Annotated in this window: 109 protein-coding genes and 1 pseudogene (2 of these 110 cut by a window edge); 41 read left to right on the plus strand and 69 right to left on the minus strand. The window is 64.0% G+C overall.

What is annotated here, in order from left to right; genetic code table 11:
- Positions 1-298 (minus strand): annotated as a pseudogene (locus LB545_RS05465) (SDR family NAD(P)-dependent oxidoreductase) (it extends 498 nt beyond the left edge of the window).
- A 449-nt stretch (positions 299-747) separates the two neighbouring features.
- A complete protein-coding gene (locus tag LB545_RS05470) occupies positions 748-1,326 on the minus strand; it encodes a TetR/AcrR family transcriptional regulator (RefSeq protein WP_224704860.1) in 579 nt (192 codons plus the stop codon).
- A 79-nt stretch (positions 1,327-1,405) separates the two neighbouring features.
- Between LB545_RS05470 and LB545_RS05475 the strand changes: the two genes are divergently transcribed.
- Together LB545_RS05475 and LB545_RS05480 are read left to right on the plus strand one after the other, a co-directional pair.
- The gene (locus LB545_RS05475) at positions 1,406-1,768 is read left to right on the plus strand and encodes a hypothetical protein (RefSeq protein WP_224704604.1); all 363 of its coding nucleotides are present in this window, start codon (positions 1,406-1,408) and stop codon (positions 1,766-1,768) included.
- A 90-nt stretch (positions 1,769-1,858) separates the two neighbouring features.
- A complete protein-coding gene (locus LB545_RS05480; RefSeq protein ID WP_140513653.1) occupies positions 1,859-2,317 on the plus strand; it encodes a nuclear transport factor 2 family protein in 459 nt (152 codons plus the stop codon).
- Between the two features lie 175 nt (positions 2,318-2,492).
- Here LB545_RS05480 and LB545_RS05485 read toward each other — a convergent pair whose 3' ends face one another.
- Genes LB545_RS05485 through flhA form a run of 3 tightly spaced genes read right to left on the minus strand, consistent with a single transcriptional unit; the run spans position 2,493 to position 5,714 of the window.
- Positions 2,493-2,876, minus strand: a complete 384-nt coding sequence (locus tag LB545_RS05485) for a hypothetical protein (RefSeq protein ID WP_140496242.1) — start codon at positions 2,874-2,876, stop codon at positions 2,493-2,495.
- Between the two features lies 1 nt (position 2,877).
- Positions 2,878-3,630: a flagellar biosynthetic protein FliR gene (fliR, locus tag LB545_RS05490; RefSeq protein WP_224704606.1), complete on the minus strand. Its 753-nt coding sequence runs from the start codon at positions 3,628-3,630 to the stop codon at positions 2,878-2,880.
- Positions 3,627-5,714, minus strand: a complete 2,088-nt coding sequence (gene flhA, locus LB545_RS05495) for a flagellar biosynthesis protein FlhA (RefSeq protein WP_140496240.1) — start codon at positions 5,712-5,714, stop codon at positions 3,627-3,629. The genes fliR and flhA overlap by 4 nt, the downstream gene beginning before the upstream one ends.
- Positions 5,715-5,827: 113 nt before the next feature.
- On the opposite strand from flhA, the gene LB545_RS05500 reads away from it, so the two are divergent.
- From LB545_RS05500 to LB545_RS05510, 3 genes are all read left to right on the plus strand, one after another.
- Positions 5,828-6,127 (plus strand): putative quinol monooxygenase, encoded by a 300-nt coding sequence (locus LB545_RS05500; RefSeq protein WP_140496239.1) that lies wholly within the window; start codon positions 5,828-5,830, stop codon positions 6,125-6,127.
- Positions 6,128-6,257: 130 nt separating this feature from the next.
- Positions 6,258-8,054 carry a chloride channel protein gene (locus LB545_RS05505; RefSeq protein WP_140496238.1) on the plus strand — a complete coding sequence of 599 codons (1,797 nt, stop codon included), beginning with the start codon at positions 6,258-6,260 and terminating at the stop codon, positions 8,052-8,054.
- A 96-nt stretch (positions 8,055-8,150) separates the two neighbouring features.
- Positions 8,151-8,888, plus strand: coding sequence for a DUF4336 domain-containing protein (locus tag LB545_RS05510; protein WP_140671452.1), 738 nt, complete (start codon positions 8,151-8,153; stop codon positions 8,886-8,888).
- Between the two features lie 54 nt (positions 8,889-8,942).
- Here the strand turns inward: LB545_RS05510 and LB545_RS05515 are convergent, their stop codons facing one another.
- From LB545_RS05515 to LB545_RS05665, 31 genes are all read right to left on the minus strand, one after another.
- On the minus strand, positions 8,943-10,586 hold the full coding sequence (locus LB545_RS05515) for an MFS transporter (RefSeq protein ID WP_224704607.1): 1,644 nt from the start codon (positions 10,584-10,586) through the stop codon (positions 8,943-8,945).
- A gap of 273 nt (positions 10,587-10,859) precedes the next feature.
- On the minus strand, positions 10,860-11,126 hold the full coding sequence (gene fliQ, locus LB545_RS05520; RefSeq protein ID WP_140496235.1) for a flagellar biosynthesis protein FliQ: 267 nt from the start codon (positions 11,124-11,126) through the stop codon (positions 10,860-10,862).
- Between the two features lie 21 nt (positions 11,127-11,147).
- Positions 11,148-11,555: a flagellar hook assembly protein FlgD gene (flgD, locus tag LB545_RS05525; protein ID WP_224704608.1), complete on the minus strand. Its 408-nt coding sequence runs from the start codon at positions 11,553-11,555 to the stop codon at positions 11,148-11,150.
- Positions 11,555-11,995 (minus strand): flagellar biosynthesis repressor FlbT, encoded by a 441-nt coding sequence (gene flbT / locus LB545_RS05530; protein WP_140496233.1) that lies wholly within the window; start codon positions 11,993-11,995, stop codon positions 11,555-11,557. The genes flgD and flbT overlap by 1 nt, the downstream gene beginning before the upstream one ends.
- Positions 11,992-12,339: a flagellar biosynthesis regulator FlaF gene (gene flaF / locus LB545_RS05535; protein ID WP_140496232.1), complete on the minus strand. Its 348-nt coding sequence runs from the start codon at positions 12,337-12,339 to the stop codon at positions 11,992-11,994. Before flaF ends, flbT begins: the two co-directional genes overlap by 4 nt.
- A 30-nt stretch (positions 12,340-12,369) precedes the next feature.
- Entirely contained in the window at positions 12,370-13,413 is a 1,044-nt protein-coding gene (locus LB545_RS05540; protein WP_140496231.1) for a flagellar hook-associated family protein, read from the minus strand.
- 3 nt (positions 13,414-13,416) lie between these two features.
- The gene (gene flgK, locus LB545_RS05545; protein WP_140560324.1) at positions 13,417-14,868 is read right to left on the minus strand and encodes a flagellar hook-associated protein FlgK; all 1,452 of its coding nucleotides are present in this window, start codon (positions 14,866-14,868) and stop codon (positions 13,417-13,419) included.
- A gap of 28 nt (positions 14,869-14,896) precedes the next feature.
- The gene (locus LB545_RS05550) at positions 14,897-16,153 is read right to left on the minus strand and encodes a flagellar hook protein FlgE (protein ID WP_224704609.1); all 1,257 of its coding nucleotides are present in this window, start codon (positions 16,151-16,153) and stop codon (positions 14,897-14,899) included.
- A 79-nt stretch (positions 16,154-16,232) separates the two neighbouring features.
- A complete protein-coding gene (locus LB545_RS05555) occupies positions 16,233-16,901 on the minus strand; it encodes a response regulator transcription factor (protein WP_140496228.1) in 669 nt (222 codons plus the stop codon).
- Between the two features lie 222 nt (positions 16,902-17,123).
- Positions 17,124-17,711, minus strand: coding sequence for a transglycosylase SLT domain-containing protein (locus LB545_RS05560; protein ID WP_181167718.1), 588 nt, complete (start codon positions 17,709-17,711; stop codon positions 17,124-17,126).
- Positions 17,641-19,008, minus strand: coding sequence for a flagellar hook-length control protein FliK (locus LB545_RS05565; protein WP_224704610.1), 1,368 nt, complete (start codon positions 19,006-19,008; stop codon positions 17,641-17,643). Before LB545_RS05565 ends, LB545_RS05560 begins: the two co-directional genes overlap by 71 nt.
- On the minus strand, positions 19,005-20,369 hold the full coding sequence (locus LB545_RS05570; RefSeq protein ID WP_224704611.1) for a chemotaxis protein MotC: 1,365 nt from the start codon (positions 20,367-20,369) through the stop codon (positions 19,005-19,007). Before LB545_RS05570 ends, LB545_RS05565 begins: the two co-directional genes overlap by 4 nt.
- The gene (locus tag LB545_RS05575) at positions 20,366-21,700 is read right to left on the minus strand and encodes a MotB family protein (RefSeq protein ID WP_224704613.1); all 1,335 of its coding nucleotides are present in this window, start codon (positions 21,698-21,700) and stop codon (positions 20,366-20,368) included. Before LB545_RS05575 ends, LB545_RS05570 begins: the two co-directional genes overlap by 4 nt.
- A complete protein-coding gene (locus tag LB545_RS05580; protein ID WP_140560328.1) occupies positions 21,697-22,317 on the minus strand; it encodes a hypothetical protein in 621 nt (206 codons plus the stop codon). Before LB545_RS05580 ends, LB545_RS05575 begins: the two co-directional genes overlap by 4 nt.
- A 3-nt stretch (positions 22,318-22,320) precedes the next feature.
- Positions 22,321-23,970: a flagellar basal-body MS-ring/collar protein FliF gene (gene fliF, locus LB545_RS05585; protein ID WP_140522324.1), complete on the minus strand. Its 1,650-nt coding sequence runs from the start codon at positions 23,968-23,970 to the stop codon at positions 22,321-22,323.
- 124 nt (positions 23,971-24,094) lie between these two features.
- Positions 24,095-25,159, minus strand: a complete 1,065-nt coding sequence (locus LB545_RS05590; protein ID WP_140496222.1) for a flagellin — start codon at positions 25,157-25,159, stop codon at positions 24,095-24,097.
- Between the two features lie 263 nt (positions 25,160-25,422).
- The gene (locus LB545_RS05595; protein ID WP_140496221.1) at positions 25,423-26,421 is read right to left on the minus strand and encodes a flagellin; all 999 of its coding nucleotides are present in this window, start codon (positions 26,419-26,421) and stop codon (positions 25,423-25,425) included.
- Positions 26,422-26,634: 213 nt separating this feature from the next.
- Positions 26,635-27,366, minus strand: coding sequence for a flagellar type III secretion system pore protein FliP (gene fliP / locus LB545_RS05600; RefSeq protein ID WP_140513640.1), 732 nt, complete (start codon positions 27,364-27,366; stop codon positions 26,635-26,637).
- Positions 27,363-27,797 carry a flagellar basal body-associated FliL family protein gene (locus LB545_RS05605; RefSeq protein WP_263483070.1) on the minus strand — a complete coding sequence of 145 codons (435 nt, stop codon included), beginning with the start codon at positions 27,795-27,797 and terminating at the stop codon, positions 27,363-27,365. The genes fliP and LB545_RS05605 overlap by 4 nt, the downstream gene beginning before the upstream one ends.
- Positions 27,798-27,878: 81 nt before the next feature.
- Positions 27,879-28,583, minus strand: coding sequence for a flagellar basal body L-ring protein FlgH (flgH, locus tag LB545_RS05610; protein WP_140496218.1), 705 nt, complete (start codon positions 28,581-28,583; stop codon positions 27,879-27,881).
- On the minus strand, positions 28,580-29,158 hold the full coding sequence (locus tag LB545_RS05615) for a MotE family protein (RefSeq protein WP_181169624.1): 579 nt from the start codon (positions 29,156-29,158) through the stop codon (positions 28,580-28,582). Before LB545_RS05615 ends, flgH begins: the two co-directional genes overlap by 4 nt.
- Positions 29,159-29,161: 3 nt before the next feature.
- The gene (locus LB545_RS05620; protein WP_140522322.1) at positions 29,162-30,403 is read right to left on the minus strand and encodes a flagellar basal body P-ring protein FlgI; all 1,242 of its coding nucleotides are present in this window, start codon (positions 30,401-30,403) and stop codon (positions 29,162-29,164) included.
- Complete coding sequence (gene flgA / locus LB545_RS05625) at positions 30,400-30,924, minus strand: flagellar basal body P-ring formation chaperone FlgA (protein ID WP_140496215.1); 525 nt, start codon at positions 30,922-30,924, stop codon at positions 30,400-30,402. The genes LB545_RS05620 and flgA overlap by 4 nt, the downstream gene beginning before the upstream one ends.
- 5 nt (positions 30,925-30,929) lie before the next feature.
- Positions 30,930-31,718, minus strand: a complete 789-nt coding sequence (gene flgG, locus LB545_RS05630) for a flagellar basal-body rod protein FlgG (RefSeq protein ID WP_140513636.1) — start codon at positions 31,716-31,718, stop codon at positions 30,930-30,932.
- An 11-nt stretch (positions 31,719-31,729) separates the two neighbouring features.
- Positions 31,730-32,053 (minus strand): flagellar hook-basal body complex protein FliE, encoded by a 324-nt coding sequence (locus LB545_RS05635; protein WP_181168599.1) that lies wholly within the window; start codon positions 32,051-32,053, stop codon positions 31,730-31,732.
- On the minus strand, positions 32,050-32,466 hold the full coding sequence (flgC, locus tag LB545_RS05640) for a flagellar basal body rod protein FlgC (protein ID WP_224704616.1): 417 nt from the start codon (positions 32,464-32,466) through the stop codon (positions 32,050-32,052). The genes LB545_RS05635 and flgC overlap by 4 nt, the downstream gene beginning before the upstream one ends.
- Positions 32,467-32,468: 2 nt before the next feature.
- Positions 32,469-32,849, minus strand: coding sequence for a flagellar basal body rod protein FlgB (gene flgB / locus LB545_RS05645; protein ID WP_140496212.1), 381 nt, complete (start codon positions 32,847-32,849; stop codon positions 32,469-32,471).
- 86 nt (positions 32,850-32,935) lie between these two features.
- Positions 32,936-33,595, minus strand: coding sequence for a hypothetical protein (locus LB545_RS05650; protein WP_140522320.1), 660 nt, complete (start codon positions 33,593-33,595; stop codon positions 32,936-32,938).
- Positions 33,576-34,973 (minus strand): flagellar protein export ATPase FliI, encoded by a 1,398-nt coding sequence (gene fliI / locus LB545_RS05655; protein WP_140513634.1) that lies wholly within the window; start codon positions 34,971-34,973, stop codon positions 33,576-33,578. Before fliI ends, LB545_RS05650 begins: the two co-directional genes overlap by 20 nt.
- A gap of 1 nt (position 34,974) precedes the next feature.
- Positions 34,975-35,697, minus strand: coding sequence for a flagellar basal-body rod protein FlgF (gene flgF / locus LB545_RS05660; protein WP_140513633.1), 723 nt, complete (start codon positions 35,695-35,697; stop codon positions 34,975-34,977).
- A 2-nt stretch (positions 35,698-35,699) separates the two neighbouring features.
- Positions 35,700-37,511: a DUF1217 domain-containing protein gene (locus LB545_RS05665; protein WP_224704618.1), complete on the minus strand. Its 1,812-nt coding sequence runs from the start codon at positions 37,509-37,511 to the stop codon at positions 35,700-35,702.
- Positions 37,512-37,668: 157 nt separating this feature from the next.
- Between LB545_RS05665 and motA the strand changes: the two genes are divergently transcribed.
- Genes motA through LB545_RS05695 form a run of 6 tightly spaced genes read left to right on the plus strand, consistent with a single transcriptional unit; the run spans position 37,669 to position 42,508 of the window.
- On the plus strand, positions 37,669-38,544 hold the full coding sequence (gene motA / locus LB545_RS05670) for a flagellar motor stator protein MotA (RefSeq protein ID WP_140496207.1): 876 nt from the start codon (positions 37,669-37,671) through the stop codon (positions 38,542-38,544).
- Positions 38,545-38,576: 32 nt separating this feature from the next.
- Positions 38,577-39,524 (plus strand): FliM/FliN family flagellar motor switch protein, encoded by a 948-nt coding sequence (locus LB545_RS05675; RefSeq protein ID WP_140522317.1) that lies wholly within the window; start codon positions 38,577-38,579, stop codon positions 39,522-39,524.
- A 17-nt stretch (positions 39,525-39,541) separates the two neighbouring features.
- On the plus strand, positions 39,542-39,928 hold the full coding sequence (gene fliN / locus LB545_RS05680; protein ID WP_140496205.1) for a flagellar motor switch protein FliN: 387 nt from the start codon (positions 39,542-39,544) through the stop codon (positions 39,926-39,928).
- Positions 39,929-39,971: 43 nt separating this feature from the next.
- Complete coding sequence (locus tag LB545_RS05685) at positions 39,972-40,985, plus strand: flagellar motor switch protein FliG (RefSeq protein ID WP_140513630.1); 1,014 nt, start codon at positions 39,972-39,974, stop codon at positions 40,983-40,985.
- A gap of 9 nt (positions 40,986-40,994) precedes the next feature.
- On the plus strand, positions 40,995-42,077 hold the full coding sequence (gene flhB, locus LB545_RS05690) for a flagellar biosynthesis protein FlhB (protein ID WP_224704620.1): 1,083 nt from the start codon (positions 40,995-40,997) through the stop codon (positions 42,075-42,077).
- Positions 42,074-42,508 carry a hypothetical protein gene (locus LB545_RS05695; RefSeq protein WP_140496202.1) on the plus strand — a complete coding sequence of 145 codons (435 nt, stop codon included), beginning with the start codon at positions 42,074-42,076 and terminating at the stop codon, positions 42,506-42,508. The genes flhB and LB545_RS05695 overlap by 4 nt, the downstream gene beginning before the upstream one ends.
- On the opposite strand, the gene LB545_RS05700 is transcribed toward LB545_RS05695, so the two are convergent.
- The 4 genes from LB545_RS05700 to LB545_RS05715 form a co-directional block, all read right to left on the minus strand.
- The gene (locus LB545_RS05700; RefSeq protein WP_140513628.1) at positions 42,509-43,279 is read right to left on the minus strand and encodes a helix-turn-helix transcriptional regulator; all 771 of its coding nucleotides are present in this window, start codon (positions 43,277-43,279) and stop codon (positions 42,509-42,511) included.
- Positions 43,276-43,986, minus strand: coding sequence for a helix-turn-helix transcriptional regulator (locus LB545_RS05705; protein WP_140496200.1), 711 nt, complete (start codon positions 43,984-43,986; stop codon positions 43,276-43,278). The genes LB545_RS05700 and LB545_RS05705 overlap by 4 nt, the downstream gene beginning before the upstream one ends.
- 477 nt (positions 43,987-44,463) lie before the next feature.
- Positions 44,464-45,495, minus strand: coding sequence for a histone deacetylase family protein (locus tag LB545_RS05710; RefSeq protein WP_140496199.1), 1,032 nt, complete (start codon positions 45,493-45,495; stop codon positions 44,464-44,466).
- 22 nt (positions 45,496-45,517) lie between these two features.
- Positions 45,518-46,171 carry a TetR/AcrR family transcriptional regulator gene (locus LB545_RS05715; RefSeq protein WP_140560339.1) on the minus strand — a complete coding sequence of 218 codons (654 nt, stop codon included), beginning with the start codon at positions 46,169-46,171 and terminating at the stop codon, positions 45,518-45,520.
- A 246-nt stretch (positions 46,172-46,417) separates the two neighbouring features.
- Between LB545_RS05715 and LB545_RS05720 the strand changes: the two genes are divergently transcribed.
- The 8 genes from LB545_RS05720 (at position 46,418) to LB545_RS05755 (ending at position 57,031) form a co-directional block, all read left to right on the plus strand.
- Positions 46,418-48,097 (plus strand): amidohydrolase, encoded by a 1,680-nt coding sequence (locus tag LB545_RS05720; RefSeq protein ID WP_224704622.1) that lies wholly within the window; start codon positions 46,418-46,420, stop codon positions 48,095-48,097.
- Between the two features lie 152 nt (positions 48,098-48,249).
- Entirely contained in the window at positions 48,250-49,344 is a 1,095-nt protein-coding gene (locus LB545_RS05725) for an ABC transporter ATP-binding protein (RefSeq protein WP_140522308.1), read from the plus strand.
- Positions 49,344-50,264, plus strand: coding sequence for an ABC transporter permease (locus LB545_RS05730; RefSeq protein ID WP_140496195.1), 921 nt, complete (start codon positions 49,344-49,346; stop codon positions 50,262-50,264). The genes LB545_RS05725 and LB545_RS05730 overlap by 1 nt, the downstream gene beginning before the upstream one ends.
- Positions 50,257-51,057 carry an ABC transporter permease gene (locus LB545_RS05735; protein WP_140496194.1) on the plus strand — a complete coding sequence of 267 codons (801 nt, stop codon included), beginning with the start codon at positions 50,257-50,259 and terminating at the stop codon, positions 51,055-51,057. Before LB545_RS05730 ends, LB545_RS05735 begins: the two co-directional genes overlap by 8 nt.
- 23 nt (positions 51,058-51,080) lie before the next feature.
- The gene (locus LB545_RS05740; protein WP_140496193.1) at positions 51,081-52,115 is read left to right on the plus strand and encodes an extracellular solute-binding protein; all 1,035 of its coding nucleotides are present in this window, start codon (positions 51,081-51,083) and stop codon (positions 52,113-52,115) included.
- Between the two features lie 64 nt (positions 52,116-52,179).
- Complete coding sequence (locus LB545_RS05745; RefSeq protein ID WP_140496192.1) at positions 52,180-53,376, plus strand: serine hydrolase domain-containing protein; 1,197 nt, start codon at positions 52,180-52,182, stop codon at positions 53,374-53,376.
- A gap of 33 nt (positions 53,377-53,409) precedes the next feature.
- Positions 53,410-54,588, plus strand: coding sequence for a serine hydrolase domain-containing protein (locus tag LB545_RS05750; protein ID WP_140566272.1), 1,179 nt, complete (start codon positions 53,410-53,412; stop codon positions 54,586-54,588).
- Between the two features lie 121 nt (positions 54,589-54,709).
- Complete coding sequence (locus LB545_RS05755) at positions 54,710-57,031, plus strand: Tex family protein (RefSeq protein WP_140671496.1); 2,322 nt, start codon at positions 54,710-54,712, stop codon at positions 57,029-57,031.
- Here the strand turns inward: LB545_RS05755 and LB545_RS05760 are convergent, their stop codons facing one another.
- On the minus strand, positions 57,032-57,943 hold the full coding sequence (locus tag LB545_RS05760; protein WP_140556635.1) for a LysR family transcriptional regulator: 912 nt from the start codon (positions 57,941-57,943) through the stop codon (positions 57,032-57,034).
- Positions 57,944-58,047: 104 nt separating this feature from the next.
- Between LB545_RS05760 and LB545_RS05765 the strand changes: the two genes are divergently transcribed.
- The 8 genes from LB545_RS05765 to LB545_RS05800 all read left to right on the plus strand — a co-directional run bounded on the left by LB545_RS05765 (position 58,048) and on the right by LB545_RS05800 (position 70,662).
- A complete protein-coding gene (locus tag LB545_RS05765; protein WP_140556637.1) occupies positions 58,048-59,244 on the plus strand; it encodes an acyl-CoA dehydrogenase in 1,197 nt (398 codons plus the stop codon).
- A gap of 104 nt (positions 59,245-59,348) precedes the next feature.
- Complete coding sequence (locus tag LB545_RS05770) at positions 59,349-62,708, plus strand: DUF2126 domain-containing protein (RefSeq protein WP_224704625.1); 3,360 nt, start codon at positions 59,349-59,351, stop codon at positions 62,706-62,708.
- 6 nt (positions 62,709-62,714) lie between these two features.
- Complete coding sequence (locus LB545_RS05775) at positions 62,715-65,126, plus strand: circularly permuted type 2 ATP-grasp protein (protein WP_140556638.1); 2,412 nt, start codon at positions 62,715-62,717, stop codon at positions 65,124-65,126.
- Positions 65,127-65,140: 14 nt separating this feature from the next.
- Positions 65,141-66,025: a transglutaminase N-terminal domain-containing protein gene (locus LB545_RS05780; protein ID WP_140522300.1), complete on the plus strand. Its 885-nt coding sequence runs from the start codon at positions 65,141-65,143 to the stop codon at positions 66,023-66,025.
- A 129-nt stretch (positions 66,026-66,154) separates the two neighbouring features.
- Positions 66,155-67,258, plus strand: coding sequence for a DNA topoisomerase IB (locus tag LB545_RS05785; protein WP_140522299.1), 1,104 nt, complete (start codon positions 66,155-66,157; stop codon positions 67,256-67,258).
- Positions 67,259-67,342: 84 nt separating this feature from the next.
- Entirely contained in the window at positions 67,343-67,717 is a 375-nt protein-coding gene (locus LB545_RS05790; protein WP_140496184.1) for a YciI family protein, read from the plus strand.
- A complete protein-coding gene (locus tag LB545_RS05795; RefSeq protein ID WP_140556641.1) occupies positions 67,714-68,976 on the plus strand; it encodes an RNA polymerase sigma factor in 1,263 nt (420 codons plus the stop codon). Before LB545_RS05790 ends, LB545_RS05795 begins: the two co-directional genes overlap by 4 nt.
- Before the next feature lie 171 nt (positions 68,977-69,147).
- Positions 69,148-70,662, plus strand: coding sequence for an aldehyde dehydrogenase family protein (locus LB545_RS05800; protein ID WP_140671476.1), 1,515 nt, complete (start codon positions 69,148-69,150; stop codon positions 70,660-70,662).
- Between the two features lie 188 nt (positions 70,663-70,850).
- Here the strand turns inward: LB545_RS05800 and LB545_RS05805 are convergent, their stop codons facing one another.
- The 17 genes from LB545_RS05805 to LB545_RS05885 all read right to left on the minus strand — a co-directional run bounded on the left by LB545_RS05805 (position 70,851) and on the right by LB545_RS05885 (position 90,476).
- Positions 70,851-71,705, minus strand: coding sequence for a hypothetical protein (locus tag LB545_RS05805; RefSeq protein ID WP_224704627.1), 855 nt, complete (start codon positions 71,703-71,705; stop codon positions 70,851-70,853).
- A gap of 383 nt (positions 71,706-72,088) precedes the next feature.
- On the minus strand, positions 72,089-74,980 hold the full coding sequence (locus tag LB545_RS05810; RefSeq protein ID WP_224704629.1) for a nitrate reductase: 2,892 nt from the start codon (positions 74,978-74,980) through the stop codon (positions 72,089-72,091).
- 3 nt (positions 74,981-74,983) lie between these two features.
- Positions 74,984-75,313 carry a nitrite reductase small subunit NirD gene (gene nirD / locus LB545_RS05815; protein ID WP_140496179.1) on the minus strand — a complete coding sequence of 110 codons (330 nt, stop codon included), beginning with the start codon at positions 75,311-75,313 and terminating at the stop codon, positions 74,984-74,986.
- A gap of 208 nt (positions 75,314-75,521) precedes the next feature.
- The gene (nirB, locus tag LB545_RS05820) at positions 75,522-77,972 is read right to left on the minus strand and encodes a nitrite reductase large subunit NirB (RefSeq protein WP_140676025.1); all 2,451 of its coding nucleotides are present in this window, start codon (positions 77,970-77,972) and stop codon (positions 75,522-75,524) included.
- A 20-nt stretch (positions 77,973-77,992) separates the two neighbouring features.
- Entirely contained in the window at positions 77,993-79,294 is a 1,302-nt protein-coding gene (locus tag LB545_RS05825) for an MFS transporter (protein ID WP_140566293.1), read from the minus strand.
- 68 nt (positions 79,295-79,362) lie between these two features.
- On the minus strand, positions 79,363-79,683 hold the full coding sequence (locus tag LB545_RS05830) for a hypothetical protein (RefSeq protein ID WP_140496176.1): 321 nt from the start codon (positions 79,681-79,683) through the stop codon (positions 79,363-79,365).
- Positions 79,684-79,893: 210 nt separating this feature from the next.
- On the minus strand, positions 79,894-81,120 hold the full coding sequence (locus tag LB545_RS05835) for a CmpA/NrtA family ABC transporter substrate-binding protein (protein ID WP_224704632.1): 1,227 nt from the start codon (positions 81,118-81,120) through the stop codon (positions 79,894-79,896).
- A 2-nt stretch (positions 81,121-81,122) separates the two neighbouring features.
- Positions 81,123-81,725, minus strand: coding sequence for an ANTAR domain-containing response regulator (locus LB545_RS05840; protein WP_140665783.1), 603 nt, complete (start codon positions 81,723-81,725; stop codon positions 81,123-81,125).
- Positions 81,726-81,850: 125 nt separating this feature from the next.
- Positions 81,851-82,183, minus strand: coding sequence for a hypothetical protein (locus tag LB545_RS05845; RefSeq protein WP_140556655.1), 333 nt, complete (start codon positions 82,181-82,183; stop codon positions 81,851-81,853).
- Positions 82,184-82,295: 112 nt separating this feature from the next.
- Positions 82,296-83,096, minus strand: a complete 801-nt coding sequence (locus tag LB545_RS05850) for an endonuclease/exonuclease/phosphatase family protein (protein ID WP_140513604.1) — start codon at positions 83,094-83,096, stop codon at positions 82,296-82,298.
- A 106-nt stretch (positions 83,097-83,202) separates the two neighbouring features.
- The gene (locus LB545_RS05855; RefSeq protein WP_224704634.1) at positions 83,203-84,666 is read right to left on the minus strand and encodes a phospholipase D-like domain-containing protein; all 1,464 of its coding nucleotides are present in this window, start codon (positions 84,664-84,666) and stop codon (positions 83,203-83,205) included.
- A gap of 124 nt (positions 84,667-84,790) precedes the next feature.
- Positions 84,791-85,816, minus strand: a complete 1,026-nt coding sequence (locus LB545_RS05860) for an ABC transporter ATP-binding protein (RefSeq protein ID WP_140513600.1) — start codon at positions 85,814-85,816, stop codon at positions 84,791-84,793.
- 9 nt (positions 85,817-85,825) lie between these two features.
- Positions 85,826-86,668, minus strand: a complete 843-nt coding sequence (locus LB545_RS05865; protein WP_224704636.1) for a carbohydrate ABC transporter permease — start codon at positions 86,666-86,668, stop codon at positions 85,826-85,828.
- Complete coding sequence (locus LB545_RS05870) at positions 86,665-87,585, minus strand: carbohydrate ABC transporter permease (protein ID WP_140496454.1); 921 nt, start codon at positions 87,583-87,585, stop codon at positions 86,665-86,667. The genes LB545_RS05865 and LB545_RS05870 overlap by 4 nt, the downstream gene beginning before the upstream one ends.
- Positions 87,586-87,608: 23 nt before the next feature.
- Positions 87,609-88,853, minus strand: coding sequence for an ABC transporter substrate-binding protein (locus LB545_RS05875; RefSeq protein ID WP_140496168.1), 1,245 nt, complete (start codon positions 88,851-88,853; stop codon positions 87,609-87,611).
- A gap of 79 nt (positions 88,854-88,932) precedes the next feature.
- Complete coding sequence (locus LB545_RS05880) at positions 88,933-89,721, minus strand: SDR family NAD(P)-dependent oxidoreductase (RefSeq protein WP_140496167.1); 789 nt, start codon at positions 89,719-89,721, stop codon at positions 88,933-88,935.
- Positions 89,718-90,476 carry a FadR/GntR family transcriptional regulator gene (locus tag LB545_RS05885; RefSeq protein WP_140496166.1) on the minus strand — a complete coding sequence of 253 codons (759 nt, stop codon included), beginning with the start codon at positions 90,474-90,476 and terminating at the stop codon, positions 89,718-89,720. The genes LB545_RS05880 and LB545_RS05885 overlap by 4 nt, the downstream gene beginning before the upstream one ends.
- Before the next feature lie 133 nt (positions 90,477-90,609).
- Between LB545_RS05885 and LB545_RS05890 the strand changes: the two genes are divergently transcribed.
- The 4 genes from LB545_RS05890 (at position 90,610) to LB545_RS05905 (ending at position 93,846) form a co-directional block, all read left to right on the plus strand.
- Positions 90,610-91,749, plus strand: coding sequence for a mandelate racemase/muconate lactonizing enzyme family protein (locus LB545_RS05890; RefSeq protein ID WP_224681267.1), 1,140 nt, complete (start codon positions 90,610-90,612; stop codon positions 91,747-91,749).
- 52 nt (positions 91,750-91,801) lie between these two features.
- Positions 91,802-92,668 (plus strand): DUF6772 family protein, encoded by an 867-nt coding sequence (locus tag LB545_RS05895; RefSeq protein WP_224704862.1) that lies wholly within the window; start codon positions 91,802-91,804, stop codon positions 92,666-92,668.
- The gene (locus LB545_RS05900) at positions 92,668-93,003 is read left to right on the plus strand and encodes a hypothetical protein (protein WP_140513594.1); all 336 of its coding nucleotides are present in this window, start codon (positions 92,668-92,670) and stop codon (positions 93,001-93,003) included. Before LB545_RS05895 ends, LB545_RS05900 begins: the two co-directional genes overlap by 1 nt.
- Positions 93,004-93,135: 132 nt before the next feature.
- Entirely contained in the window at positions 93,136-93,846 is a 711-nt protein-coding gene (locus LB545_RS05905) for an SDR family NAD(P)-dependent oxidoreductase (RefSeq protein WP_246680009.1), read from the plus strand.
- Positions 93,847-93,987: 141 nt separating this feature from the next.
- On the opposite strand, the gene LB545_RS05910 is transcribed toward LB545_RS05905, so the two are convergent.
- The 6 genes from LB545_RS05910 to LB545_RS05935 all read right to left on the minus strand — a co-directional run bounded on the left by LB545_RS05910 (position 93,988) and on the right by LB545_RS05935 (position 98,805).
- A complete protein-coding gene (locus LB545_RS05910; protein WP_224704638.1) occupies positions 93,988-94,290 on the minus strand; it encodes a DUF982 domain-containing protein in 303 nt (100 codons plus the stop codon).
- Between the two features lie 152 nt (positions 94,291-94,442).
- On the minus strand, positions 94,443-94,910 hold the full coding sequence (locus LB545_RS05915; RefSeq protein WP_140556667.1) for a hypothetical protein: 468 nt from the start codon (positions 94,908-94,910) through the stop codon (positions 94,443-94,445).
- 66 nt (positions 94,911-94,976) lie between these two features.
- Positions 94,977-95,441, minus strand: a complete 465-nt coding sequence (locus LB545_RS05920; protein WP_224704640.1) for an Hsp20 family protein — start codon at positions 95,439-95,441, stop codon at positions 94,977-94,979.
- A 354-nt stretch (positions 95,442-95,795) separates the two neighbouring features.
- Positions 95,796-97,565, minus strand: coding sequence for a thiamine pyrophosphate-dependent enzyme (locus LB545_RS05925; RefSeq protein WP_224704642.1), 1,770 nt, complete (start codon positions 97,563-97,565; stop codon positions 95,796-95,798).
- A 49-nt stretch (positions 97,566-97,614) separates the two neighbouring features.
- Positions 97,615-98,055, minus strand: coding sequence for a DUF2267 domain-containing protein (locus LB545_RS05930; RefSeq protein WP_140496159.1), 441 nt, complete (start codon positions 98,053-98,055; stop codon positions 97,615-97,617).
- Between the two features lie 147 nt (positions 98,056-98,202).
- Positions 98,203-98,805, minus strand: coding sequence for an alpha-ketoglutarate-dependent dioxygenase AlkB (locus LB545_RS05935; RefSeq protein ID WP_140556672.1), 603 nt, complete (start codon positions 98,803-98,805; stop codon positions 98,203-98,205).
- A gap of 164 nt (positions 98,806-98,969) precedes the next feature.
- Between LB545_RS05935 and LB545_RS05940 the strand changes: the two genes are divergently transcribed.
- The 5 genes from LB545_RS05940 (at position 98,970) to LB545_RS05960 (ending at position 104,835) form a co-directional block, all read left to right on the plus strand.
- Complete coding sequence (locus tag LB545_RS05940; RefSeq protein ID WP_140584404.1) at positions 98,970-101,357, plus strand: phosphoketolase; 2,388 nt, start codon at positions 98,970-98,972, stop codon at positions 101,355-101,357.
- 27 nt (positions 101,358-101,384) lie between these two features.
- Positions 101,385-102,566 carry an acetate/propionate family kinase gene (locus LB545_RS05945; protein ID WP_140584375.1) on the plus strand — a complete coding sequence of 394 codons (1,182 nt, stop codon included), beginning with the start codon at positions 101,385-101,387 and terminating at the stop codon, positions 102,564-102,566.
- A 106-nt stretch (positions 102,567-102,672) separates the two neighbouring features.
- Complete coding sequence (locus LB545_RS05950; RefSeq protein WP_140496157.1) at positions 102,673-103,131, plus strand: DUF2231 domain-containing protein; 459 nt, start codon at positions 102,673-102,675, stop codon at positions 103,129-103,131.
- A complete protein-coding gene (locus LB545_RS05955; protein ID WP_140556675.1) occupies positions 103,118-104,464 on the plus strand; it encodes a PQQ-dependent sugar dehydrogenase in 1,347 nt (448 codons plus the stop codon). The genes LB545_RS05950 and LB545_RS05955 overlap by 14 nt, the downstream gene beginning before the upstream one ends.
- A 173-nt stretch (positions 104,465-104,637) precedes the next feature.
- The gene (locus LB545_RS05960; protein ID WP_140496155.1) at positions 104,638-104,835 is read left to right on the plus strand and encodes a hypothetical protein; all 198 of its coding nucleotides are present in this window, start codon (positions 104,638-104,640) and stop codon (positions 104,833-104,835) included.
- A gap of 99 nt (positions 104,836-104,934) precedes the next feature.
- On the opposite strand, the gene LB545_RS05965 is transcribed toward LB545_RS05960, so the two are convergent.
- Positions 104,935-106,638 (minus strand): HAD family hydrolase, encoded by a 1,704-nt coding sequence (locus LB545_RS05965; RefSeq protein ID WP_224704644.1) that lies wholly within the window; start codon positions 106,636-106,638, stop codon positions 104,935-104,937.
- A gap of 269 nt (positions 106,639-106,907) precedes the next feature.
- Here LB545_RS05965 and LB545_RS05970 point away from each other — a divergent pair, with 269 nt between their 5' ends.
- Entirely contained in the window at positions 106,908-107,717 is an 810-nt protein-coding gene (locus LB545_RS05970) for a nucleotidyltransferase family protein (protein ID WP_140496153.1), read from the plus strand.
- A complete protein-coding gene (locus LB545_RS05975; protein ID WP_140496152.1) occupies positions 107,710-108,459 on the plus strand; it encodes a metallophosphoesterase in 750 nt (249 codons plus the stop codon). Before LB545_RS05970 ends, LB545_RS05975 begins: the two co-directional genes overlap by 8 nt.
- 24 nt (positions 108,460-108,483) lie before the next feature.
- On the opposite strand, the gene LB545_RS05980 is transcribed toward LB545_RS05975, so the two are convergent.
- Entirely contained in the window at positions 108,484-108,669 is a 186-nt protein-coding gene (locus LB545_RS05980; protein WP_224704646.1) for a hypothetical protein, read from the minus strand.
- 202 nt (positions 108,670-108,871) lie between these two features.
- On the opposite strand from LB545_RS05980, the gene LB545_RS05985 reads away from it, so the two are divergent.
- Together LB545_RS05985 and LB545_RS05990 are read left to right on the plus strand one after the other, a co-directional pair.
- The gene (locus tag LB545_RS05985) at positions 108,872-109,045 is read left to right on the plus strand and encodes a hypothetical protein (protein WP_140496150.1); all 174 of its coding nucleotides are present in this window, start codon (positions 108,872-108,874) and stop codon (positions 109,043-109,045) included.
- Positions 109,046-109,166: 121 nt separating this feature from the next.
- Entirely contained in the window at positions 109,167-109,604 is a 438-nt protein-coding gene (locus tag LB545_RS05990) for a CBS domain-containing protein (RefSeq protein ID WP_140496149.1), read from the plus strand.
- Between the two features lie 54 nt (positions 109,605-109,658).
- On the opposite strand, the gene LB545_RS05995 is transcribed toward LB545_RS05990, so the two are convergent.
- The 3 genes from LB545_RS05995 to LB545_RS06005 form a co-directional block, all read right to left on the minus strand.
- Positions 109,659-110,849 (minus strand): NADH-quinone oxidoreductase subunit D, encoded by a 1,191-nt coding sequence (locus LB545_RS05995; protein ID WP_140556680.1) that lies wholly within the window; start codon positions 110,847-110,849, stop codon positions 109,659-109,661.
- A 77-nt stretch (positions 110,850-110,926) separates the two neighbouring features.
- Positions 110,927-111,313, minus strand: a complete 387-nt coding sequence (locus LB545_RS06000; protein WP_140897318.1) for a hypothetical protein — start codon at positions 111,311-111,313, stop codon at positions 110,927-110,929.
- A 162-nt stretch (positions 111,314-111,475) separates the two neighbouring features.
- On the minus strand, positions 111,476-112,189 hold the full coding sequence (locus tag LB545_RS06005; RefSeq protein WP_224618017.1) for an MgtC/SapB family protein: 714 nt from the start codon (positions 112,187-112,189) through the stop codon (positions 111,476-111,478).
- A 149-nt stretch (positions 112,190-112,338) separates the two neighbouring features.
- On the opposite strand from LB545_RS06005, the gene LB545_RS06010 reads away from it, so the two are divergent.
- On the plus strand, positions 112,339-112,853 hold the 5' portion of the coding sequence (locus tag LB545_RS06010; protein ID WP_140671484.1) for a flavodoxin family protein. Its footprint extends 103 nt past the window's final position; only the first 515 of its 618 coding nucleotides appear in the window; it begins with the start codon at positions 112,339-112,341; its stop codon lies off the right edge, out of view.

Genomic DNA, 112,853 nt, shown 5'->3' on the forward strand with positions numbered 1-112,853 from the left:
CGAAGAAGCCATTGGGACGCGCAGTGCCAACATTGTTGACGAGGATGTCGGCATCCGGCGCCTGTGCCGCGAGCGCCGCCGAGCCCTCGGCTGTCGCGAGATCGGCGGCAATGCCGGTGAGGTCGGCGCCAGGCAGCAGCGCGCGCAGTTCCCGGAGCGTCGCGGCGACCCGCTCTTCCGTACGTCCATTGACGACGACGGCGGAGCCTGCGCGCGCCAGCCCTTCGGCGATCGCGCGGCCGATGCCGGCGGTCGATCCGGTGACGATGGCCTTGCGGCCCTTGAGTTCGATGTTCATGCCCTTGATCTCCGATTATAGGTGGCCAGACGACCGGACGGATGGCCCGGAGGTCAGCTGATGCCGCTCAGCTAGATAAGCCGCGCGAGCGCACGCAGGCGTTCCGATGCTAGTGCCGAAGGATGCCGAGCCCGGTGCTTGCCTAGCGGCCGAACATACGGGCCAATGCCTGGCCAACAGCCCCAAATCTCATGGTGGAATAGCTCATCGCGCTTCTCCTTCGGGCGGACGCATCGCCGCTGCCCCACGCCAAGAGGTAGGCATGCCCAGGCGCGCCATGCAGTCGGAAGACACGCACTACGGTGGTGCGAAATCGCACCGGAGGCTTCACGTGACGACGCGAACTTCTCCATGATCGACTGGGACGGTATCCGTTACTTCTTCGCAGTCGCGCGCGACGGTTCGGTCCGAGCGGCGAGCAATGGATCAGGCGCCGCTGCCCGCATGGTTCAGATGGCGACTGTCTCGCGAACCTGATCGGCCGCCGCATCCAGAAAAGCCTGCGCGAGGTCGGGGTCGTTGACCACCCGCGAGAGCATGACCGCGCCGACCATTGTCGAGAGAACGGCCATTGCCTTGTTGCCGGCCTTTTCGCCGTCGTCCTCGCCAACCCAACTGCCGAGCATCTCGAGATACTCCCTGATGCCGGCCTCGAATGAGGCCTTCACCTCGGCGCCTTGCCTGGCCGCATCCGAGCCGAGCGCGACGACCGGGCAGCCGTCCATCTTTTCCGCGCGATGATCCATACTGAGGTAGAATGAGATCACCCCGTCGAGCGGTTTCCCAGGGTTTGCCGCTGTCGCGGCCGACCACTTGTCGGTGGCGCTTTCCATCGCGCGCCTGGATGCCTGCGCCGCCAGGTCGTCCTTTGACTCGAACTGCTTGTAAAAGGCGCCCTGGGTCAGCCCGGCGCCCTTCATCAGATCCTTGAGGCCAATGCCGTCAAAGCCTCGCTCCCGAAAAAGGCGGCTTGCCACATTAATCACGGTTTCGCGGTTTTCCGCGGCCTGAGTGCGACTTACGCGCATCGCCATCTCCTTTTTAGATTGCATTCGTAATCTATACATTATATAGAGGTCGAACGCAATCCAAAAAAGGAGATATGAGATGATCCGCAAAACCCTGAGTGCGTCCGTTCTGGCCGCGATGTTTCTTGCGAACCCGGCTTTTGCCGAGGAAGCGACCATCGGACGGCCGATCGAAGCTGCCAGCCTGCACGAGGGACAGCTCGACATGGTGGTCTACTACGTCCCGGTCGACGGCGGCCTGCTGGAGGTCACCGCCACCTTCGCGCCGAAGATCGGAGGTGATCCGCTGCGCTTCGTCATGGGCCTTGCTGACGGCGACTCCGTGGCCTTTTCCATGCCGGGCCACCAGGATTCGCTTTACGCGTTCTCAAGGTCGGGCGAGGAGGTCACGATCTCGACCGAGACCGACACATACCTGCGAGCCGACGCGACAATGCGCTGACGCGCAGACCCTGCGTGGCGTCGGCTGCGTCCGAACAGCTCGCCACAGGTACCTTCGATCGCGCTACCGAATGAGTTGGAGGAGAGTGATATGCTATATAGTTATTTTGTCGAGAAATCGATCCGAAAGAGCTTCGATGACGTCAACAATCATCGCTGGGATGCGGCGGTGAAAGCACTCGCGCCGCATGTCCATCATCGGGTTGGCGGCGCCCACGCGCTTGGTGGAGAGCGCCACGACAAGGAAGCCCTGCGCCGCTGGTTTGAACGCCTCGGCCGTGTTCTGCCCACCCTCCATCTCACGGTCAATCACATCTGGGTGGAGGGCTGGCCATGGCATACCACTGTGTTTGCCCAGTGGGATGGCACCGCGACCCTGCTCAACGGCGACACGTCGTACATCAACCGAGGTCTCCACGTGTTTACCCTGCGGTGGGGCAGGGTCCATGCGCTGGAGGAATTTTACGATTCACAGGCAGCGGCTCGCGGTCTTGCCCTCCAAGCGGCAGCGGGCCTCGAAGAAGCTGCCGCCGAACAGATAACAAGCTAGCTGAAACGTCGCCTTTTTACGATCCTCCGCAATGCGGAGGCTCGGCACATTCTTCGACAGGCTGTACGGGCGGCTTCTGGGTAGACGCGAAATTGCATCCATAGCCCGTACGAGGCGCAAAGCGGTCAGTCAGGATTCCGCTGCGAAGGCTTGCTTCGCGTCCAGACCTCCTCCTCTACTCCTGTCCCCGCTTCTGCGCGATCAGATCGAGGCGTTCGCGGTCGGAGCGTTCGCGTTCGTCGCGGTTGCGCACGTCCTTGTAGGCGCGCTCGACCATGTTGGTGCGCGCGGTTGCCGACGCGACGAGGCCGGCCTCCTTCCTGGCGCTTTCGAGGTTCGCCTCCTGGCGCACGACGGCCTGGGCGATGCGGCGGTGGTAGAGATCGGGGAAAAGGCCGGAGAGGGAATTGTCCTTGTCGAAATGCTCGACCAGTTCCTTGGCCTCGGCTTCGGCGGCATTTGCGGCGGCGAGGAGGGTGGCGTGGCGCGTCTCGTGCAGCGCCTTCAACTGTTCCTGAACCTTGACCAGCTTCTTCAGGCGGTCCTTGCGCGTGCTCATGTCACCTCGCCAGCGTCAGGTCGACAAAGCCGTCGACGAACAGCGACAGCATGGAGCCGACGGCGAAATAGAAGATGAGCATGCCGCCGGCGATGACGAAGGGCTGAGAGATGAAATAGATCGGGATCTGCGGCGTCAGCTTGTTGACGAAGCCGATCGTCAGGTTGACGAGAATGGCATAGGCGACGAAAGGGCTGCCGAGGCGGATGACCAGGAAGAAGGTGTCCGACACCGTGTCGGCGACATCGACCAGTGCCGCCTGCGGGTTGAAGAAGACGTTGACCGGCGCGACCGTATAGGACGTCACCAGCGCGCGTATGATCTCATGGTCGAAGTCGAAGACGAACAGCAGCAGCAGTGCCGAGAACGAGATCATGGCGGCGAGCGCCGCCTGCGGTTCGGGCTCCTCGATCGCTGGCCCGCCCGAGCCGCCATAGCCGATCAGCATGGCGATGGCCGACCCCATGAAGCGCAGGGCTTCCATGTAGAGCCTGGTCATGGCGCCGATCAGGCCGCCGACCAGGAGTTCGGAAACGATCATCGGCACCAGGATCTGCGGACGCGGATCGACGAAGGGAAAGATCTGGTCCCACAGGAAGGCGAGCAGGCCGCCGGTGGCGGCGACCGCAACGAACAGCCTGACCTGCACCGGGATGCGGGCGCTGGACAGGCCGGGCATCAGCATGAAGCAGGCGCCGATGCGGCAGAAGGCGAGGAACGCCGCGATGACGACCGCTTGCGAGAGAACGCTCACGATATGGTCCCGAGCACCCTGATCTCGACGCCCTTGGCGATTTCGACATGCGAGAGCACCGGCAGCGTGGTGAACAGCCGCTCGATGATCATGCGCACATAGGGGCGCGCGTCGGGCGCGGTGACGAGGACGAAACGCTCGCCGGCTTCGAGGAATTTCTTGATCGCCTTGGTGGCGTCCTGGCCGAATTCCTCGAGCTGGCGCGGATCGATGTCGAACTCGCGCACCTCGCCCTTGGCGTCGCGCTTGAGGCTCTGGTGGAAGGCGAGGTCCCAGCGGTTGCCGAGACGCAACACCTTGAGCACGCCGCCCTCCGAAAGATCGCCGCAGATCTGCTGCGCCATGCGGATACGGACATGCTCGACGATCTGCTCGGTGCGGCGCACATGCGGCGCGATCTCGGCGATGGCCTCGATGATCAGGTGCAGGTTGCGGATCGAGACACGCTCGGCCAGCAGCAGCTTCAGCACTGCCTGCAGGCCGGGATAGGAGATGTGCGTGGTGCAGATCTCGTCGGCGAGCTTGCGGTATTCCTGATCCTGGCGCTCGAGCAGCGCCTTCATGTCCTTGTAGGACAGAAGCTGCGGCAGGTTGTTGCGGATGACCTCGGAGAGATGGGTGAGCAGCACCGACATGTTGTCGGCAAAGGTGTAGTTCTCGCGCTTCAGATCCTCGGCGAATGTTTCCATGACGGAATAGGCACGCATGCCGAAGGCCGGTTCGCGGATCTCCTCGCCCGGAATTTCGGGAACGTCGCGGTTGCCGAGCAGCACCATGATCTCCCCGACGCGCATCGAATATTCGGCGACCACCGTTCCGTGCACCTTGATCTGATAGCTTTTCGGCGGGATGGCGAAATCGTCGGCGACGCGCACTTCGGGCACGACGAAGCCATATTGCTGGGCGAACTTCTTGCGCATCTTGGCCATGCGGAAGACCAGCTCCTGATGCGAGACCAGCAGCCGGGTCGAAAGCTGCTTGCCGATCAGAAGCTCGATCTCGGCGGTGGCGAGCGAGGCCTTGACCGAGTTCTTCTCTTCCTCGGCCTTGGTCGCCTTCTCCTGGTTCTTCAGCGCCTCGGCCTCGGCCATGGCCCGGTTGTGGCGCATCGGAATGACATAGCCGAGGCCGGCCATGCCGCCGGCGAGCGCGAAGAAGGGGAAGAAGGGCAGGCCTGGCATCAGCCCGAGCAGCACCAGCAGCGCCGCCGCCACATAGAGCGCGCGCGGATGCGCGCCGAGCTGCCCGAACACGGCCTGGTTCGTCGAACCGCGCGTACCGCCCTTGGAAACCAGCAGGCCGGCGGCGAGCGAGACGATGAGCGCCGGGATCTGGGTGACCAGACCGTCGCCGACCGACAGCTTGATGAACACGTCGGCGGCCTCGCCCATGCCCATGCCGTGCCTGATATAGCCGATGGCGATGCCGCCGACGATGTTGATGGCGGTGATGATGAGGCCGGCGATGGCGTCGCCGCGGACGAATTTCGAGGCGCCGTCCATCGAGCCGAAGAAGGAGGATTCCTCTTCCAGCTCGCGGCGGCGCAACTGCGCTGTCTTGTCGTCGATCATGCCGGCGGAGAGGTCGGCGTCGATCGACATCTGCTTGCCGGGGATGGCATCGAGGGTGAAACGGGCGCCGACCTCGGCGATACGGGTGGCGCCCTTGGTGATGACGATGAAGTTCACCACGATCAGGATCATGAAGACGATCAGGCCGATGACGAAATCGCTGGCCATGACCAGTTTGGAGAAGCCGGCGATGACGTAGCCGGCTGCATGCGTGCCTTCATTGCCGTGCGACAGGATCATGCGCGTGGTGGCGATGTTAAGCGATAGCCGCAGCATGGTAGCGATGAGCAGTACGGTCGGAAACGAGGAGAAGTCGAGCGGCCGCTGGATCCACAGTGCCACCATCAGGATCAGCACCGAAAGGGCGATCGAGAAGGCAAGGCCGACGTCGATGAGAAAGGCCGGGATCGGCAGGAACAGCACGGCCAGGATGATGACGATGCCCAGCGCGAAGAAGACGTCGCGACCGTTCTTGGCCACGGCGCCGGGCTGGATGCTTTCGCTTATCGCCATTCTAGTCCTCGAAAACCGTGGGCTGCCGAGCATGCGACAGCCCGGCGAGGGTAGCTGGCCAAGCTTGCGCGAGGGTGGGAGAGTGGCCTGCCCAACCATCGAAAGGAAATCTCATGCTGCTGGTCATCGGCACGGTTCGTCTGCCACCCGACAAGCTCGAACAGGCAAGGCCAGCGATGGAACGCATGGTTGTTGCCAGCCGTGCCGAGCCCGGTTGCCTCGCATACTCCTATGCGCAGGATGTCCTCGATGCCGGGTTGATCCGGGTCACGGAAGTCTGGAATGACAGGGCGGCGCTCGATGCGCATTTCGCCGCGCCACACCTTGTGGACTGGCGCGCAAGCTGGCCGTCGCTCGGCATCGGCGAGCGCAATCTCGTGCTCTACGAGGCCGGCGACCCGAAGCCGACCTGACCATCGGCGGCCGGACGGGCTCCCTCCAAAGGGCGCGCGGGCGCCGTCATTGTGGTTGCCATGCGGTGCCGCTCGGCGTATCAGCACGGCAGTGTTTTCAATGCCTTGCTGATGTCGGCGAGCCGCTCCGGTGCTTACCAAAAACCAATCGCCCAGGAATCAACCGCAAGTCTACGCTCGCCGGCTGCGCGCGGTGCTCATCAATTCGATCCCGCTGCTCGAAGCGCGAGGCATCGCGGTTGTCGTCCTTGCCGGCATCGTCGGCGTGATGGCGGGCATACTGGTCACCGCAATGAGCCAGATCGTGCAGGACCTGCACGGACTGTTGTTCGGCGTGCAGCCCGGCGGCCGGCTTTCCGGCATGTTCTCCCTCGCCCACCCCATGCAGGCCCTGATCCCGGCGATCGGCGGCATCCTGCTCGGGCTGACGGTGATCTGGCTGAGAAAGCGGAGATTCCGCACGCCTGTCGACCCGATCGAGGCCAACGCGCTCTATGGCGGTCGCATGTCGCTGACCGATACGTTCATCATCGCCGGCCAGACCATGATCTCCAGCGGTTTCGGCGCCTCTGTCGGGCTGGAAGCCGGCTATACGCAGGTCGGTTCCGGCCTGGCTTCGCGGCTGGCGCGGCTGTTCAAGCTGCGCCGCAATGATGTCCGCATCCTGGTCGGCTGCGGCGCCGCCGGCGCCATCGCGGCGGCTTTCGATGCGCCGCTGACCGGTGCTTTCTATGGTTTCGAACTGGTCATCGGCATCTATTCGGTCGCCAATGTGGTGCCTGTCATGACGGCGGCGATCTCCGCCTCGCTCACCGCCGAGATGTTCGGCGGCGTGCCGTTCCCGCTGGAGCTTGCGGGCCTGCCGGCACTCACGGCCAGCCAGTACGTGCCCTTCCTGCTGCTTGGGCTTCTTGGCGGGGCCGCCTCGATCGCCATCATGCATCTGGTGACGCTGGTCGAGCGCGCCTTTGCCAAACTGTCGGTCGACGCCTCGCTGCGTCCCGTCATCGGCGGCGTCATCGTCGGCCTGCTTGGGCTGGTCACGCCACAGGTGCTGTCGAGCGGCCACGGCGCGCTGCATCGCGAATTCGCCATGAACTATGGGCTGAGCGTGGTGGCCAGCGTCTTCGTGCTGAAGCTGGCGGCTTCCGCGATCTCGCTGGGTTCGGGGTTTCGCGGCGGACTGTTCTTCGCTTCTCTGTTTCTTGGCGCCCTGCTCGGCAAGGCATTCGCCGATGTGATGGCTTTCATCTCGCCGTCGACCGGCATCGATCCCGCCGTCGCTGCCGTCGTCGGCATGACATCGCTGGCGGTCGGCGTCGTCGGCGGGCCGCTGACGATGACGTTCCTGGCGCTGGAATCGACCCGCGACCTGACGCTAACCGGCGTCGTCCTGGCGGCCTCGATCATGGCGGCGATCCTGGTGCGCGAGACCTTCGGCTACTCCTTCTCGACGTGGCGTTTTCATCTGCGCGGCGAGACGATCCGCAGCGCCCATGACGTCGGCTGGATGCGCAGCCTGACCGTCGGCTCGATGATGCGCAAGGACATCAAGACCATCAATGCCGACACGACGCTTGCGGCCTTCCGCAAGCAGGTGCCGCTGGGTTCGGCCCAGCGCGTCATTGCCGTCGACGCGGGTGACCAGTATGTCGGCGTGCTGATCGTTGCCGAACTGCACAGCGACCTGTCCGACGGCGAGACGGCGGTGCGCGATCTGGCGCAATACAAGGATGCCGTCCTGGTGCCGAGCATGAACGTGCAGTCGGCCGCCGAGACCTTCCAGCGGGCCGGCGCCGAGGAGCTGGCCGTGGTCGAGGATTTCACCGACCACATCGTGCTCGGACTGCTGACCGAGGGCCATCTGATGCGGCGCTATGCCGAGGAGCTGGAAAAAGCGCGCCGGGACTTGTCGGGCGAAGGGTAGGTCGGGCGAAGGTAGGCTGCCGAGCCGGCCTGGCTGAGCTCGTGCAAGGCGAAGCTGCCGTGGCCAAGCTTGTTCTCCACCCTACATCAGCAGACCATGGCCGACCGCGCACCATATCCGCCGCTCAACACGTTAAAGCTGGTTTCGAAGGACATCTGGATCGTGGATGGCCCGGTCATCCGCTTCGGCATGCCTTGGCCGAAAATGCGGTTTCCGACGCGGATGACCGTCATCCGCGTCAACGACGGCGATTTGTTCGTCCATTCACCCACCTTGCTGACAGGGAGCCTCGAGGCCGAGATCGCTGGATTGGGCAAGGTCCGCTACATCATCGGGCCGAACCGGATCCACTATTGGTGGATTCCGATGTGGCGCAGGGCCTTTGCGGATGCGGGTATCTGGCTGGCACCGGGCATTCGCGAGCAGGCGGGCGACAGGATCGATTTCGAGGCGAACGAGCTTGGTGCCGAGAGGGGCTACCCGTGGGACGATGACCTCAAGTCGCTGCCGGTGGAGGGCAGCTTCATGACGGAGATGGTGTTCTTCCATTCCGTCAGCCGAACATTGATCCTGACAGACCTGATCGAGAACTTCGAACCGCGGAAGCTTGGCTGGCCGTGGCGCTGGCTTGCCAGGGCGGCTGGTGTCGTTGATCCGGATGGCAAGACGCCGCGCGATTTGCGATTGACCTTCCCCAGGGGGCAACTCAAGGCGGCAGTCGAAAAGATGATAGAATGGAATCCGGAACGCGTGATCATGGCGCACGGCCGTTGGTACGAACACGATGGCGTCGCCGAACTGAAGCGCGCGTTCCGCTGGCTGGGTCCGCTCTAACGCTTTGTGTTGATGCAAGCCCGGACGAAAACGTCTTCGCGCTATCCTGCACTCCTAATGCTCGATCGGGCCCTTTGCCATGACCAGCGCCGTGCCCGCGGTTGTCGGGCGCTCGATCACGCGGCGCACCCGCGGCGGCTCGTCGCCGGCGTGCAGCGCCCGCAGGCGCTCGCCGACCGTGGCGTCGGCTTGGGTGATGCGGCCGTTGTGCCTGACATATTCGAGCCAGGTCGGCGTGTGGTAGTGCTCGATCCAGATCGCCGGATTTTCGAGATCGCGCGCCAGCGTCCAGTTGCGGGCACCGTCGCGGCGGCGGATGCGGCCGCGCTCGGCCATGGTGGCGAGGAACTCCGGCACGTCCTCGTCGCGGATGATGTATTCGATCATGATGGCGATGGGGCCGCTGCGCGGCTTCAGGTCGAGCGCGAGGTGCGGCTCCTTGAAGCGGTTGAGCGGATCGAGGTTCAGCACCTGCTGCTGCGGCAGCGGCAGCACGAGGCCGATGGCGCCGCCAGCCAGCATGGCGATGGCCGCCGCGATCAGCGCTGTCCCGGCGCCATGCGCGTCGGCGACGATGCCCCAGATCCAGCTGCCGAGCGCGATGCCGCCGAAGGTCGCGGTCTGATAGACCGACAGCACCCGGCCGACGACCCAGCGCGGCGTTGCCATCTGCACGGTGACGTTGAAGTGCGAAAGCGCGATCACCCAGCACGCGCCGCCGACCAGCAGGCCGAGCGATGTCTGCCAGGCGTTGTGGCTGACGGCGGCATTGAAGGCGCAGACGGCGAAGCCGGCGAAGGCCGAGCGCACCATGGTCTCGCTGGACAAAAGCTGGCGCAGCCGCACGCTGATCAGCGCGCCGCCGACCGCGCCGATGCCGAAGGCGCCCAGCATGATGCCGTAGGTCAGGGCGTCGCCCTTGACGACGTCGCGCGCCACCAGCGGCAGGAGCGCCAGCACCGCGCCGGCGCTGAAGCCGAAGGCGGAGCCCCTGACCAGCACCTTGCCGATATTGGGCGACATGGCGACATAGCGCAGGCCTGCGCCCATGGCCGCGCCAAGCGATTCGCGCGGCAGCGTCGATGGCTGAACCTGCGGCTTCCAGCGCGCCAGCACGACGATGAGACCGATATAGCTCACCGCGTTGGCCGCGAAGGCGGCCGCCGCCCCGGCTGCGGCGACGATGATGCCGCCGATCGCCGGACCGACGCTGCGGGTCAGGTTGAAGCCCATCGAGTTCAACGCGACGGCGGCCGGCACTTTGTTGCGGGGCACGATGTCGCCGACGGAGGCTTGCCAGGACGGGCTGTTCAGTGCCGTGCCGCTGTCGATCAGGAAGGTGAAGGCAAGCAGCGTCCACGGCGTCATCAGGCCGGAATAGGTGAACAGGGTCAGAAGCACCGAGACGACCAGCATGAAGGTCTGGGCGACCAGCATAACCTTGCGCCGGTCGAAGCTGTCGGCGATGGCGCCGGCGACGAGCGCGAACAGCATGATCGGCAAGGTGGTCGAGGCTTGGACCAGCGCGACCTGATAAGGCGAGGTGGCGATCGTGGTCATCATCCAGGCGGCGCCGACGCCCTGGATGAGGCCGCCGAAATTCGACACGAGGCTGGCCGACCACACGGCGCGGAAGATGCCGTGCCGGAACGGCGCCAGCGCCGAAACGCTCTCGCTCTCCGGCTTTTCGTCAATCATAGGAAAGGCCCTGCCATGGCTTGCCGATCGTTGCGGTGATCCGTTTCCCCGGATGGTTTGCCGAAACTATGGCATCGTGCCGCAAAGAGCGACCGTCTCGAAAAAAAGATCATGGTCCAACAAGGGGATAGAGGAGGACCACGCAGCCGTGCGGCTTTGCTTCGACGCCGCGCCGCGGATGCAGCCCCTATGCCGTACACGGTCCGCATCGGCGACAGCAGGGCTGCTGCCGGTAAGTGGTCGGGACAGAACGGGCGGGCTCGCCGCAAGCAGCTAGAACCCGTTTTCAATGCGCTCGAAGACGACGTTGGTGAAGGCCGATATCTGGCTGCCGATGAAGGGACCGGTCAGCGCCGCCACGAGCATGATGGCGACGATCTTCGGCACGAAGGTCAAGGTGATCTCCTGGACCTGCGTCAGGGCCTGGATCAAGGCGATGCCGATACCCACCGCCATGGCGACCAGCACCACCGGGGCGGATGCGGTCAGCACCGTCCACACCGCGTACTGGACGATGTCGAGTGCGTCGGCCTCGTTCATGGGGTCGGCCCGCCGGAGCCGTCAGCTTGCCGCCTTGATCGAGACGCCGGGGCCGACCGCGATCTCGGTGCCGTTGCCCAGCACGGCGATGAGGCCGCTGCTGGCAAGGCGCACGGACGCGACGGTGCCCGTCGTCTTGCCGTCGGCGGACGTTATCGAGCGCCCGATCAGCGCATCGGCCTGCGACAGCGCCGAGGACTGCATGATCTGGTCCAGCTTGGTATTGGTCTGCACAGACTGCTCGACCTGCGAGAAGGTGGCGAGCTGGGCGACGTACTGTGTCGAATCCATCGGCTTGGTCGGATCCTGGTTCTTCATCTCGGCGATCAGAAGCTTCAGGAAGGACTGGTAGTCGACAGCGGTCTTGGAGGTCTGCTGGCTGGCCTGATTGGTGCCAACCGGTATCGTCGTCGTCATGTCCACGGTCATCAGCGTGCTCCCACAGCCAGCGGACGCGAGGCGCCCGGAACGTCGTCATTGCCGCCCAGCGCGCGGCGTTCGAGCGGATAGAGCGACCGGATCGCCTTTAGCGCCTCGTAGATGTGGTCCTCGCCGACCATGCGGTCGATCTGTTTCAGCGCACTGCCGATCTCGGCGTCCTCGAAACTTGCAAGCAGCAGCGGCAGGGAGCGGCGGAACATTTCGCGCGCCTCGCCGGCGCCGGCCGGATTCATGAGCATCACCTGGAGGATGAAATACAGCTGCTTGAGCGGCGTCGAGGCGTCATCGGCCTGGATCACATGGCTTTCGAGCAGGAACTGCACGTCGTTCATCAGTTCGACGGTGACCTTGCGGTCGACGCGGATGACGGCACCGTTGATGTAGATCTTCTCGTTCGGCTTCAGCGATATCTTCAGCGTGTTGGTCATTGAATGCCGTCGCGGATGATCTGGGATACCTCGATCAGTCCCTCGAAATTCTGGGTGCGGCCCTGGCGGATGTCTTCCGCCTCGCGCAGCAGCCAAAGGCCGATCGAAATCAGGTTGGCGCGCAGTTCCTTGGGAAGCGCGTTGTCGTTGGAGCCGAGATCCTCGACAAAGGCGGTCCAGACGCGGTTGGTGAAATGCAGCGCCTCCACTGCCTCCATCGAAGCGGGGCCAAGGGCGGCGGCCGCCGCCAGCATGTCGATCGAGCGGGTCAACAGCTCCCGTTCACGGTCCTTCGCATCGGCGACAGAGGTGCTCTGGATGTCGGCGTAGGAGAATTGGTACATCGTTGGCTCTACCGTTCCGGTTCAGAGTTGTCAGGTCAGGTAATTCAACAGGCTGAGCTGCTGGAGCCGCGCCGTCAATGCGAAGGAGGTCTCGATGTGCTGCGTCAGGTCGGCGACGCGGGTCGCGGCTTCGGCCGGGTCGACCGCTTCAAGATCGAGAATGTGGCGCTCGAACAGGTCGACCTGCGTCTTCATGCGGTCGACAGCGTCGGACACGCGCTTCTGGACGATGCCGGTTTCGGACTGAACCTGGCCGATGCCGCTCAGCGCTTCGCCGACCAGCGACTGCGAGCGGCCGACGATGGTGTCCTTCGCCGCCTGGCTGATGTTGGTCGACATCAGGCTGGAGACCATGGCCGCCGCCATGGCGAGCTTCTTGATGCCGTCGCTGTTGGCGCTGGTCGAGGTCGCGGTGGTTTCGTTGAGCGCGATGCGGCTGACGATCTGCTGGTCGGTGGCGTTCGACCAGTTGGCCTGCCAGCCCGAACCGAAGAACTGCGGCTCGACGTCGTTGGTGATGAAATCGTCCATCTGGGCCGCGGTGATGTTTGCCGCGGCGGGGTCATCCGGCGTGAAACCGAAATTGGCGACAAAGGAGGCGTCGAAGGCAGCCTTGGCGGGTGATCCGGCCGCTGTGAAATCGTTGATCGGCTTGACGTCGGTGTTGGTGCCGGCAAACAGATACTCGCCGTTGACGCTGGTGTTGAGGATCGAGGCGAGCTGCTGGACGGCCGTCTTGCCGGCCGACTGGGTGAGGTTGGCGGAAGAATCGCCCGACGTTGAGGTGGTCAGGCTCGACAGCAAGGTCTGCGCGACGCTGGAGAGCTGGCCGAGCGAGGTCTGCGTCGAGGAGAGCCGGGCGGCCACCAGGCCGTTGGAATCGATAATGACATTGAGCCGGTCGAGATCGCGCGAGAAGGTGACGGACTGGGCGGTGCGTCCGCCCAGCGCCAGGCCGACATCGGCGACCCTGCCGGTCGAGGACTCCTTCGTGGCTTTGACGAGCTCGGCCTGCATGCGCATCTGCTGATAGCGCATGGCGTTCGAGAGAGCGGCCGAAGAGACTGAGGTCATGGATTATCCCACCGCGCTGAGCAGAGCCGCCAACATGTCGTCGACGGTTTTCATCATTCGGGCCGATGCCTGATAGGTATGTTCGAGATCGAGAAGCAGCGACATTTCCTGGTCGACATTGACGCCGGTGGCGTTGGACAGCGCCTCGGCGCTGCGCGATGCCAAAGCTTGCTTGGCGTCGGCTGCGGTCGACGCCTGCTGGCGCACGCCCTGGAGCCACCCGATCGAATTGGCGGCATAATCGGCAACGCTCGACGTCGCCGAAATCCCGGCGGCGGGGTCGAATGTCATCGGCTGATCGAGCCGGTCGCCATAGGCGACCAGAAGGCTGGAATAGGAGGCGCCGCCGGTGTTGACGACATAGGCCGCGCCGTTGGCGCCGCCGTCGCGCAGCAGTGCCGGATTGCCGCCGACACTTGGATCCATGGCGGCATTGACGCTGATCGTGCCGGCAAGGCCATTGACCAGCGTGCCAGCGGCCGGCACCGCCGGCGCGCCAGACCAGGTGAACAGCCCGGCGGCGTTGGGCATTGACGGCGCGGTCTCGGCGAAGGCCGTGATCAGGCCGCGCGCGGTCTCGTCGAGCTGGCTCTGCATGGTCGAGGCCACGCCATCGCGCAATTGCAGCAAACCGGCAAGCTTGCCGCTGGCGCTGGTGTTGCCGCCGGTTCCCGCCGAGATCGGCACGTTATCGATGTAGAGTGCGTTGCCGACGGTACCGGCGCTGTAGCCGGAGGATGGGGCGAAGCTGACCGTTCGCGGGATGGTTTCGAACAGCGTCGTGCCGTCACCCGTGGTGATGACCATGTCATTGTCGCCGCGCGTGAAGGTCGAGACCGGAACATAGTCCGAGATCTTCTTCAAAAGCGCGTCGCGCTGGTCCAGCGCATCGGACACGTCGGTGCCGGAGCGCGTGCCTGATATGACAGCCTGGTTGGCATCCTGGAACTGGCTGAGCAGCGAGTTAAGATCGTCTACCGCGGTGGCGATCTGGCCGTCGGTCTGGGTGCGAAAGTCCTGAATGGCCCTGGAGCCTTCGTTCAGGGAACGCACGACCTGCTTGGCTGCGTCGATGACGCTGGAGCCGAGATTCTGGTTCGAGGGCGAGGTGGCATAGAGCTGCAGCGCCTGCTGCAAATTGCCGATCGCGGTCGAGGGAGAGGACGCATTGTCGACGCCATTGACCGAAACATCCAGCTGATCCAGGCCGCTATAGAGCGCGTTTTGGCCGCTGTACGCCGACAGGGCGCTGAGATTCTGACGGAAGAGCAGGTCGTTGGCTACGCGCTGGATGTCAACCGAGCGCGCGCCCGGCGCCGTGCTGGTGACGACGGCGATGCGGCGCGTATAGTCCGGATTGGAAGCGTCGGCGACGTTGCGCGAGACAACGCTGGTCTGCCGAGCGGTGTTCATAAGCGCCGATTGGGCGATGCTCAATGCGGTGGAAAGCGACATGCGGGTCTTTCACGGGCGTTGCCCGGTTTTATCTCTTCAGGTTGACAAGGACGTCCATCAGGTCGGAACCGGTCTGGAAGACTTTCGAATTGGCGGTGTAGCTGCGTTGCGCCGCGATCATGTTGGTCAGTTCCTCGGCGATATCGACGTTCGAATTCTCGAGCGCGCCGGAGATGATGGAGCCGAGCTTGCCTTCATTGGCAAAGCCGACGCGGACCGCGCCGGAGTCGGTGCCCTGCGAGTACACATTGCCGGGCAGCGCGGTGAGCTGGTCGGGACTCTGCACATCGGCCAGCGGGATCTTGTACAGCGGCTTGGTGGAGCCGTCCTTGTACTGGGCGTAGATGGTGCCGTCCTTGCTGATCTGCACCTTGTCGATGGTGCTCGGCGCGTTGCCGTTGACCTGAGCGTCCGAAACCGTGAAGCCGGTGCCGAGCTGGGTCAATGCCGACAGATCCAGTGAAAAGGTGCTGCCGTTGGGCACGGTGAGCGAGACGCTGTCGACGGCGCCGGTGAGCTTGCCCGTGGTCGTGTCGAAGGTCAGGTTGGCCGAGCCAAGCGCGCCGCCGGTGTAGGGGAATGACGTTCCGGCGGTCGCCTTCGACTGGTCGAAGACCGACACCTGCCAGGTGCCGGCGCCGGTGTTGGTGAAATAGACGTCGAGCAGCTTCTTGTTGCCGAGATTGTCATAGGCGACCATCGAGGATTTCGAGGTGTACTGCGCGCCTGCGGCGTTGGTGGTGGGCAGGTTGCCGGCCGCGACCGGCGTCGCGCCTGCGGGCAAGTTGCCGCTGTAGAGACCCTCGGTGCTCGGGGTCGCGGTCATTCCCTGGTCGGAGATGACGACCGGGACCAGTCCTTCAAAACCGTTCACCGTCGCCGCCGGCACGCCATTTTCGTAGCTGTAGGCCATCAGCTGGAAGCCGGCCGAGTTGACCAGCCTGCCCTGTCCATCGGGAACGAAGGCACCGGCGCGGGTCAGGAAAGGCGTACCGCTCGGGTCCTGGACGACAAAGAAGCCGTCGCCGCTGACGGCAAGATCGGAGACAGAGGTGGTGTATTGGAGCACGCCGGGATCGCTGACCGCCTGCCGGATCGTGGTGGTGATGCCGCCGGAATTATAGGCGCCGCCCGTCGATGGCATGACCAGTGTTGAGAATTCGGCGGATGACCGCTTGTAGCCGGTGGTATCGGAATTGGCGATGTTGTCGGCTGTCGTCGACAGACGGTTGGCCTGCGCGTTCATGCCGGAAACGCCGGTCCGCATCATCCCGTAGAGGCTCATCGAAATGTCTCCGCAATGTCCATGCCATTGGCAGCGAGGCTACGCGTCCTGTCTTGCGCGAGGCTGGCGCGGCGGTGCATCAGAACACCAGCCGGTAGCCGAGGAAGCGCTTGGAATCGATCGGATCGGTGCCCAGCTTCTCGCGCAGCTTCTTGCGCAGCTTGCTGATGTGGCTTTCCACCACGTTCTCCTCGACCTCTTCGTCGAAGATGCCGTAGATGGCGTTGAATACTTGGGTCTTGGTGACGCGGCGGCCGCGATTGCTTGCCAGATATTCGAGAATGCGGCGCTCACGGCGCGGCAAGGGAAGCGGCTGGCCATTGATTTCAGGGTCGCGGCCATCCATGAAGATGCGCATGGCGCCGATCTCGGTAAAGGCGGCATCTTCGTTGGCGCGGCGGCGGATGGCTGTTATGCGAGCCAGGATCTCGCGGATATGGACCGGCTTGCGGATGACGTCATCGACACCGCTCTCGAACAGCCGCAACGTGTTCTCCAGCGAATGCTGCTCGCTGAGAGCAATCACCGGGGCTCCGGTGCGGTCGCGGATCTGGCGCGGAGAGATCGCGCCTTCGCGGCAGTCGCCGATGAGGAAGGCCCGGACCGAGCGCAGATCGGCATCGGCGGCCGAGTTCACCCACTCGCCGAATTCGCCGGAAGCGAAGCCCGCGCAGGCGATGCCCTCGCGGTCAAAAAGTGAATTGTATCCGTCTGTCACGAGCTCTCGCTCGTCAACGATAACGATCATCGGCCCCGCCTCCGAATCAGCTCATCTGCCCCGTGGGGAAAGCCGTATCCGCTGGCAGGAATCCTGAACAACCGTCATTTCTTGTAACTAGTTTCTTGGGAGTCCGGAATCGCATCGGTTGCATTAGCATGGGGTGAGATATGCTTGGTGCTCCAAGTCCCGGCCAAGTCGAAGCGCAACGCCGAGACTTTGCGACCGATTGCATGAGATGCAACAATACACTCATGGATTGCAGAACGTGCGAGCGTTGCCGGTCCATTTGCCGAAGCCTGTGGCCACCATGTTTGATATCACGCGGCAGACATAGACCTTCTGCGCCGGGTCGTTGTCGGGCCCCGCGTGATAGCGGGCGACAGCCATCGACCAGGTCACGTGACGGGCATGAAGGCTGGCCAGGAAACGCGCCGCATAGTCGACATTCTGACGCGGATCTAGCATGTCCTCGACGCTGCGAAAATGCGCGCCGTGGTAGTGGTGATTGATTTGCATGCAGCCGAGATCAATCAGCGTCTTGCCTTCGCGTCGGGCATTGGCGAAGGTGGCAAGAGCTTCGGCGCGGCTTGTCGGGAAGACCGCTTTTCCTTCTATATTCAATGCGTTGGGCTGCAAGCTGCCCTTCTTGCCGGTCTCGGTCAAGCCGACGGCATAGAGGATGCCAGCCGGCACGCCGTAGCGGTCGGCGGCGCGCAGGATCTCCGGTTCGCAAGCATTGGCGGCGGCAGCGGCGGCGCTCGCAAGACTAGATAAAGATATCGCCGCCAGCGCGCTCGCGAGAAGGCGAAGCGGGGCGGCCGTGTGCTTGCGCGTCATCATTGTGTCTTCCGGCGGATTGCTGGCCCGGTTGCTGGCCGCCGGCGCCGCTGTTGCCGCCGCCGGAATTCCCGGGTTGAAAGGACGACTGGTCGCGGCCCGCCGCCGTCTGCAAGGATGCGGTCGCATCAGTGCGGGTCGTTGCGGGGACCGCTACCGAAGGTTGTAGTATCGTGACCTTGTCAACCTCGAAGCCGAGTCCGCGCAGGGACTGGACGATGGCATCGCTATCAGAGGACAGCCGGTGGTAGGCGTCATGTGTTTGAGGCTTCAACTCAATCGAAAGTTGTTCTCCGGAGAGGCGAAGATTGGCGGTGACCATGCCAAGCTCGGCCGGATGAAGTTCGATCTTCAACACATGTGTCGCGGCGGCAACAGGGCCTGTCAGTTGCGCAGTTGCGGAGTGTGTCGAAAGCGTCGTTTTCGGGCCGCCATCGGCTGTTATGGCGCCGATCACGTTGAGGGCGGCCTGGCTCATCGGCGCCTGCGGCGGGGCAGGGAAGCTGCGCTCGGAAACCACGTCGATGCGCCCTGCCGCCGACAGTTGTTTTCCGGGCTCGTGCCGCAACGAGGACTGAACATCGGCCATGGATTTCAGCTGCGGTGCCGCCTGCTTCGGATCCAGGTCCGGCACTTCGGCCGGCGCTGTCTGGGGCAGTGGCCCGGCCGCGATCGCATTGTCGCGTTTTGGCCTGCCGGCGGCGTCGTGGACGGTCTGGCCATCGAGCTTGGTCAGCGACCCATCCACGAGCGATGTCCGCTCGGGCTTCGAGATCGGTTCGAGATCGTCATGCCCGGCGGCGGATTTCGGCCGGTAGGCCTTCGGCAGGAGCTGCCCGTCGAGCGCCGGTTCCTGTCCGGTTTCGCTCGTATCGGCCGGTCTGGCCGATGTCGAGAAATGGCGCAGGTCATGGAACGCGATCAGCAACGGCAGATGGTCCTCGAGCGGCGTCGTACCTGTCTCGGCCGCTGCGCCATCGGAGTCCTTGTCCGGCTCGGCGGTCTTGTCGTCCCTGGCCGTTTTCGCGGCCGGCATTCCGCTGGATGGGATCCTTGCCTTGCCAGCCGGCAGTGGCTCGTCCTTCTGCCCGGCAGGACCGGCGGCAAGCCTGCTCCAGCGCTCATCGCGCGATCCGGCCCCGGCTGCCGGATGCTTGTCCGGGTGGGCCGGGCCGGCCTTGTCGTCGAGCATCTTGCCGAAACCCGTGTCGTCATTTTTTCCGGTCGCCGCCGGCTGTTCCGCCGTCGTGCGCGCGGTGGTGATTCCCGGCAGCGCCGGACCGAGGCTGGGGGTCATTTCGGAGCGGCTCCAAGCATCTGGTCGATCAGGTCGAGCTGTCGACGGGTTTTGACCATGGCGGCATCGGTTGGGTCTGACGTGTCGGTGCTGGCCGCGGCCGCCGGCGCCGATGCCGGCAGGACAGTTGCCGCATCGCCCGGAGCCGGCGCGTTCGGCGCAACTGCCACTGTATCGCCGGATGGCGCGACGGCCGGCCGTTCGGACACAGCACCCTCGACGGGCGGCAATCCGGCGGCGTCGGCCGTCTGCGCGGCGGCAGGCTCGGGCTCGTGTGATGGCATGACCTCGGCAGGTGCCGAGCTGGCGGTCGGAAGGGAAGCGGGCGGCGCCACCACTTCGCCGGCGATGGCCTCGGCGGCGTCGAGCAGCGCGCGGTCGCCGTCCGACAGCCGGCTGCGGTCGATCTTGCCCAGCTTGGCGCGCACGTCCTCGATGGTACCCGATGTCACGGTGGACAGGCTTGAGTAGAGCAGGGCGCGCGGATCGCCCTGATTGGTGTTGCCGTCGCGGCCTTGCTCGGCCCGCGCCGAGGCGAAGGCGGACAGTTCGTTCAGGCCGTCGATCGCGGCGCGGCGGGCGATGCGCAGATAAATGACCTTCTCGCGCTCGGGATCCATCATTGAGGTGATATTGGCCAATTTGTCCTGGCTGATCGACATGTGCAGCTCAATCACGCCCGAGACGAAGGAGTCGGCGAACTGGCTGGCATAGGGCGAATAGAGATAGCGCTCGACATATTGTGTGGAGGCAAGCGCAAAGCGCGCCGCGTCGCGCTGCGCGACCGCAATGCCGACCGAGCGGCGCAATGCCGCCTCCTCGACCAGTGTCCCGGGGCCGAGCAATTTCGCCTCGTCGAGCAGCACCAGCGCCGCGGCCGGCTGGTCGCTGGCGAGCAGCGAACCCTTGACCAGGGCAAGGAAGGCGCCGAGGTCGCTGGGCTCCGCCATCGGATCGACCGGCTTCAAGGCTTCGATGGCCTCGCCGGGGCGGCCGTTCAGGTAATCGATGACGCCCCTGGCAAGGGCTAGGTCCCGCGCATCGGCGGTGGCGCGCGACACGGCCGCCTCGACGGTCACCGGGTTGCCGCCGCTCATGCCGTAGACCAGCAGCGCGCGAAAATTCTTCGGATCCCTGAAATCGTTCTTGTCCGCCTCGCGAAGGCGCGTATCGATCATCTCCAGCAGCTTGGACTGCATCGGCAGCGCGGCGTGGTCGCCGACGGCGATACGGTCTTGAATAAGCTGTAACGAGCGCACCAGCTGATAGGGCTGCAACGAATCCTGGGCGAGGGCGGCTGTAGGCTGGCCGGCCAACAGCAAAAGGCCCATCAAGCGGCTGGTGAAGACCGCCCGCTTCATCCGCCGGTCGCCATCAGTATCTCGATGCGGCGGTTCACCGCCGACAGCGGATCGGCGGGGTCCTTCGGCTGGCGGTCGGCGAAGCCGGCGACTTCGGTGATGCGGCGCTCGTCGACGCCGCCGCGCACCAGCATGTAGTACGCCGAATGCGCGCGCGCCGTCGACAGCCGCCAATTGTCGTAGCCGGCGCTGCGGAACGGCCGCGCGTCGGTGTGGCCGTTGATGCTGATCGTGCCCTTCTGGCTGTTGACGATGCGGCCGATCTTTTCCATCGCGAGCACCAGCTCACGGCGCGGCATCGCGGAGCCGACCTCGAACATGCCGAAGTCAAGCTGGTCGGTGATCGAGATGAGGACGCCCTTGTCGGTGGCTTCGACCGAGACGCCGTCGTGCAACTTGTCGCCAGGTTTGAAGGCCTCGGCCAGCTGCTGCCTGACATCGGCCGCAGCCTTGAGCGCGGCCGCGCCCGGGTTCTTTTCGCCGGCATCGGGCTTGGGCGCCTCCTGGGCGGCGGCAATCTTGGCGTCCGCGGGTCCGGCGGTGCCGGCTTTCGCATCGGTGGCCTCGGCGATTGCCGTTGCGAGCTTGCCGTCCTTTGCCAGAGGTTCAAGCGGCGCCGCGATGACCGGCGGCGCAGGCGGCACGGCCTTGACCTTGGCGACCTGCGCTTCGGCGGCCTTATCGCCGGGCTTCACCGGATCGCCTTCGATCCTGGCGCGCTGCGCGCTGGCCTCGGCGCCCGGCGAGGCCACCTGCTGAGACCAGAAATCAGGCTCGAACGGATCGCGATAGGAGGCGCCGCCGGAAGCGCCCGTTGCCGGGCCGGCACTCTGCGCGCCGCCATCGCCCTTCTGGCTGACATTCTGCATGACGCCGGTGTTGGTGGCAATTTCCGAAAGCACCGCGTAGGGATCGGCGAACAGGTGTTCGTCGGACTGCTCCGACTGCTGCGGCTCCTGCTTTTCCTTTTTGGGGTCGGATGAGCCCGCGCCGCCGGCTCCATCCTGTCCGGCCTTGGTGGCCGCGTCTTCCGGATTGTCGGCGGTCAGCCCGATGGCGCGCGGACCGTCGCCGAGATCCTCCAGGCCCTTGCGGCTCGACGTGCGGTCGACCAGCTTGACCGGATTGAAATAGCTGGCGACCGCCGCCTTGGTCTGTTCGTTGGCGGCATTGATCAGCCACATGACCAGGAAGAAGCACATCATGGCCGTCATGAAGTCGGCGAAGGCGATCTTCCAGACGCCACCGTGATGGCCCTCCTCGTGGTCGTCATGGCCGCGACGCACGATAATGATCTCGTGCCTGGCCTGATCGGCATCGGCGACGCTCATGCCAACACCTGAGAGAGCGTTGCCGACCATTCGGCCATGCGCGTCTCGAACACCGCTTCGTCGATGGAGACCGTGAGATCGAAGCCGGGAGCTTCGAGGAAGTCGAGATTGGCGGCGCGCGCTCCGAGCGACGCCTTCAGCGCTTCGAAAAGGGAAAGCGGGCCGCGAACGACTATGCGCACCGCTTCGCCATCGCCGACCGCTTCGCGGACCGCACCGGCAAGCGCTTCAAGCGAGCGCTTTTGCAGGTCGTCACTGACGATGCCGCCGATGATGCGGGCGACCGTGGCGGCGACGAGGTCCGTCACGCGCGCCTCCATGGCATCAATGCGCAGCGAGACCGCCTCGCCGACATCGCCGCCGAAGCTCTCGAGAAAGGCCTTCGCTTCCTCGGCATTCGCCCGGCGTTCAGCGTCCATCGCTGCTTCGTGGGCAGCCGCAAGCCGCTCGCCAAGCGCTGCCTCCGCCTGGGCGACCGCTTCGGCGATCAGCGTGCCGATATCGGCTTGAGGCACGGCTGCTTCCGGCTCGTGCTCGGCGGCGGCCCTCGGCTGGCTGACACGTTGCGGGCGCGGGCCGAAATCCGGCAGGAGATCGAAAAGGGCTAGGGAAGGCATTGACTACACCGCGACTTCCTGGGCCGCCCATTTGCGCAGGATCTGCGCTGTGCGCTCCTCGTTGAGGTCGACCATGCGGGCAAGCCGCTCCTGCGGCGCGGGCCTGATCTTCTGGCGCAGGTCGTCGAGCGGCGTGGAGCCGGCCCGCACGCCCGGCAAGGCGCCGACGGCCGAGCCGGCTTCGGCGGAAGCCGTGCCCTCTGGCGTCGGCAGCGAGCGCTGGACCTCGTCGAAATTGGGACCGGCTATGGACGGCGTCGCCTTTGCTGTCAGGGCCGCCGCCATCGGGCGCAGGCCGAAGAAGGCCACCAGGAACACCACGACGATGAAGGCGCCGGCATTGATCAGCGTGCCGGCGTGCTGGCCGACGGAATCGAGCATTCCGGCCTGCGGGATCGCCTCGCCGTCGAGCCCGTCGATGAACTCGACCGCCGAGACGTCGATGACATCGCCGCGCTTGTCGTCGAAGCCGGTGGCAGAGGTCACCATCTTCTGGATGTCGGCGACGCGCTTGGCGATCTGTTCGGGCGTGGCGTCCTTGCCCAGGATCGCCTTCAGCCGATCCTGGTTGACGACCACGGCGATAGACATCTTGGTGACGCTGTAGCCGTTGGAGACGGTGGCGATCTTCTTGGAGTTGATCTCGTAGTTGGTGATCTCTTCCCTGCGGTCGTTCTGCGAGGAGGATTGCGGACCCTCGGTGGCGGTCGTCTGCGTCTCGGGCAGGTTCTGCTCGACGCTGGCCGGGGTGGAGGCCTGCTTCTGGTTGTTGTTCTCGTTGGCGCGCACCGACTGCACCGAACGCTCGACGCGCGACTCCGGATCGAAGATCGTCTCCTCGGTTTGGCGGGTATCGGTGTTGACGTCGGCCTTGACGCTGGCGCGGAAATTGTCCGGGCCAAGATACGGGGTGAGGGCGCGCCGGATGTTGTCACCGATCTGCGCCTCGACGGTCTGCTCGACGCCCAGCGTGCGGGCGGCACTTGTGTTGGAGGGATCATCTCCCGCCGCCAGCAGATTGCCGTTGGAATCGAGCACCGTCACCTTGTCGGCCGACAGGCCGGGAACGGCGGCGGCGACGAGATGGCGGATCGACATGGCGCTTTTCTCGGCGTCGATGCCGGCGTAGCGGATGACGACCGACGCGGAGGGCTGCTGCTCGTCGCGGCGGAAATTGGCACGCTCGGACATAACGATATGGACGCGCGCAGCCTTGACGCCCGCGATCGACTGGATGGTGCGCGATATTTCGCCCTCCAGCGCGCGCACACGCGTGATCTGCTGCATGAAGGAGGTCAGGCCGAGCGAGCCGACATTGTCGAACAGTTCATAGCCGGCATTGGCGCTGGTCGGCAGGCCCTTTTCGGCAAGCAGCATGCGGGCCTGCGCGGTGGTGCCGGCCGGGACCAGGACCGAGGTTCCGTCGGAGCCGACGTCGAAGCCGATGCCGGCCTCGCCCAGCACGAGGCCGATCTGGTTCACGTCGGCGCGGTCGAGCCCGACATAGAGCGTGTCGTAGGCCGGACGGTTGAGATAGACGGAAGCGACACCGATGACGCTCATCACCAATGCGGCGATGCCCGCCAGCATGGCCAGGCGCTTCACGCCAAACCCGCGGAGATTCGCGATGATGCTCTGGATCTGTTCCGGCACGGTCGACTACTCCCAGCATGACTGTCCGCTGGAACACTAGCCCTCGAAGCTTGTGCGAAAATGAAATCGGGCCGCGCTCGGCGCGCGGCCCGTCAACCTTGAGGTGAAGACGTCGAGTGGGCGGTCAGCTCTTGAACAGCGACAGGATCGACTGCGAGGAACTGTTGGCGATCGACAGCGACTGGATGCCGAGCTGCTGCTGCACCTGGAGCGCCTGAAGGCGGGTCGATTCCTTGTTCATGTCGGCATCGACGAGCTGGCCGACACCGCGGTCGATGGAGTCCATCAGGCTCTGCGTGAAGGTCTTCTGCAGGTCGATGCTGCTCTTGGCCGAACCGAGGATGGTGGCGGAATCGGTCAGCTGGCTCATGACGTTGTCGATCTTGGTGATCATCTGGGTGATGATGTCGTCGGTCACGCCCGCCGCAGTGATGTCGAGATTGTAGGCGGAAATATTGTCGACCTTGGCAACCGCCCCCGCCGCGGTCTGGCCGGCGGTGTTGGCTGCGATATCCGTTGATCCACCCGCGATCGATGCCGCATAGGCGGTGTCATACAGGGTCTGCGCGGCCGCGGTCGAATAGACCGATGTCTTGCGGTCGAGAATGCCCTGGTTCTTGACCTCGCCGGCGAGACCGGAATCGAAAAGCTTGGTGCTCTCGACATCGATGTCAATCGTCCCGAGTTGGACGGCGCCGGACGAGGTGCGGTTGAACGAGGACACGATCTTGGAGTCGGGCTGGACGCCGTCATTGGCGGCCGACACCTGCTTGGAGATCACCGACAGGAAATTCGAACCGGAGAAGGTGGCGGCGTCGGCAAAGGATTTCATCTGCGCCTGAAGCGCCGTGATTTCGGTCTGCGTCTTTGCCTTGGCGGCATCTGTCTGGCCGACGGTCGAAAGCAGCTTGGTTTTGATCTTGCCGATCGTGTCCAGCACATTGTTCATGCCGGTATAGGCGGTGTCGACCTTCGAGGCGCCGAGGCCGAGCGCATCCTGCACGGTCGAGAGCGCCTGGTTGTCGGAGCGCATGGTGGTGGCGATCGACCAGTAGGCGGCGTTGTCGGAGGCCTCGGAGACGCGATAGCCCGTCGAGACGCGGGCCTGTGTCTGCTCGAGCGACTTGTTGGTGGCGTTGAGGCTTTGAAGTGCAGTCAACGCCGCAGCGTTCGTCATGATGCTCGCCAAGAAACTCGCTCCTTCTCTAAGCCGGCATGCCCACAGGCCTGGTCGGCCTGCCCATCGGCTGCGATCGTGCCGGTCGGGCCGATTCGACAACCTGTCGTAAGCTATTGGTTAACCATAGCTAGCGCGATATGGTTAACGCCCTGTTAAAAGTCAGCTTTCGACAGTTAAGGAACGAGGATTGCGCGGGGCTGGAGCAAACGCAATCGGGCCGCGCTTTTGGCGCGGCCCGATATCTTGGTGCTGTTCGTGGATGGTGAAGGCGATCAGCCGCGGAAGAGCGACAGGATCGACTGCGACGAACCGTTGGCGATCGACAGCGCCTGGATGCCGAGCTGCTGCTGAACCTGCAGGGCCTGGAGGCGGGTCGATTCCTTGTTCATGTCGGCATCGACGAGCTGGCCAACGCCGCGGTCGATGGAGTCCATCAGGCTCTGCGTGAAGGTCTTCTGCAGGTCGATGCTGCTCTTGGCGGCGCCGAGCGTGGTGGCGGCGTTCGTCATGTCCTTGAGCGCGGCGTCGACGACGTTCATCATCCCCGAGATCTGGTCGTCGCTGAAGCCCTTGCCCGTTGCGGAGTCGAAGATCTTCAGGCTGGCGACCGAATAGGTGTCGCCGGCCGCAACGGTAGCACCAGCAGCCGGAGTAGCCGCCGTGGCGGTGACGCTGCCGTCGGTGCCCAGACGCGCGGCGTCGAGGATGCCCTTCGCGGTGCCGGCCGTGGTACCCGCCTCGTACAGCTTGGTGCTTTCCACGTTGACGTCGATCGTCGAGATCGATACCGCGCCGGAAGCGTCACGGTTGAAGGCCGAAACGATCTTGATGTCCGCCACGGACGTGCCCGTGCCGCTGTCCACGGATAGCATGTTGGTGCCGGAGAAGCTGGCGCCGTCGGCATAGGCCTTCAGCTGCTTCTGAAGGGCGGCGATTTCGGTCTGGGTCTTTTCCTTGTCGGCATCCGTCTGGCCGTAAGAGGCGGTCAGCTTGGTCTTGATCTGGTTGATGGTGTCGATCGCGCTGTTCATGCCGGTGTAAGCGGTATCGACCTTCGAGGCGCCGAGGCCGAGCGCGTCCGAAACGGTCGACATCTGCTGGTTGTCGGAACGCATCGTGGTGGCGATCGACCAGTAAGCAGCGTTGTCCGAAGCCTGGGAAACGCGATAGCCCGTCGAAATGCGGGCCTGGGTGGTTTCGAGGTTCTTGTTGGTGGCGTTCAAGCTCTGCAGCGCGGTCAGCGCCGAGGCATTGGTCATGATACTGGCCATGTCTACTCGTACCTTACTTTTTACAGGTGTTTTTTGACATACCGGATTGGCCGGTATGACGGAGCGGCATCATGCCAATGATCTGTCTGAGACCCGATCACCCGCCATCTGCGGGGAATATGGCGGCAAGTCCCTACCAAAGGACTAAACCGGACGGTTAATCGAAAAATATTGTCGAAAAAAACGGGAGGGCGCGGCCGGCGCCCGGCGCGATCAGTTGAAGGAGCGCACCAGGCTGCCGACGAGCAGGTTCCAGCCGTCGATCAGCACGAAGAACAGGATCTTGAACGGCAGCGACACCACCGTCGGCGGCAGCATCATCATGCCCATCGCCATGGTGATGGTGGCGACGATCAGGTCGATGACCAGGAACGGCAGCACGATCAGGAAGCCGATCTCGAAGCCGCGCCTGATCTCGGAGATCATGAAGGCGGGCACCAGGATGCGCAGGTCGACGGTTTCCTTCGCAACGGTCTGGCCGCGTTCGCGCGCGAGGTCGGCGAACAGGTCGAAGTCCTTGTCGCGCACATTGTGCAGCATGAAGGTGCGGAAGGGATCGGAAATCTTCTCGAAAGCCTCGGTTTGGCTGATCTGGTTGTCCATCAGCGGCTTGACGCCGGTATTCCAGGCCTGGTCGAAGGTCGGCGCCATGACATAGAAGGTCATGAACAGCGACAGCGAAATGAGGATAAGGTTCGCCGGCGTCGACTGCAGGCCGATGCCGGCGCGCAGGATCGAGAAGGCGATGACGAAACGGGTGAAGCTTGTCACCATGATCAGCAGGCCCGGCGCCACCGAAAGCACGGTGAGCAGGCCGAACATCTGGATGATGTAGCCAACGGTGGTGCCGTCGGCCTTGCCGATGCCGCCGAGGTCCAGTTGCTGGGCCGTCGCGATCGATGTGGCGGCGCCGAGCAGCGCCGCGGCAAGAAGAAATTTCTTCATTCGAGCAGCAACGTCCTGATGAGTACCTGCTTGGCATGCCCCTGGCTGCGGATCGAGGCGCGCTCCTCGATATCGGCCTTCAGGTGCTGATAGCCGCTAGCGCCTTCTATCTGGTGCATCTTCAGGGTGCGCACGAAGGCCAGAAGATCCTGATGGATCTCATCCGACATTGCCGGCGGCTGCGGCGCGTCGTAGACCACCGACACTTCCATCCTGATCCAGGTCTCGGCGGGCGAGGCGATGTTGGTGGTGATCGGCGCCAGCGCGACGAGTGACGGTCCCGTGCCGGGCTCTTGCGCGTCGGCGGGCTTGGGTACCTTGCCCTCGTTTTCCGGCGCGACGGGTACCGATGCCGGTGCCCCCACACCCTTGAGATAGCCGCCGGACAGCCAGCCCATGCCGATGGCGGCGGCCGTCACCAGGAGCAGCATGGCGCCCTGGACGGCAAGGGAAGGACCCTTGCGAGACGGAACCTGTTCGACGCTGGCCACGGTGCTGCGGTCTCCAATGCCCTAGAACGGAAGAACCTGGTCGAGGATCTGCTGGCCGTAGGCCGGCTGCTGGACCTCGCTGACGCGGCCGCGGCCGCCATAGGAGATGCGCGCCTCGGCGATGCGTTCGTAGGAGATGGTGTTCTCCGCGCCGATATCCGACGGGCGCACCATGCCGGCGATGGTGAGCACCCTGAGCTCATAATTGACACGCACTTCCTGCGAGCCCCTGATCATCAAATTGCCATTGGGCAGGACTTCGGTGACGACGGCAGCAACGTTGAGCTCCAGGTTCTCCGAGCGCTTGATCTCGCCGTCCGCATTGGTTTCGGTGCTGGAGCTCAGGCCGGCGTCGCCCTTGCCGCTCGTGCTCTTGTCTTCCCATCCGAGCGTGACGTCGTAACCCAGCTTGCGCGAGGCGGTGCGGCTCCTGTCGTTCTGGTTCTTGAAGTTGGCCTTGTCGTTGAGCTTGATCCTGACGGTGAGAATGTCGCCTTCGCGCAACGCCCTGGGATCGGTGAACAGCCGGCTCTGGCGATCGTCCCACAGCGAGAATTTCTTGACCGGCGCCGCAGGCGGCTCGGGATAGCTGTAGGGCGAAGCTCCTTCATTGCCGATGCCGGAACCGACCGGCGACAGGGAAGGCTCCCTGCCGATCTCCTTGAGATTGGTGCCGCAGCCGGACAAAGCTGCGACCGCGCACAGGATAAGCGTTCTGCGGATCATGACGGATCTACCCTTCGGGCTGCGCTGGCCATGATGCCGGTGAGCGTCGCCGCCGCCTTCTGGTCCATTTCGTTGAGGATGACGCCGGCCTTGCGCGAATCCAGCTTCATCAGGATGGCCGCGGCTAGATCGGCATTGACAATGGCCAGGCGCTCGGCCGCCGCGTCGGGCTTCATGCCGGCATAGATCTTGACGACGCTGTCCTCGGCCCGGGCCAGGAACACCTCGCGCCGCTTCAGCCAGGTCTCGTATTCGGCCCGCTTTTCGTCCAGTGCCTTCATGCGTTGGTCGATGCCGGCCTGGAGCTGTTTCAACTCCTCCGCCTGCAACACGTAGCGGCGGTCGCGGGCGGCGTCGGCTATGTTGGAGCAGAAGCGCTCGATCTCGCTTTGGTCGGGAGCCTTCTCCCGGGCCAACAGCTGCGGCGCGGGTGCGGGCGGCGCCCCCGGCAGGACCTGGCGGACGGCTTCCTCGGCATGCACGCCGCTGGAAAAGGCCGCCAGAGCGCAGGCCGCGAACAGGATCGCGGCGGGGCGGCGTCCTTGATGGAATGAGAGGGAGGAGATCATCGGCATCGCCTATTGGAGAACCAGGTCGGCCTGCAGGGCGCCGGCCGACTTGATGCCTTGCAGGATGGCAATGATGCCGTCGGGCTTCACGCCGAGGCGGTTGAGACCGGAAACAAGGGTTTGCAGGTCGGGGCCGTCGAGCACGGCGACGCGTGCGTCGGGCCGGCTGGCGTCGATGGCGGTAAACGGCTCGACGGCGGTTTCGCCCTTGGAGAAGGGTTCGGGCTGCACGACGCGTGGCGCTTCGGTGATGCGCACCGTCAGCGTGCCGTGGCTGATGGCCACGCGCGAGATCTTGACGTCGTTGCCGATGACTATGGTGCCGGTGCGCTCATCGATGACGACGCGGGCCGGCGTATCGGATTCGACCACGAGGTTCTCGATCTCAGCGTAGAAGCGGGCCGCCGAGACGCTTTTCGGCCGTCTGATCTGCACGGTGCGGGAATCGCGCTCGGCCGCCACGCGCATGCCGAAGCGCTGGCTGGTGTAGTCATTGATCGCGTCGGCGATGCGAATGGCGGTCGAGAAATCGGGATTGCGCAGCTGCAGCGTCAGTATCGGCTGGTCATCGAACTCGGCCTTCACGGCACGCTCGATGATGGCGCCGTTCGGCACGCGGCCCGCGGTCGGGACGCCTTGCGTCAACTGCTCGGCCTGACCCTGGGCGGTGAAGCCCGAAACGATGACCGCGCCCTGGCCGACGGCATAGATCTCACCGTCCGCCGCCTTCAGCGGCGTCATGATCAGCGTGCCGCCGGCGAGCGAGGTGGCGTCGCCCATCGAGGAGACGTCGATGTCGATGCGCGCGCCCGACTGTACGTAGGGCGGCATGTTGGCGGTGACGATGACGGCGGCGACGTTCTTGGCGCGCGCTCTGCCGCCTTCGGTGGCGATGCCGAGATTCTCCAGCATGGCGCGGATCGACTGTTCGGTGAACGGCGAGTTGCGCAAGCTGTCGCCCGATCCGGCGAGGCCGATGACCAGGCCGTAGCCGACGAGCTGGTTGTCGCGCGAACTCTGCAGCTGCGCGATGTCCTTGATGCGCGAGGCGACCTGGCCCGGCGGCAGCGAGCTTGGCCCGGGCGAGACGCGGAACATGCGCGTGGTGGTGGCCGGATCATATTCAGGATCGTCATAGACGCCGCCATTCCTGGCGGCGAGTTCGCGCTTGGCCTTGGGCGTGAGGCCGTCGGCCAAGGCAGGCTGCAGGCCGAGCGCGGCTGCAAGCAGAAGAGCAAGCGGACGCATCATGAAGCGCTGACCTGGATGGTTCCGTCGGCCATCACCGTGCCGGAGAGAATCTTGCCGCTGTCGCTGTTGCGAACCTTGATGAGATCGCCGGCCGAGCCCGGCTGCAAGGTCACGGCGGTGGCCGATATCGTCAGTCCGCCGGCGATGAAGAAGACCTGCACGGCTGCGCCCTGCTCGACCAGCCAGGCGTCGCGAATGGCGGCGGCGGGGATGTAGCGGCCGGGCAGCAGCGTGCGCTTGGCGATCTTGCCCTGGAGTTCCTCGGCAAGGGTCGCCACCGCGTCGGGCTTGTGCTTGCCGGGGATGAGGGTCACCTGCTTGAGGGCCGCGAGCTCGATGGTCTCGCCGGGATAAATGACCCGGTTTGGGATCAGCACGACCTCGCCGGCAGGCTGGCTGCTGGCGATCTGCGTTGCCGACCGGTTGGCCGCGTCCTGCGCGAAAGCCGGCATGCCGCCGGTCACCAGCGCAAGGACGAGCGCGGTGCGGCGGAACGCGGAGCAGGAGACCGGACCGGCCATTGTCGTTACCTGATGTTCTTGGAGACGACCGAGGCCATGTCGTCGGCGGCCTGGATGACCTTGGAATTCATCTCATAAGCGCGCTGCGCCGAGATCAGTTCGGTAATTTCCTTGACCGGGTCGACGTTGGAGGCCTCGAGATAGCCTTGCTGGATGGTGGCGAAGCCGGGATCGCCGGGCACGCCGGCATTGGCCGGGCCAGAGGCGGTCGTTTCCTGGAACAGATTGTCGCCGAGCGGCGCCAGTCCCGCTTCGTTGGCGAAGTTGACGATCTGGAGCTGGCCGAGATTCTGCAGGTCGGTCTGGCCATCGATGCGGGCGAAGACCTGGCCCGTCTTGTTGACGATGACCTCGACGGCGTCGACCGGGACGTTGATCGCTGGAATGACGCTGGCGCCGTCCACCGTCACCAGCTGGCCTGTGGCGTTGGTGTTGAAGGCGCCGGCGCGGGTGTAGAGCGTGCCGCCATCGGCGCCTTCGATCTGGAACCAGCCCCTGCCGGTGAGCGCCATGTCGAAACTGTTGCCGGTGCTGGTCAGTTCACCCTGGGTGTGGACGTTGCGCACGGCGGTGGTCTTGACGCCGAGGCCGATCGAGACGCCCTCCGGCACCAGCGAGGCGTTGGAGCGGTTGGGCACGCCTTGCGTGCGGTCGACCTGGTAGAGCAGGTCGGAGAATTCGGCCCGCGCCCGCTTGTAGCCGGTGGTGTTGATGTTGGCGATATTGTTGGCGATGACTTCCAGATTGGTCTGCTGGGCGTTCATGCCGGTGGCGGCGATGGCGAGTGCTTTCATGGCCGAACTCCTCAGATGCCCATGCGGCTGACTTCGAGATAGGCCGAGACGACCTTGTCGCGGATGGCGACGGCGGTCTGCAGCGCCTGCTGGGCGCTCATCACGGCATCGACGACCTGGCGGGTGTCGGCGTCGCCCTTGAGCGCCTGGACCGAGACCTGCTCGGCGTTCTGCAGCGTGTTGACGGTCTTTGTGGCCGCCTGGCTCAGCGCCTCGGCGAAGGAGGTGCCGAGGTTGCCTGCGGTCGCGGGCGCAACGCCGCCCTGAAGCAGCTCAGTCGCCGTGTCGCCAAGTCCAGGCTTCAGGTTTAGCGCGCCGATGCCGTTCACGATCATTGGTTCCTCATCAGGTCGATGGTCATTGAAATGAGATCGCGCGCCTGCTTCACGACTTGCAGGTTGGCCTCGTAGGAGCGGTTGGCCTCGGTCATGTCGGCCATTTCGATCAGCACGTTGACGTTGGGCATCTTGACGTAGCCCTTGTCGTCGGCGGCCTCGTTGCCGGGCTGGAATTCCACGGGAAAATCGCTGGGATCGCGGTCGATCGAGTTCACTTCGACCGTTGAGCTGCCAGTGGTCCGGTCGAGCTCCGAGACGAAGCTGATGGTCTTGCGGCGATAGGGGCCGGAGCCGGGGGTGGTGCCGGTCGACTGGGCATTGGCGAGGTTTTCGGAAACCACGCGCAGCCGCTCCGACTGGGCGCCGAGGCCGGAGGCTGCTACTTTGAGGGCTGCTGTGAGCGCGTCCATGGTCAGCTCTTCACCGCCATCATCATCATCGAATGGAATGCCTTGACGATTGCCGTGTTGAGCTCGAAGGAGCGGCGCACCTCACCGGCCTTGAGAAGCTGGTCCTCGAGCACGACGGTGTTTTTGGACGGCATGACGACGCCGTCGTCTTCCTGTGGCTTGATCGCGAAACCGGCATTGGTCGCGGCGCTGCCGAGATGTCCGGCCTGTGTCGTCTGCAACGACACCGCCGCGCGGTCGAGCACCTTTTCGAACGGCTCGACATCGTTTGCCGTATAGCCCGGCGTGTTGGCGTTGGCGATGTTGCCGGCGACCGCCGACTGACGCACGGCCAGCCATTGCGCCTGCTTGGCGGCGAGATCGAAAAGAGAAACGGGCTCCATGGGAATCTCCGGGCGTGTGCCCAAAGACTAGGCCGCCAGTCTTGCGCGGACCTTGCGGGCGGACGCAACCGGCAAGCGCGGCGAACTTATCTGGAAAGCTCGATCACCTGGTTGGCGCTGGTGACCATCACCCATTTGCCGTTGCGTTGCTCGATCGACGACACCTTGTTGGAATCCGGCAGTATCGAGCCGCGCTGGACCATCCACAGCCCGGTGTCGTCCTCGATCATGGCGCGGCCATTGGCGACGTGGACCATGCGGAATTTGGTGACGTCGGCCGGAAAGGGCTGGTCATCTGGTGCCGGGGCGGCGCTGGGATCGTCCTGCACGGTTCCGGTGGCAAGCAGGTCGATATTGGCATTCGGAACGTCCTTGGCCGTCAGCGGCGCGCTGCGCTCGGCAACCACGCCGCCGCCCTCGCGTCCAGAATTGGTGCCGGTGCCGCCGAACTTGATTGCCTGGACGCCGAACTGTTCCTGATTGAAGAAGATATACCAGGGGAACAGCGCGCAGATCAGGCCGAGCGTGATGCCGAGCGCGGCGATGACGAAATCGCTGCGCCGGCCGGCCTTCTTGCCCAGCCTGGGAAACGCGGTCTTGGGCGGCTGCGGCCATTGCGGGGCGGCGAAGAGCCCGTCGATGGCCGAGTTGCGGCTGGCTTCGATCTCTTCTTCGGCTTTCGCCTCGGCGATCATTTCGCGCAGGATACGCTCGGTATGCTGGAGCTCAGTCCCCTTGTTCGGCATTCTGCTTTCCCTTGAGATGGCGGGCGAGATCGGAGAACGGATCAGCGGACGGGCGGTCCTTCGGCGATTGCATCAGCGCCTCGTAGATCAGGGGTACCTGGCGCACCGCCATATCGAGTTCCACGTCGGCGCCGCCCTGGTAGGCGCCGAGCAGGCGGATGTCGCGCGTGTCCTCGAAGCGGGAGATCATCGACTTCAGCCGCGTCACCAGCGCGCGCTGCTCGACGCTCCAGGCCTTGCCGGCCAGGCGTGATATGGACGACAGCGGATTGACCGGCGGATAGCGGCCCTGTTCGGCGATCGCGCGGTCGAGCACGACATGGCCGTCAAGGATGCCGCGCACGGAATCGGCCACCGGATCGTTGTGGTCGTCGCCGTCGACCAGCACGGAAATGATCGCGGTGATCGATCCTTTCCCTTCCACTCCCGGCCCGGCGCGTTCGAGCAGCTTCGGCAGCTCGGTGAAAACCGAAGCCGGATAGCCGCGCGCGACCGGCGGCTCACCCGTTCCCGTCGCCACTTCGCGCAGGGCGTGGGCAAAGCGGGTGATCGAATCCAGCACCAGAAGCACGCGGTGGCCCTGGTCGCGAAAATGTTCGGCGACACGCATCGCGGTGTCCGGCGCCCGCCGGCGCATCATGGCGCTTTCGTCGCTGGTGGCGACGACGGCTACGGTCTTGGCCATGCTGTCGCCGATCGTGTCCTCGAGGAATTCGCGGACCTCGCGGCCGCGTTCGCCGATCAGCGCCACGACCACGGTGTCGAAGGCGTCTGCGCCGGCGAGCATGGCCAGCAGCGTCGACTTGCCGACACCGGAACCGGCAAAGACGCCCATGCGCTGGCCGAAACAGAGCGGCGTGAAAATGTCGATGATCTTGACCCCGGTCATGAAGGCGGTGCCGACGCGCTGGCGCGCCATGGCGCCGGGCGTGGCGGCCCCGGACATGCCGTCGCCCCTGATCAATGGCGGGCCACCGTCGATCGCCCGGGTGAGCGCGTCGATCGTGCGGCCGCGCCACGAGGCATGCGGCGCCACGGCGAGCGGACCGCGACGGAAAACGGCGTCGCCTATGCCGGCATCGGCACTGCGTTCGAAGGGGGCCACGACAATCTCGTCGCGGCTGATCTTGACGATCTCGCCGCGGCGCGTGCCGGCATGGCCGCGCTGTTCGACAAGATCGCCCAGCCTGGCGAAATCCGAAAGGCCGCGCACCTTGTAATGCGTCGATGTGACTTCGGTGACGAGGCCGCCGCGTTTGAGCAGTCCCTCGGCATCGCTGAAGCGCCGCCATATCCGCTCCAGCGCGGCAAGCCGGTCTTCCGGCGTTGGCTGGGGCAGTCTTTCGGGTGCGCGCAGGGTTGGCTGGTCGAGCGACATGCTACTTCGAGCCGAGCGTCTTGATCGCCTCGTCGGTGGAGGAGTCAGTCTGCCGCATCAGGGCGGCGGTGTTCTCGAAAGCGCGCTGGACCATGATCAGCCGCGTCATCTCCAGCACCGGATTGACGTTGGATTCCTCGACAAAGCCCTGGGCGACGCCGATATCGGCTCGATCGGTCACCGGCTCGGGCGTGCGCGCCGGCACGATGCCGGAATTGCCGTAGCGCACGAAATTCTCACCCGGATCGAAATTGTACAGGCCGATGGAGCCTACCAGCTGATCGTTCTGGCGCAACGATCCGTCGGCTCCGGCCTTGGGCGGGCCGTTGCGGGGGTCGAGCTGGATCGGTGCGCCGCCGGCGTCGAGCACGGGATGGCCCTCGACCGACATCAGCTCGCCATTCTCGTTCATCGAGAAGCGGCCATCGCGGGTCATGACGGTGCCGACCGGCGTCTCGATGGCGAACCAGGCGTCGCCCTGTATGGCGAAATCGAACGGATTGCCGGTCTCGGTCAGGGAGCCATGGGCGCCGGAAAGGTAGGTCTTGCCCGAGGAGGCGAAGGACACGGATTTCGGCCCGGTGCCGGACACCACGTCCTCGAACTTCACGCCGGTGGCGCGAAAGCCGACGGTCGAGGCGTTGGCGACATTGTCGGCGATCGTGTCGAGCCGACGCTCGAGCGCGATCTGCGAGGAAAGGGCGACGTAGAGACTGTCCCGCATGGTCAGAACTTCAACTTCTGCATGGCCATCATCAGGTCGGTGGAGATCCCCGCCGTGACCGGCTTGGCGAAGAGCACGCTGATCGACGACACGGCTGAAGAGGTCGGGTGGTTGATCTCGTACATGGAGGTGAAGCGGGTCAGGAACTTGCCGAGCTTTTCGGGGTCGGAGAAATCAGAAATGTCGAGCTTCTGCTCGAACAGCTGCGCCTGCTTGTCGACGTCGGCGGTGGCGAAGGAATCGGGCAAGCCGAGCACTGTGCGCACCACGCTGGCAAGAGCGGTGTCGGCGAGCACATCGTACCAGCTAGTGATATCAGGCGCCTTGCGCTGGAAATAGAGCGCCAGCCGTACGCCCTCGTTGGTTTGGCCGGCATCCTCCTCCAGCGTCTGGCGCATGTATTTGTCGACGGTCGGCTGCTGTGCCGGATTGGTCGTGGTGGCCGCTTCGCCGTATTGTTCGAAGTTGAAGGCGGAGGCGAGCCCGGCATAGGCTTTGTTGGTCATCTTGTTGGCGACGCTGTCGGGGTCGCGGACGCCACCGGCCAGAACGCTGCGGATGAGATCCTTCCTCTCTGTCGCCGGATCGAGCGCGTAGGCCGAGAGGGCATAATTGTACAAGCGGCTGTTGGCCATCAGATCGTCGATGGATTTCACGTTCGTGATGTTGGCCAGATAATATGCGGTCTCCGACTTGATGTAGTCCGCATTTGGCTTGATCAGGCCAAGCGCCGACCCTGTCGTGTAGATTTTCGGCGTATCTTTCAGCACTGCGTCGCGCGTGGTCGTCTGATCGCCATATTGGGCAAAATCGAAGGCCGTGACGAAGTTGGCGTATCGTTTATCGGTCAGCTTGTTTGCAGGGCTGTTGGGATCGCTCACGCCGCCCTCGAGCATGGCGCGGATCTGCCGCGGGGTTTCGGTTGACGCATCCAGTCCATAGGACGCCATGGCGAATGTAAGCAGGCGCTTGTCCGCCATGAGGTCGTCAATCGACTTCACCTTGGAAACGTTTGCCGCGTAGTAGTCGGCCTCGCCCTTGACGTACTGCGCGCTCGGCTTGACCAACGTCAGCCCGGCTCCGGCCATGTAGCCCTTAGGCACCGCCTGCTGGACGTTGTCGCGCGTGGTCGTCTGATCGCCATACTGGGCGAAGTCGAACGTCGAGACGAAGTTGGCGTAACTCTTGTCGGTCAGCTTGTTGGCGGGACTGTTGGGATCGCTGACGCCACCTTCGAGCATCGCCCTGACCGTTGCGGCCGGTTCGGTTTCGGCGTCGAGCCCGAATGCGGCCATCGCGTATGTCAGCAGGCGGCTGTCGCCCATCAGGTCGTCGATCGACTTAACCTTGGAGATGTTGGTGACATAATAGGCGGTTTCGCTCTGATAGTAAGAGAAGCCCGCCTGCGAGGCGCCGATCTGGACTTGCAGCGCATAGTTGCCGGTCACCAGCTGCTGCGCCTTGTTGTAAACGGTGGTATTGGCGCCGTTGGCTGCGAAGTTGAAGGCGCTGACAAATTCGGCGTAGCGCTTGTCGGTCAGCTTGTTGGCGAAACTGTCGGGGTCGGAAACGCCTTCCTTGAGCGCCTTGACCATGAACGCCTTGGCGTAAGCCATGTCTTCCAGGCCGTAGGCCTTCATGGCATATTTGAACAAACGGTCATTGTTGACGAAATCGTCGATCGATTTCACCTTGGTGATGTTGTCCAGATAATATTTGGTGTCGCGATCGACCGTCGGCTGCTTTTCGATGCGGTCGATCGACTTGTCGATGTCCCTGGTGATCAACTGGTAGCTGGTATAGGTACTGAGCAAGGACGCGCCTCCGGCCGAAGCTATGCCAGCACAATAGACTCACTTCCTTGCGCGAAACTGAATCGCGCCAATCGGCTCGATGCCGCTCCGATTCAAGCCTCACACAAGGCACGGGGACTATTCCTTGCAGCTGACTTGAAATGCGGAAGGACCTCTCGTGGGCATTCTGATTGGACTGGTGGTGACGCTCGGCTGCGTCCTTGGCGGCTTCATGGCCATGGGCGGGCATCTGCATGTGCTGATGCAGCCCTGGGAAGCGGTGGTTATCTGCGGCGCCGCACTCGGCACCTTCCTCGTCGCCAATCCGATGAAAACGGTCAAGGACACCGGCAGGGGCATCCTCGAAGCCTTCAAGCAGGCCGTGCCGAAGGAGCAGGATTATCTGGAAACGCTCGGCGTGCTGCACAGCCTGATGCGTGAACTGCGTTCGAAGTCGCGCAGCGAGGTCGAGGCCCATATCGACAATCCCGAGGAATCGGCGATCTTCCAGGCATTCCCCACCGTGCTGAAGAACCACGACCTGACGCATTTCATCTGCGACTATTGCCGGATCATCATCATCGGCAACGCCCGTTCGCACGAGATCGAGGCGCTGATGGATGAGGAAATCCAGACCATCAAGTCCGACAAGATGAAAGCCTACCACGCGCTGGTGGCGGTCGGCGACGGCCTGCCGGCGCTCGGCATCGTCGCCGCCGTGCTCGGCGTGGTCAAGGCGATGGGCGCGCTCGACCAGTCGCCGGAAATCCTTGGCGGCCTGATCGGCGCCGCCCTCGTCGGTACCTTCCTCGGCATCTTCCTGTCTTACGCGGTGGTCGGGCCCGTCGCCACCAAGATCAAGACGGTGCGCGAGAAGAAGAACCGCCTCTACATTATCGTCAAGCAGACGTTGCTCGCCTATATGAACGGCGCCCTGCCGCAGGTGGCGATCGAGTTCGGCCGCAAGACCATATCGTCCTATGAGCGGCCGACCATCGACGCCGTCGAGCAGAGCACGATGAACACCGGCTCCGCCGAGAAAAGGGCCGCCTGAGCGATGCGCGACAGATCGGTGCCGACATTGTCATGACCAGTCCCGGCAGTCCCTCACAAGCGCGCTCGCTGATCATCGAGCGCCTGGTCGGCGACAGCGGCGAGGCCGCCCAGGTCATCGGCACCGGCCGGGGCATGGCAGAGCGCGCTGCGCCGCTGCTGCAGAAGAGCCTGACCAGTGAGCTTGGAGTTCCGGTCACCGTCGATCTCAGGGGCGTCGAGGTCAGCCGCGTCGCGGAGGCCCGCTCCCGTGCCGGCGATACGTTTGCCATGACCATCGTTGCGTCAGCCACGTCCTCCGATGCCATGACCCTGGTGATCGATGCGCCGGCGATCGCGGTCACGCTTTGCACGCTGTTCGGCGGCGACCCGGAGATGCCGGCATCGCCGATAGAGCGTGATCTGTCGCAGATCGAGGTCGATGTTTCGACCATGGTGTTCCAGCAGGTCGCGCAGGCACTGAACGGATCGGGGCGACGGTCGCTCGACCTGCGCCTGCCAGTGCCGCGGGCGATGTCGGGCACCGAAGCCAAACGACACGTGTTGCGCGATGGCGCTGCAATCCGCATCGTCTTTGGCATCTCGACGCCGGCCGACAGCGGCACCGTCACGGTTACGATGCCGCAGCGTGTCGTGCTGGCCAGCCGGGACAGCGCTGCCGCCGGCGGGGAGAACGATCAGGGCGCCAGCTGGCGCGCGCGCTTTTCGGAAGAAGTGATGCGCTCCACGGTGGCGCTCGAGGCGACCATGCCGCTGGCCCGACTGACGCTCGGCGATCTTGCCGATTTCGAAATTGGCCAGATCATCGAATTCGAAGAAACGGCGCAATCGCAAGCGCGTCTCGGCGCGCGCGGCAAGACGCTGTTCGTATGCGAGTTCGGCAAGCTGGGACAGAATTACACCGTCCGGATCAAGCATCCCTATGATGCCGGACAGGATTTTATCGACGGGCTCATGCCGGCTGGTGCCGGGCACGCCTGAGCTTTTGGAGACGATGCATGGCCAAGACCAAGGCAGAAGCCGAAATCGACCAGCCGGACGAGCAGCTCGACCGCGCCATCGAGGAATTGCGCGGGGTTCTGCATGAAGAGGAACAGCGCCCCGATATTGCGTTCAAGGCCGCGTCCGCTGCCAATTCGAGCGTCATCATGAACATCCCAGTCGACGTCCAGATCATCCTCGGCAGCACCGAGATGCCGGTGTCCGACCTGATGGCGCTGCAGAAGGGCTCCACGGTGGCGCTCAACCGCCGCATCGGCGAACCGGTCGACGTGGTGGTCAACGGCCGCAGAATAGCGCGCGGCGAGATCACCGTGCTCGAAAGCGACCCGTCGCGCTTCGGCATCAGGCTGACCGAAATCATCGCCGGCACGAAGGGCGCGTGAAGATGCGTCGCGGGTCTTGCCGGCGGCAGCGGGAGCGAAAGGCATGACGACGTCCCTTTCCCTGACGCGTCCGCAGAAGGCGGCCGCCATACTGGTGGCGATGGGCAAGCCGTCGGCCAGCCGCCTCTTGAAATTCTTCAAGCAGGAAGAATTGAAGGCGCTCATCGAGGGCGCCCGGCTGCTCAGGACCATTCCGCAAGGCGATCTCGAGCGCATCGTCGCCGAGTTCGAGGCGGAGTTCACCGAAGGGGCGGGACTGCTCGATTCCGCCGACAGGATGGACACCATCCTCAATGAATCGCTGTCACCCGAAGAGATGAGCGCGATCATGGGTGACAAGAAATTCGAGGTTGCGCCGGAAGGTCCGCCGCCGATCTGGCCCGAGCTCGAGAAGCTCGAGCCGGTGCGGCTTGGTACTTTCCTGGCCGGTGAACATCCGCAGACTGCGGCCATGGTGCTGTCGAAGCTGGCGCCGCAGGCGGCGGCGAGCGTGCTGTTGACGTTGAGCAAGCCGACGCGCGGCGAGATCATCAAGCGCATGGTGACGATGGCCAATGTTCCCGACGCCGCCAGCAGGATCGTCGAAAATCGGCTGCGCACCAGCGTGCTGGCGGAAACCGCGACCAAGGATACATCGGCCGGACAGGCGCGCGTCGCCAGCGTTCTCAACGAATTGGACAAGCCGCTGCTCGAGGAGGTCATGCAGGACCTGGAGGCCGCCGGCACGCCCGATCTCGACGGCGTCCGGGCTCGGCTGTTCTCCTTCGACGATTTGCCGCTGCTTACCCAGAAAGCGCGCGTGCTTCTATTCGACGGGCTGTCGACCGAACTGGTCACGCTGGCGCTGCGCGGCACTTCGGCGATCCTTGCCGAAGCGGCGCTGTCGGCGATCGGCGCGCGCTCGCGGCGCATGATCGAAGCCGAACTCGGACAAGGATCCGAAGGGGTTCCCCTCGCCGACATCATGGCGGCGCGCAAGACGATCGTGACGACGACAATCCGGCTGGCGCGCGAAGGCGCGTTCGAGCTTCCCGCGACCCAGAACGCCGCCGCCTAAGGCCGGATCATGGCAGAGGCGGTCGACAAGGATTCCAAAACCGAAGAAGCGACGGAAAAGAAGATCCGCGACACCATCGAACAGGGCAAGCTGCCCCATTCGAGGGAGACCGCGCTCCTGGCCTCCTTCGTCGCCATACTGGTGTTCACCGTCTTCTACGCCAAGGATGCCATTGTCGATCTCGGCATGTTCCTGTCGATGTTCCTGGAGAAGCCGGAAGCCTGGCCCATGGACACCGAGACCGACGTCATCGCGCTCTACAAGATCGTCATGCTGGAGGTGGGCCGTGCCATCCTCAGCCTGCTGGTGCTCCTGACCATCGCCGGCATCGGCGCCTCGGTGTTCCAGAACATGCCGCAATTCGTCGGCGAACGCATCAGGCCGCAGCTGTCGCGCATCTCGATCGTCAAGGGCTGGAACAGGCTGTTCGGGGTGCAGGGCTGGGTCGAGTTCCTGAAGGCGCTCGGCAAGGTGGGCTTCGCCATCGTCGTGCTCGCCTTCACGCTGTCCGAGGATCACCGCAAGCTGCTCGCCGGCATGATCACCAATCCCGTCGCCTTCGGCCTCGTCATCCGCGGCATCGCGGTCGACATACTGGTGGCGATCGTCTTCGTCATGGGCCTGATCGCGGCGATCGACATCGTTTGGTCGCGCTTCCACTGGAAGCAGGACCTGCGCATGAGCAAGCAGGAGGTCAAGGACGAGTTCAAGCAGTCCGAGGGTGACCCGATCGTTAAGTCGCGGCTGCGCTCGCTGGCGCGCGACCGCGCTCGCAAGCGGATGATGACGGCGGTGCCGCGCGCGACGTTGATCATCGCCAACCCGACGCACTTCTCGATCGCGCTGAAATATGTGCGCGACGAGGATTCGGCACCGTTGGTGCTGGCCAAGGGGCAGGATCTGGTGGCGCTCAAGATCCGCGAAATCGCGCGCGAGCACAACATCCCGATCTTCGAGGACGTGGCGCTCGCCCGCTCCATGTACAAGCAAGTTTCGGTCGATAGTGTGATCCCGTCGCAATTCTACCAGGCCGTCGCCGAACTGGTGCGGATCATCTACTCGAAAAAGGCTGAGCGCAGACAGATTTCATGAACCGCCAACCGCACGCCAACTCCCGCGAGATCATCGTCGCCAGCGCCATCGAGCAAGTCGTGGCGGAGCTCAGGCTGATCGATGTCGCCGATTATATCGCCTTCATCCGGCTGGAGCATTTCGCCTGCCTGTCGGACCTGGTCGATTCCGCGGCGGAGCTGTTCTTCAAGCCGGGCACGCTGAGGCTCGGCCATGGCGGCGAGGCTCATGTCGACTGGAGCGGTAGCCCGCGCATCGTGCTCGATCTCGAGCTTCGGCCGCCCGGCGTCACCGTCTATTTCCAGCTGACGCTGAGCGAAAAAGGCGCCTCGGTCGCGGTCAACTACGTGTCGTTCGAAAAGCCCGGCGAGGACCCCGAGCACAACACCGCCCTGCTCGAGGCGGTGGTCGAACAGGCTCGTATCCGCAAGGTCGAGCCGCTGGCGTTCTAACTATTCGATCAGGCCGAGCCGCAGCGCCTTGGCGACCGCCTGGTTGCGGTTGACGGCGTTGAGCTTCTGGGTCGACTGGGTGAGATACTGGTTGGCAGTATGCACCGACAGTTTCAGCAGCCGCGCTATCTCCTCGCTGGTATTGCCGTTGGCGGTCAGCTTCAGGCATTCGAGCTCGCGTTTGGAGATCGCGCGCGTCTTGCCGACATCGCCCGGCCGCATGCGGGCGACAGCGGCGAACAGCGAAAAGCAACGGGCGTGGATTTCATAGAGCGCGTCCTGCGGCAGGGCGATCTCCGAGCCGAGGAAGACGACGAGGCCGCACTGGCCGCGATCGGCGTGGACGGGAAAGGCGATGCCGCTGCTGCCGGGCGCCAGCGGCGCCATCTGCTCGGTCCAGGCAAGGCCGCCGAACATCTCGCTCATGGCCGCCACACCGTCATCCGTCCACCAGCGCGGTTCGGTCGAGATCCTGCTATGGCGCACGATCTCCTCGCCATTGGCGCCCGAGATGAACTTGGTCGCCACCGATATGCCGGGATAGTCGGAATCGAAGCACGGCACCAGCCGCGCCCGCTCGAGCGACGGGCTGACGAAGAACAGGCCGAAGGCCGAGGCATTGATGTCGACGGCGATCCACCGGCAGCGCCGCACAGCATCGGGAATGGTCACGGCGTGATGCGTTTCGGAGCCGAGCGAGAAGGCACCGAACGGATTGCGCTGGTCGTTGAAAAGGGCCTCGGCGGCCTGCTTGACGTCGGCCTGTTTCAAATGATGCCGCTCCTGATCGCCGTGGCGATGGCCATCGCGCGGTTGCTGGCCGCGAATTTCTGGATGGCGTGGGTGATGTAGCTGTTGACGGTGTTGGAGGACACGCCAAGGATGACGGCAACCTCGTCCGTGGTCTTGCCTTCCGAGACCCAGAACAGGCATTCGCGCTCGCGGTCCGACAGCGGATCCTGCATGGCGGCGGCGGCGATCAGTTGCGGAATATGCGAGAGCGCGTAGCAGCACTTCAGCTGCGCCTTCATCAGCGCCGGTTGGTCGATCCGACCGGCGGCTGCCGCCGAGAACAGCGCGAACAGGCGTTGGCGGCCGACATTCAGCCTGAGCGAATAGATTTCGGCATGGCCGAGCACGTCGAGCAGACGTGCCTCTTCGCCGGAGACCAGCCCCTCGGCCTGTGGTGCCTGCGCCGACACCAGCGGCCTTGGACGCATGCCCGGCGCGACGGTGAGCGCGCCCTGGGCAAGGCCAGCGATCAGCCGCTTGCCGATCAGTTCGATGGCGTCGAAAATCCAGTTGGACGAGACGATGCGCGCGTCGTTGCGGTCCTGATCGTGGACGATGGCGACCAGCATATAGCTGTCGGCACCGATCTCGGCGGTCAACTCCATGAAAAAGCTGGTGAGATCGCCGCGCGACGTCAGGCGCGAGCCCAATGTGTCGGATTGAAGAAGCGCGGCGGGACTGCTCATTTGCTGTTTTTGGCCGGAATCGATGCTGATGTCCGGATGCTGGAGAGCCAGCCGCCGAACCTGAAAACGCGTTACATTTACGAGACACACACAAGCGCGGGGTCGCGCCCGATCAGACGGAATCCATTCAGGGAACGCGAAGCCGTCCGCGTCTGGCGCCGGAATATTCCGGCACGTGAGACTTTGGGTGGTCGCCGCGCCCCCCGAGGACCGGCTGATTCGGGTCTAATCTACCCGTAGATGAATCTGACATCAAACGCGATTTGACAAAATCGAATCGAGTGGACTCAAGCTGCGACTCAGGCGCCGATTTTCGCACGTTTCGGTGCGTGAAAATGTTCGAGCCGTGCAAGCCAGTCTTCTCGGCCGGGGCTGTTTCGGTCGCGCCCACCAAGGGGCTAGAGGATGTCAAAGAGCGGCTGACGCCGCCCTTTTCCGTGGTTTCCCTGAGAGCTGCCGCGCTTCGGGCAGCCGGTGTCACCGGCCCTCGAAGCCGGTCAGCACGCCGACGGCATTGATGCCGATTTCCTCGACGGCGTAGCCGCCTTCCATGACGAACAGCGTCGGCAGGCCGAGCCTGGCGATGCGGCGGCCGATCATGGGATAGTCCGACGACTTCAGCTTGAACTGGCTGATAGGATCCTTCTCGAACGTGTCGACGCCGAGCGAGACGATGACGACGTCTGGCGCGTAGGCGGCGAGCCTCGCGCAGGCGTCTTCCAGCGAGGCGCTCCAGGCGTCCCAGCCGGTGCCGAACGGCATGGGATAGTTGATGTTGAAACCTTCGCCCGCGCCGGCGCCACGCTCGTCGGCATGGCCGAGGAAGAACGGATATTCGACCATCGGGTCGCCGTGCAAATTGAGGACCTGCACGTCGGCGCGGTCGTAGAAGATCTCCTGTGTGCCGTTGCCGTGATGATAGTCGACATCGAGGATCGAGATGCGGCTGGCCCCCTGGTCGCGGAACCACTGCGCGGCAACGGCCGCGTTGTTGATGTAGCAATAGCCGCCCATGAAGCCGGCTCCGGCATGGTGGCCGGGCGGACGGCAGAGCGCGAAGGCGGAGGCTTCGCCGGCCTTGACCAGGCCCGCGGCGGTCAGCGCGACGTCGTAGGAGGACTTGATCGCATCCCATGTTCCTTCGACGAAGGTGGCGCCGCCGTCGAAGGAATAATAGCCGAGCAGGGCGTCGACGCGCTTGGGCGGCACGTCGCCGCGCAGGCCGCGTGTCGGCCAGGTGAAGGGCATGGCTGTGCCTGTGTGGCCCTCGGCGATCCATTGCGGCCAGACCGTCGGCAGGAAATCGACGTAGTCGGCCCTGTGGATGCGCTTGGCGGCGGCAAGATCATGCTCGGCCGGCGCGATGATCGGCCCGAGTTTCTCGCTGTTGACCCGCGCCTTGATGAACTCGGCGCGCGAGGGTTTTTCGAAACCCGGCACGATCGCCGATGTGACCAGTTCCATCTGGCCGGCGTGGCCGGCGTGAAGCGGCGAATAGACAGTCTTCATGAAATTCCTCTCGAATGCGAAATCAGTCAAGGTTGAGATAGGGGGTCACCAGAGCGAGCCACATGGTTTCGACATCGTCCTCGATGAGGTCGTATGTCCGGCGATCCCTTTTCAGGCCGACAAGACGGCAGGCGTGCCCGACCTCCATCATCAGCAGGCCGAGCCGGCTGGCGACCTTGTCTTCGAGAGCCGGGTTCACGTGCCGCAGCCATGCCGCATAGAGGGCGATGATCTGGTCGTCATATTCGTTCTGGATCGGCCTCAGGTCGGCGTTGCCTGAAATCGCCTCGATCACCGGCATCAGGCTGGCATTGTCGAGATAAAGCCTGGAGGTGTCCGTGAAAAGCCTGCGTACCTCCCGCCGAAACTCCTCCCGGTTGGTGGGCGGGTCGACCCTGATGCGCCTCGCGATCACTTCGGGAAAGGATGACAGCCAGCGCCGGGCGAGGTCCAGGAGAATGGCTTCCTTGTTGGGGAAGTACTGGTAGACCGAACCAACCGACAGGCCCGCGCGCTGCGCTATGGCGAGCGTGGTCGGCGTCCTTGTGCCTTGCTCGCGGGTCAGGATCAGCGCCGCGTCGAGGATCCGGTCCACCACCTTGCTCGACCGTTGTTGGCGCGGCTGCTTGCGCGGTTCGAGCGCTATCCTGGTTTTGCGATCGAGACTGCGCTTCACGGCTTGACGTCCTCGTTCCCCGCCCAGTCCCAACATCGGCGCAGAGTGTTGTTCACAATACATTGCAAATTCCGCATGTTGACAAACGCGAATGATTAGTCGCATTCTTTTATCCACGCTGCCTTGGGGATAACAAGGGGAATTTCGAAGACAGCGCGCCGGCATCATCTTTCTCCATCGCCCCTCCCGCGGAGCGGCAGCTCGTGGGCAGTGGTTGTCGGTCTCAGTCAAAAGCGCGGAGTCGCGATGTCGGTCACGGGTGCGGGTCACAAGGCGGATCTGATCGTCATCAATGGTCGTGTGTTGACCATGGACGATGACAATCCGACCGCCGAAGCCGTTGCCGTCAAGGATGGCGCCATCGTCGCTCTCGGCAGCCACGCCTCCATCGAAGAGTTCAAGGGCCCGGCCACCAGGGTCATCGACGCCAGGGGCGGTTCGGTGATCCCGGGTTTCATCGAAGCCCACATGCATCTGTTTTCAGGCGCGGCCGAGCTTGCCCATCTCCAGTTGTCGGGCGTCCACGGTTTCGAGGCGCTGCAAAAGGCGATCCGCGACTACGCGTCGACGCACCCCGATGCCAAGATGCTGGTCGGACAGGGCGTCGACTACACCGTGCTCGATGACGAGCGAGTGACGCGCCATCATCTCGATGCGATCCTGCCGGACCGGCCCTTCGTCATGGCCGCGCCCGATCACCATACGATGTGGGCCAACAGCAGGGCGCTGGATATGGCCGGCATCCTGAATGGGCGCGCGCTTGGCCCCGGCAATGAGATCGTCATGGGCGACGACGGCCTGGCCAATGGCGAACTGCGCGAGGGCGAGGCTTTCGGCCCGGTGCTCGATCTTGCCGGCGAGGGCCGGGTGCGGCTCGGGCTGGCGACGGGCGGCGAGCCAGACCCGATGCCATCGGCGGAAGAACGCGCCGCCGACCGCGACATCATGCGGCGCGGGCTCGCCTGGTGCGCGCGCCACGGCATCACCTCGATCCAGAACATGGACGGCAATCTCTACCAGCTCGAATTGCTGGCCGAGATCGAGGCCGAGGAGGGTCTGTCCTGCCGGGTGCAGATACCCTTCCACTACAAGAATTTCATGACGCTCGACATACTCGACAAGGCCTCGGCGATGGCCGAGCGCTACAATGGCGAGTGGCTGTCGTCAGGCATGGTCAAGGTGTTCTACGACGGCGTGCTCGATTCCTGGACGGCCGTCATGATCGAGCCCTATGCCGACCGTCCCGACTGGGTGGGTGAACCCCTGTTCACGCCCCAGCAATTCATCGATCTCGCCGTCGCCGTCGACAGGCGCGGCCTGCAGATCGCCGTGCATTCGATCGGCGACGGCGCGGTGCGCGCCGTGCTCGACGGCTACGAGGCGGCGCAAAAGGCCAACGGCAAGCGCGACAGCCGGCATCGTGTCGAACATATAGAGGTCATCGCTGCATCTGATGTGCCGCGTTTCGCCGAACTCGGCGTCATCGCCTCCATGCAGCCGCCGCATCCGCCCGGCGCCATGGATTTTCCGCTGGAGCCGACCGTCTCGCGCATCGGGCCGGCGCGCTGGCCGCTGAGCTATGCCTGGCGCACCCTGAAGAATGCCGGCGCGCATGTCGTGTTCGCGTCGGACTGGCCGGTGTCGCCGATCGATCCGATCCTGGGCATCCAGGCGGCAGTAATGCGCAAACCATGGGCATCAAGCGATCCGGACCAGAGCTTCTCGCTGCGTGAATCGCTTGCCGCCTACACGGTCGAGGGCGCCTATGCCGAATTCGCCGAGCACCGCAAGGGCACGCTGAAGCCAGGCTATATGGCCGATCTGGTGGTTTTGTCGGCCGACATTGAAAAAACGGCACCGGCCGACCTGCACAAGGTGCGCCCGGTAACGACGATCTGCGGCGGCAAAGTCACCTACCAGGCCTGACATGGCATGCGGCCTGCCTGCTGAAATGGCGGACTGAAATGACCGACTGAACTGTGATTCAATGCCGGACTTGCCAACCCACCGGCCGTGTGGTCACATCCAATAGGGGAAAGCTCCGCCAGCAAGAGCGGGGTCAACAGTGAGGCGTAATCGTGCCGGACAAACCGGATCGGAATGCGATTGAAGTAGTAAACGTCAGCAAAATTTTCGGATCGGGTGAGGGGCAGGTCGCTGCCCTCGACACAGTCTCGGTATCCATCCGCGAGAACGAATTCTTCACACTGCTGGGACCATCCGGCTGCGGCAAGACCACCTTGCTGCGGCTGATCGCCGGCTTCGACTTTCCAACCGCCGGCGAAATCCTGCTTTACGGCCAGGACATCGCGCCATTGCCGCCCTTCAAGCGGCCGGTCAACACCGTCTTCCAGTCCTATGCGCTGTTCCCGCACATGACGGTGGCAGACAATATCGGCTTCGGCCTGGAGATGCTGGGCAAGCCCAAGGCGCAGATCAAGGCGCGCGTTGCCGAGATGCTGAAGCTGGTCAAGATGGAGGCGCTGGCGGGCCGGCGCACCGGCCAGATTTCCGGCGGCCAGCAGCAGCGCGTGGCGCTGGCCCGGGCGCTCGCGCCGCAACCGAAGGTGCTGCTGCTCGACGAACCGCTCTCCGCCCTCGACTACAAGCTGCGCAAGGAGATGCAAATCGAGTTGAAGCGGCTGCAGCACGAGACCGGCATAACCTTCATCTTCGTCACCCATGACCAGGAAGAAGCGCTGACGATGTCGGACCGCATCGCCGTGATGTCGTCGGGCAAGATCCTGCAGGTCGGCTCGCCCTGGGATATCTACGACAAGCCTGCCGAACGCTTCGTCGCCGACTTCATCGGCGAGACCAACTTTCTCACCGCGGCCATATCGGGCACCGGCAACGGCAAGGCGCGCGCGACGCTCAAATCCGGCACCACCATCGAGGCGACCGTCGCCGAAGGTTTCCAGCCGAAGGACAACGCCACCGTGGTGGTGAGGCCGGAGCATGCCAAGCTGACCAAGAGCAAGGGCGACCTGGCGGGCACGGTCGACAACATCGTCTATTTCGGCACCGACACGCATATCCATGTCCAGCTCGACAGCGGCGAAGCCTTCACCGTGCGCCAGCAGAACACGCGCAGCGCCGGCTGCGGTTTCGAGCGCGGCGACAAGGTCGGCATCCTGATCGGCAACGACGCCGCGCAAGTGCTGAGGGACTGATGGCCACCGCCGAAGAAGTCGCCAAGGCAGCGGAGCGGCGCGACGTCCGCGACCGCTGGTTGCTGTCAGCGCCGGCGCTGCTGGTCATTCTGCTCGCCGCGACCGGCCCGTTGCTAATCGTGCTCGTCTATTCGTTCCTGACGCCCGGCGCCTATGGCGACGTGAAGTGGCAATTTTCGCCGGAAGCCTGGGTGTCGGTGTTCATGGAACGCGACATTTTCGACGACACGCTGTCGCTCGCGGCCGCCCACGTCACCATCTTCCTGCGCTCGATCAAGCTCGCGGTGGTGACGACGCTGGCGACTTTGGCGCTCGGCTTCCCGACCGCCTATTTCATGGCGACGCGCAGTGAAAAGACCAGGGATCTCTGGCTATTCCTGATCACCATTCCGTTCTGGACCAACCTCCTTATCCGTACCTTCGCGGTGCTGCAGATCATCCGCAACGAAGGCATCGTCAATACCATCCTTCTGAAGCTCGGCATCGTCTCGGCGCCGGTGCAGATCCTCTACACCGACACGGCGATCCTGATCGGCATGGCCTATGTCTACCTGCCGCTGATGGTGCTGCCGATCTATGCAAGCATGGAAAAACTCGATTTCCGGCTGGTCGAGGCCGGCTACGATCTCTACGCGACGCGCTTCAAGGTGCTGCGCAAGATCATTTTCCCGCTGGTCAAACCCGGGGTCATCGCCGGCTCCATCCTGGTCTTCATTCCGGCCCTTGGCGCCTATGTGACGCCGAGCGTGCTTGGCGGCGGCAAGAACATGATGCTGTCCAACCTGATCGAATTGCAGTTCGGACAGGGCCGCAACTGGCCGCTTGGCTCGGCGCTGTCGATCACGGTCATGATCATCGTCATGGTGGCGCTGCTGGCCTATGTGCGCAACGCCGGCAAGTCGGGGGTGCGTCATGGCTAGCAATTTCTCCATCAAGCACCAGCCTGGCTTCACCGCCATCGCGGCAACCTGTTTCGTCGTGCTCTATCTGCCGATCATCGTGCTGGTCATCTACGCCTTCAACGCGGCGAGCTCGACCTCGGAATGGGGCGGGTTTTCGCTCAAATGGTTCCAGTCGGCCTGGCAGAACACGCAGGTCATCGATGCGACGATGCGTTCCTTCCAGATCGGCGCCATAGCGGCGGCCCTTGCCACCATCTTCGCCACCATGGCCGCGCTCGCCACCACGCGCACACCGCCCTATCCCGGGCTGACCTTCAAATACGCGGCCATCAACCAGCCGCTGATGGTGCCCGAAATCGTCACCGGCGTGGCGCTGCTGATCTTCTTCTCGCGCATCAAGATCTTCACCGGCTATTCCGGCCTTGGCTACCTGATCGCCGCGCATACGGCGTTCTGCATCCCGTTTGCCTACCTGCCGATCCGGGCGCGGCTGGAGAATATGGACCTGACGCTGGAACGCGCCGCCGCCGACCTCTATGCGACGCCGTGGAAGACCTTCCGCCGCATCACGCTGCCGCTTTTGTGGCCCGGCATCCTCGCCGGCCTGATGCTGGCTTTCGTCATCTCGCTCGATGACGTCGTCATCACCGAATTCGTCAAGTCGGGCGGCCAGGACACGCTGCCCACCTACATGCTCGGCCAGATCCGCCGCGGCATCACACCCGAGATCAACGCGATATCGACCGCCTTCCTGCTGCTTTCGGTCGCGATCGTCACGTTGTTTTTCTTTGTCAGCAGGAAACGAGACTGAAACCGATAATGGGAGTTAAAACGATGAACTGGAAGACAACGGCGTCCGCCATGGGGTTGGCGTTGCTCGCTTCGACGGGCCTTGCCCGCGCCGACGGCGTGCTCAACATCTACAATTGGGGCAATTACACCAGCCCCGACGTGATCAAGAAGTTCGAAGCCAAATACAACGTCAAGGTGACCATCACCGACTACGATTCCAACGATACCGCGCTTGCCAAGGTGCGCCAGGGCGGCACCGGTTTCGACATTGCCGTGCCTTCGCAGACCTATGTACCGATCTGGATCAAGGAAGGCCTCGTTCAGGAAACCGATCCGGGCAAGATGGAGAACTTCAAAAACGTGGCGCCGGAATGGGCCAATCCTGAGTTCGATCCGGGCCGCAAATACACGGTTCCGTGGGCCTGGGGCACGATCGGCGTCGTCGTCAACACCGACGCCTACAAGGGCCCGGCCAACACGTGGGGCATCATCTTCAACACGCCCGACGAGTTGAAGGGTAAGGTCAACGTCGTACCGGAGATGGGCGACGTGATGTTCGCCGCGATCAAATATGTCGGCGGCCAGCAATGCACCAACGACAAGACGGTGCTGAAGAAAGTACGTGACCTGCTGGTGGCGGCGAAGCCGAACTGGATCGCCATGGAATACAACACCATAGAGAAGATGGGCGCCGGCGACTTCAAGGCAACAAGCGACTGGAATGGCTCGGCTTTGCGTCAGCGCCTCGCCAACCCGGCCATCCACTTCAATTATCCGAAGGAAGGCTATGGCCTGTGGAGCGACAACGTCGTCGTCCTGAAAGAGGCCAAGAACGTCGAGAACGCCAAGCTGTTCCAGAACTTCATCATGGATCCGGAAAACGCGGCCGGCCTCTCGGCCTTCCATCGTTACGCCAATGCCATCGCCGGTTCGGACAAATACATGCCGGCCGACATGAAGGACGCGCCGGAAGTCGTCATTCCGGCCGACGCCAAGCCGCTTGGCGAACTGCAGCAGATGTGCGCGCCAGAGACGCAGGAACTTTACACCAAGATCTGGACCGAACTGCAGAAGTAATCGCCGCATGACGGACCCGGCGGCACATGCCGCCGGGTCTTTTCCGTTTCCGGGAATAGCTTTCATGGACTCCTATCGCAACAGCGATCCGCGGCCGCCGATCATGCAGGGCTCGCCGCCCGCCATGGTGCCACCAAGGCTCGACTGGGACAGGCCGCCCTGGAACCGCTGGGCTTTCCAGCACATCAGGGAAATTCTGCCGACCGTCGAAGTCTGGCGCGGCAACGGCCACCGTCACCGCCTCGAACGCGCCGAGGTCGATCTCGACGGGCTGCCGGTCGAGGACAGCACGGGACGGAAGACGACGCTCGCGGGCCTGCTGGACGAGACCTATACGGATGGCTTCCTGGTGCTCAAGGACGGCAAGATAGCCTTTGAGCGCTACTTCAACGGCATGGACGAGCGCACGCTGCATCTGTCGCAGTCGATGGCCAAGTCGGTCACCGGCTCGGTGTTCGGCATACTGGCCGGGCGCGGGCTGGTCGATCCGGCGAGGCCGGTGACGGACTACCTGCCGGAATTGAAGGCAACCGGGTGGGCCGGCGCCAGAGTCCAGCACGTGCTCGACATGACGACGGGCGTGTGTTTCTCGGAGGAATATAACGACCGTTATTCCGACATAGGCCAGGTCGATGTCGCCACCGGCTGGAAGCCGGTGCCGCCGGGCAGCGACCCGGACTTTCGCTGGCCCGCGCACATGTTCGAGCTGATCCTGGGCTTGACGGAGACGGTCCGGCCACATGGGGCGGCATTCGAGTACCGCTCGGTCGAAACCGATGTGCTCGCGTTCATCCTGGAGCGGGTGACCGGCAAGCGGCTGGCGCAACTGGTCTCGGAAGAACTCTGGCAAAAGCTCGGCGCCGATGAAAGCGCCTGCTTCACCGTCGACAGCGCCGGCTACGCGCTGGCCGATGGCGGCTTCAACGCGACGCTGCGCGATTATGCCCGCTTCGGCCAGCTGATCCTCGATAATGGCGGCGGCATCGTGCCGGCCGATTGGATCGAGGCGACGCGCAGCGGCAGCCACGGGCCGGGCTTTAGTCCGAGCCTGCCAGAGGGCAGCTACCGCAACCAGTTCTGGATCGAGAATCCACATTCGCGGGCGCTGATGTGCCGGGGCGTGTTCGGGCAGATGATCCACATCGACTGGAATACGCGGATGGTCGTGGTCAAGCTTTCGAGCTGGCCGGATTTCAGCAACGTCGCCTATTCCATGGCGACGCTGAAGGCCGTGCATGCCATCGCCGCCGCGCTGAGCTGAACCCCCACAAGACACGACCTGGAAGGAAATGCCATGACCGGCAAGACCGCGTTCGAGACCCGTTACGGCTTCCGCCGCAACCAGGTGCTGCTCGCCAACTGGCGGGAAAATCCGTTCAACCGATGGTCATTCCAGAACGTCGGCGAGCTGGTGCCGAGCGCGCGTGTCGCCGCCCTGCCGGTCAACGAGGCGCCGGCCGAGGATTTCGGCGGATTGCTCGACGAAAAGATCGCGGTGGCGAGCACGCCGGAAACCGTCGCGGCTTTTCTCAGCCGCTCGCACACGGATGCGCTGACCGTCATGAGAGGCGGCAGGATCGTCGGCGACTGGTTTGCGCCGCATATGGATTTCGGCGCCCGCCACATCATCTTTTCGATCAGCAAGTCGGTGACCGCGATCATGGCCGGCATATTGGAAGGCGAGGGCGTGTTCGATCCGGAAGCCCCGGTGACGGCCTACATACCGGAAGCCGGCGATTCGGCCTATGGCGAGGCTACCGTGCGGCATGTGCTCGATATGAGTGTCAGCCTCGATTTCGAGGAGGCCTACCTCGATCCCGAAAGCGCCTTTGCTCGTTACCGTCGCGCCACCTTGTGGAACCCGGGCGGCGGCACGGAAAGCCTGCGTGAATTCCTCCTGACACTGCAGCGGCTCGCCGAGCCGCATGGCCAGACCTTCCGCTACCGGTCCCCCAATTCCGACCTGCTTGGCCTGCTGCTCGAACGGGCGTCCGGCCAGCGCTTCGCCGACCTGATGCGCGAGAAACTGTGGCTGCCGCTGGGTGCTGCCGGCGAAGCTTCGGTGGCGGTCGACATGGAGGGCACGGCGCGCACTGCCGGCGGCATCTCGGTGACGCCGCGCGATCTGGCGCGCGTCGGCGAGATGATGCGGCAAGGGGGCACTGCGAATGGCCGCCGCATCGTGCCCGAGGCCTGGGTGCGCGACACCACGGTAACCGGCGGCAGTTCTGAAGCCTGGCAGCGTGGCGCCATGCTGCCGCTGTTTCCCAAGGGCCGCTACCGCAACAAATGGTACCAGACAGGACATGAGAACGGGGCCTATTGCGGCATCGGGATCCATGGCCAGTGGCTCTATGTCGACCCCCGGACGGAAGTGGTGATCGCCAAGATGTCATCGCAGCCCGAGCCGGTCGACGATCCGCTCGATCTCGAGATCGTCGCATTCTTCGAAGCGCTGAGCCGGATGGTCTGAGCGGCCGCAACATTAGGGCGCGCTTTCCTGTGGACCTCTGTCGCCGGTGAAACCGCGAAGGTTGGCGGGCAGGATAACTGCGCCTATGGTCGCCGCTCTTTTCGAGAAGAGCAGGAACGGCATGGCATCCGACATCAAGCGCATCGCAGCCATTATCGCGACCGAGATCACAGCGCGGCCCGAACAGGCCGCCGCTGCCATCGGGCTGCTCGACGAAGGCGCGACCGTGCCGTTCGTGGCGCGCTACCGCAAGGAGGTGACGGGCGGGCTCGACGACACGCAATTGCGCCTGCTGTCGGAGCGTCTTGCCTATCTGCGTGAGCTCGACGCGCGGCGTGACACCATCCTTGGCTCGATCCGGGAGCAAGGCAAGCTGACCGACGAGCTTGAATCCAAGCTCGCCTCCGCCGTCACCAAGGCCGAGCTCGAAGACATCTACCTGCCCTACAAGCCCAAGCGCCGCACCAGGGCGGAGATCGCCCGGGAGCGTGGGCTGGGGCCGCTGGCGGAAGCCATCCTGGCCGACCGCTCGCTGGTGCCGGCGGAACTCGCACTGGCCTATCTGACCGAGGACGTGGCCGACGCCAAGGCGGCACTTGAGGGTGCGCGCGACATAGTGTCGGAGCAGTTCGCCGAGAATGCCGACCTGGTCGGCAAGCTGCGAAGCTACATGAAGGAACGCGCCTTCATGCGCGCCAGGGTGGTCGACGGCAAGCAGGAGGCGGGTGCGAAATTCTCCGATTATTTCGACCATGTCGAGCGCTGGGCCACCGTGCCGAGCCACCGCGCGCTGGCGATGCTGCGCGGCCGCAACGAGGAGGTGCTGTCGCTCGACATCGAGGTCGATGCCGACGACTCTTCGCCGGTGAAGCCGGTAGAGCGGATGATCGCCAATGCCTACGCCATCGGCGGCAGCCTGCCGGGCGATCGCTGGCTGATGGAGGTCGCAGGCTGGACCTGGCGCATAAAACTATCCCTGCACCTGACGCTCGATCTGATGCGCGACCTGCGCGAACGGGCCGAGGAAGAGGCGATCCACGTCTTCGCCCGCAATTTGAAGGATCTGCTGCTCGCCGCCCCCGCCGGATCGCGGCCGACGATGGGGCTCGACCCTGGCATCCGCACCGGCGTCAAGGTCGCGGTGGTCGACGGCACCGGCAAGCTGGTGGCGACGACAACGGTCTATCCGTTCCCGCCCAGGAACGATGTGCGTGGCACGCAGGCGGAGCTCGCCAAGCTCGTTCGCCTGCACAAGGTCGAGCTGATCTCGATCGGCAATGGCACCGGCAGCCGCGAAACCGAGAAGCTGGTGGCCGACATGCTGTCCGACATGCCTTCCGACGGCGGGCCGAAGCCGCTCAAGGTGATCGTCAGCGAGGCCGGCGCTTCGGTCTATTCGGCTTCGGCGACGGCGGCGGCGGAATTCCCCGGTCTCGACGTATCATTGCGCGGTGCGGTGTCGATCGCGCGCCGCTTGCAGGATCCGCTGGCCGAACTGGTCAAGATCGAGCCGAAATCGATCGGCGTCGGCCAGTATCAGCACGATGTCGACCAGTACCGGCTTGGCCGCTCGCTGGAGGCGGTGGTCGAGGACGCCGTCAACGCGGTTGGCGTCGATCTCAACACGGCTTCGGCGCCGCTTCTGGCGCGGGTTTCAGGGCTCGGGGCGTCGCTCGCAGACGCCATCGTCGCGCATCGCGATGCCACCGGCCCGTTCGCCAGCCGCAAGGATTTGCTCAAGGTCTCCCGCCTCGGGCCGCGTGCGTTCGAGCAATGCGCCGGCTTCCTGCGCATCCCGAACGGCTCCGAGCCGCTCGACGCCTCGGCCGTGCATCCGGAAGCCTACGGCGTGGCCAAAAAGATCGTCGCCGCCTGCGGGCGCGATGTGCGTTCGCTGATGGGCGACAGTGCGGCGCTGAAGGCGCTCGATCCGCGCGTTTTCGTCGACGAGCGGTTCGGCCTGCCGACGGTGCGCGACATTTTGACCGAACTGGAAAAGCCCGGCCGCGATCCGCGCCCCGGCTTCAAGACGGCAACCTTCGCCGATGGCATCGATGACATCAAGGATCTGAAGCCCGGCATGCTGCTGGAAGGCACCGTCACCAATGTCGCCGCCTTCGGCGCCTTCGTCGACATCGGCGTCCACCAGGACGGGCTGGTGCACGTTTCGCAACTGGCCGACCGTTTCATCAAGGACGCGCATGAGGTGGTCAAGGCCGGCGACGTGGTCAAGGTGCGGGTCGTCGACGTCGACATCAAGCGCAAGCGGATCGCGCTTTCCATGCGCAGGGATGGTGGCGAGGGCGGCGCATCGCGCGGCCCGCGCGACAATGGCGGCGGCAGGCCGGCGCCACGCTCGCCAGCGCCGCAGCGCCAGCCGGAGCGACCGGCGCAGCAAGGTGCGTTCGGCGCGGCGTTGGCGGATGCGCTGAAACGGAAATAGCTACCACGCCAGAACAGCCGGGTCCTTTTCAACCTGGCTCGTCAGCCAATCTCGAAAACTCGCGACCGGCGGATGGCCGCGCTTGTCGTGCGGGACGACTAGATAATAGGCGCTGCGGCTGTGCATAGGCTGGCCGGGCGCGGGCACCAGCTGGCCGCGCTGCAACTCGCCTAAGATGAGGATTTGCGGCAGCAGAGCCACGCCCAGACCCGCCATGCAGGCCTGGGCGGCGGTGCCGAACTGTTCGAACTGCATACCCGGTCCGGTCGGCGCGCTCAGGCCCTGATGCTCAAACCATTCTGTCCAGGCGCCAGGCCGCGTCGCCATGTGCAGCAGCGGCAGACGGCCGATGTCGGCCGGCGTGGCGATGGAGCGCTCGGCGAGAAATTCGGGCGACACCACCGGGGCCACCACCTCCCGCACCAGCAGCGTCGAGTCTGCCTCGGGCCAGTCCGGCAGGCCATAATGGATGGCGGCGTCCAGCCGCTCTCTGGCGAAGTCGAAGCGGCCGACGCGGGTGACGAAGTTGATGGTGATGTCGGGATTGTTGTCGACGAAGTCTGGGATCATCGGCATCAGCCAGCGCGTGCCGAAGGTCGGCAGGATTGCGAGGTTCAGGATGCCGCTATGCCGATTACTCATCAATCCAAGCGCTGCGTCGCGCAATTGCCCAAGTGCCGAACGGACCACTTCGGCGTAGGTTTCGCCCGCCGCCGACAGCCGGACATTGCGGCTGTCGCGCTCGAACAGCCGGCGGCCAAACTGATCCTCGATCAGCCTGATCTGCCGACTGACGGCGCCCTGGGTTAAATCCAGCTCCTGGGCTGCAGCGGTGAAACTGCCAAGCCGGGCCACCGCTTCGAAGGCGGCAAGCGCGTTGATGTTAGGCAAAAGACGACGTTGGACGCTCATGATCTATTCCTAACGCTCATTGATCGGTGAAGCAATTTCGTTTGATTTTTTCAGGCCGTGGGCCGATAAGCCGGGCTTCACCCGTTTTTAAGGATCGAGACGCCATGGCTGCCGACAAGAATGCATTCGTCTGGGAAGACCCGTTCCTGATCGAGGACCAGCTTTCGGAAGACGAGCGCATGGTGCGGGACGGGGCGGCGGCCTTCGCCGCCGACAAGCTCGCGCCGCGCATCGAGGAGGCCTATCTCAACGAAACCTTCGACACGGCGATTTTTCGCGAGATGGGCGAGGCCGGCCTGCTCGGCATCAACATTCCGGAAGAATTCGGCGGCCTCGGCGCCAACTATGTCACCTACGGCCTGGTCGCCCGCGAAGTGGAGCGCGTCGATTCCGGCTATCGTTCGATGATGTCGGTGCAGTCGTCGCTGGTGATGTATCCCATTTATGCCTATGGCTCGGACGAACAGCGCAGGAAGTATCTACCCAAGCTCGCCAGCGGCGAGTGGATAGGCTGTTTCGGCCTGACCGAACCGGATGCCGGCTCCGACCCCGGCGGCATGAAGACGCGCGCCGAGAAGACCGCCAATGGTTACAAGCTTACGGGCTCCAAGATGTGGATCTCCAATGCGCCCGTCGCCGACGTGTTCGTCGTCTGGGCGAAGCTGAAGGGCGAGAACGGCAAGGATGAGATCCGTGGCTTCATCCTGGAAAAGGGCATGAAGGGGCTTTCGGCGCCGAAGATCGGCGGCAAGCTGTCGCTGCGGGCGTCGATCACCGGCGAGGTGGTTATGGAAGGCGTCGAGGTCGGCGAGGATGCTCTGCTGCCCAACGTGTCGGGGCTGAAGGGGCCGTTCGGCTGCCTCAACCGGGCTCGCTACGGCATTTCCTGGGGCTCGATGGGCGCGGCCGAAGATTGCTGGCATCGCGCGCGCCAGTATGGCCTCGACCGCAAGCAGTTCGGCAAGCCGCTGGCCAGCACGCAGCTCTACCAGAAGAAGCTCGCCGACATGCAGACCGAGATCGCGCTCGGGCTGCAGGCCTCGTTGCGCGTCGGGCGGCTGCTCGACGAAGGCAAGATGGCGCCGGAGATGATCTCGATCGTCAAGCGCAACAATTGCGGCAAGGCGCTCGACATCGCCCGCCAGGCGCGCGACATGCATGGCGGCAACGGCATCCAGATCGGCTATCACGTGATGCGCCATGCGCAGAATCTGGAGACGGTCAACACCTATGAGGGCACGCATGACGTGCACGCGCTGATCCTGGGACGGGCGCAGACGGGGATCCAAGCGTTTTTCTGAGGTTCGGTAGCCGTTTAAGTTAGGTGCAGCGCAACATCCGCTTGGAGAATGACGGCCAGATGTGTCAGGGTTCGGCCAGCTAAACGCCGATCTTCCGGGGCTCCATGGCAATTCTGGCCGCCGTCTATCACCTGACCCATTACAAATACGACCGGCCGGTGGTTCTTGGTCCCCAGGTGATCAGGCTCCAGCCGGCGCCACATTCGCGCACCAAAGTGCTCAGCCATTCGTTGAAGGTCGAGCCGGCGAACCACTTCGTCAATCTCCAGCAGGACCCCTACGGCAATTTCCTCGCCCGTTTCGTCTTTCCCGACCCGGTGAGCGAACTCAAGATCGAGGTCGACCTCGTCGCCGACATGACGGTCTACAACCCGTTCGATTTCTTCGTCGAGGAGACGGCGGAAAATTTCCCGTTCGAGTATCCGGAAGAGACACGCAACGACCTCGCCATCTATCGCACACCGGAACCGGCAGGCCCGCTGCTGTCGGCGTTCCTGAAAACCATCGATACCAGCCCGAAAAACACGGTCAATTTTCTCGTCGACCTCAATGCCCGGCTGCAGCGCGAAATCGCCTATATCGTGCGTATGGAGACCGGCGTGTTCTCGCCGGAGGAAACGCTGGCGGCCGCCAAAGGGTCGTGCCGCGATTCGAGCTGGCTGCTGGTGCAGATCCTGCGCAATCTAGGCATCGCCGCGCGCTTTGTCTCGGGCTATCTGATCCAGCTCAAGCCCGACCTCGTCGCGCTCGATGGGCCGGCCGGTACATCAGTGGATTTCACTGACCTGCACGCCTGGTGCGAGGTCTATCTTCCCGGCGCTGGCTGGATCGGTTTCGACCCGACTTCGGGCCTGCTTACGGGCGAGAGCCATGTACCGCTTGCCGCCACCCCGCATTTTCGCAATGCAGCGCCCATTTCCGGCATGGCGAGCTTTGCCAATGTCGAGTTCGGCTTCGACATGCGGGTCGACCGCATCGCGGAGCATCCGCGCATCACCAAGCCGTTCTCGGATGAAAGCTGGCATGCGCTTGATGCGCTCGGCAACAAGGTCGATGCGGCGCTGGCGGACGGGGATGTACGGCTGACCATGGGCGGCGAGCCGACCTTCGTGTCGATCGACGATTTCGAGTCCGCCGAGTGGAACACCGCCGCCGTCGGCCCGACAAAACGCGAAAAGGCCGATGCGCTGATCCGGAGGCTGCGCGAGCGCTTCGCGCCTGGCGGCTTCCTCCATTATGGCCAAGGCAAATGGTACCCCGGCGAAAGCTTACCGCGCTGGACCTTTTCGCTCTACTGGCGCACCGACGGCCAGCCGGTGTGGAGCGACCCGTCGCTGATCGCGCGGGAGAAAAGCGAAGCCGATATCGGTCCGAAGCAGGCCGAGAGCCTGCTGACCGCGATCGCCGGCGAGCTCGGCATCGAAACGTCCATGGTCAGCGAAGCCTATGAGGATCCGGCCGAGTGGCTGCTCAAGGAAGGCAAGCTGCCGGAGAATGTCGATCCGTCCAATTCGAAGCTGGAGGATCCCGAAGAGCGCAGCCGCATGGCGACGGTGTTCGAACGCGGGCTAACCAAGCCGTCGGGCTATGTGCTGCCGGTGCAGCGCTGGAACAGCCAGGCGTCGGGCCAGCGCTGGCGCTCGGAAAAATGGACGACGCGGCGCGGGCGGCTGTTCCTGGTGCCGGGCGATTCACCGGTCGGCTACCGCCTGCCGCTCGGCACGCTGCCTCACGTGCCGCCGGAGCAGTTTCCCTATATCGTTCCGGTCGATCCGTCGCAGCCGCGCGGTGCGCTGCCCGTGCGGGAGGCGATCTTGCCCATGGCGGCTCCGGCCGATCCTCAGGGCGCCGATGAAATGGCACGCCGCCAGCAGGCGGCATCGTTCACGGCCGCGACCGCCCAGCAGGACCGGGTCGAGCAGGAGATCACCGAGATCGGCGGCGCGGTGCGTACCGCGCTTTCGGTCGAGCCGCGCGAGGGACGGCTCTGCGTGTTCATGCCGCCGGTCGAGGCGCTGGAAGATTATCTTGAGCTGGTGGCAGCAGCCGAGAACGCGGCCAAGGCGATCAGGTTGCCAGTGCACATCGAGGGCTACGGCCCGCCGCATGATCCGCGCCTCAACGTCATCCGCGTCGCGCCGGACCCTGGCGTCATCGAGGTCAACATCCACCCGGCTGCCAACTGGCAGGACTGCGTGGCGACGACCACGGCGATCTACGAGGAGGCGCGGCAAACGCGGCTTGGCGCGGATAAATTCATGATCGACGGCCGCCACACCGGCACCGGCGGCGGCAACCATGTTGTGGTCGGCGGCGCGACCCCCAATGACAGCCCGTTTCTGCGCCGCCCCGATCTTTTGAAGAGCCTGGTGCTGCAATGGCAGCGGCATCCCTCGCTGTCTTATCTCTTCTCCGGCCTGTTCATCGGCCCGACCAGCCAGGCGCCGCGCTTCGACGAGGCGCGCCACGATTCGCTCTACGAGCTTGAAATCGCCATGGCGCAGGTGCCGCGTCCGGACCAGGGCAGCCTGCCTTTGCCATGGCTGGTCGACCGGCTGTTCCGCAACCTTTTGACCGACGTCACAGGGAACACGCATCGCTCGGAAATCTGCATCGACAAGCTGTTTTCGCCTGATGGACCGACCGGACGGCTGGGCCTGGTGGAATTCCGCGGCTTCGAGATGCCGCCCAATGCGCGCATGAGCCTGGCGCAGCAACTGCTGGTCAGGGCGATCATCGCCCGTGCCTGGAAGAACCCGCTCGACGGCCGTTTCGTGCGCTGGGGCACGTCGCTGCACGACCGCTTCATGCTGCCGCATCATGTCTGGGCGGATTTTCTCGGCGTTCTCGACGACCTCAAGCTCAACGGTTTCACGTTCCGCCCCGAATGGTTCGACGCGCAGCTCGAGTTCCGCTTTCCCTTCTGCGGCGAGGTCCAATATGCGGGCGTCAAGCTGGAACTGCGGCAGGCCCTGGAGCCGTGGCATGTCATGGGCGAGCAGGGGGCCATCGGCGGCACCGTGCGCTTCGTCGATTCCTCGGTCGAAAGGTTGCAGGTCAAGACCGAAGGGCTCAATCCGGAGCGCCATGCCGTCGTCTGCAACGGCCGCATCGTGCCGATGAAGGTTACCGACAACAGGGAGGTCGCGGTGGCGGGCGTGCGCTTCAAGGCGTGGCAGCCCGCTTCGGGCCTGCATCCGGCACTGCCGGTCAATACGCCGCTGGTGTTCGATATCTACGACCGTTGGTCGGGTCGGGCGGTTGGCGGCTGCGTCTATCATGTCGCGCATCCGGGCGGGCGCAGCTACGACACTTTTCCGGTCAACGGCAACGAGGCGGAAGCGCGCCGGCTCGCCCGCTTCGAGGCGCGCGGCCACACGCCGTCGGCCTATGTGTTGCGCGAGGAACAACCCACGGAAGATTTCCCCATGACGCTTGACCTTCGGCGTCCACCAAGATTCTGATCTGACATGGCAAAGGGGAATCACAAGCGGGTACGCGGCAAGGCGCAGATCCATCGCCTGCTGGAGCACTACCAGCCGATCGACGGCGTCGTCGACGAGATGGTCGACGCTTCGGGCAATCCCCGTCCGGCCTGGAAGCATTTCATCGAGGCGCTCGACGATCTCGGCGCCGAAGAACTCGCCCAGCGTTTTGCCCGTGCCGACCAGTATCTGCGCGACGCCGGCGTCTATTACCGCGTCTACGACAAGGCCGGCGCCAACGAGCGCGAATGGCCGCTGGCGCATGTCCCGGTGCTCATCGAGGACGCCGAGTGGGCAGTGATCAGCGCCGGCCTGGTGCAGCGCGCCGAGCTGTTCGAGGAGATCATCGCCGATATATACGGGCCGAACCGGCTGGTCGAAAAGGGCATCCTGCCGGCCGGTCTGATCGCGGCAAGCCCCGAATATTTGCGGCCGGTGGTCGGCACCAGGCCGGCCGACGGCCATTTCCTGCATTTCTGCGCCTTCGAACTCGGCCGCGGGCCGGACGGCCGCTGGTGGGTGCTGGGCGACCGCACTCAGGCACCATCCGGCGCCGGTTTCGCGCTGGAGAACCGCGTCGCCACCACACGCGCGCTGTCGGACATCTATGGCGAGATGCATGTGCACCGGCTTGCCGGCTTCTTCCGGCGTTTCCGCGACGCGCTGATCGGCATGGCCAGGGAAGCCGACGGCCGCGTCGCCATTCTGACGCCTGGACCGCTCAACGAAACCTATTACGAACACGCCTATATCGCCCGCTATCTCGGCATCATGCTGCTCGAAGGCGAGGACCTGACCGTTTCCGGGGGCCGGCTGATGGTGCGCACAGTTTCCGGGCTGATGCCGATCAGCGTGCTGTGGCGGCGGCTGGACGCGGCGTTCGCCGATCCGTTGGAACTGCGCTCGGAGTCGCAGATCGGTACGCCGGGCCTGATCGAGGCGATCCGGCAAGGCAGCGTGTCCACCGTCAATGCGCTCGGCTCGGGCCTGATGGAAACGCGCGCGCTGCTTGCCTTCCTGCCCAAGATCGCGCGCGAATTGCGGGGCGAGGAACTCGAGCTGCCCACCGTCGCGACATGGTGGTGCGGTCAGGCATCCGACCGAGCGCATGTGCTCGCCAATATCGACCGCATGGTGATTGGGCCGGCGCTGTCGACGAGGCTGGCCTTCGAGGACGACGACCAGACCAAGCTCGGCGCGGCGCTGTCGGCCGGGGAGCGGGCCGACCTGGTGGCGCGCATCGAGCGCGACGGCGACGCTTTCGTCGGCCAGGAAGCGGTGACGCTTTCGACGACGCCCGTCTATGTGGGCGGATGGCTGGAGCCGCGGCCGGCGAGCCTGCGTGTCTACCTGGCGCGCACGCCCGAGGGCTGGACGGTGATGCCGGGCGGGTTCGCCCGCGTCGGCCTGTCGCTCGATCCGACGGCGATCGCCATGCAGCGCGGCGGCCAGGCGGCCGACGTATGGGTAGTCAGCGACCGGCCGGTGGAGCGCGAGACGCTGCTGCCACAAGAGGGTGACAGCTTCAGCCGCACCAGGCCGGGCAGCCTGCCCAGCCGCGCAGCGGAAAACCTGACCTGGCTCGGCCGCTACATCGAACGCTCGGAAGACACGGTGCGCATCCTGCGCGCCTATCATGTGCGGCTCGCCGAAACTTCCGATCCGGATATGCCGCTGCTGGCCGACATCAGGGATCATCTCGAACCGCTCGGCATCGATGTCGAAACAGCGATCCCATCGGGGCTGATCGGCACGCTGGACAGCGCGGTCTACAGCGCCGGCCAGATCCGCGACCGTTTCTCGCCGGACGGCTGGCTGGCGCTCAAGGACTTGTCGAAGACCATCCATCAGTTCGCGACGACGGTGGCGCCGGGGGATGACGCGACGCGGGCGATGACCGTCATCCTGCGCAAGCTCGCCGGTTTTTCCGGCCTGCTGCACGAGAACATGTACCGCTTCGCGGGCTGGCGCTTCCTGGAGATCGGCCGGCGGCTGGAGCGCGGCATACAGATCGCCAGCACGCTCGCCCGGCTGACCAGTGACAAGGCGCCGGACGGCGCGCTCGACATGATGCTGGAGATCGGCGACAGCGTCATGACGCACCGGCGGCAGTACCCTGTGCAAGCCGGCCGCCGCACGGTGATCGACCTTCTTGCGCTCGATCCGCTCAACCCGCGTTCCATCCTGTTCCAGCTCGAACGGCTGAAGGCCGAGATCGGACTGCTGCCGGCGATCGGTGGCGAGGGGCACATGTCGCCTGCTGCCAAGGAAATCCTGCAGCTCAACACAGCCATCGCCATCAAGGAGCCAGCGGACATGACGGTGAAGGCGCTGAACGATCTCGCCGGCGAGATAGGCGGGCTCTACAGCAGCCTAGCCAAGGCCTATTTCGGATAAGGCGGCGCTCCGGCATGCTCTACGACATCAGGCTTCACCTTCACTATGACTACGCCGCCGTCGCCGGCGGCGGCCGTCACCAGGTGCGCGTGTTGCCGCCGACCATCGACGGCGTGCAGCGCGTCGTCGCAGCGTCGCTATCCTTCGCGCCGGCGCCAAACGAACGCTCGGATTTTTCCGATTTCTTCGGCAACAACGTCACCTCGATCGCCTTCCGCGACGCGCATGACGCGCTCGACATCAGGATGAGCGCGCGCGTGGCGGTGTCGCGACCGGAACTCGGGCTCGACGTGTCGCCCGATCTTAGCCGGCTGCGTCAGGAGCTCGCCGCCATGCGCTCCCTGGCGCCGGATACACCGCACCATTTCCTGGCCGCCAGCGGTCACGCCGGCATCGATGCGGCGATCACCGCCTATGCGCGCGATAGCGTCGGCGGCTCGGCCGCCGGTACGGCGATGAACCTCTGCAATCGCATCCACCGCGATTTCACCTATGATGGCGAGGCGACAACCGTGCGGACCCTGGCTGGCGACGCATTCCGGCTGAAGCGCGGGGTGTGCCAGGATTTCTCGCATATCATGATCGCCGGCCTGCGCGGGCTTGGCATACCGGCCGGCTATGTCAGCGGCTTCCTGCGCACCATTCCGCCCAAGGGCAAGGCCAGGCTGGAGGGCGCCGACGCCATGCATGCATGGGTCAAGGTGTGGTGCGGGCGCGATGCCGGCTGGCAGGAGTTCGACCCGACCAACGGCATGCGGGCCTCCAACGATCACATCACCGTCGGCTATGGCCGTGACTATTCGGATGTCGCGCCGATCGTCGGCGTTCTCAAGACCACCGGCGGACAGGTCGGAGAGCAAGCCGTCGACGTTATTCCGGTGGTGCTGGAGAAGACCTGACGTCAGGCCTGCTTGCGCAAAGCGCCTTGCAGGGTTCCGCCCGACGTGGGTGGCCGCCGACTTTTCGGACAGGAATGGAACCAGTGCTCGGCCCAGAGGCTTATCTACGGGTGTTTCCGTGGGGCCAGCATGCTGCAGAAATCCGGATTGACTATCGACGGCGAGGCCGCACCAAAGAACGGCGCTCAGATCTCTGCCGAGGATGCCGCACTGATCTATGTCAGCGATACCGAGCCCGGTATCCGCCGACTGAAAGCGGGCAAGGGATTTTCCTACAGGGGACCTGACGGAAGGCCGGTCTCGGATGCCACCCGAGCGCGCATCGAGGCGATCGTTATCCCGCCGGCCTGGACGGATGTGTGGATCTCGCCCGAGGCGGACGGCCATATCCAGGCAACCGGCAGGGATCAGCGCGGGCGCAAGCAATATCGCTACCATCCGCGTTGGGCCGAGGAACGCGACAGCGCCAAATATTCGAGCCTTGTCGCTTTCGCCGAAAGCCTGCCGGAGCTTCGGCGCAGGATCGACAGCGACCTGCGCCGCCATGGCCTGCCGCTCGAACGCGTCGTCGCCGCGATCGTCTGGCTGCTCGACAACACCATGATCCGAGTCGGCAACGCCGCTTACGCCCGCGACAACAAGAGCTTCGGCCTGACGACGCTGCGGGACCGCCATGTCGACATCAAGGGATCGAGCCTGCGGTTCGCCTTCAAGGGCAAATCGGGCAAGGAATGGAAATTGAAGCTGGTCGATCGCCGCATCGCGCGAATCGTGCGGGGCGCGCAGGACCTGCCGGGCCAAAAGCTGTTCCAGTATCTCGATGAGGACGGCAACAGACACCCGGTGCGCTCCGAGGACGTCAACCGCTACATCCGCGAGGCCATCGGCGATGCATTCAGCTCGAAACATTTCCGTACATGGGGCGGCACCATTCACGCCGCGTCGCTGTTCGCGCAAACGGTGCTGCCCGACAGCCAGGCACAGCAGAAACGGGCGATGAACAGCGTCATCGACAGGGTCGCCGAGCGGCTGGGCAACACGCGCGCCGTCTGCCGCCAATGCTATATCCATCCGCAAGTCTTCGAAGCATGGCTGCAGGGACGGCTGCTTGCCGAAATGGCGGAAGCCAACAAGCGCAAACGGTCGATAGACGGTCTCGATGACGAGGAAGCGCTCGTGCTGCGATGGCTGAAGACGCACGAAAGCGGACCCGCGGCAACCACCGGCCGCTGAATCCACGGCGCCTCGATTTTTTTATCGACGCCGTGTCGGGATCGGTCCTAGTGTTTCGTCCTTTGACACAGAAGGGGACAAACCATGCTCTACGCGATCTTGTGCTATGCTTCCGAAGACGTCGTCTGCTCCTGGAGCAAGGAGCAGGATGACAAGGTCATGGCCAACATCCTCGATGTCCAGCAGAAATACGCGGACGCCGGCCGGCTTGGCCCGGTGGCGCGGCTTTTGCCGACGACGGCGGCGACGACGCTGAGGAAGGTCAAGGGCGAATCGATCGTCATCGACGGGCCGTTCGCCGAGACCAAGGAACAGTTCCTCGGCTTCTACACGCTCGAATGCGCCGATCTCGACGAGGCGGTGGAGTTCGCGCGCGAACTTTCCGAGGTCAATCCGAGCGGCGGCTCCTACGAAATCCGGCCGGTATCCATCTTCAATCCCACTAGGGTCGCCGTATGACCGAACTTGCCTGGATCAGCTCAGCGATCAGCGCCGCTCGCCCGCAGGCGATGGGTGCGCTGCTGCGCTATTTCCGCGACCTCGATACGGCGGAGGAAGCTTTCCAGGACGCTTGCCTCAGGGCGCTGAAGAACTGGCCGCAGAACGGTCCGCCGCGCGATCCGGCGGCCTGGCTGATCTTCGTCGGACGCAACAGCGGCATCGACGCGGTGCGCAAGCGCGCCAAGCAGGCGCCGATGCCGGAAGAGGACCAGATATCTGATCTCGAGGACGCAGAGAGCGACATCGCCGAGCGGCTCGATGGCGCGCACTACCGCGACGACATATTGCGGCTGCTATTCATCTGCTGCCATCCCGACCTGCCGGCAACGCAGCAGATCGCGGTGGCGCTGCGCATCGTCTCCGGCCTTACGGTCAAGCAGATCGCGCGCGCCTTCCTGGTCGGCGAAAGCGCCATGGAGCAGCGCATCACCCGCGCCAAGGCACGTATCGCCGACGCAGGCGTGCCGTTCGAGACGCCGGGCGCGGTGGAGCGCTCGGAGCGGCTCGCCGCGGTCGCGGCCATGGTCTACCTGATCTTCAACGAGGGCTATTCGACCAACAGCGGCGAGGCGCCGGCCCGCGCGCCGCTGTGCGAAGAGGCGATCCGGCTGGCCCGGCTGCTGCTCAGGCTGTTCCAGACCGAGCCGGAGATCATGGGGCTGACGGCGCTGCTGCTGCTCCAGCATGCGCGCGCACCGGCTCGTTTCGATGCGGACGGCGAGATCGTGCTGCTCGAGGATCAGGACCGCAGCCTGTGGAGCCGCAAGATGATCGACGAGGGGCTGGCGCTGGTCGACAAGGCACTGCGCCACCGCAAGCCCGGCCCTTACCAGGTGCAGGCGGCGATTGCCGCGCTGCATGCGCGGGCCGCGAAGGCCGAGGACACGGACTGGGTGGAGATCGACCTGCTCTACGGCCTGCTCGAACAGATGCAGCCGTCGCCCGTCGTCACCCTCAACCGTGCGGTCGCGGCCTCCAAGGTGCGTGGCCCGGAGGCCGCGCTCGCCATGATCGAGCCGCTGGAGCAGAGGCTTTCCGGCTATTTTCATTTCTTCGGCCTCAAGGGCGGGCTTTTGATGCAGCTCGACCGGGGCGAGGAGGCGCGGGTGGCCTTCGACCGCGCCATCGCGCTTGCCAACACGGCGGCGGAAGCGGCCCATATACGCATGCATATCGACCGGCTGATGAAGGACAGCGCAGCGCGCACCGCAAGCTGACGCTGGTTCAATGGTCTGGCCCGGGCTTGGACCATGCCGGGGTGGCGATTTTTTCCTGAAACCGCTATTGGCACGCCAAGACAGCGCCACCCTGCGCCTCATCGCATAGGGAACGCACGGCGCAATGCTTTGACCACGCCACATGAATGGCGGGATCTGAAAGGGACAGACATGACGATAGCGAAGGAAACCGCCGAGCTGCTGGCGAAACTGGGTGTTGCCAAGGAGGTGCTTGCCGGCGGCGACCTGATCGTGCGCAGCCCGGTGACGGGCGAGCAGATCGCGGCATTGAGCACGATCTCACAGGCCGATGCGGCCAGGACCATCGATGCCGCGCACAAGGCGTTCCAGGCCTGGCGGCTGGTACCGGGCCCGAAGCGCGGCGAGCTGGTGCGGCTGCTCGGCGAGGAATTGCGCGCGCACAAGGCCGAACTTGGCCGGCTGGTGTCGATCGAGGTCGGCAAGATCCCCTCGGAAGGGCTCGGCGAAGTGCAGGAGATGATCGACATCTGCGACTTCGCCGTCGGTCTTTCCAGGCAATTGTACGGGCTGACCATCGCCACCGAGCGTCCGGGACATCGCATGATGGAAACCTGGCATCCGCTCGGCGTGGTCGGCGTCATCTCCGCCTTCAACTTCCCGGTCGCGGTGTGGTCGTGGAATGCGGCGCTGGCGCTGGTCTGCGGCGATGCGGTGGTATGGAAGCCTTCCGAAAAAACGCCGCTGACGGCGCTGGCCTGCGAGGCGATCTTCAAGCGCGCCGTCAAGCGCTTCGGCACTGATGCGCCGGAAGGGCTCGCGTCGGTGCTGATCGGCGACCGCGCCGTCGGCGAGATTCTGGTCGATCATCCCAAGGTGCCGCTGGTCTCCGCCACCGGCTCGACCCGCATGGGCCGCGACGTCGGCCCGCGCCTGGCCAAGCGCTTTGCACGCGCGGTGCTGGAGCTCGGCGGCAACAATGCCGGCATCGTCTGCCCGACCGCCGATCTCGACATGGCGTTGCGCGCGATTGCCTTTGGCGCGATGGGCACGGCGGGCCAGCGCTGCACGACGCTGAGGCGCCTGTTCGTGCATGACAGCATCTACGACGCCTTGGTACCGCGGCTGAAGAAGGCCTATCAGAGCGTCTCTGTCGGCAATCCGCTGGAGACGTCGGCCCTCGTTGGGCCGCTGATCGACAAGGCAGCCTACGAAGCCATGCAGAAGGCGCTGCAGGAAGCGTCCGCCCACGGCGGCAAGGTGACCGGCGGCACGCGGGTCGAGAATGGCCATCCGGACGCCTACTACGTGCATCCGGCGCTAGTCGAAATGCCCAGCCAAGTGTCGCCGGTGACCGAAGAGACGTTCGCGCCGATCCTCTATGTGATGAAGTATTCCGATTTCGACGCCGTGCTTGACGAGCACAATGCGGTGGGAGCGGGGCTGTCGTCGTCGATCTTCACCCGCGACCTGCAGGAGTCCGAGCGCTTTCTCGGCGTCGACGGCTCGGACTGCGGCATCGCCAATGTCAATATCGGCACGTCGGGCGCCGAGATCGGCGGAGCCTTCGGTGGTGAAAAGGAAACCGGCGGCGGCCGCGAGAGCGGCTCCGATGCGTGGAAAGCCTATATGCGCCGCGCCACCAACACGGTGAACTATTCCAAGGCGCTGCCGCTCGCCCAGGGTGTCTCCTTCGACATCGAGTGACATTGCGGGTTCCGGCTCGGGTGACCTTGCGCACCCGGGCCGTTCTGCGGCCTGAGGTTCACTGCTGAGGGCAGTTATGCTGTCATTCTTCGTATGGTGCTGACGTCCCGCCGCCGAGGCGGTTTTTTTGTTTCAAAGGATACACAGCGGCACGGACCGCCTTCATAGCCTGGGCAGCGGCGAGTCTCTCAGTGGTCGGTGGAAAAGCATGCTGCGAAGGCGGCATCCACGATGGCCAGCTTGGCGGCCTGGACGGTCATGTATTCCTGAAAGAAGCGGTGCGAGACCCACATCACGGAATTGCCGCGCTGGCCCAGCCAGCCGATGCTGCCGAGCGCCTCGGCATCGCGTAGTTTTCGGGCGAGGTGGGTGCGCGACAGTTTGAGCCAACTGGCGAATTCCGCCACCGAGACCACGCTGGTCGGAATCCGATCTAGGCCGGCATGGTCGGGGTCGATGCCGGACATGAGCCGATCCATGACGATGCCGCCATTGTTGAGCCAGATGAACAGGGAAAAGGTCTGGTTGGGTTCGCGCACCGGTTTGGACGAAAGCAGGCCGTCGGCCACGAGGGGCTGCAGGGCGGCGAGCATATCGGGCCGCTCCAGGTATCTCGCCAGCCGGTCCGCGCCGTCGAGTCGGTCAAGGGTCCGTAGATGTGCGTGCACCCATCCGGTGAATGTCCGCACCGTGTCCGCTGTCGGCTGCAACGGGTGGGTGCGCCCGTCTCCGCCCGCGACGTATTCGGCGATGCGGTAATTCAGCATCTCCTTGATGAAAGCGTCGGCGGTGTTGCGGCTGGCGACCTTGTGCTGATGCACGAACTCGATGAAGCGCGACACCGTCAACGCGGTGCGACGGTCGCCCGGGTCGCGCCTGAAATGCATGGCAAGGCCGACATGGCCCATCAGCCAGCGCTGCTGCGTGGCGAATATGGAAGCAAGCCGCGGGCTGGCTTCGTAGATGTGGATCAGCGCCAACGACTGCTTCTGGACGTGGCGGTGCAGATCCGGATGAGCGGCTATGTCCTCGATGTCCAGCATCCGCCTCCTTCTGGTTGGCCAAGCTTACTGCGCTCCAAGAGCGGGTCGCGTCGAAGCGGATTCATGCGACGCGCTTTTGGCTTTTTTCGTGCATGTCGTCCTCCCAAAAACCGAGGTTACTTTTGGGCGACATGCATTAAGACATTTTCAGCCTTGCGCTTTTGTGTCCAGATGAGACAGCTCGGACTAAAGTCCAGTTCTGTAGCCAATGATGGCGGCGAGACGTCGGCGGCAACCCACACGGCGGCAAGTACGGCGCGCTTAGCGATCTGGACAACCGCAGCTACGCCCCGGGTGTCGTCCTGCCGCCCGGCCATGATGGGCTGACGCGGGGTCCGCCGGCGCATACGCATCGGGAGGCCGCCGATGGCGGGTTCTGCCGCCTACTCGGCCGCCTGAACGCGATGTGCCTGGATGATGGCGCGGATCTCAGAGCGGCAGGAGCCGCAATTGGTGCCTGCCTTCAGCGCGGCGCCGATGGCTTCCACGTTCGTGCAGCCGGAAGCCACCGCCGCCGTGATCTGGTTGATCCCGACGTTGAAACAGGAGCAGACGGTCGCGCCGGCATCGGGCCGTTCGGCGCCGGCGCGGCCGGCGACGATGCGGAAGCGCTCGCGTTGGCTGGCATGGGCCTCTTCGAGCTGCTGCGTTGCCCATCCGCGCGACACGGCGACCGGGCCGGGAGCGACGAACAGGGCGCCCGCGAGCTGTACGCCATCGAAGGCGGCGATGCGATGCTGGCCGGCATCGCGGTCGTGATAGGCGAGTATTTCGGCATCGGTCGAGGCGCCGAACAGGGATTGGGCAAAAGTCGTCCAGTCGATTTTGTCGTCTGCAAAGGCGAGCTCGACCCGCCAGCCATCCCTGCAGCGGGCCACGGCCCAATAGTCGCCGGCGATCGCTTCGGGCCTTTGTCGGGTCACGGCGAAGCCGAACGCCATCGCGGCGAATTTCTCGATGTGCACCGCGACGTGCTTCAGTGCCGGCTGGCCGGAAACTGGGTCGGTGAGTGGCGCGGTGAGCGTGTCGAGCCGGCCCTTGGCGGTGAACTGGTCCGTCCAGTGCATCGGCGCGAAGATGCTGCCCCGGCGCTGGCGGGACGTGATCAGCGCGCGCACGAGCACGGCGCCGCGCGGGCTGGAAACGCGCGCGATGTCGGCGTCGCCGATGCCGTATCGCGCGGCGTCGTCGGGATGAATCTCGACGAAGGGTTCGGCGATGTGCTGCGACAGACGCGGGCTTTTGCCGGTGCGTGTCATGGTGTGCCAATGGTCGCGGACACGGCCGGTGTTGAGGATGAGGGGGAATTTCTCGTCCGTGCGGGTTTCCGTGACAGGGCGGACGGCGATGAAGCGCGCCTTGCGGTCGGGCGTGTAGAAATTGCCGTCGGCGAAGAAGCGGGTGTTCGGTGGCCCTGCTTTATCGTTCTCCGGTTGGGGCTCAGCTTGAACGTTCCCCTCCGAGAGATGTCGAGCCCAGGCGCCCCCCTCTGTCCTGCCGGACATCTCCCCCTCTAGGGGGGAGATCGGCAGTTTTGTCGACGGCGCTCGTCCTGCGGTATCGGCGATTGGCGAAGGCCGTCGTGGCATCCAATCTCCCCCCTTGAGGGGGAGATGGCCGGCAGGCCAGAGGGGGGCGCCTGGGCTCGGCGCCGGCCATTGGAATGGCGCAAGCGCTTCGTAAGCTTTCTCATCGACACCGGCATACCAACCAATATCGAAATCGCGCGCGCCATCATTCTCGAAGCCCGACAGCGCCGCGTGCTCGGCGAATATCCCGGCCGGCGCGTCATAGGAAAACGCCTCGCCAAACCCCATCCGCCGCGCCACTTCCGCAATGATCCACCAATCTGGCCGCGCCTCGCCGGGCGCGGCCAGGAACGGGCGCTGGCGCGAGATGCGGCGCTCGGAATTGGTAACGGTGCCGTCCTTCTCGCCCCAGGCGGTGGCCGGCAGCCGGACATGGGCATGGCGCACCGTGTCTGTGTCGGCCTGCACGTCCGACACCACCACAAACGGGCAGGCCTTGATCGCTGCTTCGACGGCGTCGGCATCGGGCATCGAATCGACAGGATTGGTGGCGAGGATCCACAGCGCCTTGATCCGCCCGTCGGCGACCGCCCGGAACATGTCGACCGCTTTCAGGCCGGGCTTTTGCGCGATGTCAGGTGCATTCCAGAAGCGCTTCACGCGTTCGCGATGCCCCGAATTTTCAATCTCCATATGCGCGGCCAGCATGTTGGCCATGCCGCCGACCTCGCGTCCGCCCATGGCGTTGGGCTGGCCGGTGACCGAGAACGGCCCGGCGCCGGGCCTGCCGATGCGACCGGTGGCGAGGTGGCAGTTGGTGATGGCGTTGACCTTGTCGGTGCCGGACGACGACTGGTTGACGCCTTGGCTATAGACCGTGACGGTCTTGGCGGTCGCGGCGAACAGGCCGTAGAAGCGGGCGAGCTCGTCCTCGCTCAGGCCCGTGGCGGCAGCGATGCCGGCAAGGTCGAGTGCCGAGGCGGCGAAAAGGGCTTGTCCGAAGCCGGTCGTGTGAGCGGTGATGTAGGCGCGGTCGAGCGCATTGTGCTGGCCGAGCCAGGCGAGCAGGCCGGTGAACAGGGCGACGTCGCCATCCGGTGCGATCGCCAGGTGCATGTCGGCGATATCGGATGTCATGGTGCGGCGGGGGTCGACCAGGACGATCTTCATTTCCGGGCGCTTCTCACGCGCGGCAGCTATGCGCTGGTAGAGCACGGGATGGCACCAGGCGAGATTCGAGCCGACCAGCACGATGAGATCGGCAAGCTCCAGATCCTCGTAGGTTCCGGGCACCGTGTCGGAGCCGAAGGCGCGGCGATGGCCGGCGACCGAGGAGGCCATGCAGAGGCGCGAATTGGTGTCGATATTGGCCGAGCCGATGAACCCCTTCATCAATTTGTTGGCGAGATAATAGTCCTCGGTCAGCAACTGGCCGGAGACATATAAGGCGACCGCATCCGGCCCATGTTCGGCAATGGTTTGCGAGAAGGTCGACGCGACAAGATCGAGTGCCTCGTCCCAGGAGGCGCGGCGGCCGTGGATCTCAGGATGGAGCAGCCTGCCGTCAAGACCTATGGTCTCGGCAAGAGCAGAGCCCTTGGAGCAGAGCCGGCCGAAATTCGCGGGATGATCGGGGTCGCCGCGGACCGACACCTGCCCGTCCGCGGCGACCTTCGCCAGCACGCCGCAGCCTACCCCGCAATAGGGGCAAGTGGTCCTCACCTCGCGTGCTTCGCCAATCTGCATGGGTCAGGCCGCGCGGCTTGCCAGCGCTTCGAGCGCGATGAACAAACGCTCGCCCTCGATCTTCACCGGAATGGTGCGCACCGCGCCCTCGTCGGCGCCGAGCGCCTTGCCGGTCTCCAGCGAGATGACCCAACTGTGCAGGGGGCAGGTGACCGCCGCGCCATGCACGATGCCCTGGCTCAGCGGCCCGCCTCTGTGCGGGCAATGATCGTCGATGGCGAAGACCTGGTCCTCGGCGGTGCGGAAGATAGCGATCTTGCCCTGCGGCGTGGCAACACAGCGCGCGCCCCGGCGGGGGATGTCGGACAGGGAGCCGATCGGTGTCCAGGTCATTGGGTCGCCTTTATTTGATACGAATGCGCCCAGGCGCCCCCCTCTGTCCTGCCGGACATCTCCCCCTCAAGGGGGGAGATCGGTAGTTTTGCTGATGGCGTCCGTTCTGCGAAGTTGGCGATTGGCAAAGGCCGTTGTGGCATCCAATCTCCCCCCTTGAGGGGGAGATGGCCGGCGGGACAGAGGGTGGCTCGCGCGAACATCTCCATCACTCCGCCGCCTCCGCGAACCCGACCGAGGCCATCGGCCGGAACTCGTGCTTGTCCTTGCCTGACACGCGTTCCGACCACGGATCGACCTGGGCGAATTTCTGGGAAAAGACGAAGCGGTCGTAGAAGGCCTTGCGCTTGTCGCCATCGTCCATGATCTGGCGCTTGATCTCGGCGATGCCGACGCGCTTGGCCCATTTGTAGATGCGTTCGAGATAGCGGGCCTGCTCGCGGTACATCTGCGTCAGCGCCACGATATGCTCCAGCGCTTCGTCCTCGGTCTTGACCAGGCCAAGCACTTCGGTGCCCTTGATGTCGAGGCCTGCCGCACCCGCGAAGTGGATCTCGTAGCCACTGTCGACGCAGATGACGCCGACGTCTTTGCAGGTCGCCTCGGCGCAGTTCCTCGGACAACCCGAAACCGCCATCTTGACCTTGGCCGGCGTCCACGAGCCCCACATGAATTTCTCGATGCGGATGCCGAGACCGGTGGAATCCTGCGTGCCGAAGCGGCACCAGTCGGAACCGACGCAGGTCTTCACCGTGCGCAGACCCTTGGCATAGGCGTGGCCGGAGACGAAGCCGGCCTGGCCGAGGTCGGCCCACACCGCTGGCAGGTCTTCCTTGCGGATGCCCAGCATGTCGATGCGCTGGCCGCCGGTGACCTTGACCATCGGGATATCGAACTTATCGACGACATCGGCGATGGCGCGCAGTTCGGCGGCATTGGTGACGCCGCCCCACATGCGCGGCACCACCGAATAGGTGCCGTCCTTCTGGATGTTGGCGTGGACGCGCTCGTTGATGACGCGTGACTGGTAGTCGTCCGCGTATTCGTCCGGCCAGTCGCAGACGAGATAATAGTTGAGTGCCGGCCGGCATTTGGCGCAGCCGCAGGAGGTTTTCCATTCCAGTTCCTGCATGATCGCGGGAATGGTCTTCAGCGCCTTGGCCTTGATCAGCCGGCGCACCTCGTCATGGCCGAGCGTCGTGCAGGAGCACATGGGCTGTACGGCGGCCGGGTTGTACTTGTCGCCGATGGTCAGCACCATCAGTTTTTCGACCAGCCCGGTGCAGGAGCCGCAGGAGGCCGACGCCTTGGTGTGCGCGCGCACGTCGTCGAGCGAAGTCAGCCCCTTGGCCGCGATCGCGCCCGTGATCTTGCCCTTGCAGACGCCGTTGCAGCCGCAGATTTCCGCATCATCCGGCAAGGCTGCAACGGCCGCCATAGGGTCCAGTGGGGCACCCCCCTGGTAGGACTGGCCGAAGATCAACGTATCGCGCATTTGCGATATGTCTGTTTGCTTCTTCTTGAGGTCGTTGAACCAGGCGCCGTCCGCGGTCTCGCCGTAGAGCACGGTGCCGATGATGCGGTCGTCCTTGAGCACGAGGCGCTTGTAGACGCCGGCCGCCGCGTCGCGCAGCACGATCTCCTGGCGGTCCTCGCCCTCTGCGAAGTCGCCGAGCGAGAACAGGTCGATGCCGGTGACCTTGAGCTTGGTCGGCGTGTCCATGTGGACAAAACCGGCCGCCTCGTCGCCGGCGAGCTGGCGGGCGGCGACGCGGGCCATCTCGTATAGGGGGGCGACCAGCCCATAGATCTGGCCGTTGACCTCGGCGCATTCGCCGAGCGCGTAGATGTCCGGGTCGTTGCTGCGCATGCCGGCATCGACGACGATGCCTCTGTTGACGGCGATGCCCGCCTCCTTCGCCAGCGCTGCGTTCGGCCGGATACCGACGGCCATCACCACCAGCGTCGCGGGGATGACGGTGCCGTCGACGAGTTCGACCTGCTCGACCTTGCCGTTGCCCGTGATCGCGTTTGTATTGGCCTTGGTGACAACCTTGATCCCGCGCTGCTCGACGGCGCGCTGTAACAGATAGCCTGCCGCCGGATCGAGCTGGCGCTCCATCAGCGTCGGCATGACATGCAGCACGGTGACGTCCATGCCTTGCGCGTTGAGGCCCGCTGCTGCTTCCAGTCCGAGCAGTCCGCCGCCGATGACCACAGCCTTGGCGCGCGACTGGGCCGCGAGCATCATCGCCTGGACGTCGTCGAGGTCGCGATAGGTGAGAACGCCGGGCAGGTTGTGGCCGGGCACCGGGATGATGAACGGCACCGAGCCGGTGGCGATGACAAGCTTATCGTAGGGTTCGGTGACGCCGTGGTCCGACGTGACGGTCTTCGCTGCGCGGTCGATGGCGACGATCTTATGGCCCTTGTAGAGGGTGATGTTGTTGGCGATGTACCAGCCGTCGCCATGGATGATGATTTCTTCGTAGGCCTTCTCGCCCGAGAGGACCGGCGACAGCATGATGCGGTCGTAATTGACGCGCGGTTCGGCGTTGAAGATGGTGACGCTGTAGCGGTCCGGCGCCTGTTCCAGCAGGTGCTCCAGCATGCGCCCGGGGGCCATGCCGTTGCCGATGATGACGAGTTTTTGGGTCATGTTCCTAATCCGCTCCGGTGTCACTCTGCAGCATAGGAAAGGGTCGACGCCTTGGTTGATGCGGCCCGCCCCATCCGCCTGACGCTGACATGCATCCAGGCAAAGCAGGCGACGACGAGGACGAAGAGCAGCATGAAGCAACTCGACCAGACGCCGGTGAGATCGTTCAGCGCGCCAAAGGCGATCGGCAGGATGAAGCCGCCAAGGCCGCCGATCATGCCCACGACGCCGCCAACGGCCCCGACGCTCTGCGGATAGTAAGCCGGGATATGTTTGTAGACGGCGGCCTTGCCGAGGCTCATGAAGAAGCCGAGCACGCAGGCGACGGCGATGAAGGCGAGCGGGCCGATCTCGAAATGGAAGGCGATCGGCCCGCTGATGCCGCGCACCACATAGTCTGCCGAGGGGAGAGACAGCACCAAGGTCGCGACGGCACAAACGGAGAAGGTCCAGTAGAGTACGGTACGAGCGCCGACGCGGTCGGAAAGCACTCCGCCATAGGCGCGGAAGATGCTCGCGGGAATCGAATAAGCCGCGCCGATCATGCCGGCGGTCGCCAGCCCGAAGCCGTAAACGCCGATCAGGTAGCGCGGCAGCCACAGCGACAGCGCCACGAACGCACCGAAGGAGAAGAAGTAATAGAAGGCGAAGCGCCAGACCTGCGGGTTCTTCAGCGGCGCGAATTCCTGCCAGAAGCTCCTCGCAGGCGTGGTCTTGCCGGCGCGGCGCTCGCGAATCACGGGATCGTCGCCGGTCGTGAACCAGAAGATGGCGGCCATGATGACGAGTGCTGCCGCCCAGATCAGCGCGACCGATTGCCAGCCCCAGGCGAGAAGCACGAAAGGCGCCAGGAATTTGGTGACAGCGGCGCCGACATTGCCGACACCGAAGATGCCGAGCGCCGTGCCCTGCCTGCCCGCCGGGAAGAAGCGCGAGACATAGGCGACGCCAACGGCGAAGGAGCCGCCGGCAAGCCCGACGCCGAGTGCAGCGATCAGCATCTGTCCGTAAGTGTGCGCAAAACCGAGCAGGAAGGTCGCTACCGCCGCAGCGAGCATGGTGGCGGTGTAAACCAGCCGTCCGCCATAGCGGTCGGTCCAGACGCCGAGCACCATGCGCACGAGGGAGCCGGTGAGGATCGGCGTGCCGACGAGCAGGCCGAACTCCGTCTCGTTCAGCCCAAGTTCCTGCTTTATGCGCACGCCGATGATGGAAAAGATCGTCCACACCGCAAAGCAGACTGTGAACGCGATGGTGGACATCAGGAGCGCCTGCCGGGGGGCATTGTCCTGGCTGGGCGCGGCTGGGAGGATTGCGGTCATGTCAGGCTCCGGTTTGCGATGGAGAAGCACCGCGCGTGTTTTCTTGATCGATGGTCAGCGGCGCGGCATCAGCGCGGCGAGCTTGGCGCGTTCACTTGGGCACCTTTGCCCTCGGCCACGGCGCCAACCGGGAACAGCATCTTCGCTGCGACGAACAGCGCCGCCGCCAGCGCGCTGCTGGCGACAAAATCGCGGCGCGTGAAATCCTTGAGGGTTGTTCCAGTTCCGATCCGTTTCGTCATCGTCGTCTCCGGTTGGGCGCTGCCTGGGACCAGCACCGTCGATTGCGTGTTCGGCCAAACAAAAAAGCCGCCGGCCAGGTCTTCGCGTCCGGGAATCCGGATCGCGTCTTGACCTGAGCGGCAGCTTTGCCTGTGGGCGCCCGCCATTGGACGCCTGTTCCGTGACCCACTAAGGGTCTGGTTATTTCAATGCAGGAACCGTGCCAGTCTCGCCTTAGAAAGGAATTTCGAATGAATTCAGCTGAATAGCCGATTCACGGGCAGATCCGGCCACCAGGTGACAAGGCCAAACATTGGTCAGCTATGCGATCAGTCCGCATAAATTTTGTGCAATGCACAAGAACGGCGCGGAAATGATCACCCTGGCCGCTGCGCCCCGATATAAGCCTCGATCTGGTCCGGATCGAAGATGCGGCCGTCGAAGAAACCGTCGGGGCCGAGCACCAGGCTTGCCCCGGCCGAGCCGACGGGCGTTGCGATCTTCAACGCCCCCTCGACCTTGGCATTGGCGCCCGGCAGCGCCACGCCGAGCGGCTTCAGCGCCGCCCGATAGAGGTCGGGCCGGTAGCAGTCGCGGGCGACGGCGAGGTTTTCAGGCGTGTGCGCGATATCGCCCCAGCGCACCATCTGGGTGTAGAACCACAGCGCATGGCTCTTCCAGGGAAAGTTCGCCGCCTTGTCGAACGGAACGAAGAAGTCCTCGACGTTCCGCTCGGCGCCGCTGCCGAGGCGGAGATGTCCGGTCAGGACCGGCATCTGGATCTCGGTGGACTGGCCCAGGAAGCCGGGCTGCGCCATCAATGCCGCCAGTTCGCCTCGATTGGCCGGGTCCTGGCACCAGCGGGCGGAGTGGTGCAATGCCCTGAGCAGCGCCGCCAGCGCCTCCGGCTGCGCTTCGGCCCAAGCCTTGCGCGCGCCGATTACCTTTTCGGGGCTGTTGCGCCACAGCAGCGCCTTGACGGTGACGATATGGCCGGTGCCGGCCGAGACGGAGGCGCTGTTCCAGGGCTCGCCGACGCAATAGCCGTCGATGCGGCCGGCGGCCAGCGCGTCGGCCATGAAGGGCGGCGGCACGATGACGATCTCGATCTCACCGTCGGGGTCGATGCCGCAGGCGGCGAGCCAATAGCGCAGTTCGTAATTGTGCCCGGAATGCGGATGCACGACGGCAAAGCGCAGCGGGTCGCGGCCGGCCGCCGCGCGTTCGCGGATAAACGCGCCGAGCGCCGCGCCGGCGCGGGCCGGATCGAGATCCGATACGGCGCCGTGCGCCGCCATGCCTTCCCAGACGGCGTTGGAGATGGTGACGCAATTGCCGCCGAGGCCGAGCGAATAGGGCACGATCGTCTCGGATGCCAGCGGCGTGAGCCCGAGGTTGCAGGCGAGCGGCATCGGCCCAAGCATATGGGCAAGGTCGAAATGGCCAATGGCGATGCGGTCGCGGATGTTGGCCCAGGAGGTTTCGCGGTGGAGGACGAGATCGACGCCTTCGCGCGCGGCAAAGCCCATTTCGCCGGCCGCGACCAGCACGGCGCTGTCGAACAGGGGCATGAAGCCGGCGGTGATCTGATGCGCAGCTGTCATGCTCATTCATCCTCCAGCGGCCCGAGCAGCCCGGCTGTCGTCACCAGGCTATGGGCGATGTCGCTGATCTTGCGGTTCTGGTTCATCGCCGTCTTGCGCAGCAGCGTGTAGGCCGCGTCTTCGCTCAGACCCCGCGATTTCATCAATATCCCCTTGGCGCGGTCGATGACCTTGCGGTTCTCGAGTTCGCTGCGCGCTTCCTCCAGTTCGCGTGCCATGCGCGAAAAGGCGTTGAAGCGGCTGACGGCCATGTCGAGGATCGGCTTCACGCGTTCCTGTCTGAGGCCATCGACGACATAGGCGGACACGCCGGCATCGACCGCGGCCTCGATAGAGGCCTTGTCGGAACGGTCGACGAACATGGCGATCGGGCGCTTCACCGCGCGCGACAGCTGGAACATGTTCTCCAGCATGTCGCGGTTGGGGTTTTCGAGGTCGATGACAATCACGTCGGGTTCGATCTCGGCGATGCGGCGCGCAATGCCCGCCACGTCATGGACGACGGTCACCCGCTGATGGCCGGCCTCGCGCAGTCCCGCCTCGATGATCGAGGCGCGGATACGGTTTTCGTCGATCACCAGGACGGCTAGGGAGGATAGGACCATGCCCCGCATTGTGGGCAAGGTCGCGGAATTGTGCAATGCGGCATAGCCAGTGCAGCGGAAGGGGCGTGGCCGCAGCTTACCGCATTGCAATCAGGCCACGCAGATGCACTTCAGCGATCCTCGGGTCAGGTGCAGACACGAACCTCTTCGATCACCCTGTGATGGTGGCGCCAGTGTTTCACCAACTCGATGTGGCAGCGGTGGTGACGATGGTAGCGGCGGTATTCGCGGTCGCTGTAACGAACATCGCTGTCCTCGTCGTCGTTATAGCGATTGTCGATATAACGCTGGCGATCATAGTGGCGGCGCACGACGACCTCGCCATTGTCATAGTCGTCGTCGGGCGAATACTGGGGCTCGTCGCCGGACTGGATGGTGACGCTCGCGGCCTGCGTCGGCGCAATGACGGAAGCCGAAGCGGCCAACGCCATCATCGAGGCCAGGAAAAAGCTTCTCATGTCTCGTCCTCCTGTTGTCCAAGCCATATCAACTCGCAAAAGGAGCCGCCGTTCCGATACCGCCCTACACGCTTTCCAACGCGGTCGACATCAAGGCGTTATCGGCGCGTGGCTACAGGCGGACAAAGGCGGTCAGCGGCAGATGGTCGGAGGCGACCCGCGACAACGGCGTGTCATGCGCTTCGACGGCCGCGATCATTCCGTGCCGGTTGGCCATGATGCGGTCGAGCGCCAGCAGTGGCAGATTCGAGGGGAAGGTGGGAACAGCCGGCGGCAACGGTCCAAACGTCAGATGCAGCGTGTTCAGCGCGGAGCGGTTTCCGAGGCGCCATTCATTGAGGTCGCCGAGCAGCAGCGTCGGCTTCTCGTCGGGGCTGTTCATGATATCCAGGACGACCTGTGCCTGCTGCGACCGCGAACGGCGCAGCAGGCCCAAATGCGCCGCGATGACGCGCAGGGACTGGCTTCCGTCGAGGTCGATTTCCGCCACCAGAGCGCCACGCGGTTCCAGCCCGGGAAGCCTGATCTGATGCACGTCGCGCACGACGCCCTTTTTGAATAGCAAGACGTTGCCGTGCCAGCCATGGCCCTTGCCGGTCGCCGAAATCGGTACCGGCACCAGGCCGGTTTCCAGTTCGAGCCGGGACAGGTCGAGAAGTCCGGTCCGGTCGCCGAAACGGTTGTCCGCTTCCTGCAGGGCGATGACATCCGGGTCGATCTCGCGGATGACGCGGCTGGTGCGGTCGGGATCGAACTTGCGGTCGACGCCGATGCATTTGTGGACATTGTAGGAGGCGACCAGCGTTCCGGTGGCGTCCGCCTTGTTTGTAGACGTGGCATTGGCCTTCCGCATCCGTTTGTCGCGAATGGACAAAAGCATGCTTGCCGGCAGGCTGCGCCCGTTCACCCGCATCGTTTGCCCGCCATTCCTGCTGCTTGCACCATGCACCTCAAAAAATAGAACCTTTCGGCATCTGTTCCATCATCGATTCAAGCTATCTGGCAAACACGTCCTTTTGTTAAAGATAGGGCGAGCCCAGCCACAGGATGCGATCGAACAGACGGATGACGAATGGCCGCGCCCGCAATGCTTCCAGCGTGACAGGGACGGCCGTCTCGATCGCCGCCACGATCCGCTTTTCGATCTCGCTGGCGAAGCCGGCGTCGAGTACCTCCAGGTCGATCTCGAAATTGAGCCGTAGCGACCTGGCGTCCAGGTTGGAAGACCCGACATAGGCCCATGCGCCATCGATCGAAAGCAGCTTCGAATGGTCGAAAGGTCCTTCCGTGCGCCAGACGCGGCAATAGTGCTTCAGAACCTGGTCGAACTGCGCCGTCATCGCACGGTCGACAAGGAAAAGATTGTTCACCGCCGGCACCACGATGTCGATTTCGACACCGCGTCTTGCCGCAGTCGTCAGGGCGCTGATCAGTTCGCGGTCCGGCAGGAAATAGGGCGACATGAGGCGGATCGATTTGCGCGCGACGGAGAAGGCGCCGATCAGCAGCTTGTGATTGGTCTCGACGCTGGCGTCCGGGCCGGACGCGACCGCCCGCACCAGCATGGGCGTGGCGGGCGCCGGCGACAGCTGGGCAATTCGCCAGGCATCGCCCTTCAGCGCCTCGTTGCTGGCGAAACGCCAATCTTCGGCGGCAACCGAAAAGAGGTCGGCTACCACTGGACCGGTCACGCGAAAATGCGTGTCCCTGGAACTGTTGGAGCCGGCAAACTCGGCGGAAAAGCCCTTGCGAATGTTCATGCCGCCGGTAAAGGCAACCGTGCCGTCGACCACCAGGATCTTCCGGTGGGTCCTCAGATTGGCATAGGGCAGGTGCAGGCCCATGACGATGTTGCCGTTGAAGAGCCCGGCGGTGATGTCGGCGCCGCGCAGGTGGCCCAATATGCTGGGCACGGAATAGCGGGCGCCTACGGCGTCGATCAACACGCGCACGCTGACGCCGCGGCGGACCGCCCGGGCAAGGGATTCCACGAAGAGCAGGCCGACGGGGTCATTGTCGAAAATATAGGTTTCGAGCAGGACGCTGCGTTCGGCGCCGTCGATGGCCGCACACATCGCGGTGTAGGCTTCGTCGCCTGTTTCCAGGACCGTGATGGCATTTCCCGGATGAAGCGCGCGCCGCGCCACCCTGTCGCCCAGCGTCCTGAGGCCGATGAAGCGCGGCCCGTATCGTTCGACGATCAGGGCCTCCTCGGCGGCAATGTCGCGGTCGTGCCTGGCGGACGCCAGATCGCCGGCAAGCGAGCGCTGTGCGCTGATCGAGGCGCGCCGGATGCGGTTGATGCCGGCCACGGCATAGATCAGCACCCCCAGGATCGGCGACAGCACCATCACGCCGACCCAGCCGGTGGCGGCCCGGACGTCCTCCTTGGTCATGACGGCATGGGCAATGCCAACGCTCGCGATCACCACCGAGATGATCGCCAGGATTTGAGGCCAGTGAGTCGCCAGGCTCTGCAGCATGGCCGGAACTATCCAGCGAGCGGATACAGAAGGCAATGCGGCCGGTCATTCGCCGCGTTCCCATGCTTCCGCGGGTTATTGCGTCCGCACGCCGGCTACGCGCTGGCGGCCATTCATGATCGCGTCAGACCGCGCGCCCTTCGCCGTCGAAGAAATGCAGGTGCGCGGGGGCTGCGTTCAGGCCGATCTCGGCGCCAATCTCGGGCGCCGTCCCCTGATTGTGGATGACAAGGCATGTCTGGCCCGCGTTCAATTCCACGTGGATGAGCGTGACGGCGCCAGTGTATTCGGCAAGCTTTACCTTACCGCGCAGCGTGGCGGACGAAGGCTGGGCCAGCGACAGGTGCTCGGGCCGAACGCCGATCGAGACGGCCGCCGCAGGCACGGACGCCCCGTGGGTGATTGGCCGCCCATCGGCGAGCGGCAGGATGTTCATCTTCGGGCTGCCGATGAACTGGGCGACGAAAATGGTTCGGGGGCTGTCGTAGAGCTCGCGCGGTGAGCCGACCTGTTCGATCCTTCCGTCGCGCAACACGACGATCTTGTCGGCAAGCGTCATGGCCTCGATCTGATCGTGCGTCACGTAGATCATCGTCGTCGACAGGCGCTGGTGGAGCGCCGCGATCTCGGAGCGCATGTGCACACGCAGTTCGGCGTCGAGGTTCGAAAGCGGCTCGTCGAAAAGGAAGACGTCGGGATTGGCGACGATGGCGCGGCCGATGGCCACGCGCTGGCGCTGCCCGCCCGATAGCTGACGCGGGAAACGGTCGAGCAATAGCTCGAGCTTCAGCGTCGCGGCGGCCTCCGAGACGCGCCGGGCTCGCTCGCCGGCCGGCACTTTGCGGACCTTGAGGCCGAAGCCCATATTGTCGCGGACGGTCAGGTGAGGGTAGAGCGCGTAGGACTGGAACACCATGGCCACGCCGCGCCTGGCCGCCGGAACCTCATTGACCAGACGGCCGCCAATGTGGAGTTCGCCCTCGCTGAGATGCTCGAGGCCGGAGATCAGCCGCAAGAGCGTCGACTTCCCGCATCCCGACGGGCCGACGAAGACGACGAACTCGCCATCCTCGATCTCGAGATCGACGCCACGGATGACCTCGACCGTTCCGAACCGCTTGCGGATGTCCTTGAGCAGAAGCTTTGTCATGACTCCCCCTTATCCCTTGACGCCGGAGAGGGCGAAGCTCTCGATGATCTGGCGCTGGGCGATCAGATAGATGATGAGGATGGGAACCACGGCCAGGCTGGTCGCCGCCAATTGCAGATTCCACAAGGGCAGGCCGTAGCTGTCGTTGAAGTTGGACAGCGCCAGCGGCAGCGTGAATTTTTCGAGCGAACTGAGGAAGATCAGCGGCTCGAGGAAGAGGTTCCACGAATGCAGGAAGGTGATGATAGCAACCGCGGCGAGCGCCGGCCGCGCCATGGGCAGGGCGATCTTCAACCAGACTCCGAACCGCGACAGGCCATCCATCTTGCCGGCTTCTTCGAGTTCCCTGGGCAGCGCCAGGAAGAACTGACGCATCAGGAAGGTCGCCACCACGCCCTGCGGGCCGAAGACCGGCAGAAGGATGAGCGGCCAGTGCGTGTCGATCAGGCCCATGGCGCGGATCAGGAAGAAGTTAGGGATGATGGTGACCTCTTCCGGCACCATCAGCGCCATCACCAGGAACAGCATCAACAGCCCGGCGCCGGCAAAGCGGATGCGCGCCAGCGCGTAGCCCGCGAGCGAGGCAATGAACAGGGTCAGCACCGTCACCGTCGCGGCGATATAGAGCGAGTTAAAATACTGCCGCGCGAAGGGCTGATAGGTGAACACTTCCGCGAAGTTCTCGAAGCGCCAGACGCGGGGAATCAAGGTCGGCGCGCCGAAGATTTCGGTGGTGCTCTTGAAGCCGCCGGAAATCATCCACAGGAACGGGAACACGAAGGGCACGGCCAAAAGCAGCAGCGCCATGGTCCAGCAGATGCGATAGAGAATCTCGGTCCGGCGCTGGGTCACTCCATCTCCTTCCGCCGCAACATCACCTGCACGAGGGTGAGCGCCATCACGATGACGAACATGATCAGGGCCAGCGCGGCCGCGTAGCCGACGTTGAAGAATTTGAAGCCTTGCTGATAGATGTAGAAGGCCAGCACCAGGGTGCCGTTTTCCGGGCCGCCGCCGGTCATCTGGTAGATGTGGTCGAACACCTTGAACGAGCCGATCGTCGTCAGAACCATGATGACCAGCGTCGTCGGCGCGAGCAGCGGCCAGGTGATCATGCGAAAGACCTGCCAGCGCGAGGCGCCTTCCAGCGCCGCTGCCTCCTCGTAGTCGCGCGGTATCGATTGGAGCGCGGCGATGTAGAGGATCATGTTGAGGCCGACCATCTTGATGACTCGGGTGACGATGACGGCCGCCATCGCCCAGTTGGGCTCGCGCAACCAATTCGGGCCATCGATGCCGATCCAGGCGAGCATCTGGTTCACGGCGCCGCCTTCGCCCTGCAGCATGAATTTCCAGACGATGGCCCAGGCGATTGCCGATGTGACCACCGGCGCGAAGAAGACCGTGCGAAAGAAGACGACACCGAAGAACGGCCGCGAAAGCGCCAGCGCGAGGGAGAGCGCCAGCGCCATGTTCAGGGGAACGAGCCCCAGCGCGAAGATCACGGAATTGCGCACGACATGCCAGAAGTCGGGGTTCTCCAGCAGCGCATTCTGGAAATTGCGAAGCCCGACGAAGGTCGCCTGCTGGCTGAGCAGGTTCCACTCGGTCGTCGAATAATAGAAGATGGCGACCAGCGGCCCAAGGAAGAAGACCAGGAAGCCGATCAAGGTCGGGCTGACGAACAGCCATGCCTCCAGCATCTCCCTGGCCTTCAAGCTCAGCCACGGCGCGCTGGCAGGGCGCGCCGCATTGTCCCGGGATGCCATGCCGGCCATGAACCGAAATCCTGTCAGAGCAATGGCTGAATGGCGGCGCAGACGCCCTTCAGCGCCTCTTCGACATTGGCGTCGGCCCGCCACAGCGCGTCGACGCGCGGCGCCATCGCGGCGAATATCTGCGGCACATGCTCATGCGAAGGGTGAACGCGGCCGTTGACGATCGCTGCGGCGACGCTTTTCATCTGCTCGGGCGGGATCAGCTTGTTGGAGTTGACGAAGGCGTCGCTCTCCAGGACGCTCTTGCGGGCCGGCGGAAAGAACTGGGCCATGACAGCCACATTGTCCTTGCTGGTCATGTCGGCCACGAGTTGCGCGGCAAGCTCCTTGTTCTTGCCGGACGCAAAGACTGTCAGCGCGGCCTGGCCGATGACCGGAGCTTCGCCGGCGGGTCCCGAAGGCAAGGGGGCGATGCCCCATTTGAAGCCTGCCTCGGGCATCTTCGAGGCTCGCGAGATCTGGTTCACGGTCATCGCCGAATTGCCGGAGAAGTAGTCGCCCTGCTCTCCCGGCGGCACGATCGACCTGTCCTTGAACACCATATCATGGAGCTGCTTGATGGCAGCCACCGCTTCAGGCTTGTCGAGGCCGCACTGGCCGTCGGCCCACAGATCGCCGCCGTAAGCGCGCACGGGCGGCAGCAAGGCGTGCGTCATACGCGATGCGTAACCTTCGCCATCCTTGAATTCGAAGCCCCATTTGCCGGGATTAGCCTCGGTGATCTTCTTGGCGACCTCCTGGAATTTCTGCATGTTCCACTCGCCCTTCGCGGCGAGCTGGTTGGGATCTTCGACACCTGCTTTGTCGAACATGTCCTTGTTGTAGTAGATCAGGAAAGGCGAGGTGGAGAAGGGCACGCCGTAGACCTTGCCGTCCTTCTGCCAGAGCGCCATGGCGGGCTGGGAGAAATCGTCGAAATTGTATCCCTCGGTCGCCTTGAGCGTCGGGCCGATGTCCATCAGCAGCCCGGCGTTCTCGAAAGCGGGTGCGGCATCCTCCATCATCCAGGCGATGTCGGGGGCGTTGCCCCCGGCGACCTGGAAAGTGAGCTTCTGCGTGTAGTCGGCGACCGGAACGGTCTCGAATTTCACCGTGACGCCCGGATGCTTGGCGATGAAGCCCTGGGCGATGCCGTTCAGCATCTTGAGGTGGGCCTCGCTGCCCGTCCACACGGTCACTCGGAGTTCCTGGGCCAGCGAGTGCGCCGACAGGGCGCACAGCGCCAAGGTCGATAGTGCAAGTTTGATTGCGGTCTTCATGGTTTCCTCCCGAAACGCCGATGGTCCAATCAACAACTGCGGGCGCGCAACGAACGGGCCGGCAGGCGGCGGCGACTTGTCATGCTGTTGTCCCCGGCAGCGCGCTGGGCGCGTCGCCGATTGTCCAGCCGCCGTCGACGGGCAGGTCAGCCCCGGTGACGTAGCGGGCGGCGTCGCTGCACAGAAAAACGAAGGCGCCGACGAGGTCGTCGGCCTGGCCGTGGCGGCCGGCGGGAATCTTCGCCGCGACCGCTTGGCGGAAGGCTGCGTCCCGGTAGCGCTCGGCGGTTGCCTCCGTCTCGATCGCGCCGGGCGATACCACATTCATGGTGACGCCATGCGGCGCAACCTCGCGTGCCATGGCGCGCACCGCCGTAAGTTGCGCCGCCTTCAGCGAAGCATAGACGATCGTTTCCGCGCGCGGACGCCTCGCCATCACGCTGCCGGTCGCGACCACGCGTCCCCATCCGCGCTTGGCCATGGCGGGAACGAGCCGCGTGGCCAGGGTAAGCAGGGCCGTGAAGTTTGCCGCCACATGGGCCTGGATATGCGCTTCGTCGATCTCGCTCCATGCACGGCGCCGCTCGATCGCGCCGTTCGAGACGAGGATGTCGATGGGCCCGGCGCCCGCGGCTTCATCGGTAAAGGCCGACATTGACTTGCTATCGGTGAAATCGGCCTCGAGAACCGCGGTGCCCGGGCCGATAGCGGCAGCCGTTTCGCGCGCGCCGGCGGCGTCACCGAAGTGATGCAGCGCGACGCTGGCGCCATGCTGCGCCAGGGCGATCGCAACCGCGCGCCCGATGCCGGAGCTGGCGCCGGTCACCAGCGCCCGCCGTCCGGCAAGGGAAAAACGGTCCTTGCTCACGGCGACGGCTCCCCGAGCTTGCCGGCCACCTCGAACGAGGCGATGTCGGCCGCGTCGAAATGCTCGTGAATGCGCCGGTCCGCGAGATCGGTGTCGCCCGCCATGATCGCGTCGTAGATCGCCTGGTGCCGTTCGACGGTCGCCCGCCAATCCGTTTCCGTGCGGTTGGAGCGCTGGGAGAACAGTTCAGAAACCTCGCGTTGGACAGACCGCATCCCTTCCATCTGAATACGGATCATGGAGTTGCCCGTGGCCGTCGCGAGGCCGAGGTGGAACAGAATGTCGGCTTGCGTGAAATCGCCGGGCCTGCCGATGCCGGCGTGCATGTCGAGCACGGCCTGGCGCATCATTTCCAAGCCGCGCGGATCGCGGCGCTCGGCGGCCAGCCTGGCTATGCCAACCTCGATGACGCGGCGCATCTCGTTGGCTTCCTGAAGCCGCGTCAGGCTCGAACGGACCGCATAGGCGTAGATGCGCTCCATCGGCTCGCCGCTGAGCGCCTTGGCGCGGGCAACTTTTCCTTGCTGCGTCGAAACGAGGCCGGCGCTGGTCAACTGGCGCAGCGCCTCGCGTGCGATGGGCTTGGAGACGCCGAATTCCCTGGCGATCTCGCCTTCCGGCGGCAGCGCTTCGCCAGGCGCGATGCGTCCGTCGAACAACGCCGCGGCGATCGCATCCGAGACGCCGTCCGCGAGGCGGGAAGGGCTCGCGAGTTTCGCGGAGAAAATCGGCTTGCGTGCTTCGTCCAGGGGCATTCGGAATCCTTTCCGAGCTCACTAGCACGGTTTTCCCGAACATAGCAACTAAGTTTTTTGGTTGCTAAGTTTACAAGTGAAAGCTATGAAGGCGGTGCGAGGGGACCAAGGGAGAAATCTGGAGCCGATGCACGTGAGCGATCCAATCGCGGCGGGGCCGCTGAAGATTGCCGAGGTGATTGCCCATCCCCTCAGCCAGACATTGCCCCGGCCCACGGTCACGTCCTGGGGCGTCTATGAAAAGGTCTCGCTGGTCCTGGTCGAAGTGCGCACGAGCGAGGGCATTGTCGGCGTAGGCGAAACCCTGGCGCGGTTCTCGCCCAAGGCTTATGTCGAGCTGATCGAAAGCTCGCTCAAGCCGCGCCTGCTCGGCCAGGACGCGCGCAACATCGGCGCCCTATGGCAGTCCATGCGCCGCGCGCTTTCGGGCAGGGCGGGCGGCGTGCTGATCGAGGCCATCGCCGGCGTGGACATCGCGCTATGGGATATATTGGGCAAGGCGACCGGGCAGCCGATCGCGAAGCTTCTCGGCGGTGTCGGACGCGACCGCATCGACGTCTATGCCGCCGCGGTCAACTGGGTCGACGACGATGCCGCCGACGCTGAACTCGATCGTTATCTCGGCGAGGGCTTTACGCGCATCAAGGTTAAGATGGCGCGGCCCGTGCGCGAAGCCTGCAAACGGATCGAGCGCATCCGCAAGCGCGCCGGCGATGCGATCGGGCTCTGCGTCGATGCGAACTGGGCCTACAATCTGGACGAGGCGGTCGAGGTAGGTCGTGCGCTTTCGGCAAACGGCTATTTCTGGTTCGAGGAGCCGCTGCAACCGGAAAACGAGCAGGGTTATGAGGAACTGCGCCGGCGCTGCGACGTGCCGCTGGCCGCGGGCGAGAGCAATTTCACGTTGGACCAGGCGCAGCGCCTGATCGCCAACCGGACGCTGTCCGTGCTGCAGCCCGACGTGGCGCGCGCGGGCGGCATCTCCGAGACGCGTCGCATGGCCGACTACGCCGCGGCGCATGATGTCGGCTACGCGCCGCATATCGGCATGTCGGGCATCGTCTGCGAGACCGCAAGCGTCCATCTGGCAGCCGCGATGCCGAATTTCGGCGTCATGGAGTGCGAGTGCGACGCCAGCCCGTTCAAGACCAGCCTGGCCGATCTCGCGCCCGGTTGCGTCAGGCAGAAGAACGGCACGCTGGACGTCCCGCAGAAACCGGGGCTCGGCATAGAGATCGACTGGGACGCCGTCAAGAAACTGAAAGCCGGATGAGGCCGAGATGAAGAACCAGGTTCCAAACCAGGGCGCTGACCTCGCCGAGGCGATGCGGCTGGCGTTGTTGCGCGCGGAACCCGCGCTCAGCCGCTTCGACCCGCTGCCGCGGATATTGTCGTTCGACGATTTCGCGCGCGGCCATTGCGGCTGGTCGCAGCTTGTCGGCAACTATGAGGACGATCTGGACACCATGCTGCCGGGCTACGCGCAACATACCAGCGCCATGCTGTCGACGCTCGCGCACTGGGACGCCGGCTCACACGGGGGGATGGATTCATCCTATGCGTTGAAGGTTGCGACACGTCCCGCGCCGGGAGCCCGCAACGTCGCCATCAAACGCCACACATTCAGGAAGCGCGGACCGATCCGCTTCGAAATGTATTTCACCTTCAAGCCCGAAGCCAATGCGCTGAAGCTGTCCGAAACCGATGTGCGCTCCGTCGGCTTCCTGTTCGACCTGCAGGGCGGAGATCAGGATGGCAACAGCGATCGGGTCATGCCGCATCTGCGCTTTTTGAACGCGCTCGACGGCCAGCACTTGCAAAAATGGCAATACAAGCGCGAGACCGAGAAGATCATCCCGATCGGCAGCGACGACAAGACGATCAGCCACTATCACCTGTCGCCGGAGGGATGGCTCGACCTTCCCGGCGGATCGCAGCGCCTGTGCTACAACGAGATCCCCACCAAGGTGAACTGGACTTATCTGTGCTTCGATTTCGATCTGGAATCGATGACGGCGCTCGGGCTGCGCTGCAACGATCGCAGCTTCGATCTCTCGGGATTCGATTCGATTCGCATTCCGGCGATGAAGAACCTGTGGTGCATGCTCAATTTCGGCCTCTTCGCTGAAACCGACGTTGCCAAACGGGCCTTCCTCTATGTCGATTCCATCTGCATTTCCGGAGACTTCTGATGCTGCCCGAGAACATCACCGCGGTCGTCTCGCGCAACGAGCGCTGGCGCGGCGAGGCCGCCAGCGAGCCTTACGAGGCAGGATGGGCGCGCGAGGCGATCTTCTTCGTGCGCGCGTTGAAGCAACCTGTCGGCCCTGCGGCAACGGCGTGGATCGAGATCTCGCCGGATGGAATGCACTGGCTGCGCGAAGGCACCGAGTTTGTCATGCCGGCCGAGCGCGACGGCATGGCAATGGCGCGGCTTAGCCATTTTGGCAACTGGCTGCGCGTCGCGGCGCGTTTCGAGAGCGGCGCGGAGTGCAGCGTGCTCGTGACGCTGCACCTGAAGGCCTGAACACACCTCGCCAAACGTTGCCGCCGGCCAACCCTTACTGTTCACGGAGACATCATGATCGACCCCTATGCGACGTTTGCCCAGGACAGTTTTGCCGGCAAGACCGTGCTGGTGACCGGTGCCGCGAGCGGCATGGGTTTCGAGACCGCCCGTGCCTTTCTTTCCAAGGGCGCCGAGGTCGTGATGTGCGACCGCGATACCGAGGGGTTGGCGAAGCGCCATGACGAATTGAGCGGAAGGGCCGGGACCCCACCGCACAAGGTGGTGGCCGACATGGGCGACCCCGACAGCATCGCGCGCATGTTCGACTATTGCGACGCCAGGCTGGCGCGGCTCGACAACGTCGTGACCTGCGCGGCGATCATCACTGCCAAGAGAATCGCGGAGCAGGATTGGGCGCACTGGCAGCGCGTCCTCGGCGTCAATCTGCTGGGCACCTTCTTCACCGTCCAGGGGGCGGTGCAGCGCATGCAAGGCAATGCCGGCGGGGGGAATATCGTGTGCGTGGCCTCCGACGCCGGTGTGCATGGCGGCGGCGGGCTCATCGCCGACACCGCCTATGCGGCGTCCAAGGCCGGCACGCTGTCGCTGGTGAAGTCGGTTGCGCGCGAATTGGCGGGAAAGAAGGTGCGCATCAACGCCCTCAATCCGGGGCCGACCGATTCGCCGATGCATTCCCATATCGACCAGGCTCTCAAGGACCGCATCGCGGCCAATTTGCCGATGCGCCGCATGGGCCGGCCCGACGACATGGCCGCCGCGATCCTATTCCTTTGCTCGGACGCCGCGAGCTTCGTCTATGGCGCGGCGCTCGACGTTGATGGCGGCTCGATGTTCCGCTGACCGGCACCGCCAAGCATGGTGACCGGCGTTAGCACCGGTCACCGCGCCCTGCCGGCGGCACGACCTACGGAATTAGGCGCTCTCCATGACTTTGCTCGGAACCTGACATACTTGAAACCGAAGGTTCGGCGAACGTTCTCCTCAGGCGGAAATGCCGCCTCTGCCCGTCTTGATCCCCGCCATCCAGGGTATGGAGGTCGAGACGTCTTCAAGGATCCTGGTCGAGCGGGCAAAACCGGCAAAAGCATCGCGTGCCAGCGAGGCTGGGACATGGCCGTCATAGGCGCGTTGACACGCGCGCAGGGCGGTTTCGAAAATCGGGCCTCTGCGGTTCCGGGGCCAATTCTGCAGAAACTCGAATGCATCTTCGAGGCACGCTACTTCCTCGATCATGAAATCCCCGTTCTTCACCAGAACAGGCTGCTCGAACATTTTGTCATTCATGAACTTCCTCCATTGGCTGGATGCTTTTGAGGGGTTGGCCCCAACCCCTTCATTGGGGCAGTTCATCGTTTCACGAGACGCCGAACTGCTCTAACTGTTTGTTTCCACGTAATTTCCAGGGAAAAGCGGTATGCGCTTTTCCCGGGATTGCTCTAGGCTGCTTCAGGTTCCGGCAGGGAAAATGCCCCGCCACCGCCTGCCCTCGGCGGGATCGCCGCGCAGACCGGGCTCGGAGGTGGATCGTCATCATCGTCTTCACCTCGGATGCCCGCGATCCAGCGGGACCAACTCCCTCGACGGAAGCGGCCGAAAGAACGCCGCTGGGACCGAGACGCCGCCCTGTGCGGCGGATGCCCTTGCTCGCGCTCATCCAGTGCCTTCAGCGCGCGAAGGATCTCATCCACATTCATGACCGAGCCGTCATCCAGCCTGCGCAGCGACGGAGCGTCGTCAACCGCATGCGCGTCCGAGGCCCATGAGGCAAGCAAGGCACGCTTCGCCTCAAGGCTCATGGTTGAGCAGTTGAGAACGTCGCCGGGGTTTTTCGGCACCGGCGAGACGTCGATGCGGGTCGGTTTTCTTGTGCCGGCTTGAAGAAAGATATCAGCTTCGCTTCTCATCTCCGTTCTCCGCAATCTTGGCTTCCCGGCGTTGCCGGGAGGCGGACCGCAGGTTGTTGCGACATTCTAGGCCGCCTTGCGCGACACATCCTGGCTTATCGACTTCGTTGTATTTTCAGGGTCGCGGACGCCAATCTCGATGCGACGCGGCTTGAGTTCCTCGGGCACCTCACGCACGAGCTCGATGGCGAGCAAACCGCAGTTCAGCGTCGCAGCCTTCACCCTTACGTGGTCGGCCAGCCTGAAGGCCTGTCTGAAATTACCTGTCGCAAGGCCTTGGTGGAGAACTTGCCGCTGCTCTGGATCGGGCTTCTTGCGTCCGGTAACGCACAGTTCGGCGCCGTTCTGCACGAGTTCGAGCTCGTCTAGGTCGTAGCCTGCTACCGCCATGGTGATGCGGTAATTGTTCTCATTCTTCTTTTCAATGTTGTAGGGAGGCCAGTCCGAGCGAATGCTGCTGTCGAGCATGTCGAAAAGACGGTCGAAGCCGACCGTCGTGCGGTAAAGGGGTGCAAAATCCACGCTTCTCATATCCATATCCTCCGAAAAGCAACATGGGACGCCGCAGGTGTCGCGACGCCTTTTTCATCGAGCCGAAGCCTCGACGCGAAACGATCTGGGAACGGCCAGAAATCTCTTCAAGAGGGGTCCCAAAAATTTTTTGATGCTAAGTTGCCATGCAAGAACAGTGGCTTGCGGTAGTTCTGCTGCACGACCCTTTCACTCTTGCAACAGCAGGATCTGCCCCGAAGCGGTACATGGCCCGAGACTTCCGCGATGGTCGGGGCGCCGATACCGATCCCACGGACTCGGTAGAAGTATCCCTATGCAGTGTCGCCGCGCACGTCGCCATCCGTCGCGGACGTGGGGCGAGATCGGCTGTGCCTACGCTTCCTCGGAAACTTCGTTCATCATGGACTTCAGCGGCTCCTCGCCGACATTGTCCTCGATCTGGTCGTGTCCAGGCGTGTCCGGCAGCGCCTTGCGGAAATTCCTCGCATAATCCGGCGGCATCCTGGGCGGCATCATTGGCTCATAGGCGTCCACGACGGCCTCGATGATCACCGGTCCCTGCGTGGCGAAGGCCGCCTCAAGCACGCCCTCGACCTCTTCCGGCCGCGAGACGCTGTAGCCGATGCCGCCCATGGCCTCGGCGGCCATGGCGAAATCGATGGGCTGCAGCTCGCAGCCGAATTGCGGGTTGCCAAGGAACATCATCTGCTCCCAGGCGATCTGGTTCAGCATGCCGTTCTTGAGCACGAGGACCTTGAGGGGAATGCCGTGCCGTACCGCAGTCGAGAATTCGCCGAGTTGCATGGCAAGCCCACCATCCCCAACCACTGCGAAGATAGGGCGCCCCGGAAAGGCAATGCCGGCGGCAATCGCATAGGGAAGGCCGCAGGCCATCGAGGCGAGCGCTCCAGAAACCCCGAACGCCTGTCCGGTCTTCATGTCGATGTGCCTGGCAGCCATCTCGGTATTCTGTCCTGAATCGGCTGCCAGGATCGCGTTCTCGGGCATACGCCTGCCGAACGCCTTGACCACGAGTTGCGGCTTCAGCGGCACGTCCGGCTTGGCTTCGGACAATGCCATTGCGTTGCGCCAGCGGGTCATTTCCTGCCGCGCCTTTTCCAGGAAGGAGCGGTCGCTCTTGCGCTCGAGGCGTTCGTTGAGAAGACGCAAGGTGTCGGCGGCATCGCCTACGAGCCCTGCCTCGACGGGATAGCGCAGGCCGATCCTCTGCGCGTCACGGTCGATCTGGACGCCGCGCGCCTTGCCGGGTTCGGGATAGTATTCGATGTAGGGGAACGTCGATCCGACAATCAGCAGGGCGTCGCATTCGCTCAGCGCATCCTGCGAGGCGCGGGTGCCGAGAATGCCGATGCCGCCAGTCGTATTCGGATGGTCATCAGGGAGCACGGCTTTGCCGAGCAGCGCCTTGGCGACGGGCGCCGCCAGCAGGTCCGACGCGCGTTCGAGTTCTTCGCGTGCGCCGAGTGCGCCGCGCCCGGCCAGGATAGCGACTTTTTTCGCCGCATTGAGAATCTCAACCGCCTGGTCGAGCTGGTCGGCAGCCGGAAGCCGGCTGCCTTCGAACCATCGATCGGGGGTGTGGGAGGGCCGGTTTCGCTTCGAGCGGTCCGCCTCGGGCAACTCGTTTTCCTGTACATCGCTGGCAATCGACAGATGGGCGACCCCGCGCCGGGCAAGAGCCGAGCGGCAGGCGAGACCCGCCAGGTTTTCCATGTGGGCGGCATCGGAGACCTGCGCGTTGAAGATCGCGACGTCGTTGAAGGCGCGGGTCAGGTCGACGTCCTGCTGCGTAAAAGTCTCGATAAGGTCGTGGAACTGCATGCCGGTGATGGCAAGCACGGGAGCCTGGTCGAGCTTGGCGTCATAGAGGCCGGTAAGGAGGTGTGTGCCCCCCGGTCCCGAGGTGGCCAGGCAGACGCCCAACCTGCCGGTCCATTTGGCATAGGCGCACGCCATGAAGGCGGCAGATTCCTCGTGCCTGACCTGGACGAACCGGATGCGGTCCTGACGGGTGCGCAACGCCTCCATGATGCCGTTTATGCCGTCGCCCGGCAGGCCGAAGACGACCTCCACTTTCCAGTTGATCAGCGTGTCGACGAGGATTTCGGCGGCATTGGGCATGGCGGATTTCCTTTATTGAGCACGCCGGCCTCTCGAACCGAGAGGAGGTTCAGTGTTTCGTATCGGGATCGGGACAGAGCTGCCGTACGTCCGCAGGCAGCGAGGCGCGGACCTTTCTGATCTGGCCGGGGTCGATATGATGAAAGAGGACTTTGAAGACCGATTGAACCGCAGCTTTCGGGTCGACGGGACGCGTATCGTCCATGCCCTGCTCAACGGGGCCGAGAAACTCTTCCAGGGAACGGCTCTTTTGCGGCATGCGTGACGGCTCGAACTGCTCATAGTAGGTGCCGCGCACGAGCAGCGGCAACTGCGCTCCAAGATGCGAAGCCATGTCGACCGGCAGCCGGTCCCTGACGGTGCGCAGGACGACGCCGAGCAGGTGCCAAGCGAACTGGCGATCCTGTCCGTGGTCGGCCATGATCTCGTCCAGCCAGACGTTGGTGGTTTGGGTGGTCTTGTCGAAAATCTCGAGTCCGGTAGCGCTCATCGCCGCCTCCTCAATCGAATCGCTCACCCGCAAAACCCGTCGGCAAAACCATCGGTGGCAGGGAAAGTTTCATGCCGGGCCGAAATTTCTTCGCTTCGGCAGTTCACGCGAGATGCTGCACCGGCTGTCGCAGTCGCTGTCCGACGATCACAACGGCCGGAGCGTCCGCAACGTGATCGAATAGCGATGCTCTTTCATCGGCGGTATGCTGTGCTCCCACTCGGTCCGGGAGGCGCCCGCCATCAGATATGCGGATCTCGGCTCGACCGTGACGGTTTCGCGGTCCCATTTCGCACCGTTCCTGCGGCGCAGGCGGAAACTGCAAGCAGCCAACAGCGACACTCCGGCGACAATGCCGAAGTGCGGCTTGTCGCGATGCCATCCGATGCCGGCGCCCGGCCGATATTCGTTGATCAGGACCTGCACGAAATCGGCGGCAGGCAGGCCGGCAAAGCCGGCTACCTTGTCCCTCAAGGGCAGCAAGAAACCTGGTATGGGCGGCGCCTCCATCACCTGGCGCCGCTCATAGTCGTAGCGCAGGCCGAAGCCTGCCACGCGCCTATTGGCGAGATAGCCGTGGAAATCGAATGGCTGGAAGGACAGGCTCTCGAGCTCCCGCACCAGTTCAGCTTCCTGCGCCGGCGTGATCAGTTCGGGCCGGTAACGAAATCCTTCCGGCAAGCTGTCGGGCGCTCCAAAGAGGTCGTCCTGGCGAGGATCCGTGGGATTGCTGGTTCCGGGCGATGGCATCGCCTTTAGATGGTGAAATCCGCGGCTGAGGCAAGATTTCCCCGGCCGGCCGCGTGGGGCGGCTCGCATTTGATGGGAACCTCGACTTCGCTGTCGGATTATTCAATGCGGGCGGGACGCATCGTATTACAACCAGCTTTGCCAAGGAGAAACTCGTGCGGGCAATGCGTAGCCGGCCTGAACAAGGAGAGCTCGATCTTATCGACCGTTATTGGCGGGCGGCGAATTTTCTGTCGGTCGGGCAGATCTATCTGATCGACAATCCGCTGCTGAAGGAGCCGTTGCGGCCGGAGCACATCAAACCTCGCCTGCTTGGCCACTGGGGTACTACGCCCGGCCTGAATTTCATCTACGTCCATCTCAATCGCATCATCAGGCAGCGTGCTGCCGACGTGATCTACATTTGCGGCCCAGGCCATGGTGGACCGGGGATGGTCGCCAATACCTATCTCGAAGGGACCTACAGCGAAATCTATCCCGAGGTCAGTCGCGACGAGGATGGGCTGCGCAAGCTCTTTCGCCAATTCTCCTTTCCGGGCGGCATCCCGAGCCATGCCGCCGCGGAAACGCCGGGGTCGATCCATGAGGGCGGCGAACTCGGCTATGCGCTGGCTCACGCCTATGGCGCCGCGTTTGACAACCCGGACCTCGTCGTGGCCTGCGTGATCGGCGACGGCGAGGCGGAAACGGGGGCGCTGGCAGCCTCCTGGCATTCGAACAAATTCCTCAATCCGGTCCATGACGGCGCTGTCCTGCCGATCCTTCATCTCAACGGCTACAAGATCGCGAATCCGACGGTGCTCGCCCGGATCGACGCGCAGGAGTTGCGAAGCTTGCTGACTGGATATGGCTATGAACCTTTTTTCGTCGAAGGCGACGAACCGCGGGCGATGCACCGGCTGATGGCCGAAACGCTCGATACTGTCTTCGATCGGATCGATGAAATCCAGAAGGAAGCGCGCGAGACCGGCAGAGTGGATCATCGGCCCCGCTGGCCGATGATCGTGCTGAGAAGCCCGAAGGGCTGGACCGGCCCGAAGGAGCTGGATGGCAAGAAGGTCGAGGGTTTCTGGCGCGCGCACCAGGTGCCGATCACCGACCCGCGAAACGATGCAGGCCATCTCGCAGCTCTGGAAAATTGGATGCGCGGCTATCGGCCCGAGACGCTTTTCGATGAAGCGGGCAGGTTTCGAAACGAGCTACAGGCCCTGGCGCCGGACGGCGAGCGGCGCATGGGCAGCAATCCACATGCCAATGGAGGGATGCTCAAGCAGGAGTTGCGATTGCCGGATTTCCGCCACTTCGGGGTCGCGGTCCCGAAACCCGGCGGCGCAAGGGCCGAGGCGACGAAGCTCATGGGAGCGTTCATCGAGGAGGTCATACGGCTGAATGCCGATGCCCGCAATTTCAGGCTCATGGGACCGGACGAGACATCGTCCAACAGGCTGGATGCGGTCTTCGACGCGACCGAGCGCGTCTGGATGGAAAAGATCGAGCCTTATGACGAGCATCTGGCGCGCGACGGCCGCGTCATGGAGGTGCTGAGCGAACATCTTTGCCAAGGCTGGCTGGAAGGATACCTGCTGACCGGCCGGCACGGCCTCTTCTCATGCTACGAGGCGTTCATCCACATAGTCGATTCCATGTTCAACCAGCACGCCAAATGGCTGAAGGTCTCGCGTGAACTTGTCTGGCGGCGGCCGATCGCGTCGCTCAACTATCTGTTGACCTCCCATGTGTGGAGGCAGGACCACAATGGTTTCAGCCACCAGGATCCCGGCTTCGTCGATCTCGTCGCCAACAAGAAGGCGGACATCGTGCGCATCTACTTCCCGCCGGATGCCAATACGCTGCTCTGGGTCACGGATCACTGCCTGCGAACCTACAATCGGGTCAACGTGATCGTTGCCGGCAAGCAGCCGGCTTCCCAGTGGCTGCCGATGGACGACGCCATACGTCATTGCGAGGCCGGCATCGGGATCTGGGATTGGGCGGGAACCGAGCGTGGAGGGGAGGATCCCGACGTGGTGATGGCCTGCGCGGGAGACGTGCCGACGCTGGAGACGCTCGCCGCTGTCGACCTTCTTCGCCAGGCGATACCGGATCTCGCGATACGCGTCGTCAATGTAATGGACCTGATGGCGCTGCAACCCAAGGAGCAGCACCCCCACGGCCTGGCGGACGCGGAATTCGACAGGCTGTTCACGACCGGCAGACCGGTGGTCTTCGCCTACCACGGCTATCCCTATCTCATTCACCGGCTGACCTACAAACGGGCCAATCACGACAACTTCCACGTTCGCGGCTACAAAGAAGAGGGCACGACGACCACGCCCTTCGACATGGCGGTGCTCAACGAACTGGACCGTTTTCACCTAGCCATCGAGGCGATCGACCGGGTGCCGGGGCTGAGCGCCAGGGCAGCCGATGCGAGGGCCCGATTTGCCGACGGCCTGAACGAGCACACGCGCTATGTTCGCGAACATGGCGAGGACATGCCCGAGATCCGGAACTGGGCCTGGCGCGACAAAGCGGGCGCGGCGGATGGTTAAGGCTGTGCCCGCCGGGGAGTGCCGCTCGTGACCAGCGCAATACTCGCCCTCAATGCAGGCTCGTCCAGCCTGAAGTTCGGCCTGTTCGAAGCCGGATCACAGGAGGGGCCGGTGCTCACGGTGAGCGGTGCGTGCGAAGACTTGGATGACGAGCCAAGCCTCGTCGCCAAGGACGCGTCGGGCAAATCCATCTTCAAACGCGCCGTCAAGCCCGCAAGCCCGCCCGTAGAGGTTCTCCTGCGGGACTTGTTCGATGTCCTCGATCCGTATCTTGCGCAGGCTCCGCTGAGCGCGGTCGGCCATCGCATCGTCCATGGTGGCAAGCGGTTTTCGACTCCGGTCCTGCTGACCGGCGAGATCGTCGAGGCGCTCGACGCGCTGACGCCGATGGCACCGCTCCACCAGCCGGCCGGCCTGGCGCCGGTTCGTGCGATCTCCAAACTGCTGCCCGGCCTACCCCAGATCGGTTGCTTCGACACCGCCTTTCACCGCACGCTGGAGCCGCCCGTCAACCGCTATGCGCTGCCGCGCGAGTTCGAGGAAAGCGGGATCCGCCGTTACGGCTTCCACGGCCTTTCCTACGAATTCGTCGCAGGCCAGCTGCAGGCGCTTTCGCCCGGACTCCGGGGCAAGCGTTGCGTGGTCGCGCATCTCGGCAGCGGATGCAGCCTGTGCGCCATGCGCGAAGGCAGAAGTCTCGACACCACCATGGGGTTCACCGCGCTTGACGGGTTGATGATGGCCACGCGGCCGGGCGCCATCGACCCCGGCGTGCTTCTCTACCTTCAGCAGGCGCGCGGCATGTCCGTGAAAGAGTTGGAGACCTTGCTCTATCACAAGTCCGGCCTGCTCGGCGTTTCGGGAGTGTCGGCAGATGTGCGGACATTGCTTGGCAGCAAGGATCCTCGTGCGGCGGAGGCGATCGATCTCTTCACGTTTCGGATCGCCCGCGAGATCGCGGCGATGGGAGCCACGCTCCAGGGTATCGAGGCGCTGGTGTTCACGGGAGGGATCGGAGAGCATTCCTGGCAGATCCGTGAAGCGGTTTGCGAGCGCCTGCGATGGCTGGACGTGTTGCTCGACGCGAATGCAAACCGGTCGGGAAAAGGGCGGATCACCGGCGAGGGCAGCGCAGTCGATGTTTACGCAATCGCCACTAACGAAGAATTGATCATCGCCCGCCAGGTGCTGGCGACCGTGCCGATCTGACCGCTGAACTCGGTCCGCGGCGACCCGCCGGGACCATCAGGCAGGAACCTCCGGCCTTGGGGATTGTTTATGGGCCAACCAAGAGTTGATATGGAAGGACTTCCTCATGGCAAGGGAGAATCCGGCTTCCACGGCCAGCATCGCCGGCCATCCCATCCATCCGATGCTCGTGCCCATTCCCATCGCCTGCTTCGTCGGCGCATTGCTGACGGACCTGAACTACTGGCGGACGGCGGAGATGATGTGGGCGAATTTCTCCGCCTGGCTGCTGACGGTCGGGGTGATCGTCGGCGTCCTAGCCGCCATTGCCGGCTTCACCGACTTCCTGGGCGATCGCCGGGTGCGCGCACATAAAACTGCGTGGCTGCACATGCTGGGCAATGCGCTGGCGGTCATACTCTCCTTCTTCAACATGCTCATACATACCCGTGATGCCTGGACCTCGGTCCTGCCCACAGGCCTGATCCTGTCGGCGCTGGTGGTACTCATCCTGATATTCACCGGCTGGCTGGGCTGGGCCCTTGTCTACCGCCACCACGTGGGAGTGGCCGATGAAACCGTTTGATCGATCCGGCAAGCGACGCGCTTATGGTACAGGGCTTGCGTTCCTTTGCTTTGCGACGCTCGGCGCCGCGGGCTGCAGCAACGATGCCGCCGACCCAAGCACTCAGATAGGCCCCAACCCGAATTTGCCGGAGATAAAGCAATATCTGTTCCCGCCGATGCATCTTGCATCCGTGGTCGGCTGGAAGAAGGATGAAACGCCGACGGTAGCGCAGGGCCTGCAGATCCATGCGCTGGCGACCGGGCTTCAGCATCCGCGCTCGCTCTACATCCTGCCGAACGGCGATGTGCTGGTCGTCGAATCGAAGGCCCCGCCGGAACCGCCAGCCAAACGGCCGAAGGATATCGTGATGGGCCTGATCGAATCGCTTGTCACCTCGGGCGGCGATACGGGACCGAGCAACCGCATCACCTTGCTGCGTGACAGCAATGGCGACGGCGTGCCTGACGTCCGGGATGTGTTCCTCGATCACCTGAATTCGCCCTTCGGCGTCGCCCTGGTGGGAAACGACCTCTATGTTGCCAACACCGACGCGATCATGCGCTACCCCTACAAGCCAGGCGACACCAAGATCACCGCGCCGGGTGTCAGGTTGACGGAATTGCCGGGCGGTCCGATCGATCATCATTGGACCAAAAGCCTCGTCGCCAGCCCGGACGGTTCGTTGCTCTATGTCGGCGTCGGTTCGAATAGCAACATCACCGAAAACGGCATCGGCGCGGAAAAGGATCGTGCCGCGATCTGGCAGGTGGACAGGGCCACCGGACGATCGCGCATTTTTGCCAGCGGATTGCGCAATCCGAACGGCTTGAGCTTCGAGCCGCAGACCGGAGCACTCTGGACTGTCGTCAACGAGCGCGATGAACTTGGGCCAAATCTGGTTCCAGACTACATGACATCGGTGAAGGATGGCGGCTTCTACGGCTGGCCGTACAGCTATTACGGCCAGCATGTCGATCCCCGGGTAATGCCGCAGCGCCCCGATCTGGTCGCCAAGGCGATCGTTCCCGACTATGCGCTGAGCTCGCATGTGGCACCGTTGGGCATGGCCTTCTACACCGGAACCAGCCTGCCGCAGACTTATCGAGGCGGCGCCTTTGTCGGCGAGCACGGCAGCTGGGACCGTCCCGGGCTGAATGGCTACAAAGTCGTCTTCGTGCCATTCAGCGGTGGCCGTCCGAGCGGCATGGCTCAAGACGTCGTCACAGGTTTCCTCAACGACCAGGAGGAGGCGCGTGGTCGGCCGGTCGGCGTTGCCATCGACAAAACCGGAGCGCTGCTGATCGCGGACGATGTCGGAAACACAGTGTGGCGCGTCACACCCTCGGGGTGATGATCGCTGCTTCAGGCATGTCGCTCTCCCGCCGGTCGGCATCAAGCTCGGTCCGCCTTCGTCCCTTTGGCAGGATGTCACGAAATATTACGTGAGGGAACGTCGGCGCCGAAATCTGCATTCTCCGGGGGAGACGACCGTCGTCTCGAAGTTGGATTGAAAGGAGAACTACCATGCCCAATCAAGGTGGTAGCCACGAGCAACATGTGAAGGCGGGCCAGCAGAGCCACAAGAACACGGAAAACAAGAACCGCCAGCAGCAACAGGCCGCAGGCAACAATGAGCGGCAACAGGGCGACGGCTCCAACATGCGGGGCGGCTCGCACGAACAACATGTAAGAGCGGGCCAACAGAGCCACAAAAACCGCTAGGCATTTCAGCCAGGCGCGCTGACGCTCGCTCCGTATCATGACATGAGAAAGGTCCATCCCGAGGAATCGGGATGGGCTTGTGTCTACCCCGGCTCAAGGTCAGTCCGCGGGAGCAGTGTAACGGCGGCCAATGGCCTCGGCGATGGCCGCGCGGCTCTCCTGCATGTCCGTGCCGGTATCCGTTTCTATGTCCGCCACCTCGTCGGCGAGGTTCTTGTCCTTGATCTTGCTGCGGAACCATTTCGAATAGTCGCCGGCGCGCAGGTGATGTTCCCAGGTGCGATCGTCGATGCCTTCTGCGATGTGAAGGAACATCATCAGGTTCTGCGCTTTCAGGTTAAGCGCTCCGTCCGGCCCCCGGAAATAGAAGCTGTTGTCGCCAAGGTCGCCCTCGGCATATTTGCGCATGTGCCGCTTGCGAACCTGGCGGGGCCGTTCGACCTTGACCGTCCTGATCGGCTCGCCCGATGATCGTTTCCAAAACAGGACTTCGTCCTTTGGCGGCGGCACGGCGCCGTCGGGGACGTCGATGCCGGTGGCGGCACAGAAGCTTGCGACGATCTTGTCGGCTTCCGGTCCAAGCGCCAGGACGGTTTCGACGCCAGCCAGGACGTCGCGCGAAACCAGATCGGGGTGCACGGTGATCAGGATGGTCGCGGGGAGGCTCTTGGGCAGCGCGAAAGACGCGCCGTCACGGGCTTGGGGCAAGAGATGATGCGCCTCATCGATGATCAGCCAATGCGGTCGGCCGGTGCGCGCGCGAATGCTGGCCATGTCCGGCAGCAGCTTGGCAAAATTGCCGGGCCGTTCGGCGGTCTTCAGCCCCAGCATGTTGACAGCGACATTGTTGGTTGGCTTGGACAGAAGATCGAAGACCTCACGCGAGATCGGCGGGGTCTTGGCGTCGCCAACCACCACCACATTCTCGAGTTCCTGATAGTCGCCTTCGGGGTCGAGAACGCAAAACTGAAAGCCCTTCTCGACAAAGCGCTCGGTCAACGCGGTGGCAAGCGTGGATTTGCCGATGCCGGACGTGCCGGCCAGCAGCACGCCGCCGCCATGCGGTGAAAGGTGCACCTGCGCGCCCGCTATGTCGGTTCCCACTTCCACGTGTTGGCGAGCCGTCTCCACGAAGCCGGCATCGCGCGATATGAGCTGTTCAATCAGTTCCACCACGCCGGCACCTCGAGGGCTGGCTGTGACGAAATCCGCCGTCTCCTTAACGGTCGGCAATGCGTTGGCCACGGCGACGCCGAAGCCGACGGCGCGCAGGAATGCATGGTCGTTCTCGGCATCGCCGACGCCGACGACGTTGTGGGCGGAAAACCCCAATTCCTCGAGTGCGCAGGCAAGGCCGGTGGCCTTGTTGACCCCGCTTGGCAGCACCATCACCGCGCCCTTGTTGAAGATGATCTCGAGCTCAAGTCCAAGCTCCTTGATCTCCGACAGCACGGCGGCTTCCTGTGGTTCCCAGGTGGCCACGACGCAGCGTCCGACCGACAGGGGCGCGACCCCGCGACGCTTCAGCCGGTCGACGAATTCAGCCGGAGGCGCCGGCGCCAAAAGCCGTTCCTTCTTCGAAGCGGGCGTATAGATCAACGCGCCGTTTTCGGCGACCACCCTGTCGAAGATGTCGAGTGCCGGAAAGACCCGCTCAAGATCGGCAAGCTCGCGGCCGGTCACCATGATCAGCTTGCGGCCCGTCTGCTTCAGCCGTTCGAGCGCAGCATAGGTCGCATCGGAGACGACCCCGTCTTCGGCGAGCGTGCCGTCATAGTCTGTCGCTAGGGCAAGAACATACATCCTGGATATCGTCTGCGCTTGAAACCAGACACCCCGATCGCCCGAAGGCAGCTTCGGCTGTCCGGGCTAACGATGCCGAATGGCGATGGTTCCATGCAGGGAAACGGCCCATGCAACCATATTGAAACCCAGGACTCCGCGGGTAATTTTGCCCGTCGCGCCCGATTTCCTTCAGGCCGCAACGCGACCGTGGCGGAACCAGGCAGGGTTCCCGCTGTTAACAACGCGGGCGATCAATCGGTTGCCGATGTGTGGGAGCCATGCGTGCCATGATCAACGATCCGTTGCCGGGAACTGTTCCGGCATCCCTTCCCGCGATCGACGCAAAGGCCGCCCCGACGCTCAAGAACGCCGAGGCGGAGGTGTTCTATACCGAAGCCATTCGCGAACTCGCCGCCACCGACATTCCTTTCCTTGTCGCCGGAACCTATGCGGTAAGCGCCTACACCGGCGTCATCCGTCAGACCAAGGATCTCGATATCTTCTGCAAGGCAGGCGACTTCTCGCGCATCCTGGCCCATTTCAAGCAGCTCGGCTATGCGGTCGAAATCGAGGATGACCGGTGGCTTGGGAAGGTCTTCAAGGGCACGCATTTCTTCGACATCATATTCGCCTCGGCGAATGGAACGATGCCGGTAAGTGACCAGTGGATGGAGCATGCCCGCCAAACCGAACTGCTGGGAAGCCGGGTGAGGATCGTCGGCCCGACCGAGCTCATATGGTCCAAATGCTTCATCCAGGACCGAGGGCGTCATGACGGGGCGGACATCGCCCATACGATCCTCAAGGCGCAGGACCAGATCGACTGGCACAGGCTGCTGTCCTACCTGGAAGTCCACTGGGAAGTGCTGCTGATGCAGATTCTCAGTTTCAGATGGATCTATCCGAGCGAGCGCGACCGCATCCCCACATGGCTGCTTGACGAACTGCTCGACCGCCTTGCCAAGCAGCGCCAATTGCCTTCCCCCAGAATGAAGATCTGCCGCGGGCGCCTGCTTTCGCAGACCGATTACGAAATCGACGTCAAGGAATGGGGCTTCGCCGGCGTCGGCGGTACAGGAGAATTTCGTGATGGCTGAACGGACCGAAGACGCTCCGGCGATGGAGGGCACCGCCACGATCAAGGTGGCGGCCGTTGGCGACCTGCATGTGAAGGAGGACGCCCAGACATCGTATCGCGATCTCTTCGGCGAAATGTCGCGCGAGGCCGATATCCTCGTTCTTCCAGGCGATCTGACCAATCTGGGCAAGCCCCGCGAAGCCGAGATCCTCGCCGAAGACCTGCGCGCCTGCTCTATCCCGGTGGTCGGCGTGCTCGGCAACCATGATTATGAATCCGGTGCGGTCGAGGACGTCGCGGAAATCCTGCGTCAAGCGGGCGTCCATCTCCTCGACGGGCAGACGACCGAAATAGAGGAGGTCGGTTTTGTCGGCGTGAAAGGGTTCGTCGGGGGGTTCGGTTCACGCATGCTCGGCTCCTTCGGCGAGCCGGCCATCAAGTCGATGGTCGCCGAGAGCGTCAGCGAGGCCATGCGGCTTGAGAACGCGATGCGCCAGGTTCGCGCAAAACGCACGCTTGTCATTTTGCACTACGCTCCGATCGTCGAGACCATCGCCGGCGAACCCCTGGAGATATTTCCGTTTCTGGGCTCGTCGCGGCTGGCGGAAACGATCGACCGGTTCCAGGTCAGTGCTGTCGTGCACGGCCATGCGCATCGGGGAAGCTATGAGGGCCGCACGCCCGGCGGGGCGAGGGTCTACAACGTCGCCATGCACGTTTCCAAACCGACCGGCCGACCCTATGCCTTGCTTGAAATCTGACGGAGTCGGACGCCGTCCCGACGGTCAGCTTACCGCTTTGATAGATTTTGCCAGTTCTTCGAGCTTGTGCGGATCGTTGCCGTGACGGCGCACGAGCTCGCGCGCCTGATTGGACGGCAGATCGGCTGTCGCCACCAGTTGCCGGACCTGTTCACTGTCGACCACGACTTGGGGCAAGTTGCTGCCGTAAATTCTCTCGTCACCAGCCATCGTCTTTCTCCTCGATCGATGCCGAGACAACGGATTGGAAAACCGTCCGGTTCCGAAAGACGGGGCTGAAGTCGACCGGCGGATCCGATCGGCAGCGCGCCGTCTCGATCCGTGGCGGCAAGGCCGGAGGCGACCGCGAATTGGCGATGGAACAAATGACGCCGGCCAGGAGTTGCGTCCCGAATGAAGGGAGGTGATTCCGATGCCAAACCCAGGAAAACCAGATCCCAATCGCGACGTGCCGATGCCGGCGCCGACCTGGAAGCCCGAACCGATCGAGGAGCCTGATCCGGAACAACTCCCGGACGAGACGCCTCTGCCCAATCCCGACGAGAACGAAGAATCGCCGATGCATGCCGGGAGCCGCGTCGTCTGAACGTGCGACGCATGAGATCCCGATCCCGTGGCAATGGAACCTCTTGGGCCGGCGCCATTGTCCCTCCATCGTGTTTCCATCACAGCAACGGCAAGGGGCGCTTCAACCAAAGGAGAACATCATGAAAGTTGGCAACTGCATGACGCAAGGCGTTCAGGTCGCCAGTCCGGACCAGACCCTGCGGGAGGCCGCCGCCGCCATGGCCAGCCTCGATGCCGGCGCTCTGCCCGTAGGCGAGGACGACCGGCTGGTCGGAATGATCACTGATCGCGACATCGCCGTCCGTGGCGTCGCCCAGGGTAGGGGCCCGGATACCCGGATACGCGAGGTGATGAGTGCCGAGATCAGGTACTGTTACGACGACGAGGAGATCGAAGACGTGCTCCAGCAGATGGGGGACCTTCAGGTTAGGCGGCTGCCGGTGATCAGCCGTGAAAAACGGCTGGTTGGCATCATCTCGCTTGGCGATCTCACGAAAAACGGCGAGGCAGCACGAGCCGGCGAAGCGCTGAACGGCATCTCACAGGCAGGCGGCGCGCATTCGCAGACGGCACACTGACCATCGATGACATTGCGAGAGCGCTGCCCGCGTCCCGCGGGCGGCGACGGCGGCTCAGCGATCGATCTCTCCAAAGACGATGTCGAGGGAGCCGATGATCGCCGAGACGTCGGCGATCATGTGCCCCCGGGACAGATAGTCCATCGCCTGCAGATGTGCGAAGGACGGCGCGCGAATCTTGCACCGGTAAGGAACATTGCCCCCATCCGAAACCAGATAGACGCCGAACTCGCCTTTCGGCGCCTCGACGGCGGCATAGACCTCGCCCTCGGGCACGTGATGGCCTTCCGTGTAAAGCTTGAAATGGTGAATGGTCGCTTCCATGGAGCGTTTCATCTCCGCGCGGCGTGGCGGCGTGATCTTCCGGTTAGGAATTGCGACCGGTCCTTGGCCTTGCGGCGACCGTAGCTTGTCAAGACATTGCCTCATGATCCGGACCGACTGGCGCATCTCCTCCATTCGTACGAGGTAGCGGTCATAGCAGTCGCCGTTCTTGCCGATGGGAATATCGAAATCCATCTGCGGGTAGCATTCGTAAGGCTGCGCCTTGCGCAAATCCCATGCCGCGCCCGACCCACGCACCATTACGCCCGAAAATCCCCAAGCCCAGGCATCGTCGAGACCGATGACGCCGACGTCGACATTGCGCTGCTTGAATATGCGGTTTTCGGTGAGCAGTTCTTCGAGATTGTCGCAGACCTTGAGGAACGGATCGCAGAAATCCCAGATATCGTCCAATAGGTCCGGAGGAAGATCCTGATGTACGCCGCCGATCCTGAAATAGTTGGCATGCATGCGGGCGCCCGATGCCCGTTCATAAAACACCATCAGTTTCTCGCGTTCGGCGAAACCCCAGAGCGGCGGCGTGAGGGCGCCGATATCCATCGCCTGCGTGGTGACATTGAGCAGATGGGACAGCAGCCGGCCGATCTCGCAATACAGCACGCGAATGAGCTGGCCGCGCTGTGGAGCCGAGATCCCGAGCAGCTTCTCCGCCGCCAGGCAGAAGGCGTGCTCCTGATTCATCGGCGCCACATAGTCAAGCCTGTCGAAATAGGGCAGGGCCTGTAGGTAGTTCTTGTACTCGATCAACTTCTCCGTGCCCCGATGCAGCAGCCCGATATGCGGATCGACGCGTTCGACGACTTCGCCGTCGAGTTCGAGCACCAGCCGCAGGACGCCATGCGCCGCAGGGTGCTGCGGCCCGAAGTTTATCGTGAAATTGCGGACCGTCGCGTCAGCCATGACGCCCTCCTTCGACCGTTGCCGCCTGGCACCGGGAATGGGACATCCGCCGAAGCACCGGGTTCTGCCCCACGCCGTCAGGTCGTGGTCTGGATGATCAGCGTCAGCGTGCCGTCGCCGTCAATGTTGGCCGCCACCACTTCGGAGGCGTCAAGCCCATTCGCGGCCAGGACCGAGGAAGCTTCCGGCGATGCGCTGACCGAACGCTGCAGGACGTGAAGGTCTTCCTGGCTGGTCTGGGCAACCACGGTCTCGACCTTGGCCTTGAGGTCGGGTGGCAAGTCCGCCAATGCGACGATGGCTATGTTGGTGAATGTCTGTCCGGTGATGCCCTGGTCGGGGCCGGTCTGACCTGGCACGGCTTCCGGTGCCGGTGCGTCCGGGGGAAGGGGTGCGTTTTGGGACTGAGCATGGGCAGGCCAAGCCAGAGTGAGTGCCGCCAGGATGATGATTGCCTTGTTCATGATATCTTCCTTCCTTGTTCGAGGAGGGTCGATCGGGATGACGCGCGACAGGGACAGCAAGGCATCGCCTCGAACAGTGTTGCGTGTTCAAAGCGCGAAGTCCGGATTTGTTCCGGCTCCGATCGAATCCAAGGCAGGGACGAGGACGCATCGCTGCCCTGCCTATGGTCGGGGACCTTTATCGCTGATCGCGTCAAACCGTTCGATGTCGTAGCGCGGACTGATCCGCGCCAGTATCTCGACGGAGGGTTTGGCCGCGTCGGGCTGTTTCCAGCTCAGCTCGAAGGAGAATACGAACCGGCCGCGCTCGATGTCGTGCTGCATTCCGAGAAAGCGCCAGCGATAGCCCAGCGGTTGAACCAGCGCGTCGAGGTCAGGCGGAACGCCGTTCGCCGACGAGATCGCCAGGATCGCATGATGGGTTCGTGGGACCCACAGATCGACCTGCTTCAGCACCTGAAGCGTTATCAACGTCAAAACCGTCCCCGCTGTGCCAAGTGCCAGTTGTCCGCCGCCGAAGGCGAGGCCGATTGCGGTCATGACCCACAAGGTGGCGGCCGTGGTGACACCTGTCACGAAGTCGCCGCGGCGGAGAATGGCTCCGCCGCCAATGAAGCCGACGCCCGTCAGCACGCCCAGCGGAAAACGCAGCACGTCCATCACACTGAACGAATCGGGGCCCTTGCCGCCCACCTCGAGCAGGATATTGGCCTGCATCATCGCGATCGCGGCCGCCAGGCCGACCAGGATGGTTGTTCTGAGCCCGGCGGTGTGGCCGCGGGCTTCCCTGTTCATTCCGATGATCACGCCGGCAACAAAAGCAAGAGCCAGGCGCAGGGCTAGGTCGGTCAAGGTTGGATGAAGCGGCATGGTCATAGCGGGGACGACTCACGCAACGGGCTCGTTCTCCAACACCGCGGAGCGTTCGATGGTTCCCTAGGTGGAAGGTGAAGCTTCTTGTCGGGTTCAGGCAACCCACGACGTCCCGCTGCGTTTGGCACAGAACGCACTCGGGAGATCTTTCCATGCCGCTCACCGCCTTTGCGCTCAATTGCACCTTGAAGGCCTCCGACGACGCCGAGAAATCGTCCACGGACCGCCTGCTGGCGGATCTGCTGGCGGCAATGGTGCCGCATGGGGTCCGCGGCGAGATTGTTCGCGCCCTCGACCATGACGTCAAACCCGGCGTGCTGTCGGACATGGGCGAGGGAGACGGTTGGCCGCAGCTCCGCAGGAAGATCCTCGACGCCGACATCTTCGTGCTGGGCCTGCCCATCTGGCTCGGCCAGCCGTCGAGTGTCGCCAAGCGCATCCTGGAGCGCATGGATGCGTTTCTATCGGAGACCGACAAACAAGGCCGGATGCCGGCCGCCGGCAAGGTCGCGATCGTGGCGATCGTCGGCAATGAAGACGGCGCTCACGCCTGTCACGCGGCGTGCTTTCAGGCGCTAAACGACGTCGGCTTCACGATTCCTGCCAATGGCGGCGTGTATTGGGTTGGGCAGGCTATGGGCGACGTCAACTATGTCGACCTGCCCGG

The sequence above is a fragment of the Mesorhizobium sp. BR1-1-6 genome (assembly GCF_020165355.1).
Taxonomy (GTDB): Bacteria; Pseudomonadota; Alphaproteobacteria; order Rhizobiales; family Rhizobiaceae; genus Mesorhizobium.

What these genes read in the sequence shown, in the direction of transcription:
- LB545_RS05795 (WP_140556641.1), top strand. Translation starts at nt 67,714, where the DNA reads ATGACCGAACTTGCCTGGATCAGCTCAGCGATCAGCGCCGCTCGCCCG.
- LB545_RS05485 (WP_140496242.1), bottom strand. Translation starts at nt 2,876, where the DNA reads ATGAGCACGCGCAAGGACCGCCTGAAGAAGCTGGTCAAGGTTCAGGAA.
- LB545_RS05830 (WP_140496176.1), bottom strand. Translation starts at nt 79,683, where the DNA reads ATGGCGGGCGCCCACAGGCAAAGCTGCCGCTCAGGTCAAGACGCGATC.
- LB545_RS05500 (WP_140496239.1), top strand. Translation starts at nt 5,828, where the DNA reads ATGCTGCTGGTCATCGGCACGGTTCGTCTGCCACCCGACAAGCTCGAA.
- LB545_RS05980 (WP_224704646.1), bottom strand. Translation starts at nt 108,669, where the DNA reads ATGGCTGGTGACGAGAGAATTTACGGCAGCAACTTGCCCCAAGTCGTG.
- flgD (WP_224704608.1), bottom strand. Translation starts at nt 11,555, where the DNA reads ATGACCGTGGACATGACGACGACGATACCGGTTGGCACCAATCAGGCC.
- LB545_RS05710 (WP_140496199.1), bottom strand. Translation starts at nt 45,495, where the DNA reads ATGAAGACTGTCTATTCGCCGCTTCACGCCGGCCACGCCGGCCAGATG.
- LB545_RS05740 (WP_140496193.1), top strand. Translation starts at nt 51,081, where the DNA reads ATGAACTGGAAGACAACGGCGTCCGCCATGGGGTTGGCGTTGCTCGCT.
- LB545_RS05685 (WP_140513630.1), top strand. Translation starts at nt 39,972, where the DNA reads ATGACGACGTCCCTTTCCCTGACGCGTCCGCAGAAGGCGGCCGCCATA.
- LB545_RS05515 (WP_224704607.1), bottom strand. Translation starts at nt 10,586, where the DNA reads ATGATTGACGAAAAGCCGGAGAGCGAGAGCGTTTCGGCGCTGGCGCCG.
- flgF (WP_140513633.1), bottom strand. Translation starts at nt 35,697, where the DNA reads ATGCGGGACAGTCTCTACGTCGCCCTTTCCTCGCAGATCGCGCTCGAG.
- flhA (WP_140496240.1), bottom strand. Translation starts at nt 5,714, where the DNA reads ATGGCGATAAGCGAAAGCATCCAGCCCGGCGCCGTGGCCAAGAACGGT.
- LB545_RS05615 (WP_181169624.1), bottom strand. Translation starts at nt 29,158, where the DNA reads ATGCCGATGATCTCCTCCCTCTCATTCCATCAAGGACGCCGCCCCGCC.
- LB545_RS05770 (WP_224704625.1), top strand. Translation starts at nt 59,349, where the DNA reads ATGGCAATTCTGGCCGCCGTCTATCACCTGACCCATTACAAATACGAC.
- LB545_RS05565 (WP_224704610.1), bottom strand. Translation starts at nt 19,008, where the DNA reads ATGACCCCCAGCCTCGGTCCGGCGCTGCCGGGAATCACCACCGCGCGC.
- fliQ (WP_140496235.1), bottom strand. Translation starts at nt 11,126, where the DNA reads ATGAACGAGGCCGACGCACTCGACATCGTCCAGTACGCGGTGTGGACG.
- LB545_RS05800 (WP_140671476.1), top strand. Translation starts at nt 69,148, where the DNA reads ATGACGATAGCGAAGGAAACCGCCGAGCTGCTGGCGAAACTGGGTGTT.
- LB545_RS05940 (WP_140584404.1), top strand. Translation starts at nt 98,970, where the DNA reads ATGCGTAGCCGGCCTGAACAAGGAGAGCTCGATCTTATCGACCGTTAT.
- LB545_RS05760 (WP_140556635.1), bottom strand. Translation starts at nt 57,943, where the DNA reads ATGAGCGTCCAACGTCGTCTTTTGCCTAACATCAACGCGCTTGCCGCC.
- LB545_RS05570 (WP_224704611.1), bottom strand. Translation starts at nt 20,369, where the DNA reads ATGAAGCGGGCGGTCTTCACCAGCCGCTTGATGGGCCTTTTGCTGTTG.
- LB545_RS05635 (WP_181168599.1), bottom strand. Translation starts at nt 32,053, where the DNA reads ATGATCGTGAACGGCATCGGCGCGCTAAACCTGAAGCCTGGACTTGGC.
- nirD (WP_140496179.1), bottom strand. Translation starts at nt 75,313, where the DNA reads ATGACCTGGACACCGATCGGCTCCCTGTCCGACATCCCCCGCCGGGGC.
- LB545_RS05475 (WP_224704604.1), top strand. Translation starts at nt 1,406, where the DNA reads ATGATCCGCAAAACCCTGAGTGCGTCCGTTCTGGCCGCGATGTTTCTT.
- LB545_RS05995 (WP_140556680.1), bottom strand. Translation starts at nt 110,849, where the DNA reads ATGGCTGACGCGACGGTCCGCAATTTCACGATAAACTTCGGGCCGCAG.
- fliI (WP_140513634.1), bottom strand. Translation starts at nt 34,973, where the DNA reads ATGTCGCTCGACCAGCCAACCCTGCGCGCACCCGAAAGACTGCCCCAG.
- LB545_RS05850 (WP_140513604.1), bottom strand. Translation starts at nt 83,096, where the DNA reads ATGCGGGTGAACGGGCGCAGCCTGCCGGCAAGCATGCTTTTGTCCATT.
- flgB (WP_140496212.1), bottom strand. Translation starts at nt 32,849, where the DNA reads ATGGAGCCCGTTTCTCTTTTCGATCTCGCCGCCAAGCAGGCGCAATGG.
- LB545_RS05620 (WP_140522322.1), bottom strand. Translation starts at nt 30,403, where the DNA reads ATGATGCGTCCGCTTGCTCTTCTGCTTGCAGCCGCGCTCGGCCTGCAG.
- LB545_RS05845 (WP_140556655.1), bottom strand. Translation starts at nt 82,183, where the DNA reads ATGAGAAGCTTTTTCCTGGCCTCGATGATGGCGTTGGCCGCTTCGGCT.
- LB545_RS05915 (WP_140556667.1), bottom strand. Translation starts at nt 94,910, where the DNA reads ATGAGAAGCGAAGCTGATATCTTTCTTCAAGCCGGCACAAGAAAACCG.
- LB545_RS06005 (WP_224618017.1), bottom strand. Translation starts at nt 112,189, where the DNA reads ATGACCATGCCGCTTCATCCAACCTTGACCGACCTAGCCCTGCGCCTG.
- LB545_RS05540 (WP_140496231.1), bottom strand. Translation starts at nt 13,413, where the DNA reads ATGACCTCAGTCTCTTCGGCCGCTCTCTCGAACGCCATGCGCTATCAG.
- LB545_RS05860 (WP_140513600.1), bottom strand. Translation starts at nt 85,816, where the DNA reads ATGACAAAGCTTCTGCTCAAGGACATCCGCAAGCGGTTCGGAACGGTC.
- LB545_RS05935 (WP_140556672.1), bottom strand. Translation starts at nt 98,805, where the DNA reads ATGCCATCGCCCGGAACCAGCAATCCCACGGATCCTCGCCAGGACGAC.
- LB545_RS05650 (WP_140522320.1), bottom strand. Translation starts at nt 33,595, where the DNA reads ATGCCGAACAAGGGGACTGAGCTCCAGCATACCGAGCGTATCCTGCGC.
- LB545_RS05895 (WP_224704862.1), top strand. Translation starts at nt 91,802, where the DNA reads ATGCGGCTGGCGTTGTTGCGCGCGGAACCCGCGCTCAGCCGCTTCGAC.
- LB545_RS05900 (WP_140513594.1), top strand. Translation starts at nt 92,668, where the DNA reads ATGCTGCCCGAGAACATCACCGCGGTCGTCTCGCGCAACGAGCGCTGG.
- LB545_RS05920 (WP_224704640.1), bottom strand. Translation starts at nt 95,441, where the DNA reads ATGAGAAGCGTGGATTTTGCACCCCTTTACCGCACGACGGTCGGCTTC.
- LB545_RS05480 (WP_140513653.1), top strand. Translation starts at nt 1,859, where the DNA reads ATGCTATATAGTTATTTTGTCGAGAAATCGATCCGAAAGAGCTTCGAT.
- LB545_RS05855 (WP_224704634.1), bottom strand. Translation starts at nt 84,666, where the DNA reads ATGCTGCAGAGCCTGGCGACTCACTGGCCTCAAATCCTGGCGATCATC.
- flbT (WP_140496233.1), bottom strand. Translation starts at nt 11,995, where the DNA reads ATGACCAACACGCTGAAGATATCGCTGAAGCCGAACGAGAAGATCTAC.
- fliP (WP_140513640.1), bottom strand. Translation starts at nt 27,366, where the DNA reads ATGAAGAAATTTCTTCTTGCCGCGGCGCTGCTCGGCGCCGCCACATCG.
- LB545_RS05705 (WP_140496200.1), bottom strand. Translation starts at nt 43,986, where the DNA reads ATGAGCAGTCCCGCCGCGCTTCTTCAATCCGACACATTGGGCTCGCGC.
- flgA (WP_140496215.1), bottom strand. Translation starts at nt 30,924, where the DNA reads ATGGCCGGTCCGGTCTCCTGCTCCGCGTTCCGCCGCACCGCGCTCGTC.
- LB545_RS05975 (WP_140496152.1), top strand. Translation starts at nt 107,710, where the DNA reads ATGGCTGAACGGACCGAAGACGCTCCGGCGATGGAGGGCACCGCCACG.
- flhB (WP_224704620.1), top strand. Translation starts at nt 40,995, where the DNA reads ATGGCAGAGGCGGTCGACAAGGATTCCAAAACCGAAGAAGCGACGGAA.
- LB545_RS05925 (WP_224704642.1), bottom strand. Translation starts at nt 97,565, where the DNA reads ATGCCCAATGCCGCCGAAATCCTCGTCGACACGCTGATCAACTGGAAA.
- LB545_RS05745 (WP_140496192.1), top strand. Translation starts at nt 52,180, where the DNA reads ATGGACTCCTATCGCAACAGCGATCCGCGGCCGCCGATCATGCAGGGC.
- flgK (WP_140560324.1), bottom strand. Translation starts at nt 14,868, where the DNA reads ATGTCGCTTTCCACCGCATTGAGCATCGCCCAATCGGCGCTTATGAAC.
- LB545_RS05905 (WP_246680009.1), top strand. Translation starts at nt 93,136, where the DNA reads ATGGGTTTCGAGACCGCCCGTGCCTTTCTTTCCAAGGGCGCCGAGGTC.
- LB545_RS05965 (WP_224704644.1), bottom strand. Translation starts at nt 106,638, where the DNA reads ATGTATGTTCTTGCCCTAGCGACAGACTATGACGGCACGCTCGCCGAA.
- LB545_RS05930 (WP_140496159.1), bottom strand. Translation starts at nt 98,055, where the DNA reads ATGAGCGCTACCGGACTCGAGATTTTCGACAAGACCACCCAAACCACC.
- LB545_RS05840 (WP_140665783.1), bottom strand. Translation starts at nt 81,725, where the DNA reads ATGGTCCTATCCTCCCTAGCCGTCCTGGTGATCGACGAAAACCGTATC.
- LB545_RS05875 (WP_140496168.1), bottom strand. Translation starts at nt 88,853, where the DNA reads ATGAAGACCGCAATCAAACTTGCACTATCGACCTTGGCGCTGTGCGCC.
- LB545_RS05595 (WP_140496221.1), bottom strand. Translation starts at nt 26,421, where the DNA reads ATGGCCAGTATCATGACCAATGCCTCGGCGCTGACCGCGCTGCAGAGC.
- LB545_RS05560 (WP_181167718.1), bottom strand. Translation starts at nt 17,711, where the DNA reads ATGACGCGCAAGCACACGGCCGCCCCGCTTCGCCTTCTCGCGAGCGCG.
- LB545_RS05675 (WP_140522317.1), top strand. Translation starts at nt 38,577, where the DNA reads ATGACCAGTCCCGGCAGTCCCTCACAAGCGCGCTCGCTGATCATCGAG.
- LB545_RS05555 (WP_140496228.1), bottom strand. Translation starts at nt 16,901, where the DNA reads ATGATCGTTATCGTTGACGAGCGAGAGCTCGTGACAGACGGATACAAT.
- flgC (WP_224704616.1), bottom strand. Translation starts at nt 32,466, where the DNA reads ATGGACGCGCTCACAGCAGCCCTCAAAGTAGCAGCCTCCGGCCTCGGC.
- LB545_RS05790 (WP_140496184.1), top strand. Translation starts at nt 67,343, where the DNA reads ATGCTCTACGCGATCTTGTGCTATGCTTCCGAAGACGTCGTCTGCTCC.
- LB545_RS05910 (WP_224704638.1), bottom strand. Translation starts at nt 94,290, where the DNA reads ATGAATGACAAAATGTTCGAGCAGCCTGTTCTGGTGAAGAACGGGGAT.
- LB545_RS05955 (WP_140556675.1), top strand. Translation starts at nt 103,118, where the DNA reads ATGAAACCGTTTGATCGATCCGGCAAGCGACGCGCTTATGGTACAGGG.
- LB545_RS05755 (WP_140671496.1), top strand. Translation starts at nt 54,710, where the DNA reads ATGGCATCCGACATCAAGCGCATCGCAGCCATTATCGCGACCGAGATC.
- LB545_RS05735 (WP_140496194.1), top strand. Translation starts at nt 50,257, where the DNA reads ATGGCTAGCAATTTCTCCATCAAGCACCAGCCTGGCTTCACCGCCATC.
- LB545_RS05750 (WP_140566272.1), top strand. Translation starts at nt 53,410, where the DNA reads ATGACCGGCAAGACCGCGTTCGAGACCCGTTACGGCTTCCGCCGCAAC.
- LB545_RS05765 (WP_140556637.1), top strand. Translation starts at nt 58,048, where the DNA reads ATGGCTGCCGACAAGAATGCATTCGTCTGGGAAGACCCGTTCCTGATC.
- LB545_RS05470 (WP_224704860.1), bottom strand. Translation starts at nt 1,326, where the DNA reads ATGCGCGTAAGTCGCACTCAGGCCGCGGAAAACCGCGAAACCGTGATT.
- LB545_RS05835 (WP_224704632.1), bottom strand. Translation starts at nt 81,120, where the DNA reads ATGACAGCTGCGCATCAGATCACCGCCGGCTTCATGCCCCTGTTCGAC.
- LB545_RS05780 (WP_140522300.1), top strand. Translation starts at nt 65,141, where the DNA reads ATGCTCTACGACATCAGGCTTCACCTTCACTATGACTACGCCGCCGTC.
- LB545_RS05960 (WP_140496155.1), top strand. Translation starts at nt 104,638, where the DNA reads ATGCCCAATCAAGGTGGTAGCCACGAGCAACATGTGAAGGCGGGCCAG.
- LB545_RS05575 (WP_224704613.1), bottom strand. Translation starts at nt 21,700, where the DNA reads ATGAGCGTCGCCGATGCCGATCAGGCCAGGCACGAGATCATTATCGTG.
- fliN (WP_140496205.1), top strand. Translation starts at nt 39,542, where the DNA reads ATGGCCAAGACCAAGGCAGAAGCCGAAATCGACCAGCCGGACGAGCAG.
- LB545_RS05785 (WP_140522299.1), top strand. Translation starts at nt 66,155, where the DNA reads ATGCTGCAGAAATCCGGATTGACTATCGACGGCGAGGCCGCACCAAAG.
- nirB (WP_140676025.1), bottom strand. Translation starts at nt 77,972, where the DNA reads ATGACCCAAAAACTCGTCATCATCGGCAACGGCATGGCCCCCGGGCGC.
- LB545_RS05580 (WP_140560328.1), bottom strand. Translation starts at nt 22,317, where the DNA reads ATGCCTTCCCTAGCCCTTTTCGATCTCCTGCCGGATTTCGGCCCGCGC.
- LB545_RS05870 (WP_140496454.1), bottom strand. Translation starts at nt 87,585, where the DNA reads ATGGCATCCCGGGACAATGCGGCGCGCCCTGCCAGCGCGCCGTGGCTG.
- LB545_RS05805 (WP_224704627.1), bottom strand. Translation starts at nt 71,705, where the DNA reads ATGCTGGACATCGAGGACATAGCCGCTCATCCGGATCTGCACCGCCAC.
- LB545_RS05810 (WP_224704629.1), bottom strand. Translation starts at nt 74,980, where the DNA reads ATGCAGATTGGCGAAGCACGCGAGGTGAGGACCACTTGCCCCTATTGC.
- flgG (WP_140513636.1), bottom strand. Translation starts at nt 31,718, where the DNA reads ATGAAAGCACTCGCCATCGCCGCCACCGGCATGAACGCCCAGCAGACC.
- LB545_RS05885 (WP_140496166.1), bottom strand. Translation starts at nt 90,476, where the DNA reads ATGCCCCTGGACGAAGCACGCAAGCCGATTTTCTCCGCGAAACTCGCG.
- LB545_RS05720 (WP_224704622.1), top strand. Translation starts at nt 46,418, where the DNA reads ATGTCGGTCACGGGTGCGGGTCACAAGGCGGATCTGATCGTCATCAAT.
- LB545_RS05550 (WP_224704609.1), bottom strand. Translation starts at nt 16,153, where the DNA reads ATGAGCCTCTACGGGATGATGCGGACCGGCGTTTCCGGCATGAACGCG.
- flgH (WP_140496218.1), bottom strand. Translation starts at nt 28,583, where the DNA reads ATGATCCGCAGAACGCTTATCCTGTGCGCGGTCGCAGCTTTGTCCGGC.
- LB545_RS05990 (WP_140496149.1), top strand. Translation starts at nt 109,167, where the DNA reads ATGAAAGTTGGCAACTGCATGACGCAAGGCGTTCAGGTCGCCAGTCCG.
- LB545_RS05510 (WP_140671452.1), top strand. Translation starts at nt 8,151, where the DNA reads ATGGCCGACCGCGCACCATATCCGCCGCTCAACACGTTAAAGCTGGTT.
- LB545_RS05825 (WP_140566293.1), bottom strand. Translation starts at nt 79,294, where the DNA reads ATGACCGCAATCCTCCCAGCCGCGCCCAGCCAGGACAATGCCCCCCGG.
- LB545_RS05985 (WP_140496150.1), top strand. Translation starts at nt 108,872, where the DNA reads ATGCCAAACCCAGGAAAACCAGATCCCAATCGCGACGTGCCGATGCCG.
- LB545_RS05950 (WP_140496157.1), top strand. Translation starts at nt 102,673, where the DNA reads ATGGCAAGGGAGAATCCGGCTTCCACGGCCAGCATCGCCGGCCATCCC.
- flaF (WP_140496232.1), bottom strand. Translation starts at nt 12,339, where the DNA reads ATGTACCAATTCTCCTACGCCGACATCCAGAGCACCTCTGTCGCCGAT.
- LB545_RS05970 (WP_140496153.1), top strand. Translation starts at nt 106,908, where the DNA reads ATGATCAACGATCCGTTGCCGGGAACTGTTCCGGCATCCCTTCCCGCG.
- LB545_RS05605 (WP_263483070.1), bottom strand. Translation starts at nt 27,797, where the DNA reads ATGCTGCTCCTGGTGACGGCCGCCGCCATCGGCATGGGCTGGCTGTCC.
- LB545_RS05695 (WP_140496202.1), top strand. Translation starts at nt 42,074, where the DNA reads ATGAACCGCCAACCGCACGCCAACTCCCGCGAGATCATCGTCGCCAGC.
- LB545_RS05775 (WP_140556638.1), top strand. Translation starts at nt 62,715, where the DNA reads ATGGCAAAGGGGAATCACAAGCGGGTACGCGGCAAGGCGCAGATCCAT.
- LB545_RS05730 (WP_140496195.1), top strand. Translation starts at nt 49,344, where the DNA reads ATGGCCACCGCCGAAGAAGTCGCCAAGGCAGCGGAGCGGCGCGACGTC.
- LB545_RS06000 (WP_140897318.1), bottom strand. Translation starts at nt 111,313, where the DNA reads ATGAACAAGGCAATCATCATCCTGGCGGCACTCACTCTGGCTTGGCCT.